Source organism: Paenibacillus shenyangensis (genome assembly GCF_000346635.1).
Lineage (GTDB): Bacteria > Bacillota > Bacilli > Paenibacillales > Paenibacillaceae > Saccharibacillus > Saccharibacillus dauci.
On the sequence record NZ_AOIG01000021.1, the window covers coordinates 57672 to 157145 of the forward strand.

The following is a 99474-nucleotide window of genomic DNA, read 5'->3' on the forward strand; positions in this document are numbered from 1 at the left end:
GTAAAACTGTTAGTTAATTATCGATATGATGAAAAGTGTGAAAAATGATTAACTATCAGAATTCCATTATGTAACATCAGGTTGTCCAAAATAGAAAATGCAAAAATTCAAATAAGAAATGCAAGATTCTTAAAACTTCCTTAACAATATAGTAATTTGTTACCAGTATTACGTCAATGCAAATTCGACAGATTGAGACAAAAAACCGCTGTCATTGACGTAAATTTGAACTTTTTTTATAATTAAATATAAATATCGCCGATTTAGCTATCATTTTTTAAAATGTTGAACTATGCACAGTCTGTCATTGTCTTGGGCAGGCGAATTATATCAATTAAAAGGTGGCCCAATTCTATTGAACCATTCATCACTTCCCTTTGTAACCATGGACGAAATTGTACGTGAAGGTGATCCGATTCTTCGAGAGGTAACGGAGCCGGTAACCCTTCCTTTATCCGAAGAGGAACGCACAAAAGTCAATCGCATGATGGAGTTCCTCAAAAAATCCCAGGACGAAAAAGCGGCTGAGCAATATGGACTGCGGGCGGGTATAGGTCTTTCTGCCAATCAGATTGGATGGAACAAACGCGTCTTTGTTGTGTATTTTACCGATGATCAGGATCGTCAGCTGGAATATATCTTCTGTAATCCCAAGCTGGTCAGTCATTCGGCTGCAATGATCTATCTGGAGAGCGGTGAAGGGTGTCTGTCTGTAGATCGTCCAGTGGACGGTTATGTACCAAGATATGAGAAAGTTACGGTACAGGCATATACGCCGGACGGGCAACTGTTCAAGCTCAAGTTGAAAGGCTTTGCTGCTGTGGTATTCCAGCATGAGTATGATCATCTGAATGGTGTCATGTTCTATGATCATATTAATAAAAAAGATCCATTCCGTCTGCCTGATGCTGAATATATACGTCCGCTGTAATCTTTATAGTATATCGGACAAATATTCATTTTCATGAATTATTTCCATAAAAAAATTCATACTTTCTTAAAACTTTTAAAATGGGACAGATTGGTATGAAAGAGGAATTCGAACTGCAGCCATTTACCCAGATGGGGAATTCAACTATAGTTCGCAAGCCTGAAACGTTATTCTGCTATGCTCCTATAGACTACATGATGAGGAAAGACCGTCGATGAAAGACGGTCTTTTTCGTCTGGTTGTGATATGATACATTATATTTCCGATTGATTGTAAGCGTTTTAATATGCCGTATATATAATAATTTGGAATAGTGACGTACAGTAATCAGCCAGTAATTATCTATATTAATCAGGCGGAGCGATGAGAAGATATGAAGAAAGTGCGTGGAACGATGCTGCAGCTGCTCATTGAGCGTATCAATAATATCAAGATCAAGAATAAGCTTATTTTTGCGTATATTTTTGTCGTAGTACTGCCCGTATTATGCATTGGCGGGCTCGTCGTAGATTATCTGCGCCAGGAAGCGCTCAATAATGCAATCGAACAGACCACGAATAATGTAGAGCGCATCAAAAATCAAATGACGACTATGCTGCGTATCCCCATTAATATCTCGAATGAACTATTATTCGATAGTCGGCTCAGTCAGGTCGTCAATACACGCTATGAGCGGGTGTATGATCTGGTAGAAGCTTACCATAATTATCAGGAATTTGATGAATATCTGCGCCTGTACTCCGAAATATCAGCGATACGTTTTTACACCAGCAACGACACGATCCAGAATAACCTTGAATTTATGAAAATTAATTCGGATACCCGCAGCAGTGAATGGTATCAAACAGCCATCAACAGTCGCAAGATCAACTGGTTCTATCGCAGTGATGACCAGATCAGCCCGATCAAAAAGCTCAGCCTTGTACGTGATATCAAATTCAGTGATTATACGACAAGCGGAGTTCTTGTTATCGAATTGAGCCAAGCGTATCTGAATTCACTGATTAGTGCAGAGCCATTTGAGACGATGATTCTGGATCAAGACGGCAATATTGTAGCAGCCAAGGATACGACGCTCATCGGCAAGCGTCTGGATGATCCCGTGATCGATATTGATATTGATCCTGCCGGCAAAGGCACCTACGAGCAGGAAGTCAACGGTCAACAGTCCAATATTGTTGTCGATGAACTGATACCGGAGAGCAGTGCCAATGGACTCAGGATTGTATCCGTGTTCTCCAATAATACAATTGTACGGGATTCCAATATGATCATACTGATCGGAACCGGTGTACTGCTACTGATTCTGCTCAGTGGACTGCTGTTTCTGCAGTTGATCTCGCTGCTGATTACCCGGCGTCTGTCCGGACTCAGCCGTCAGATGAATAAGGTCGGTACCGGTGATCTGAGTGCGATGTCGCATATTTCCGGAATGGACGAGATCGGTCAGCTCTCCCGCAAGTTCAATGATATGATCGCCAGTATCCGTCAGCTGATGGATCAGGTATATGAGACGAATGAACGCAATACTCGACTGGAGATCAGCCAGCGGGAGATTAATTTCAAGATGCTGGCCAGTCAGATCAATCCGCACTTTCTGTTCAACGCGCTGGAGTCGATCCGGATGAAAGCCTACATGAATGGGGAAAAGGAGATCGCCTATATCGTTCGGCTGCTCGGCAAGCTGATCCGCAACAATCTGGAGATCGGCAACAAGCAGACAACGATTGAAGGCGAGATGGAGCTGATTCGCTCTTATCTGGAGATTCAGAAGTTCCGCTTTGGCGATCGGCTGAATTACGAATTGCTGCTTGATCCCCAGACATGCCGGACACCGATTCCTCCACTTATTATCCAGCCGCTGGTCGAGAATGCCATTATTCATGGTATGGAGAGCAAGGAAGGCGGCGGGCTCATCATTATCCGTACCCTCCAGATCGATCATGAAGTGATGGTCGATGTGATCGATAATGGAACCGGAATGAGCGAGAGCAGGCTGGAGCAGGTGCGGCAGTCGCTGCATAATGAAGGTGAAGGGGAACGTATCGGTCTGCGTAATGTACATCAGCGTCTGACCCTTTCTTATGGAAGCGCCTATGGTCTGCATATCTCCAGTACGCCACATGTCGGCACACAGATTTCCTTTAAAATTCCAGCAGGATAACGATTCAGCAGCATCGCACCATTCATCAGACAGATGTTATACCATTCTTGGCAGGGGGAGGTACATTATGTTTAAAGTAATGATTGTGGATGATGAACCGGCAATACGCGAAGGATTGAAAACGATAGTGGATTGGGATGCGATCGGCTTTGAGGTCGCCGAGACAGCAGCTAATGGGCGAGAAGCACTGCAAAAGTATGAGCGGATCCGTCCCGATCTGATGATTATGGATATCCGTATGCCTGGTATGAGTGGACTGGAAGTGATCGAACAGCTGCGTCAGGACAAGCTGCGTCAGGCTCACGTACTGATTTTGAGCGGATATGCGGATTTTGAATATGCACGCAGAGCACTCGGCTATGGAGTAGACGGGTATTTGCTGAAGCCGGTAGATGAGCAGGAGATGGAAGAAGAGCTGCGCCGGGTATACCGTACACTGGAGCAGGAGCGAAAGGTGAGTATACATCGGTCCGAGCCGGTACCGATTCATGAAGTGGTGGAACAGATGCTGCTGAGCAGCTCCGGCAAAGAGCAGCTCAAAGCAGAAACAAAACTGCAGCTGGACTGGAATATGTATCAGATTATTCTGGTAGAGCTGCGGGAAGGACCGGGCAAGCCTTCCGAAGGATTGGCACGTTCGTTCCGTCAGCTGTCAGACGGGTGGGCAGCAGATGCCAAAACCGTTATTTTCCGGGCGGGCAGTTATCTGGGGATACTGGCTGGACGTGAAGCGACGATCCAGAGTCTGCAGCAGCTGCGTGAACAATTGATTGCACTTGAACCGGAAGGCTGTCAGGTATATCTGGCTGCCGGTGAAGTTGTAGAGGACAAAAGTCTGATTCATGACAGTTATGAACAGGCCGAGTCATTGATGGCGCAGCGCTTCTGGGTAGGGGAATCAGGTATTCTGGAACCGGAACCCGCACTCGCAGCACCAGGCGGGGAAGGGACAACGCCGCTGGCCGGAGAATGGGCAGATCGTCTGTATTATGCTGTCGATATACGCAGTATAGAGGCAGTAGGGCGTGTGCTTGAGGAGTTGATCGCTGCCTGCCGCAGTGCAGTGCTGTCCGAACAGGATACGAAGAGTCTCTGCTCGCATGTGCTGTCGCTTGCGCTGAGCCGCTTACCAGGCAGCATCGCTGGTTCGGGTCCGGCTGTACAGCAGTGTCTATCTTTGATTCCCCAGCTGTATGCCTTATCGACAGCCAGCCAGATTATCCGATTGGTGCTGCAGCATACGGGCGAACTGCTGGAATCCATGGATGGCGGCAGTCATGAATCGGTTATGAAGCAGATGACTGACTTTATCCGGCGCCACTATAGCGATAATCTGAAGCTGGAGATGCTGGCAGAGATCTTCAACTACAATAGTGCTTATCTGGGGAAAATGTTCAAAACCTACACCGGGGAATCATTCAATCATTTTCTCGATCAGGTTCGGCTGGATAACGCCAAGGAGATGCTGGCTCAAGGGATGAAGGTGCATAAAGTGGCTGCCCAGGTCGGTTATGCCAATGTAGATTATTTCCACAGTAAATTTAAAAAGTATACAGGGATATCGCCATCTGCTTATCGGGAACAGATGGGAGATGGTTAAAGCAGGAGCGTAAAGCTTCTGCTTTTTTATTGGAGAAATTTGTATAATTAATCAGGTCGGTGTATAAAGTACAGGCCTTTTTTAAATGGATAAAAGAGAATTCTGTCCTTCGTATTACCTTCATTTTTAGTGAATAAGGGGATGGAATTTCCGATGACTAATTTTTATATGAATTTATGTGCAATTTGTAAGGTATTAACAGTAAGCGCTTTCTTTTATAATCGATATGTATCCCACACAGACGCGGTATCAAGTTATCAAGGTCGATCAGGATCGATTATAGGAAGGCGGATGAGTTATGGAATCAACCACCAAGCAGGCCTCTTCCCGTAAAAGGGATCAGGCAGCCAGTCTGAATTCCCGTAAAACCGGGGGATTCTGGAAATTATTCAAGCAGCAGCGTTATTTGTATCTCATGTCGTTGCCTTTTGTAATCTGGGCGTTCATATTCAGCTACGTGCCTCTATGGGGATGGCTGATGGCATTTCAGGAATACAAGCCTAACCGCTCCTTTTTTAATCAGAAATGGGTAGGGTTTGATCAGTTTATTACCCTGTTCCAGGATCAGCAGTTTTACCTGGCACTGCGCAATACGCTGGCGATGAGCTTCCTCGGTCTGATCTTTGGATTTATTTTTCCGGTTATATTTGCCATCTTGCTCAATGAAGTTCGGGGCATGGTGTTCAAAAGAACCGTACAGACCGTCTCCTATCTGCCTCACTTTGTCTCCTGGGTCGTTGTAGCCGGTATCGTAACCAAGGCGCTTTCGACAGATGGCGGGGTAGTAAACGAACTACTCGTCTCTCTTCATATTATAGACCAACCGATTCAGTTTATGGCTCAAGGGCAGTGGTTCTGGGGAATTGTAACCGCTTCCGATGTATGGAAGGAAATGGGCTGGAGTACGATTATTTATCTGGCTGCCATCACGGGTATTGACCAGGAACAGTACGAAGCTTCCCGCGTGGATGGAGCGGGTCGATTCCGTCAGATGTGGCATATCACGCTGCCGGGGATGCGGACTACCATTATCGTACTGTTAATTATGTCGATCGGTCATCTGGTGAGTATCGGTTTTGAAAAGCAGTTCCTGCTCGGTAATAACCTCGTAACGGATTATTCACAGGTACTGGATCTGTACGCACTGAAATACGGTCTGGAAATGAACCGCTATTCCTATGGTACAGCGATCAGCATATTCAACTCTGTCATCAGTATTATCCTGCTGTTCACAGCGAACGGAATCTTTAAGAAGACTACCAAAGAAAGTATCATGTAACGCTGGAATAGTAGGAAAGACATATTATCATGCTGAGGTCCAATGCATAATCTGAAGGGAGAGAATAACAATGGCTGCAAATAAAGCTTTTAACGCCACACGGGGCGATAAAATATTCGATGTATGCAATACGATTATTATGGCACTGGTGCTGATCGTCACGCTGTATCCTTTTCTGAACGTACTCGCGATTTCACTGAATGAATCCTCGGATACAGTCCGGGGTGGTATTCACTTGATCCCCCGTGCCTTTACACTGGAAAATTATTCGGTAATCTTCCAGTACCAGGGGCTGCTGCAGGGAGCGCAGATTTCGATTCTTCGTACGATCGTTGGTACGATCTTCGGTCTGATCAGTGCCTCGATGCTGGCTTTTACCCTGAGCCGGGTAGACTTTCAGGCTCGTAAGTTTATCTCGACGTTCCTCGCGCTGACCATGTATGTAACAGCAGGTCTGGTACCTACGTTCCTGCTGATTCGTGACCTGGGTATGATCAACTCGTTCTGGGTATATGTGCTGCCAGGTGTAGTAAGCGCATTTAACGTATTCATTATCCGTTCCTTTATCGATGGCCTGCCGTATGCACTGCAGGAATCGGCCAAGCTGGACGGTGCCAATGACTTTACCATTTATCTCAAGGTGATTCTGCCGCTGTGTAAGCCTGTACTAGCTACGATTGCACTGTTCCTCGCAGTGGGTCAGTGGAATTCATGGTTTGATACGTATCTGTATAATGCGAGTTCACCGCAGTGGACTACCCTGCAATATGAGCTGATGAAAGTTCTGCAGCAGAGTACCCAGCAGAGCGGAGCAGTCAATGCCAACGATATGGCTAAACAAATGGCAAGTATCTCTCCGGAATCGATCCGGATGGCGATTACGATCGTCGTTACCGTGCCAATCCTGGTCGTATATCCATTCCTGCAAAAGTATTTTGTCAGCGGTATGACACTGGGTGCAGTTAAAGCATAATTGCTCTCAACCCACACATAGGCTATCAGGCGACTCTTGCCGCCTCAGCATACAAGGTTTATGCCACAGCTTTCCGGCGGTTGCTAATCAGCAAATGGAATTAGTACCGCCGGACGATGGGGCAAGCCGGATTGTCCATAGGATGCATTATCTGTTTCATGCAGTATCCATTTCATAAAGGGGGCTATATGAATGCCTAGCAAATTATTCCGATATGCACTGGCTCCACTGGTCGTTATGTCGCTTGTTACAGCGACTGCCTGCGGCGGCTCGGATCCAACCGAGCAGGAGACTTCCGATCCGTCTACACCGATCACCATTTCTTTCTTTGGTTCCGATGCCAGCCCAACCTGGAACAATATGAAAGATGATGTAGGACAGGCGATCACCAAGGCAACCAATGTTACGATCAATGCCGAGTACGATGTTAGCGGTGGCGGCACACAGAAAATCGCCCTGATGACAGCATCCGGTGAATATCCGGACATGATTTTCCCGAAAGGCTCGATTACCAAGCTGGTAGAAGCCGGTGCACTGATCGATCTGACGGATCTGATTGATAAATACGGTCCGAATATCAAAAAAGTATATGGCGACGATCTGTCCCGTCTGAAATACAGCAAAGAAGATCCTTCCATCTATGTCATTCCAACGAATGCCGGTGTAGGCCAGACTACATTTGATGCGGGCGGCGGATTTGAAGTACAAAATGCAGTCATGAAGGAACTCGGCTATCCAAAAATCAAAACTGTCAAAGATTTTGAGAACGTTCTCAAAGAGTACAAAGAAAAGCATCCAACCATCAATGGTCAGCCGACGATCCCATTGTCGCTGAATGCAGATGACTGGAAAATTATGATTACGGTTACAAACCCGGCGTTTAATGCAACAGGCGCACCGGATGATGGTGAATTCTATATCAATCCGGAAACCTACGAAGCACAGCTGCACTACAAACGTCCGGAAGAGAAAGAATACTTCCGCTGGTTGAACCATATGTATAATGAAGGTCTGCTCGATCCAGAGACATTTACCCAAAAGAGTGATCAGTATATGTCCAAAATCGCCAGCGGCCGTGTACTGGGTCTGATCGACCAGGAATGGGATTATCAGCAGGCCGAAAACTCGCTGAAAACATCCGGCATGGCAGAGCGCACCTATGGTCATTATCCGGTACAGCTGGATGAGAAGACCAAAGACCGCTCGTTCCAGGATATCGGTGCACCGGTCGGATATGGTATTGGTATCACTACATCAGCCAAAGACCCGATCCGTATTATCAAATTTATGGACTGGATGGCATCCGACGAAGCTCAGGTACTGAACAACTGGGGCGTGGAAGGCAAACAGTATGAAGTCAAAGACGGCAAACGCGTAGTGCCTGCTGCTGTACAAGAGCGCAAAGTCAATGACAACACCAACTTTACCAAAGAATCCGGTATCGGCATGTACAACTTCTCCGTACGCTACGGTGATGGTGTCAAAGATCCGGGTGGCAACTATTACACTACCAACTTCCCTGAGCAGATTATAGCCGGATATACCGACCCGGAAAAAGAAACGCTCAAAGCATATGGTGCGAAAACATGGAAAGATCTGTTCCCGCAAAAAGACGAGTTCCCGGTTAAAGCATGGGGGGCAGCGTACAATCTGCCGGCTCCTGATGACCCGAACTACACTGTAAACTTCCAGAAATCTCAGGATATCGTCCGTAAACGTATCCCGGAAGCCATCCTCGCGAGTCCGGATCAATTTGATAAGATTTATGATCAGATGATTGCGGAAATCAGCACGGATGATATGAAGAAGATGGAAGCGGAATATACGCAGATGATCAAGGATACAGTCGAGCTGTGGGGCGAAGCTCCAGCTGCAAAGTAAGTATCTTATGAAGTGAAGATCGGTCTATACGACAAGTACGACAAGTACGACGAGTAAAAAGAATTACTGGAGCTGATTGTACTATCGCTCCTGTATACTGAATAAAATGGGGACTCCGGTTGCTGGAGTCCCTTTTACATGAAATACTGCGGTAAGAAACGCACCTATTACAAAGGAGGAATAAATAACGATGCCTGGCAAATGGCTTAAACGTACGCTTGTACCACTCGCTGTCCTCTCATTGGCAGCAGTAACAGCCTGTGGTGACAGCAGTGACCCAACCCAGATGGAAACCACCGATGCATCCCAGCCCATCACGATTTCGTTTTTTGGATCGGATCCCAATGCCACCTGGAACAATATGAAGGATGATGTGGGACAGGCGATTACCAAAGCAACCAATGTGACGGTTAATGCGGAGTATGATGTCAGCGGCGGCGGCACACAGAAAATTTCCCTGATGACCGCATCCGGTGAATATCCGGACATGATTTTCCCAAAAGGCTCGATTACCAAATTGGTCGATGCCGGGGCGCTGATTGATCTGACGGATCTGATTGATAAATACGGTCCCAACATCAAAAAAGTATATGGCGATGATCTGTCCCGTCTGCAGTACAGCAAGGAAGATCCATCCATCTACGTGATTCCGACCAATGCGGGAGTCGGACAGACTTCTTTTGATGCCGGGGGCGGATTTGAAATCCAGAACGAAGTCATGAAAGAAATGGGTTATCCCAAAATCAAAACCGTTAACGATTTTGAGAAAGTACTTAAAGCGTACAAAGAAAAGCACCCGACTATTAATGGTCAACCAACAATTCCTTTGTCACTGAATGCGGATGACTGGAAAATTATGATCACTGTAACCGACCCGGCAGTTAATGCTACAGGCGGTACACCTGATGGTGAATTCGATATTAATCCCAAAACATATGAAGCGCGTCTTCATTACAAGCGGCCGGAAGACAAGGAGTACTTCCGCTGGTTGAACCATATGTATAATGAGGGACTGCTTGACCCCGAGACCTTTACCCAGAAAAATGATCAGTATCTATCCAAAATTGCCAGTGGGCGTGTACTCGGTCTGATCGATCAGGAATGGGATTACCAGCAAGCGGAGAATTCTCTAAAAACATCTGGTATGGCAGAGCGTACGTACGGTCACTATCCGCTGCAGATGACCGAATCGACCAAAGATCATTCGTTTCAGGATGCAGGTCCTCCGGTAGGTTATGGAATCGGAATTACGACTTCGGCCAAAGATCCGATTCGTATTATCAAATTCCTGGACTGGATGGCTTCGGATGAAGCACAAGTGCTCAATAATTGGGGCATTGAAGGCAAGCATTATGAAATGAAGGATGGCAAACGCTCGATGCCGGCGGAGATTCAGGATCGCCGGGTGAATGACAATACTAACTTTACCAGAGAGTCCGGTATTGGCATGTACAACTTCTCGGTCCGTTATGGTGACGGGGTCAAAGACCCGAGCGGCAACTACTACACCACCAACTTCCCGGAGCAGATCGTAGCCGGTTACACCCAGCCGGAAAAAGATGCACTCAAAGCTTATGGGGCAACCACCTGGAAAGACCTGTTCCCGGCCAAGGAAGAATTCCCGGTCAAGGAGTGGGGCGCAGCATATAATCTGCCTGCTCCAAGTGATCCAAGCTACACGGTAGCTTTCCAGAAGTCACAGGATATTGTACGCAAACGTATTCCGGAAGCCATTCTGGCCAGCCCGGATCAGTTCGACAGCATCTATGATCAGATGATTGCCGAGCTGAGTACCGATGATATGAAGCAGATGGAAGCACAGTACAGCCAGATGATCAAAGATACAGTCGAGTTGTGGAGCCAGCCGGTAGCTGCCAAGTAAGTCAAGCTGCCAGCCGATACACAAAGGGGGCTCCTGCAGAGGGGCCCCCTTTTATAATGTAGAAATAAATTTACGGAAAGGTGTGTGGACATGAAAACATCGAGACAATACTCGCCATGGTCGCTATGGTATAACCGCCCGGCAAGTGTATGGGAAGAGGCGCTTCCTGTAGGCAATGGACGACTGGGAGGCATAGTATTCGGCGGAGCTGCCAAAGACCGTATTCAGCTTAATGAGGATACATTGTGGTCAGGCAGACCGCAGCAGAGTGTGCCTGTCAGTGATCCCGGAGAGCTGGCTGCTGTGCGGAAGTTGATTCTGGACGGTCAACTGGATGAAGCGCAGGAAATGATCAACAGCCGGATGCTGGGCAAGGACGTAGAAGCCTATCAGCCGCTGGGTGATCTGGAGATTGAATACATCAGCCCAGAAGGCGAGCTGTCCGATTATTATCGTGAACTGGATATCCGGGAAGCGATGGCGCGTACATACTGGACAACGAATGGTCAATCGATGCAGCGCGAAGTGATAGTCAGCCGCCCGCACCAGGTTATGGCCTATCGGCTCAGCAGCACGGATGGTACACCGTTCAGTGCAGCAGTAAAGCTGCATAGTATCCAGCCGCATCAGCTCCACATCGAGCAGCAGGAATTGCAAATGCACGGATATGTGTATCCGGATATGGAAAGGTATGCAGTAGAGCCTGATGTAGAGTATAAGATAGACAATCTTGAACTGGATCGTGGTCGGAATGATCCCGATCTAGAACATTATCGGGATGATCCCGATCTAAAACATCATCGGGATGGACACAAGTCGTATCCGTATCGGGTGGAGGAAGAACATGGTATTCATTTTCAGGTTCATGCCCGTGTACAGCATTGGGGTGGGCGTATCGAGAGTCGCGACGGGCGGCTCTATGTAGAAGATACGACAGAGCTTATTGTTCTGCTGGCGGCAGTGACTGATTTTGACGGATATGATCGGGTGCCGGGAAGTGTGGGACGTCATTTGGATGAAGAATGTACCGAGCGTCTGCAGGAAGCGGCGGCATACAGCTGGGCAGAACTGACAGCCGCTCATCAGCAGGATCATCAGCAATTGTTTGACCGGGTGGAGCTGGAATTGTACTCGTCTCTGCCGGAACAGAAGGGAGCCGATACAGAAGCACCACGTCAGACTACCCAGCTGCCTACAGATGAACGGCTGGAGCAGTATCGTCAGGGAAATACAGACCCTCAACTGGAAGCTCTGTATTTCCATTATGGACGTTATCTGCTCATTGCCTGTTCGCGTCCGGAAGATCAGGCTGCCAATCTGCAAGGAATCTGGAACCCGCATGTACAGCCGCCCTGGAATAGTGACTATACGACCAATATTAATGTACAGATGAATTACTGGCCTGCTGAAGTGTGTGGTCTGGGTGAATGTCATCAGCCGATGTTCGATCTGATTGAGGAGCTGAGTCATACCGGGCGCCACGTGGCAGAGCAGCGCTATGGAGCCAGAGGCTGGACAGCACATCATAATACCGACCTGTGGAGATCGGCACTTCCGACAGGCGGTGACGCCAGCTGGGCGTTCTGGCCAATGGGTGGCGTATGGCTGTGTGCGCATCTGTGGGAACATTATGCCTTTTCCGGAGACATGGACTTTCTCCGTCAGACCGGCTATCCGGTGATGCGGGAAGCAGCCCGATTTGCGCTGGACTGGCTGGTAGAGGACAGACAGGGTTATCTCATCACCGTACCGTCCACTTCACCGGAAAATAAATTCAAAACCTCTTCCGGTCAGCCATGCAGCACATCCGCAGCCTCCACGATGGATATGACGCTGATTCGTGAACTGTTCACGCATTGTATCGAAGCTTCCGCGCTGCTGGGGATCGACGAGGAGCTGGCTGGGCAGCTGCAGGAAGCGGCGAATCGATTGTATCCTTTCCATATCGGACAGTACGGACAACTGCAGGAATGGTATGAAGATTATGAAGAAAATGAACCGGGTCATCGGCATGTATCCCATCTGTACGGATTGTATCCGGGACGGGAAATCAACCGCTACGAGACCCCGAAGCTGGTAGAAGCCGCACGTATTTCGCTGGAACGGCGAATTGCTCATGGAGGTGGTCATACCGGCTGGAGTTGCGCCTGGCTGATCAATCTGTATGCCCGATTGCTCGATGGGGAGCAGGCATACCACTTTGTGCATACTCTGCTGGCACGCTCCACCTATCCGAATCTGTTCGATGCCCATCCACCTTTCCAGATTGATGGTAACTTTGGAGGAATCGCGGGTATCGCCGAGATGTTGCTGCAGAGTCACCTGAATGAGCTGCACCTGCTGCCTGCCCTGCCAAAAGCCTGGTCCGATGGCAAAGTAACCGGTCTGCGTGCAAGGGGCGGATACACCGTCGATCTGAGCTGGCAGGAAGGTGAACTGGTATCCGTCACTATCGTATCGGACAGCGATACGAGATGCAGCATACTCTCTCCAACGGCATTAATGCTGTTAGAGCATAACCCTGTCTCAGCTACTCTAAAGGAGAAAGCCATATTTCCAATTCAAATCCAAACAACTTCAGCAAAATCGACGGAAGACAAGCATTCTGATGAACACCGACTGGAACTGCCCATGAAAGCAGGGCAGCGCTATACACTGAAGGTACAAATATTATAATGATGCCAACGCCTATCAGCACAGTAATAACATCCGTTATCCCATAACCTTATTAAATGTACAAACCTGCAAAACCACTAACTTACAAATTCATAAACCTGTACATCAAAAAAACGATTACAAAATCACTAAAGACCTTGTAACAAGGATGCAAAACGCCCACCAAGCTCCAAGCACAGAACGCAGGAAAGGAAATAAGAGCAACAACCGACATTTAAGCCTGGAGATCTTCGTTCCCTTTTCCAAGTAAAAGATCTCCAGGCTTAACCGGAGGGCGTGCTCTTATTCCTTTCCGAAGTGGATGATGCCTATAGCAGCCAGACATTGCATCCAGTAAAGTCCTTGAATTTCCGTACCATGAAACATAAGTTACATCCTTTTAGAAGATTCATCCCTACACTATAATGTAAGCGAATGTAAACGTATACGAACAAATATCTTCACAGCATAGCCAAACCGATGAATGAAGCGACTTTCCATCCAACCACCATACAGGAGGCACAAAACATGACTATTTTCCAATTTCCCAAAGACTTTATGTGGGGTACAGCTACCGCAGCCTATCAAATCGAAGGTGCTTATCAGGAAGGCGGACGCGGTCTGTCGATCTGGGATACCTTTGCACATACGCCGGGCAAAGTATTTGACGGACATAACGGCAATATTGCCTGTGACAGCTATCACCGCTACGAGGAAGATATTCTGCTCATGAAAGAGCTTGGTATTCAGACGTACCGTTTTTCGGTAGCCTGGTCACGCATTATTCCGGATGGAGACGGCGAGGTCAATCAGGAAGGGATTGATTTCTATCACCGGTTCGTCGATTGCCTGCTGGATGCGGGTATCGTTCCTTTCTGTACGCTGTATCACTGGGATCTGCCGCAGACGCTGCAGGATGATGGCGGTTGGGAGAATCGCCGTACTATCGATGCCTTTGTCAAATATGCAGAAGTAATGTTCCGCGAGTTCTCCGGCAAAATCAAATTCTGGCTTACCTTTAATGAGCCATGGTGTATCGCATTCCTGTCCAATCTGGAGGGCAAGCATGCACCGGGCAACCAGGATCTGCAGATCGCGCTGAATGTAGGTCACCATCTGCTGGTCGCTCATGGCCACTCGGTAAAATTGTTCCGGGATATGCAGCTCGAAGGACAGATTGGTATTGCGCCGAATGTGGCATGGGCAGTGCCTTATAGCAAGAGTCCGGAAGATCGCGCAGCCTGCGACCGTAACATCGAAGTCTATGCCGACTGGTTCCTTGATCCGATCTACAAAGGCAGCTACCCGGATTCACTGTATGAATGGTTCGTGCAGGCAGGTGCCCAGCCACCGGTACAAGACGGAGATATGGAGATTATTGCCCAGCCGATTGACCTGCTCGGTATTAACTACTATCATCCATCGGTGAACCGTTATCATCCGGAAGCCGGCTATCTGCAGAGCGAAGAGGTAGATATGGGATTGACCAAAACCGATATTGGCTGGCCGATCGATGCCACCGGGCTGTATGATGTACTGCATTATCTACAAAAATACGGCAATGTCGATATTTATATTACCGAGAACGGTGCCTGTGTGAATGACGGCCCGATAGACGGAGTTGTTAATGATACGCTGCGTATCCAGTATTTGCAGCAACATATCGCGCAGGTGCACCGGGTGATCAATGATGGTATTCAGCTCAAAGGGTATATGGCCTGGTCGCTGATGGATAACTTTGAATGGGCAGAAGGATACCGAATGCGCTTTGGATTGATTCATGTCGATTTCCGTACTCTCGAGCGTACACCCAAAGAAAGCTACTATTGGTACCAGAATGTAGTTCGCAACAATTGGATGGAGACACGCTGATGATGTAGATGTCTTTCTATCTCCTGATTGTTTTTTGAAAAAGCCGGTATTTCGCAGCTATAGGCATAGGCCTGTCTGCGAAATACCGGCTTTTTGCGTTCATTTAATACCAAGTTACCAAATATTTTAAGGGAAAAGCAGCTAAAGCGAATCAAACCCCTGCTTTTGTGGTAATAAGCTCTATATCATACTAACGTCATACAAACGCTACTATGAACAAACCAACCGGTAGACGGACCAGAATTACAATTATGAAAGGGGAGTGGAAGATATGGCTACCAAGAGCAAAGGGCATTCCAATTCGCCCCGCAATCATTCACCAAGACATAATACGTATGCTATGAGCAGAGCGCTAACCATCGTATCATGGGTGATCTGCGCAGTAGGTGTCTTTTTGATTATTTTCAATCTTCAACCGTTCAATGACAACAATATGGGATTGATGGGCGGAATTGGCTGTCTGGTGGCAGCAACGTTTATTTACTTTATTGGTAAATCCTTCGGTTCCATGCAGGCGCGAAGTGATGAAGGCAAGGACGGAATCAAAGAAGACTAATTGTCCTGCTTACAATTAAATAGTAGCTCCTTTGAGAATTTGTTCTTGAAGGGGCTTTTTTACGGAGTAAATATATGTTAATCTTTAAATAATGTGAAAACATTCACTTCCGCTTGCTAATAAATTGACAGATTTGTTAACAAGCTAAAAAAAAACGAAATTTACACGTCCTATGGATACGCAAAAAGCAGACTTAGTGTTAACATAGGAATGTGTGGTTTCAATATTATGAACGTCATAAGCGTTATGTGAGAAAGGGGATCAAGATGAGCAAAAAACCAGGTTCGCGCCTTATGAAATGGGTTGTTCTGATTGTGACCGTTCTGTCACTGGCCCTGACGGTTTGGGCGTTGTTTGCCGGTACAGGCAACTATTTCGTTCTTAACCCGAAAGGACCTATTGCAGAAGGACAGCGGGACTTAATCGTCATTTCTACGATTCTGACGGCAATCGTTATCGTGCCGACGACAATAATTGCTTTTATTATTGTATGGAGGTATCGTGACAAGCCAGGCAGAAAGGCCAAGTACGATCCGGATTTCAGCCACAACAATTTGCTTGAAACCATCTGGTGGGGCATTCCGATCGTTGTTATCTTTATACTGGCTGTCGTAACTGTTCGTTACACGTATGCCCTGGAACCTTCTGTGGCTCTCAAGTCCGAGAAGAAACCAGTCACAATTCAGGTTGTATCACTGGATTGGAAATGGGTGTTCTTTAACCCGGAAGAAAATATTGCCACTGTGAACTCCGTGACAATTCCGGAAGATACACCAATCCGTTTTGAACTGACAGCCGATGCGCCGATGAACTCCTTCTGGGTACCGCAGCTAGCCGGTCAGATTTACACAATGTCCGGTATGGCGATGACCCTGTACATGCAGGCTGATCATCCGGGAACCTATTTTGGTTCAGGAGCGAACTTTAGCGGTGAGCACTTTGCCGATATGAGATTTGATGTGAATGCTGTATCCGATGCCGATTATCGTGCATGGGTAGAGAAAATCAAATCCGAGTCCAAACCAATGACAATGGAAACTTACCAGTCACTGGCGATTCCAGGAACTGCTGAAAAGCAAAGCTTCTCCTCGTTCCCGGATAATTTGTTCCAACAACTCGTAACCAAATACCTGCCTGGCGGTCTGGCTGATACCAGCAACCGTGCGACTCACACGACTCCTCAGACGGAAATCAATGAGAAGGAAAGTGAACAAGGGCAGAGCGATATGGGTACAGACACCAAATCCAACAATGAGCATGACGGACTGGGTACAGACACTCAGGAAGGCTCAAACAACTAGGTTTGATCAGGTTCCGCTTGCAGATAGGCTGCTGATCGTGAAGCAGTGTACCGGTAAGCGGAGCGCATAAAGACAGTGAAAGGAGCTCCCCGATGCTCGAGAATATTAAACAGTTTGCATCAGAATTTTTTGTCACCGGTGACCCGCTGATTTACGGTGCAGACGTATCCATCGCATTGGTAACGATCGCGATCTTTGCGGGACTAACCTATTTCAAGAAATGGAAATGGTTATGGCGTAACTGGTTGACTACCGTCGATCACAAAAAAATCGGTATCATGTACATCCTCGCTGCGATCATCATGATGTTCCGCGGCGGTGTCGATGCTCTTATGATGCGGACACAGCTGGCGATTCCGAATTTCGAGTTTTTGCATCCCGAGCACTATAACCAGGTATTTACTACGCATGGCGTAGTTATGATCCTCTTTATGGCGATGCCATTTATGTTCGGTTTGTTCAACGTCGTTGTACCTCTTCAGATTGGTGCACGTGACGTCGCATTCCCTTATCTGAACTCACTCAGCTTCTGGCTGTTCTTCCTGGGTGCGATGCTGTTTAACCTGTCGTTCGTAATCGGTGGTTCACCGGATGCGGGCTGGCTGAGTTATCCGCCGCTCTCGGAACTTCAATTTAATCCAGGTCCTGGACAGAACTTCTATATCTGGGGTATTCAGATCTCCGGTATTGGTTCCCTGGCAACAGGTATCAACTTCCTGGTAACCATCATCAAAATGCGTGCACCAGGCATGACAATGATGAAAATGCCGATGTTCACATGGTCGGTATTTGCAACTTGTGTAATCATTATTTTTGCATTCCCAATTTTGACTGTTACACTGGCACTGCTGTTCCTTGACCGTTTTGCTGGAGGGCATTTCTTCACGCTCGATGGCGGCGGTAACCCAATGATGTATATCAACTTGATCTGGATGTGGGGTCACCCTGAGGTATACATTGTTATTCTGCCGGCGTTCGGTATTTTCTCCGAAGTCGTCAGCGTATTCTCCCGTAAAAAACTGTTTGGTTACACATCCATGGTATTCGCCATGATGATCATCGCCTTCGTATCCTTCTTCACCTGGGCTCACCATTTCTTCACAATGGGTTCCGGTGCAGACGTCAACGCATTCTTTGCGATTTCGACGATGCTGATTGCGATTCCGACAGGGGTTAAAATCTTTAACTGGCTGTTTACGATGTATCGCGGACGAATTCGCTTCGATCTGCCGATGCTGTGGACCGTTGCCTTTATCCCGGCCTTTATCGTCGGTGGTATGACAGGGGTTCTGCTGGCGGTTGCGCCTGCTGACTTCCAGTATCACAACAGTTACTTCCTGATTGCTCACTTCCACCAGGTTCTGATCGGTGGTGTCGTATTTGGTTACTTCGCTGGTATGTACTACTGGTGGCCAAAAATGTTCGGCTTCAAGCTGAACGAGACGCTGGGCAGATGGTCCTTCTGGTTCTGGAACATCGGTTTCTACGTATGTTTCATGCCGCAATACCTGCTCGGTCTGATGGGTATGACTCGTCGTGTAAGTACGTTTGACTGGGATACAGGCTGGGGACCACTGAACGTGGTATCTACAGTCGGTGCATACCTGATGGGTATCGCATTTATCTTCCAGGCAATCCAGATTGCCTACAGCTTCAAGTATCGCGAAAAAGATACAACAGGCGATATCTGGGATGCTCATACGCTGGAATGGACAATTCCTTCCCCAGCGCCAGAGTATAACTTTGCAATTACACCTGTAGTGGACAGCAGAGATCCGCTGTGGGTTGAGAAGCAGCGTCGTGCTGCCGGCAAGCTTCCGAAGAAAGATGCGAAGCCGAAATACGAACCAATTCACATGCCTAGTAACTCGGGTATACCGATTGTATTTTCTACTTTCTTCTTCATCGCTGGTTTCGGATTTACGTTCCACTGGGTATGGATGGCAGTCCTGGGTCTTGCAGGCGTCCTGGCATGTCTGGTTGCGCGTTCCATGAACGATGATGAAGGCTTCTACATCCCTGCTGAAGAAGTAGAAAAGACTGAGGCTTCATTAAGGGGGACACTTTAATGGCACAAGCCGTATCACAGAATGATCATGGTCATCACGATCATGGACATCATGATCCGCAAGAGCTAAAAATGCTTGGCTTCTGGATCTTCCTGATCACAGACGTTATTCTGTTCGGTACGCTGTTTGCTACGTATGTGGTGCTTCACCACAACACGGCAGGCGGACCGAGCGGTGCTGATATTTTCGAAATGCCTGGCGTTATCGCCGAGACATTCATCCTCTTGACGAGTAGTTTCACAAGTGGTCTGGCTGTTCTGGCAATGAACAAAGGTAAAGTAAAACAATTGATCGGTTGGCTCGTTGTAACATGGATCCTGGGTGCTGCCTTTATCTACCTCGAAGTAGATGAGTTTGCCAAACTGATCCATGAAGGTCATGGCTTCTCCGGAAGTGCATTCCTGAGCTCCTTCTTTACACTGGTAGGAACGCACGGACTTCACGTTTCTATGGGTCTTGGCTGGATGCTGCTGTTGATTATCCAACTGTCCCGTCGTGGTATTAACGATGTAACACGCGGCAAAATCAACGTAATCAGCTTGTACTGGCACTTTTTGGACGCAGTATGGATCTTCCTGCTGTCGGTCGTATATCTGATGGGGGTGATGTAACATGGCGAATCATTCCAACCATTCACACGGACATGACGAAGCTCATGCGCATGGCTCACTGAAGTCTTATATCATCGGCTTCATCCTGTCGATTATACTGACCATTATTCCACTGGTTGTCGTTATGAATCATATGATGGATCCGATTCCTACGATCTTTGTCATTATGATTACAGCGATTCTGCAGTTCGTTGTACAGCTGTTCTTCTTCATGCACGTACGCGAGCGTCAGGGTAACCAACCACGCTGGAACGTTATGGCTCTGATCTTCGGTCTGGCTATCGTACTGGTAGTCGTATCCGGTTCGATCTGGATCATGACTTACAACGGCGTAGGTTACTAATTCGAGTGATTCTGTTTGATAGCTCAAGCAGTTATGGAACAGGTATAGAAATACAATAAAAGCTCTTCTGCAAGTTGGCTTTCCCTTTCGAGAGAAGGGAGGCTGATACCGCAGAAGAGCTTTTTTGTTGTGTCTGGATGGTCTGGAATCCGAAGTGTAATCTATAAGAATACATCATTTTCGAACAAGTTAAGAGCAGTTGACCCAATCTCGGCTTAATAAGCTATAAGCAGGATAAACCTGGTACATTGTGATCGAGCCTGTTCAGGACAGAACGCTGTTCATATAAGCAGGTTGATACTTATCTTGTAAATACTTCTCGATCTCATCACGCAGTTCGGGGCGATTCAGGGCGAATTCCAGTGTCGCTTTGACATAGCCCAGTGGATCGCCAATATCATAGCGGCTACCTTGAATCTCCAGTGCGGCGAGGTGGGGCAGACGGGAGATTGCATCAGTCAGCTGGATTTCGCCACCTTTGCCCGGTGCAGTATTTTCCAAAATATCAAAAATCTCAGGTGGTAGTACATAACGGCCGATAACCGCCAGATCAGAGGGAGCATCTTCTACATTCGGCTTCTCCACAATATCGCTAACCGGGATAATTGAATACGGTGTACTGGATACGGCAGTCGGAGCGACAATACCGTATTTATGGGTATGCTCATACGGTACATGCTGCACGCCGACGATAGCCGTCGAAGGGTACACATTCTGTTTAAGCAGCTGCTGGAGTCCCGGCTCTTCATGTACAATCAGATCATCGCCCAGTAGTACGGCAAAAGGCTCATTACCGACAAACTGGCGTGCACACAGAATCGCATGACCCAGTCCAAGCGGTTTTTTCTGACGGATGTAATGGATATCTGCCATTTCGGAAATACGGTTGACCTGCTCCAGCAGAGCCGTCTTGCCTTTGGAAGCCAGATCCAGCTCTAATTCAATCGAATGGTCAAAGTGGTCTTCAATCGAGCGCTTGCCGCGTCCGGTGACGATTAATATAGATTCAATGCCGCTGGCGACAGCTTCTTCGATAATGTACTGAATAGCCGGTTTGTCGACGATGGGAAGCATCTCTTTGGGTTGTGCTTTGGTAGCAGGCAGCAGTCGTGTACCGAGACCGGCTGCAGGAATAATCGCTTTGCTTACTTTCATAATAAATGCCTCCTTGGTTGTAATCCTCGTAATCCATGTATAAAAAGGGACAGCGTAGAAGATCTGCCGCTGTCCGCGTGGTGCTTAACGAAATACCCACAATTTGCTAAAGCCAAAATTAATAACAAGTCCCAGCACGGTGACGACCATTTTGGCGATCCAGACCGGAATAGTAGCTGAAATCAGACTGATGGCAATCGTCGTAATAGCTGCGACAATACCATTGACGAGCAGGAAGCGCAGCAGTTCGCCCATATTCCATCCTTTACCTCGTTCAAAAGTCCAGCGCCGATTCCAGAAATAGCTGTTAGCTGTACCGGCCGCATAGCTAATCACTTGTGCCGGAGCCACACCGATCAGATGATGAAGCAGCATAAAGACGATAAAATCAATCGCCGTATTGGAGACGCCTACTGCAGCAAAACGCACGGCTTGATTCGTAAACAGCTTAGAAACCAACATAACGTTGTTCCTGGATCATGGGACGTTGTTCGCTGACAGGACGCTGCTGCTCCTGACTAAAGTTCTTGGTCTCCTGTATGAGATACAGTGGCCGCTGCTTGACCTCGTCATAGATACGGCCGATATATTCGCCCAGCACTCCGAGAATAATCAGCATAATGCCATTTAGGAACAGAATGCAGGCGATTACGGATGCCCAGCCAGGCGTAGTAGAGAAGTGCAGCAGCTTCTGCCCGACGACGAACAGCAGATAGATAAAGCTGAATACAGAGATGACACTGCCGAGTATACTGGCCAGTCGCAGCGGTTTCAGAGAAAAGGCCACCAGTGCATCGGAAGCGAATTTAAGCATTTTCTTGAGTGGATACTTGGTTTCGCCGGCGAAACGTTCTTCCCGTACATAGGAGATAGATGTCTGGCGGAATCCCACCCAGCTCACCAGCCCCCGTACAAAGCGGTTCGTTTCCTTGAGACTCTTCATCGCTTCGCATACTTTACGATCGATCAGCCGGAAGTCACCGGTATCAAGCGGAATATCAATATCGCTCAATTTGTTGAGTGTCCGGTAAAAAGCGGCTGCCGACCATTTTTTGAATCCGGTCTCGCCTTTGCGCTCAGCGCGTGTAGCATAGACGACATCGTAGCCTTCTTTCCATTTCCCGATCATTTCCAAAATCAGTTCGGGCGGGTCCTGCAGATCGGCATCAATGACAACAATAGCATCACCTTGTGCATGATCCATCCCTGCCGTAATCGCAATCTGGTGACCAAAGTTACGGGAGAAGTCAATCAGCTTCACTGCAGGATCGCTGCTGCACAGCTGGCTGACCATCGACGATGTCTGATCCCGGCTTCCATCATTAATAAAAATAAGTTCATAACTTTCCTGTGTCTGTCTCATCACATCGGTCAGACGGCGATAGCATTCAAATACGACAGCTTCCTCGTTATACACCGGAACGACAATCGAGTATCGCATATTTATTTCCTCCTTATCAATCCCAAGCTCTATTTATCATGTTGTATAATCCCAAGCGTCTATTCCGTCAGTTGCTCTGTTGATCCCGGCTGCTTTTCTTTTGTCTGTAGTAGTGCTGGATAATGCTATGCCGTAGTAGGGCAAGCATCCATTTTGCAATGACAGGAGAGTGATCAACAAGACCAGTAGTTTATGTAAAAAATATAACAATGCAATATGAACAATAAATGAACGTTCCCTTAAAGACCGCTGAATATTCCTGTAAAGGAACATAAAAAAAGCGACAAACCCTCTGATACTGCAGAGTTTGCCGCTTATGTGGCTAAATATTTTACATGAATTCATCAAGTGTATTTTACCGGAAATACAGGGCGAGTCTGCTCCATGATGACTGACCCAGTCTCTGATATAGCAGGTTGACTGCACGGATCTAATACAAGCAGAGGAACGGACGATTCAGACGTCTGCTTCCCTATCTCTTGGCAAATACACTCTCATGATTGTACCTTGCTCTGGTGCGGTATCCACCTCAATATGTCCGCCATGCAGACTAACGATTTTGTGGACGATCGACAAGCCGAGTCCATTACCGCCGGTAGCCGAGTTACGGGATGTATCCGCTTTGTAGAAGCGTTCAAAAATATGCTGTCGGTGCTCCTCGGTGATACCGCAGCCGGTATCCTGCACCGACACCTGAATCCACTGCTCATCCTGGGTGAGAGTAATGTAGATATTTCCATGATCCGGAGTGAACTTGATCGCATTGGACAGCAGATTCATCCATACCTGACTCAGCAGATCTTCATCACCGGTAAACTGGATTTTGTCCAGATCGGCTGATAAATCAATCTGCTTGGCCATCCACATTGGAACGCAGGATACGACAGACATCCGTATCTGCTCATCCAGCCGGAACTGGCTGGTATTCAGCTTGACGACATCCAGAGAAGCGAGTTTGAGCAGATTGCTGCTTAGCTTGGAGAGACGTTCACTCTCCTGCTCGATAATCTGCAGATGCCGGACTTGCTCCTCGGTAGCACTGTCCCGCAGAGCGCCTGCAAATCCACGAATCGAGGTAAGAGGCGTCTGAATCTCATGTGATACATTCGAGACGAATTCCTGACGCATCGCTTCGATCTTGGATAACTGGCTGGTCATCTGGTTAAAGTTATTGCCCAGTTCTCCAATCTCATCCCTGCGCTTGAGATTCACGCGTACGCTGTAATCCCCTTTGGCGACAAGACGTGTTGCCTCGGACAGCTTGTTGATCGGACGGGCAATCAGCCGGGCAGCGAACAGGAACAGCATCACTCCTGTAACCAGCATGACCGACAGCACCAGAATCATCCAGTTATTGAACTGGTTCACAAAGTGACCGGGAGAAGGACGAACAAAAAGGGCATAATGCTCGCCATTTCGTTCGAACGGTACACCTACATATCGAGGTGTTTTATCTGCAGACGATTTGGTATTCAAAAAGAAATTCAGGCTAGGTACACCAGGAGCCTTGTTATCCTGCGAGTTAGCCGGATGATACGTCTGACCCTTCAGCACCAGCTGCTGCACCTGCTCGGGAATCACCCACTGTCCTGCCGGATCGGTACCCGGAGGTGGATTGCCATTGCCTTTATTGCCCGATGCCGGAGCTGCCGAAGAAGAACGATCAGTAGATGGCTGACTGCCATTTTCGGTAGCTGCTGGTGAAGAAAAACTTTCGGACTTGTCCGACTGTTGCGCAGTAAGGGAAGGCAGAGTACTGCTGTCATCCGTAGATGAAGGAGAAGAAGATAATCCGGGAGGACCGCCCGGTCCATCGCCGGTAGAACGGTACTCCGCACCATTTTCCCCAACGACAACGATCTGCAGTTGACCGCCCTGACTGTCCAGATACTTCTGGATCATCGATTCTGGCAGGGAAGACTGAATATCTGCCATGGCCCGTGCATCCGTTAGAATCCGGTCTTCCACAAAGTTCACCTGCTGGCGCTGGAATACCCAGTCAGATAGCAGCAGCGTTACCACAAAGCTAGCGACGATAACGAGGATAAAAGTCAGCACCAGCTGGCTATAGATATTTTTCAATCCGTTTTCACCTCGATCCGGTAGCCAATCCCCCGAATCGTCTGGATCACAAATCCATTCTCCTCGGAGAACCGGTCGCGCAGCCGCTTGATATGCACATCAACGGTACGCTCATCTCCGTCATAGTCATGGCCCCAGATCTTCTCGATCAATTGATCTCTGGTAAAAATCTGTCCAGGGAATCCGGCGAGTGTATAGATCAGTTCGAATTCCTTGGCAGGCATGGACTGCAGGGTTCCGCTCACATCGGCTTCCTTGGTAGAAGCATCGAGTCTGACATTGCCAATCGTCAGCGATTCACCGGCGAAAATACGGTAACGCCGCAGCAGTGCTTTGACCCGCATAACCAGCTCTTCCGGTACAAATGGCTTGGCAAGATAATCATCGGTGCCGAGCCGGAAGCCTTTGATTTTATCTTCGGCTTCTCCCTTGGCGGTTACGAGCAGGATCGGTACATCTCCGTAATAACGGCGGATATCCATGCACAGTTCCCAGCCATCCATATGCGGCATCATTACATCCAGAATGATCAGGTCCCATTTGCCATCACTCAGCATATCAAAAGCTTCCCGGCCATCCCGTGCCCGGTGCACACTATATCCCTCACGGGTCAAATACATATGAATCAATTCCAGTATGGATGCATCATCATCAGCGATCAGAATACGTACCATGGTTAACGCTCCTTTGGTTGTAGTGGAGTAGAGCAGATTGTGAATAACAGATTATCTGTAAGAACAGGATTCTCTAACTGTATCGGTTACAGCCGATAGTTTATCTATCGTATCACAGCAATATGTAGAATATATGAACAACCACCGAAATAAAATAAGATTAAAATGAACAAACCTCTTTTCAAAATGAACAATATGAACTAAAATGAACTTATATAAACGTAAACAGTCATCAGCTACCTATAATAAACCAAACAATTGAGAGGATGAATATTATGGAAAACCGTTATGTCTCCCACCCGAATGATGTAAAAACATTTGATACTGCTCGTCTGCGCGAGGAATTTCTGATTGAAAGCCTTTTTGCACCGGATGAACTTGTAACCGTTTACAGCCATGTAGACCGTTATATCGTCGGTTCGGCTGTGCCTGCTTCCCGTGAGATCAAGCTGGAAGTCAATCTTAAGGATATCGGAACCGACTTTTTCCTGGAACGTCGCGAGATCGGTATTATCAATATCGGTGCAGCCGGAACGGTAACTGCCGATGGAGAAAAGTACGAAATCGGCGCTTTTGAATGTCTGTATGTATCGCTCGGAACGAAGGAAGTGAGCTTTGCGAGCGGTGGCAGCGAACCTGCCAAATTCTATTTTGTATCGACACCGGCGCATAAAGCCTATCCGACAACCAAAGCAACCAAAGAAGACGCAACACCAAGCCATCTGGGCGATATCAAAACTTCCAATGAACGTACGATCTACAAATACATCCACCAGGGCGGTATCCAGAGCTGTCAGCTGGTCATGGGGATTACCGAGCTGGCACCGGGCAATATGTGGAATACGATGCCTTCTCATACCCATAATCGTCGCTCGGAAGTATATCTGTACTTTAATCTTCCGGAAGATGCGGTCGTATTCCACTTTATGGGCGAGCCGCAGGAGACCAAGCATCTGGTTATGCGTGACGGACAGGTTGCCATTTCTCCGAGCTGGTCGATTCACAGTGGAGTAGGTACCAGCAATTATACGTTCTGCTGGGCGATGGCTGGCGAGAACCAAACTTTCGATGATATGGACGCAGTAGCCATGAAGGATTTAAAATAAACCCAAAACCATTCCAGTGCACAGAAATGAACATATTGTATTCGTGATGGGCTCTGAACATGCATCCAGCAGATGGTGCTGCACAGAATCATAACGAATACAGTCGATACTGGAAGGGACGGGGGTCAGGATGAGCGCACTCAAACGGCATGAACGTATTATGGAAATATTGATCGCCAGCCAGGAGATTACGGTAGGCGAACTTAGCGATACATTGAATGTAACCGGCAAGACAATCCGTGAGGATCTGGCCAAACTGGAAGAAATGGGACTGCTGGTTCGTGTACATGGAGGCGCTGTACTGGCTCAGAACGACCAGTACGGTATCCTGTCCGGACAGGGCGTGAATACCAAACATATGCCGGAAAAGGCCGAGATCGCCGAACGGGCGCTGCATTATATTCAGCCCAACGATATTATCGCGCTGGATGGTGGCAGTACCACGCTGGAGATTGCCCGCAGGCTGCCAGCGATGCCACTGACCGTCGTGACCAATGATCTGTTTATTCTTAGTGAACTGGCCAAAAAGGAACAGATTCGTCTAGTTGTTCCCGGTGGTGAACGCAACCGCAATATGCTGGTCAGCAGCCAGGCCATTGAATATGTACGTGGACTGAATATTCATAAGGCATTCGTTTCTTCAACTGCGCTGCATCCGGAGTTTGGATTGTCGATCTATACCGGCGATTTGGTTCCTTTCAAAAAAGCATTGGTAGAGACGGCCCAGCATGTATACGGTGTAATCGATCACCAGAAATTCGGGCAATTTGCGCTCTGGACATTTGCAGGCTGTCAGGAGCTGGATCGTATTATTACAGACAGCGGACTGTCAGCAGAGCAGGCGGAGCAGTTCCGTCAGGCAGGTATCCCGCTGGATCAGGCAGATTCGTCATCATAATTCCATCACTCAATAGGTAACATAAGCGATTCCATTACAGGAGGATGAACAGGGATGAAAGCATTTGATTTGAGTGGCAAGGTAGCACTGGTAACCGGAGCAAGCGGCGGACTCGGACAAGGAATGGCACTGGGTCTCGCAGAAGCAGGAGCGGATATCGTCTGTGTCTCCTACTCCAATAGCGATGACACGGTCAACAAGGTTCGCGAACTGGGCAGAGAAGCACATTCGATTGAAGCGGATCTGAGCCAGCATGATCGGCTGGAAGATGTAGTGAAGCAGGCACTGGAATTTAAAGGACGTATCGATATTCTGATCAACAATGCAGGTATCATCCGCCGTACACCAGCTGTCGATCATGCATGGAAAGACTTTGCCGATGTAATTGATATCAACCTGGAGACAGTATTCTATCTGTCCCAGCTCGTAGGTCGTCATATGATTGAGCGCGGTAGCGGCAAAATTATCAGTGTGGCTTCAATGCTGTCCTATCAGGGTGGAATCAATGTGCCAGGATATACAGCGAGCAAGCACGGTGTAGCCGGGATTACCAAGGCACTTGCGAATGAATGGGCATCCAAAGGCATCCAGATCAATGCGATTGCTCCCGGCTATATGATGACGGATAATACCGCTCCGATCGTAGCGGATCAGGCACGCTTCGATGCGATTACCGAACGTATTCCGGCAGGTCGCTGGGGCAAAGCGGAAGATATGAAAGGGCCGGTTGTGTTCCTTGCCTCCGAAGCTTCGGATTATCTGAATGGACATATTATATGTGTAGATGGCGGATGGATGGCACGTTAACAGAGACTGCATTTCAGAATCGGAGGTGTCATCTTGAGACAGGCAGTATTATCTCATTTATACGGCAAGCAACCCGTCGCTGATCTGGCCGCCCGAGTGGCTCAGGGCGGATTCACCGGTGTACAGCTTGCGCTGGCCAAGGCGATCTCGGACGTAGATACATCAACTGGCAAGTTAAGCCCGGGACTCGGTCATATGATTGCCGAACAGTTCGACCGGCAGGGCGTACGAATCTCTGTGCTCGGCTGTTATATTGACCCGGTGCATCCCGACCCGGCTGTCCGGCGGCAGGAGATCAACCGGTTCAAGGAGCATCTGCGTTATGCCCGCGACTTTGGCTGCAGTATGGTAGCGACAGAGACAGGCTCTCTCACTACGTATCAGCAGGCTTATCCGGACAGCTATCAGGAAGTCGGCTGGAATACACTGCGGGATACCGTATCCGAACTGGCGGAAGAAGCGGAGAAGTGGGGCGTACATATGGCGATCGAGCCCGTAGCGGTCCATACGCTGCATACCGCCGAGCTGATGGAACGACTGATCGAAGAAGTCCCTTCGCCTACCGTCGGTATGCTGTTTGATCCCTGTAATATGATGAAGACCGAATTTGTAGCCGATCAGCAGGCTTTTCTGCGTGGTGTATTCGAGAAACTGGCGGAGCGGATTATTCTGATCCATGCCAAAGATATTCGATTTACCGAGGATGGTATCAAGCAGGAATGCCTGGCAGGTACCGGTATTCTGGATTATTCGTACTTTTTTGAATTGCTGCAGCAGTATAAGCCGCATATCGATATTTCGCTGGAGGGTGTAGCAAAAGAACAGCTACCGGAAGCTTCCCTGTATATGCGCCGCGTCTGGCAGGAGACGCTGGACAAGCGTCAGGCATTGGTTACAGGATAAAAGAGAATAGTTATAGGTATAACGGATAAGCGAATAGTAGAGAAAGAAATAGCGATATGCTTGCTGCTAGTTGCAGGCATAGTCATATAGCTTTTCAGCTTCCTGTAAGGAACGTCTGTCCCATTCAGGAAAAGCCTGCTGCTGTAAACGCTGGATAGACGATTGAATAATCTATGTCCGTTTATGGTCGAGCTCCAAGGGTAATGATGAGCATACTATTCCCCTGGGAGGAGACGACTATGACGCAATCGCCACAGGATCATCGTAAAGTTGCCCTGGTCACCGGAGCAGCGATCGGAATCGGAAGAGGAATTGCCAAAGTGCTGGCACAGAAAGGATATCGTCTTGCTTTGACCTATCATTCGGATGATGAGGATATGGAGACGGTGGCTCAGGAACTGGCTCATATTTACGGAGCAGATCCCTTTACCATTCAAAGCGATCTGACCCGGCAGGATGAGGTAGAATCAACGGTTCGTCAGGCGGTAGAGCATTTTGGTCGACTGGATCTGCTCGTTAATAATTCCGGTGGAGGCACGATGAAGCCACTGATCGAGCTTGACAGGGAAGAGATGAATCAGATGATCGATCTGGATTATCGTGCACCGATTCTGGCTACACGCTATGCGGCACAGGCGATGATTGAGCGCAATATTCAGGGGAATATCATCTATATCACCTCTTCCCGGGGAGAGAGGGCTTATCCCGGCGACAGCATCTATGGCGGTATGAAAGCCGCGCTGATCCGTTCCTGCGCTTCGATTGCTCTGGAGTTGGCTCCGCATGGCATACGTGTCAATTGTATTGCTCCAGGTGCCACAGTGAACCGGCTGGAGCAGGACCCGCTCAAGGAGCCGCTGGGCAAAAAGATTCCACTCGGACGTATGGGTACGCCTGCGGATATCGGAGAGGCTATTGCCTGGATAGCGTCGGATGAAGCTTCCTACATTACAGGTATCAATCTGCGTGTAGATGGTGGACTGATTTTGCCGGGAATGCCGGAAGATGTGTCGGAGGAAGCCGGTTATGGCTGGGGTAAAGTCTACGATTGATGAAGAACAGCTACTCACTGTCATTGTATCCGTATAAATGTATAGAAATCAGATAAAGGGTGAATTCCGCGGGAGACCGGAGAATTCACCCTTTTGGCGTTTCATCAAAACTTCATTTGACTACAGAGACGAGTGGAATCATAATAAAATATATCTTCAAAACAAATAAATTGTATACAATTTAATCAACAGCATGTATAATGAAGATAACTTCCAGATTATATAATAAACATAGTAATAATATAGCAGGATAATACTTTTATTTATGAAGCAAAAGGGTGTCTGTCTTATCACTTCCAGTGTCGTCATTGCAGGCAGCAGGTGATGCAGCAGCACCGAAATTATAATATATATGGAGGAATTCACATGTACAAATCTATTATTATCGGTACTGGTCCTGCGGGACTGACAGCTGCGATCTACCTGGCTCGTGCCAACATGAGCCCACTCATTATCGAAGGACCACAGCCTGGTGGACAGCTGACGACCACAACCGAAATCGAGAATTTCCCCGGTTTCCCGGAAGGTATTATGGGTCCTGAACTGATGGATAATATGCGCAAACAAGCTGAGCGCTTTGGCGCCGAATTCTTTACCGGCTGGGTGAACAGCGTGGACATGTCCGAACGTCCGTTCAAACTGCAGGTAGAAGGCAAAGGCGAGATCATTACCGAGACGCTGATCATTTCTACTGGCGCAACAGCCAAATATCTGGGCATCCCGAACGAGCAGGACAATATCGGACGCGGGGTCAGCACCTGTGCGACCTGTGACGGTTTCTTCTTCCGGAATAAAGAAATCATCGTTGTCGGCGGCGGAGACTCTGCGCTGGAAGAAGCCAGCTTCCTGACCCGTTTTGCTTCCAAAGTAACGCTGGTTCACCGCCGTGACGAGCTGCGTGCTTCCAAAATTATGCAGGACCGCGCACGTGCCAACGAGAAAATCGAGTGGGCGCTGAACAATACACCGGTTGAAGTGGTAGCAGGCGATATGGGCGTGACCGGTCTGAAAGTGCTCAATAATACGACAGGTCAGGAAGAAGTCATCCCGGCTCACGGCGTATTCGTAGCGATCGGTCACCATCCGAACACCGGCTTCCTCGGTGGACAGATCACTACAGACGAGAACGGTTATATCGTGACCACACCGGGCACTGCCGAGACCAATATCCCTGGCGTATTCGCTTGTGGCGATGTGCAGGATACCAAGTATCGCCAAGCCATCACTGCTGCAGGCAGCGGATGTATGGCAGCGATGGATGCGGAGAAATATATCGAAGCACTGGAGCATGCCGCAGTAACCCTGTAATGCGATGAACTGACCGGATAATTGATGAATTGAATATAACTCAAAAAGCTGCCTGATTTACTCAGGCAGCTTTTTTGGCTTTTCAAATTCAAGAGAATAATAAAATTCGTCCAATATAGCTGGTTACGTTTGTTTATTCTTTTCCAGTGACTACATACTGCCACGCCTCTATGCGACCTTTTTCGAATTTGAGAAATAAATCAGCGTGTGGATGATACAGATCAGGTTGGAACGGGCTATCCAGCGGCTCCGGCTGCAGGGTAGAGAGATCCCATGCCTGCATATCCACCTCGCGTCCCCAGGCAAACAGTTTGCCTGTAGAGGAGACAGCCAGCTGCGCTTGCGGATGAACAAATAGACCCGGTAAAGTTACAGAAGTCAGAAAGGTCGGTGCGTTGGTAATTACCGCATGACGATCATGCTGCTGAACGTCATAGATTACAATAGCAGACTGTACGCCTTCCTGTTGCCAATCTTCCTTTTCCAGCAAGTCTTCATCCAACTGCCCCCAGATGGCCAGCCGCTGCGCATCCAGCCATATCATGGGAAGATCCCAGTCGAGCAGCGGGTACCAGATCGATTCAAGCGAATCGCCATCTTCGGATTCCCATACATTGTCCATCCATTTGGAACTATTCCACACTCTGGCAATACCAAAAGACCCCCATACCCAGCCCGTCTCAGCGAGATGCTCTCCATCTGGTGAGACATGCAGTTCCCCGTGAAAATAGTCCAGATAGTGTTCGTTGGCCTTGGCTGACTGGGCTTCTGATTGAGAAACCGGGATATCCCGGTCGCTGAGCGGCTGGAGTTCCGGCAAAAGAGATACAAGTTCCAGCCGATTCCAATCTGTCCCATACACCAGCAGAAGCTGTTCCTTTTTCATAATAAAAGCCAGAGGGTACACAGACTTGTCGTAGTGATACTCTCCGCGCTCCAGTGACAGCAGCGTATTGCCCGAGGCTAGTTCAATCACAACCGCATATTTACCAAACCGGTTGGAGACAGCAGCGACACGTCCACATGGGCTAACGATCAATTGAACCGGATAAGCCGGCTGGAATGCCGGTAATTCAACCTGGCTAATCAGCCGGGTCTGTCCGGTAAATAGCTCAATCTGCCACAGCTCTGCCTGCTCATTGAATGCCAGCAGCAGCGGCTGTTCTCCGGTAGCAACAGGAATAGCGCACCAGGCAATCATGGTGCCCAGGTCCGGATGCAGCGGAGGCAGAGATACCGATATCTTTTGCATATCTATTCTCCTTACATTATGTATATGAAAAATGATATAAAATAAAGCCAGTGGCCCATAGGGAGTCACTGGCTTTATCTGGATTATACGTTATTGTCTACATTATGCCAATGACTGGCATTTACGTCTTCTTTACTAAAACCAGACACTTGATATGGCCTGGAAAATCAGAAATATTCCCAACCCGGCCATTAACAACGACATGCCTTTTTTTCGCTTGGCCTGTGAGAAGTTAAACACACCCAGACTGAGCAGAGGGAAAATGATGAGCGCGAATAGGAACATCATAAAATAAAAAGGCAGCGAAATGTCGGCAGTTCCCCAGAAATTCATGGTCGCTCTCTCTCCGTTTCACAAATGGTTGATCTTTATCTATTTATAAGTTTGTATAGTGGCTACAATAGCCTTTTTTGAATATCCTACAATTACCAATAACGAAATTATAGATCAAAATTCCGAATCTGGTTCATCCTAAATAAGGCAATTTTACGTCAAATTTTAAGCAATTGAGTGAGCATATATTGTTCGCCACTCTGTCTGTGTCGATGTCGTGACCGGTATGATCTATAGCAACGTTCCGTGATCATTTTCAGGATCATCCATAGACAAAACAAGAAGAACCGGCTTATCTATTCAATAAATCTATAACCGGCTGCATCATAATCACATAGCCAGACTATTGTATTTACCTATATTCCGAGTATAATACTCGGTATAAAAAGAATGCAAAGGTGTGAATGACTGTGAATCGTATTCAGGAAATAATATCAGAACGCAATGATGACTATCTGGATCTGCTGAATTATGCGATCCAGCTCGGCGACCTGGAATGGCAGGAAGAGATTCTCGAGAGCCTCTCTCACTGGAATACATCGAGCGACTGGGCGATTACAGAGAATTTGTGGAGAGAATTTGACCGTATCAATTATAAATTAATACAAGTGTACCAAGATATCCGCCAGAGCACGGATGAGCCGACCAAGAAGCAGCTGCTTCAGCAGTGGTGGGAGCTTAAGCTTCAGCGTATCCATGTATCCCGCCAGATCCAGTCCGAGACGACAGAGCAGGACAGCCCTGAGCAATCCTGCCCCTAGACTTTGATGGAATCAGCTCCGTGGAACCAGGCATGATCCATCTGCCTGACAGTGCTTGCTAGCCGCTGCTTGCCTATAATCGGCATACCTATAGGCAGACACCGTTCACACCGCAAATGATGCAATAACAAATAAAAAAGAGAGCCGAATCTGCCCCAGCAGACGGCTCCCTATATATCTTCTTTTACACGACAAGCCAGCCTGTATTCACATCCTACTGTGAATTACATGCTGGCTTGTTTCATATCACGCATCATCGTCATCATCGTAGTCATCATTTCATCGCATTCTTGCAGCTTGCTCATCATCATGTCGGTATTCATACCCATATCCTTCATGTTCATATCCATTTTGCTGCACATTTCCATCATCATCTTCATGTTGTTCATCTTGCTCATCATGTCTTCCATACCCATACCCATCATCATTTGCATACACATCTTTTCCATAGCCTTCAGCTCCTCATGAGTGTATTGATGTTGCGGTACTGCTAATAATCTAAGGTTCTAACGCTGTTAGAATACTACAGATTTGGAAGAAAGACAATCAGCAATCCGTCAGCATGGCTCTACGGCAGAGGAGAAATTTATTCTTCTGCGTGATCCAAATATAAGAAAGGAGCAGAGCAGACATAACCCGGAACCGGCGGTACTACACCGATACTCGCACCCGACCCAGAAATTGTGAAATCGCGGCATATGCCGCACCGATCACGGCAGACTGATCGCCCAGCTCGGAATACTGGATCACGAGCTTTTGCCGATGATAGGGCAGGGTACGCTGAGAGACAACCGTCTGGACGTGTGGTGCAATCCACGGCTCTGCCTGACGCATGTGACCGCCGATAATGATCACTTCCGGGTTAAAGCTGTTGACCAGATTGGTAATCCCGATCCCCAGATATTCCCCGATCCGCCGGAACAGTTCGATGGCTTCCGGTTCATCCCATTCTGCCTGCTGTACCCAGTAAGCGGTCGTACTGTCGAGCAGCGGATCACGAAGCGCATGATCATAAGCCAACTCCGAAGCATATAGTTCCCAGCAGCCGCGGCTGCCGCAGGAGCAGGGCAGACCGTACGCCTCGACTGACATATGACCGGTCTCCCCGGCATAGCCGCGCGCTCCCTTGTACGGCTCACCGTCAATAATAATACCGGAGCCAATCCCCATGCCTACACTGACATAGACCAGATTGCGTACATGCCGTCCTGCACCGAACTGCAGCTCGCCAATCGCGCCGGCATTGGCTTCATTATCAATCGTGACTGGCAGTCCGAACAACTGCTCCAGCTCCTCGCGCAGTGGCACACCTTCCCAGCCCAGATTGGGTGCGAACAGTACATTGCCGAGTGCATCGACCATACCAGGCACACCAACGCCCATTCCGATTAGTCCATGTACAGAGGCCGGTACCTCGGTCAGCAGCCGGGTCATCATCTGCTGCATCAGCTCGAGGGTTGTCGATACCTGATGATCCTGCAGTGGCATCATCTGGCGGGCGATAATCTCGCCTTCCAGATCGGTCAGTACAATCGTCAGCTCATTGACCGTTAGTTCCACACCCGCGGCATAACCGGCTGTCCGGTTGAATTCCAGCATGAGCGGCTTACGACCGCCACTGGACTGGCCTTCACCGGATTCCAGCACCAGTTGATCATCGATCAATTCCTGCACCAGATTGGAGACAGTTGCTTTGTTCAACCCGGTTAATCGGGAGACGCTCGTGCGGGAGAGTGGTGCATGCTGGCGGATACTGTCCAGTACGAGCGACTTGTTGATACGTTTGACGAGTGCCTGGTCTCCTGTAATTTTCATAAATGATACCCCTTTATCCGATTTTTTAAGACTTTGTTTAATGAATAGACAAAGTATTCTGTATATGTTAGGATAGCGATGTAAACGATTTCTTTCAAGCGGTTATTTTGCGCAGCGGACAGCTGGACCCAAGATGGACGACCTGTTCTGCCGCGAAATCTCACGCCCATGAACACATAAGAGGAGGATTTATGTAATGGCTTACTTTGCAAATGTTGAGAAAGTAGCTTACGAAGGTGTCCAATCCAAAAATCCCTATGCTTTCAAATTTTATAATCCGTCCCAGATCGTAGCGGGCAAGACGATGGAAGAGCACCTGCGCTTTGGTATGGCGTACTGGCATACACTCGTTGCCGGTGGTTCCGATCCGTTCGGTGTTGAAACCGCTTCCCGTCCATGGGGCTCCTATACAGGTATGGACCTGGCCAAAGCTCGCGTTGAAGGACTGTTCGAGCTGATGGACAAACTGAGCATGCCTTACTTCTGTTTCCACGATGTGGATATCGCTCCCGAAGGAGATAGTCTTCGCGAATTTTACAACAATATCGATACCATTGTCGATATGATTGAACAACATATGAAGCAAACCGGCAAAAAATTGCTGTGGAATACAGCCAACATGTTCAGCAATCCGCGCTTTATGCACGGTGCAGCTTCTACATGCAATGCCGATGTATACGCTCATGCAGCTGCACAGATCAAAAAAGGTCTGGAAGTCGGCAAGCGTCTGGGTGCGGAAAACTATGTATTCTGGGGCGGCCGTGAAGGGTACGAGACACTGCTGAATACAGACTATGCGCTGGAGCAGGACAATATGGGCCGCATGTTCCATATGGCAGTGGATTACGCCAAAGAAATCGGTTTTGATGCCCAGTTCCTGATCGAGCCGAAGCCGAAGGAGCCGACCAAGCATCAATACGACTTTGATGCGGCGACAGCGATTTCCTTCCTCAAAAAATATGATCTGACCGATCATTTCAAACTGAACCTGGAAGCCAACCATGCGACACTGGCAGGTCATACGTTCCAGCATGAGCTGCGTGTAGCCCGTACAGAAGGCATGCTCGGCTCGCTGGATGCCAACCAGGGCGATATGCTGATCGGCTGGGATACGGATGAATTCCCGGTAGATCTGTACGCAGCAACCACAACAATGTATGAAGTGCTGCAAAATGGTGGTCTGGGCCGCGGCGGTATTAACTTTGACGCCAAAGTACGCCGTCCTTCCTTTACACCAGAAGATCTGGTAATTGCTCATGTAGCCGGTATGGATACATTTGCCAAAGGTCTGACCACGGCTGCCCGTCTGCTGGAAGATCGCGTGTTCGAAGACTTTATTGATCAGCGCTACAGCAGCTTCCGCGAAGGCGTTGGTGCCGATGTAGTAAATGGCAAAGCAACACTGTCTTCACTGGCAGAGTATGCACTGAACAACGAGCAGCCGCGCCAGAATGAATCCGGCCGTGAAGAATTGCTCAAAGCCACACTGAACCAGTATCTGGTGACTGAATAATCCTATCTTTACAGCAGACAGCCATTCATCTTATCAGATCCTGCAGGTGTGATCCGGATAGCTGTTGTCTGCATCATAAAGAGTCCATGATCGCTTCCCTGGGTCCCGTAAGGGAACCGGCAGGGGAGCGATTTTTGGTATGGAGACCATCCGCTGTAAGATATTATTTTTATGTATGCAGTCATCCTATCGGGTCATTCAGCAATTTATAGAGGAGGAATACTATGAGCTACGTTATTGGAGTAGATCTGGGGACCAGCGCTGTCAAAACGGTGCTGGTCAATAAGCAGGGACAGGTGGCATTTGAGACATCGGAGTCGTATCCGCTATCCCAGCCCAAGCCAGGATACAGCGAGCAGAATCCCGAAGATTGGGTAGAGCAGACGCTGGTCTCGCTGGGCAGACTGCTGGAGGTATCCGGCGTAACGGCAGAAGAGATACAGGGTATGAGCTTCTCCGGACAGATGCATGGATTGGTATTATTGGATCAGGAGCACCAAGTGGTCCGTCCGGCGATCCTGTGGAATGATACACGTACAACTTCCCAGTGCCGCCGAATCGAACAGACACTGGGTGGAGAACTGCTGCAAATTGCCCGCAACCGTGCGCTTGAAGGGTTTACTTTACCCAAAATACTGTGGGTACAGGAACATGAACCGGATAACTGGAGCCAGGCGGCGCTGTTCCTGCTGCCCAAGGATTATGTACGCTATCGGTTGACCGGTGATCTGGCAATGGATTATTCGGATGCGGCTGGTACGTTGTTGCTCGATATTACCGCCAAGTCTTGGAGCGAAACGATTGCTACTGCGTTTGATCTGCCACTATCGCTTTGTCCGCGTCTGGTAGAGTCTTTTGACGATGTGGGCGGACTGCTGCCGGAGATCCGGGAGCGTACTGGTCTTAGTGAGGCTACACGTGTCTATGCGGGTGGTGCGGATAATGCTTGCGGCGCGATCGGAGCAGGCATTCTGAGCGAAGGGCAGACGATGTGCAGTATCGGTACCTCCGGGGTTGTGCTGTCTTACGAAGAGCGCAAGGATCTGGATTTTGAAGGTAAAGTGCATTTCTTTAATCATGGGGAAAAAGATGCCTTTTATATTATGGGTGTCACACTGGCAGCAGGTTACAGCCTGGAATGGTTCCGCAGCACATTTGGCAAGGAGTTGTCATTTGAAGCCCTGCTGTCAGGAGTAGACGAAATCACTGCCGGAGCTGAAGGCTTGCTGTTCACGCCGTATATTGTTGGTGAACGCACACCGCATCCGGATGCGGATATCCGCGGCAGCTTTATCGGGATAGATGCGTCGCATCGTCTCCCCCATTTTGCCCGCGCGGTGCTGGAAGGCATTACATTTTCTCTGCGGGAATCAATCGATATTCTGCGCGAGTCCGGCAAAAATATCACTGAAGTGGTCTCGATCGGTGGCGGCGCACGCAATGAGACCTGGCTGCAGATGCAGGCGGATATTTTCAATGCCAAAGTGGTCCGGCTGGAGAATGAGCAGGGACCAGCGATGGGAGCGGCTATGCTGGCTGCCTATGGCAGCGGCTGGTTTGAATCATTGGCAGATTGTGCAGCAGCGTTCCTGCGCACCTCCAAATCGTATGAACCCGATCCGGGCCGGGCGGAACGGTATAATCAGTTGTTTGCGATTTATCAGGAGATTTACAATCAGACAGCTGACCTGAACCGGCGACTGGCTGCTTTTAGAGGATAAGAATGGTTGATCGCCGTCCTACGTGAGCCTGTGCAAGGAATGGAAGTGTATATATGTTCTGCTGCTGCTGATATCAGGATGGATGTGACAGCAGAGTGAGTAGGGAACAAGCAATACAACAAGCAATAGAACGAACAGCAGACCTGATAATAGAATCAGCAGCAGATATATAATGACGCAGCCCTTTTTCTGTTTGTTGGAAAAAGGGTTGTACCTATTTTTGGCAAATATGCATACATACCAGGATAAGCGGTTAAGTTGATTGTACACGCAAAAAAGTTTTACAATAAAAGAAAAAGAAGCAGTATACTATAGAATAACTGTACAGGATAAGTAGGATTGCTGGATAAGCGCCATTTATTTTCCTTTATGCCGGAAATAGGTTGTATTAGATAGCTATCACACACTTTTTACCAAATAATACAGTCGTGCAGCGCAACTATTTGCTGTCACATGCGTCTTATGCTATAGGCCTGGCAAATCGCGGGCGCAGAGCGGAATCAGCCCCTGTAAGACACAATACACACATCACTGAAATTTATCGGTAAAGCGCCCTCATTCTATTACCGGAAACGGCTTGTCTGCCGATAAATACAATCAGAGCAAATCATAGGAGAAGGGCGGTTACGTCTGCATGAAAATGTCAAATAACATCTGGGTCAAAACCCTTCTGGCCGGAACAATCCTGTTCACAGGACTTCCTGCTGTTACTCCCAATCAGGCCATCTATGCGGCCTCTTCACAGGTAACCGTTAACAGTTCCACCGATGTGACCAATGCGCTTTATACGTCGCTAATGAATCGTGATGCCGAAGTTACTCTTTTATATAAAGGAAGTACCAGTGGCCTCAAAGCAATGCTGCAAAATGCATTCGAAAATGCGCTGGAGAAAGACCCGTATACCCAGTACATTCTGGACAGCTATGGACTGAGCTGGCGCCAGAATGCCTATTCTGCCCGTGTGACGGTTACGATGAATTATCGTGAGACGACCACCCAGACCGGCTATGTCAAAAATAAAGTACAGCAGATTCTCTCCAATATCGTGTCTTCCAGCATGAATGACCATGAGAAAGTCAAAGCCATCCATGACTGGGTCGTACGCAATGTGAAATATGATGAGACGTATACCCGCTATACCGCATATGAAGCACTGCATGATGGTACGGCTGTCTGTCAGGGATATGCCCTGCTGACCTACGAGCTGCTCAAGGAAGCTGGTATCCAGAATATGATCGTCGAAGGTACAGCCGATGGTGAACTGCATGCCTGGAATCTGGTGAACCTGGACGGCAAATGGTATCACCTGGATACGACATGGGATGATCCAGTACCGGATCAGGGAAATGATGTGCAGACCGCTTACTATCTGCTGACCGATTCGCAGATGAAGCAGGATCACAAATGGACCAAAACGTATCCGGCAGCAAATACAACGTATCACAGCACACTGGATCAGCTGATTGCAGCAGGCGATCCCAAAACAGGCTTTTACCAGCAGCTGGAGAAAACGCTGAACTATGTAACTGCAGCTAGCGAATCCGATGCGATTCGTTCGGCAGCAGGTCTCAAATCAAAAGTACAGGCAGCTCAGACAGCTGGCAAAAGTGCAGTCACTTTCCGCTACAGCGGCAGTCTGACCAGTCTCAAAAACGATCTGCGCGGTTTGTCTTCGGTTGGCGTAAAGTCGCTTTCCTATAGCGTAAAATCGATCAGGAGTACTAATGATCTGAAAGTTACTTTGAGCTGGAACTAATCCATTCTTTGACGCATAACCAATATTGAATAGATTGATCACAAAAGAACTGATCGCTGAATGCGATCGGTTCTTTTTGCCATGTGTATCAAAAGACTCAAAAGGTGGGATTTGTGCGTAGACAGAGTGAGATAATGAGAGACATCTGGTACTAAATAGAATTTGATAAATGATGGGAAAAGTCTATGAGAGCTCCAATTTAGTTCTTTATTATTATATGGTTTTTATATGGAAAAAAATTGGTGAGGCGAAAAGTACATATTTTACTCTCGTTACATCAATAATAACCTTTACAAATTAATGTTTACAGATATTAATTTATATATATATTAACTATTAAAAGTACAAAAGATACCTAAATCATAGGTGAACAATAATACGTGAATATTATATTTTAATTTTCTGAAAGCGCTTTATAATTAAGTGTAGACATTGAGCGGCGCACGCTGGACATTCAGTGTTAATTTGATTCAGAAGGGTGGAAGTTCGTTGAATATGAAGCGCAAAGTACTTACTATGCTGGTTATTATGACATTACTCGTGCCTATTTTCGCCGATACCAAAGGGTTTGCTGCACATTGGGCATTAAGTGGGGAAGTAGGTGCCCATGATCCTACACTGATCAAAGAAGGAAATAGCTGGTATGCTTTTTCAACTGGCCCAGGTATTTCGGTATTGAAATCGGATAACGGAAGCAACTTTTATCGTGTACCTCAGGTATTCTTGACGCAACCTTCCTGGTGGAAACAGTATGCGCCTGGATTGACAGGTGATAGAACACTTGATGTATGGGCACCGGATGTTAAAAGTTATAACGGTCGGGTGTGGTTGTATTATGCGATTTCTTCCGAATTCGGTAAAAATATATCAGCAATCGGTCTGGCTTCAGCTAGCAGCGTAGGTGCTGGCAGCTGGCGAGATGAAGGTGTAGTGCTTACCAGCAATACATCCAGTAACTTCAATGCCATCGATCCTGAACTGGTTATTGATAAAGATGGCAATCCGTGGATGGCATTTGGTTCATTCTGGTCGGGACTTAAATTGACTCGCCTGGATAAAAATACAATGAAACCAACAGGCAACATTAGTTCGATTGCCTATCGTCCTACAGGTGACCATGAAATTGAAGCACCGGCTATTACGTATAACGCACAAACCGGATACTATTACTTATTTGCTTCTATCGATAAATGCTGTAGTGGCGCGAACAGTACTTACAAAATCGTATACGGACGCTCCAAAAACATTGCTGGTCCTTATGTAGACAAAAACGGTGTAAGCATGATGAATGGCGGCGGTACGATTCTGGATGCAGGTAATGATCGCTGGAGAGGTCCGGGTGGACAGGATATCTACAATAATATTATTGTTAGACATTCTTATGATGCAACCACTCCCAAAGGTGATCCGAAAATGTTAATCAGTGATCTAAATTACGATTCAGCCGGCTGGCCAACCTACTAGCCGCACCCCAAAAGCAGTCTTGATCTGCTCCTTCTTCACTCGCACTAAAATCGAATTAACTACTTTCGTATCTTGTACAGATCATAGAATTCTGTAACTCAAAAAGCCTTTCTTGCTTCCCTTGTGTACCCGGAACCGGATACAGCAAGGGAGTAGAAAGGCTTTTTTTGGTATACATTTTGGTAAAGGTTACCGGGCTGCCCGATTCGAGGATGCCCTACCATTGGTCAGGTTGAATAATCAATCAGTGTCATGCCGTTGGTTCAACATTATGATACGGAATCATCCTGCCGTGCGCCAGTATCCAGATCGCATTCGGTCAGCGGAATAACCTTGGTATGCTTTGTCCATTTGTAGCCAAGCCACAAAATCAGGAACAGCGGCACGCTGATGTAAGAAGCGAGCAGAGATTTCCAATCAATCGCTTCTGGTGTAATGTACGACAGACTTTGTCCCACAATAACGATCGCACACAGTACAAAAGCAAACAGTGGGCCAAACGGGAACCATTTTGCCTTGAATGGCAGATCATTCATATTACGACCCTGCGCCTGGAAAGCACGACGGAAGCGGTAATGACTGATCGCAATCCCCAGCCATGTAATAAATCCGCACATTCCCGAAGCGTTCAGTAGCCAGCTATAGACGACGCCATCCCCGAACAGGGAAGCCAGAAAGGCCAACATTCCAAAAGCAGCGGTCACGATCAGTGCATTTTGCGGAATGCCGCGGGAATTCAGACGGCCAAACATTTTCGGTGCTTTGCCGGAGCGTGCCAATGCATACAGCACCCGGGTTGAAGCATACATACCGGAGTTACCGGCAGACAGCACGGAGGATAGGATAACGGCATTCATGACTGCAGCCGCAAAAGCCAGCCCTGCTTTTTCAAAAATCAGGGTGAATGGGCTGACACCGATATCGCTCAGATCACTGCCCAGCAGCGATGGTGTTGTATAGGGAATGATCAGACCAATCACCAGAATCGCCAGAATGTAGAAGATCAGAATACGCCAGAATACCTGACGGATTGCACGCGGTACATGCTCACGCGGGTTCTCGCTCTCACCGGCAGCAACTCCGATCAGCTCAGTACCCTGGAAAGAGAACCCGGCTGCCATGAATACACCGATAAAGGCGAGCAGTCCGCCGTTGAATGGAGCATCGCCAATCGTAAAGTTACGGAAGCCGATCGCTTCGCCGCCCATAATGCCAAAGATCATCAGTACGCCAATCACGAGGAAGGCGAGTACAACGACGATCTTGATCATGGCGAACCAGTATTCCGACTCACCGTACCCTTTGACTGACAGGATATTCAGCAGAAAGATCAGGGCCAGGAACAGCAGACTCCACAGGAACGAAGAGCTCTCCGGGAACCAGTATTTGATAATAATCGTGGCAGCAGACAGTTCGGCAGCGATCGTCACGGCCCAGTTGTACCAGAAATTCCAGCCCATCGCAAAGCCAAAAGCCGGATCGACGAAACGGGCGGCATACGTATTGAACGAACCGGAATCCGGCATATAGGTCGCCATCTCGCCAAGACTCGTCATCAGGAAATAGACCATAATACCGACGCAGGCATAAGCGAGCAGAGCCCCGCCGGGTCCGGCATTGGCTACCGCCCCGCCGCTGGCGAGGAATAATCCTGTCCCGATCGAACCGCCGAGGGCGATCATCGTCATATGTCTGGCGCGCAGGCCAGCGCGGAGCTGAGGCTCCGGTGTAGATGTAGGTTTAGCGGTTGAACTCATGATGCTTGTGTACACTCCTTCATAATCGTCCAGGGAAAGAATGCCAAAAAATAGACCGCGGCCAGGCCGGGTCTATTTCTATAGATTCCGCACCATACTTTCCCTTTAAGATAGCTCAACACAATGAAATGCTTGGATTTTTTCATTGTGACAGTTCTGTCCCTTTCGGGTACAGCCCCAGCACAGGATTCCCAGAGCGGAATCTGCACTTCGGCAGCAGGACCTTTTCAACCGGGATTCGCGGCGGCTCTACGCCTGCTCCGGTTGTACTGATTCATGCTGCGACCTCTACCTCATCGGTTATGTGTGATGAGGCATATTATTCAGTTATAGGTTCATATCAGCCTGTTGCGCACAGCTTGTGTTGTCTAAGCTGTTTAGCTGACATGGACGTGTTACAGTATACGTGCTTAGCAGACATTTGGCAATGATTTTGTACAGCAAGACGAAGAAAGTGGATTAGCTGGATGCATTTTGCTGACGGCTTTTGGCCATTTGCTGCCAGATCGTACCGGCGGCTTCTTCGCCGGATTCGATGCGTTCCAGCGCCATTTTGGCCTGCAAACTGACTTCGAATTCCGGATCTTCGACAGCTGTCTCCAGCGCCTCTCGTGCTTCTTCGGTACCGACTTCGTACAGGAAGCGGGCAGCCCGCCAGCGTACCAGTTTGCTGCTGTCCTGCAGGGTTTTCAGCATGGCTGGTGTTGCTGCCGGATCACCGATATCGGACAGGGTGTCGCCGGCTGTACGACGAACCGCAGCCGATTTGTCTTCCAGTGCGCGGTACAGCAGTTCCATCGCTGCTGGCGTTTTCAGATCGCCGAGATACACAACAGCAAGACGGCGGATTTGCATTTTCTCATCCGACAACGCCTTTTCGATCAGCGGCAGGCTGTCTTCGGTCGGTTCCAGTACGTCAAAGCCGGCATAACGTACACGCCAGTCTTCACTTTTCATGGATTCGGTAATTTCCTTCAGCGTCATACCGCGGCGCTGCTCGACAAATTCTTCATTGCTGGCGCCGTGGGAGATAGCCTGGTCGATAATTTTGCGCAGACGTTCCTGCGGGAAAGCAGCTTCCAGTTCCTGCTCTACTTCGCGGGCAATATCCGGCAGTTCTCCATAACGTACACCATAATCAGTCAACTTGCGCTCCTTGATTAGCGTTGCACTGGCGACTTCAGTTACAGCCTGCACGAACCGTTCGGCGAGAGAGATACGCTCTTCTTTGGTGCCGGCTTTGACCCGGATCTGCATCGGGATACCACGGAAAAACTGTACGAATACATTCGCTTCTCCAAAATGGTCCCCAGACAGATCTTCCGGTACTTCCAGCTTGTTCTCGATGCCCTGTTGGCCGAGCTTGTCCTGCACTTCGTTCAGAATAGCTGACCAATCGGCACTGGCACGGCGATCCAGAGCGACAAAGTCCGCGGTATGGAATACGCTTTTGACCCCGTTAATATGAAGCATCTCCCGAATAAAGGAAGGAGCCGAACGCTCGTTATCCAGTGTGTAGGTTTTACGGATCCCTTGCGGCAGTTCTTCCTCCAGACGCAGCATCATCGTGTTCGGACTGGGTGTAGGTTCAATCGAAATAATTTTCATAAATAGGTAGACCTCCATATATCAAATTGTGATTATGCAAAATGCAGATACCTATCCTGCAGAGCATTACAGCCTGCTGCAGCCGGATATTATCGCATCATGAGTAAGAATCATCCTGTAAGACGGTCAGCATAAGCAGACAGATCTCTTCTATACTATTGTAACCCAAAGAGGAAAAGGTTGGCACATGAGAAAACGATGAAGATTGATCCGGTTAAATGAAAAAGACGATTCTGCCTGATCGATGAACAGGAAGAATCGTCTTTTTGGCAGATCACATATAGAATTAACCGGCATCGCGTACAGTAGCTGTTTCTTTCATGCCCATCAGCGCATTCATCTGTTCCAGCAGATTGCCGCCGCCAGTCAGGGAAATGGTGCCGATTTTCTCGCAGATTTTCTCCAGGAATTCCAGTTCCTTGAGCCGGTAGAGCGTAGCATTCTCATCCATTAGCTTGGCGGTATTAAGCAGGCTGCGGGTGGAAGCCGTCTCTTCGCGGCGGGTAATCATATTGGCCTGCGCTTTTTTCTCGGCGAGCAGTACAGTATTCAGGATGGTACGGATATCGCCGGGCAGAATGACATCCTTGAGACCGGCGGACAGAAACTGCACACCATATTCCTCACTCTGTTTCTGCAGGCGACTCAGGACAAAGTCACCGATCTCCTGCTTCATGCGCAGCAGATCATCCAGCTTGAGCGTACCGACATATTCGCGCAGTAGCAGTTGCAATTGGATATAGACCTGCTCGTCAAAATTCTTGATCTCTGCTGCTTTGAGCGGATCGGTTACTTTGTACTGGCAGACAAAATTCAGCCGCAGCGTGACTTTGTCTTCGGTCAGAATCTCCTGTCCGGTCATATCCAGCTGCTGACGGCGCAGATCGATCTTTTTGACAGTGACATTAACCGGTCCACGCCAGTAGAAAGTACGGCCCGGTGGCAGCAGCTGCTGCAGCTGATTGTCAAAGTACAACAGACCAGTCTCATGGCTGGCAATATCGATGACATACAGATGGGAGTGCAGTTTCGCCAGAATACTGCGGCTGATCTCCGGTCCCACGACAGGCTGACGGATATCCGCATGGATAAACTGATGCTCCTGCAGTACATTCCAGTATACATACGTACCGGCTGTCAGCAGCGTGTTATATTTGCCATTGACCAGATGGATCACATATTCATGGTCGCTGACTTCAACGACAGTCAGTTCACGCATCAATTCGGCATCGTGCTGATAGAGCCGGATATGAACAGCTTCATTCTCGGTATGGGTAGGATTCCACTCGGTTGGTGTGAACTGAAGCGGCTCACTAAGCTTACAGCGCCGGATTGTAGTCTGACCGGACAGATTGAGGAATCGATAGCTTCCGGGCTGAAGAGTTTTGATGTAACTGCCTTGCTCGAACAGCAGTCCGCGCTCGTCGGCAGCAATATGTATTTTATGCAAAGGTTGTGGTTGGATGATAGTCATGGGTGTTTCCTCCTGATTTTATCTTTGTGCGGAAAGTTCTCTCGCATCACATACGGAGCCTGAGCTTGAGACAGCATCTGCTGAACCGAAGCGCCAAGTAGGGAGAATGGCATGAATCCGGCTGTGTGACTCGCCAGATTCTGCTGATCTGCCTTTCGTGACGATCTGTCCGAACACGATAACTGCCGAATCCGCCGGCTGCAAAGTAGGCTGCTGCGTGGTACCCATGCTAGCTGCACCCAGAGAACTTCCTGCTGCAAAGATTTGATTTTAATAAAGCTCCATTAACAGTGGAGTGCGCTACCTGCGCTCACGTGAAAGGTGAGTGGGATTCGAACCCGATCTACTATTTCATAGGGCGTACAGACGAATGCACGTTACGACATACCGTCATACATTGTATGCGGCACCGCCGGATCATGGAGATCCGCAGCCTGAAGGGTAAGTCATTCGTAGTGGACGCTTTATTATCATCGCTGATCAGAGGCTTCATGAACAGGGCGCAAGTATGGCGACAGGAACAAGAAGTGCATTTCGGAAGAAGCAGTCACAGTATAGAAGCGCTCCATCAACCGATATTCTTGCCTATCTTTGTTCAGGCTATGTAGCAAAGCAGCGGCAGATCATTCAGAAGCACAATTCAAATCAAATGTAGAGCGGCACATTCTTTATAATAAAGAAGAACAAGAAGAACATGGGCAAAGGAGGCAGCAGCATGAGTGAGCAGGTTCAGCACATGATCGATTGGTTGGAAGATCATCTGCTGGAAGAGTTTTCGCTGGCGGAGCTGGGACAGAGTGTAGGATATTCGCCTTACTATTGTTCCTTTCTGTTCCGGCATCATACAGGAATCAGCATGAAGAAATATATTCAGCTGCGCCGGGTTTTTCTGTCCAGCATCCGCTTGGCAGAGACGCAGAAGCGGATTATCGATATTGCAGTAGAGCATGGATATTCCTCGCAGGAGGCATTTTCCAGATCATTCAAGGATGTACTCGGGGTCACACCCCATGCGTTTCGGCAGCATCCTCAGCCGATACAATCCTATATCAAATTAACGATTGATTCATACGGGAGGGAATTAACGATGGATATTTCCGGTAAACAAGGTATTGAACAGCTGCAGCGTCAAGTCGAGGAATTGTACGAGCACGAGATTCTGAATGTGCTGAACGGGCAGATGATGTTTGAGAAGTTCCGGGAGAACCAGTGGATGGGTCAGAGCGATTATGTTCCTTTTAATGAAGCAATGTGTGTACACGAGACGACGGAAGAGATTTTCGGTGATTCGTTCTGCAGGGTAAGGGCGGAGGGACATGGCAGCTCACTGGAGCAGTATGAGCAGATTGTGATCCAGCCGCTGCAGCCTCTGATGGAAAAGGAATATCGCTGCATTGTGCTCTGGTTTGGCGACGATATGTTCTGTCAGATCAATCTGCTGACCCTGCTTGCCTATCTGGAGCAAAAAGATTACCAGGGAACGGTTTACGTTAATGTGGTTCAGGAGCAGACTTATGACGTGCAGCAGACAGCTATCCAGCTGGGTTCATTTGCCGATATCTACTGTCAGGTGCTGCTGAATCAACAGATGCCACAGGAACAAATGCTGCCTGTCATGTATCAGGGAATCCGGTTGTATCTCAATTTGCAGCAGCCTGACAATGAAGTAACAGCATTTATACGCAGTCATCCGGCAGATTCCGCCGAGCAGCTGCTGCCACAGCTATTTTCCCTGTTCAGCCATTATGGCATGGGCGATACCCAGTATCTGGAGCTGATAGCATCCGTGCGTCAGCCCTCATTGTAATAGCTTGGTGCGACTCTACCAGATAGATCAGAATAATCTCATCCAGACATCATATAGCAAAAAATAAAAGCGAAGACACTCTACCACTGAGGTAAAGTCCTTCGCTTTTTGGTACTTCTATGCATACGGCTATTCAATCCATTTCCTATACGGCTGCCTGATCTTCTGGCGCAGTCTTTGGATTGCGTACAATTTTCACTTCATAAAAAGTGATCTTGTTATCCAGGATATAATCCGGAATATTGCGGTGGGCATGAGATTCACGGAAAGCATCGCTGCGTGTCCAGCCCTGAAAATGATCCTTGGATTCCCAGCGTGTGCTGATCGTCACTTCGTCATACTCTTTGTTGCTGTCGTTGAACAGTACTTCCAGACCGAGAAAGCCTTCCATGAATTCCACTTTGCCGACTTTGTCAAAACGCTCGACGAGCAGATGAGCACTGCCCTTGGTAAGCTGGGATGTATTGGTTACGATAATCATATTATCTTCCTCCTGAGTGGTGAGGGATCTCCGGCAGAATGACCGGGTACTTCCCTTCAAATTGGATAGTGGCATTCATTCCATAAATATTGCGGATAAAGTCATCGTTCAACAGTTCCATTGGATGACCGGAGGCAGCGAGCCGACCTTGTCGCAAGGCAATCATATAATCACAGTAAGCGGCAGCCTGCTGCAGATCATGCAGTACCATCACAATCGTCAGCCCGGTCTCCCGGTTAATCCGGTGCAGCATATCCATCACTTCAAACTGATGGGCAATATCGAGAAACGTTGTCGGTTCATCGAGCAGTACAATATCGGTCTGCTGAGCGAGAGCCATGGCAATCCGCGCCCGCTGCTGCTCGCCGCCAGACAACGTATGGAACATGCGATCGGCATACATGGAGATACCGGTCCACTGCATGACCAGATCCAGAATCGTCTGATCTTCGGCACTTTGCAGCGGCTGGAATCGTTTCTTGTAGGGAGCTCGTCCATAGGCGACCAGTTCCCGCACAGTCAGCTGTGGGAGCGATTCCTTTAACTGCGGCAGCATGGTGATGGTATGAGACCATTCACGCAGGCTGTACTTCGCAGCAGGTCTGCCATGTACACTCACCTGTCCCTGATCGGGCTGCAGCAGGCGAACCAGAATACGCAGCAGCGTGGATTTGCCGGAACCGTTCGGTCCGACGATCGCGGTCAGCTGTCCGGCAGGTATGGAGATATGTACATCTTCCAGCCGGAAGTGTCCGCGGTTCAGCTGGATGCCGCTGGCTTCAATCGCATTCGTCATGACAGCACCGGCCCTTTTCGTTTTAATAAGTAAAGGAAGAATGGAGCACCGAGTACAGCCAGCAGAATACCGACAGGCAGTTCAATCGGATCGAACCAGGAGCGGGCAACCGTATCGGCAAACACGACCAGTACCCCGCCGCCCAGCATCGAGAAGGGAATCAGAAAACGGTAATCTTCCCCGATCAGCAGCCGGATCATATGCGGTACGACCAGTCCGACAAAGCCGACCAGTCCGGCAACACTGACCGCCGTACCTGCCAATAGTGCTGCCAGCATAATAATCATGAATCGCTGCAACTCGACACGCTGACCAAGCAGCCGCGCCGAATCATCTCCCAGCAGCAGCAGATTGGCAGGCTGGATCGCGAATAGGCAGAGCAGCAGACCGATAATCGCATATGGCGCCATAAACTCCAGATGATGCCAGCTGCGACCATTGAGCCCACCGGATAGCCAGGGCAGTACGGCCTGCACTCGATCGCTGAAAATAACCATGATCCCGTTCGTAAACGCACCAAGCAGTGCATTAACTGCTACTCCTGCCAGCACAATTTTGACCGGTGAAGCACCGCGTTCCCAGGCCATGACATAGATGACGATAGCGGTAATAAAGGCTCCCGCAAAAGCAGTGATCGGCAGCAGATAGCTGAACTGGGGAAGGATGACCATCGTAATCATCGCTGCCAGTCCGCCGCCTGCCGAGACTCCGATAATCCCCGGATCAGCCAACGGATTTTTCATAACCCCCTGCAGCAGTGCACCGGATGCAGCAAGACAGGCGCCGACCAACAGCCCAACCAATACTCGTGGTACACGCAGATCCATAACAATCGTACGATATACCGATTCCTGACCATACAGCCAGACTGCCATCAGTTCCTGCAAAGGAATAGACACCGCCCCATGCACAATCCCATAGATAGAGACCAAAACCAACAGCACCGGCAGCAGTATTGCGATTAGCCATCTGCGACGTGATCTTTGTCGCAGATCCGTACGTGACGTTTGCAGATCTGCACTCAACCGTTGTCGCGAATCGCGGTGAGAACGTTTCTGCAAATCAGGATTACTCATGAGCCTTATCCGGATACAGCAGACCGTGCATCAGATCAAGCGCTTCGGTAACTCTTGTGCCCGGATTAGTACCGAACAGATCTGAAGGCAGAACGTCTACCTGACCATTCTTAACGGCGCTGACGCTACTCCATGCCTGATTCTCCTGCATTTCTTTCAGAAATCCTGCCTTGACTTCCTCTCCGCTGCCATGGGTCATGATGAGCACATAATCCGGATCCGCTTCGACAATACGCTCGGTGTTAAGCTGGGCATACTGCGGATAATTTTGCAGTCCCGGCAGATCGGCAGCGATATTGATGCCACCGGCCAGTTCCAGAATGTTGCCGCTGAGCGAATTGGGCAGAGCGGCCATGTATGTACCGGGAGCTCCGTAGACGAGCAGCACCCTTGGTGGATGGGCAGCAGCTTTGGCAGAGGTCGACAGCTTCTGGATATGCTGTTTCAGTTCATCATTCAGCTGACTGGCCCGGTCTTCACGCTGAAGCATCTGTCCAAACAGGGTGATCTGCCGCTGGATATCCGCTACCGAGTTCGCCGAGCTAAGTACCATCTGAGCTCCGATGCTTTCGATTGTCGGAATATCCTTTTCATTGAGCGGTGCGTTACCGAGTACGACATCCGGCTGCAGGAAAGCGATCTTTTCCAGATCAATTTCATGGGTGGAGCCGATAGTTTGTACCTTTTCGGCAGCGGGTACAGGTGCCTTGCCTGTAGAAGTAGGGCGTCCCACGACCGTTCCGCCCAGTGCATAGATAATATCGACATCCCCGTTGCTGAGAGCTACGATTCGCTGGGGAATATGCTGCAGCGGTATAGTGCGATTGGCAAAGTCTGTAAGAGATACTGTACTGGCAGCTGCTGCAGACGTTGCAGTGGCAGCCGTTCCGGTGGAAGAAGCAGCCGGTTGACTGCATCCGGCCAGTGTGCAGACGAGCAGGATGGATATGCCCAAATGTGAAGCCTTCATACGAATTGATGTCCTCCTGCTTTTTGTATACAATCTATTTAAGCTAATTGATAATCATTTTCAATTATCAAGCTTGAGTTAAATGATAATTAATATCATTTGTAACGTCAATAATAAAATAAATTTAAAATTTAATTTGCAGCTTTGTAGCTCTCCAGGCAAGACAATAGGATTTGCGCATATAGAGGAAATGAAACTTTACCAGAGGATGAAAAATCCTTTAAAAATAAGGTATTACGCCAAAATTGACGTATTGACAAAGATCAAAAAACTGGTCTAACATGAGCATTGTGTAATGCACACATCTTCCCTGATTATGCATGGGGAGGGAAAATCAAGCATTTCACATGTCCTGTGGACATTTATTTTTAGATTTAATTGAGAATGATAATCAATTAAATCTCGCTCAATTCAATTTCATATGAAAGGAGGAGTTTTGTCCGATATGCAACGGAAATATGCATTACCGGTACTGTGGATGCTGATGATAGCGATGGTTATTGTTGTAGCTGTTCCATCGTCTGCTATTGCAGCGTCATCGAGCCGACCGGCGAAAGGTACATACACCATTGATTACGACATACTCCGCGCGGAAGACAATTCCGTATCCATTGCGAACGATTATTTTGAGAAGCCGGCCAAACTGTATGTGACTGGCAGCAAAATGACCATGCAGATCACTGTTAACCATAGCGCCTGGACAACGAAGTTCAAGGTGAAATACAAAGGCAAGATCGTGGATACCAAAGTGATCAAGACCAATACAGCCAAAGATACGCGTGTTGTCCAATTCCCGGTCGCCGATCTGAACAATGCGATGATCTCGCAGATCCATGTCACCGTACCGTCTTACAGCTACGATCATGACTATACGATTCGCTTCAAATTCGACCGCACCAGTCTGAAGAAATCCAAATAATGCAATGATCCATATCCCATCATACGTATCGAGGAGAGTGTTACTATGAATATTGCGATGAACCGTTCGACCAAATGGAGCTTTAAAAATACCCTGCTGGCTGTTGTACTGACCGCGCTGCTGGCAATGATCGTACTGCCTGTAAGTGCAGCTCACGCGGCTCTGGCCAACGGCACGTATTCCGTAGATTACAAAGTACTCGCCGATGGATCGACCAGTACTTCCCGCCTGGACAGCTATGTAGTGAAGCCGGCCACCGTGACCGTGGCAGATGGCGTAACCAAAGCTCGTCTTACTATTACCAGCAGCAATCTGATCACTGCATTCAAAGCAGAACAAAATGGTCAACTGGTAGACGCTACTGTAGTTAGCACCAATACGGCTAACAACACCCGTGTTGTGGAATTCCCGGTATCTGATCTGGACGCCACACTGAACGCTTATGCCGAGATCAAAATTCCGGTTATCAACTACACTGGTAAATACAATGTAGATCTGAAATTCGATTCTTCCAGCGCCGAGTAATTAAGAATTTATTTACAAAAGAAAATACAGCTTCATTACACTACGCTTTGTAAGGTGGAATTGGGGAAAGAGTGGACGGTTATTCAAAATTGAACAAGAAGGAGAATGAATCCAAGTGAATGTAACAATGAACCGTACGGAAAAAGGAACATGGCTCAAAGCTCTGATGATCGCAATGATCGTGGCATTGATCGGTGCTCTGATGGCACCGGGAGCCTCCAAAGCAGACGCGGCGGTAGCGGATGGTACGTATCTGATCGATTACACCGTCTATGCCAATGGCACGAACAATGCGTCTTATATGGATAACTCCGAATATTCCAAAAAACCGGCTACCCTGATCGTATCCGGTGGCAAAGCCACAGTAAAAGTAACACTGAACCATAAAGACTGGATCAAATCTTTTAAAACGCAACAAAATGGCACTTATGTAACGGCTGCCTCGACAACAAGCGGTGACACGGTAACCTATACGTTCCCGGTCAGCAATCTGTCGAACAAAGTAAACGCCCAGATTCGTGTAGTCGTTCCTGCTGATGTAGCAGGTCAACCATATGACCATACGTACACTGTGCAGTATTGGTTTGATCAAGCCAGCATCTAAACTAAAAAACACAAATAGGTAGATAGATGACTACTGCTTATCTGGGGCCACCCGGCTCCGGATAAGTCTATTTTGTTAACAGGGGGAGCATGACTTTGAAAAGGCGCTTTGCACCATATTTAATTAAATGTATTGTTTTTGTGATGTTGTTCTCCATGGTTTCACCGGCACTGCCTTCCGCCTTCGCAGAGGATATCGGTAGCAGTGAAGCCGGCAGCGTAAGTACAGATACCTATGGCGCTACTTCATCTGAAGCAGTGAGCGGGAATACGTATGCACCTATCGGAACACCGATTCATGTTCCTTCACAGGATTCGATGAGCCTGTTTAATTATTCGACCGCTACGACGGCTACATACAGTACGTATGCAGACGGGCAGTACACGATCGGTTACAAAGTGGTTCGTACTACGGATACGAGCAGAGAAGTAACTGCTTTTCGCGAAAGCTATGGCAATGCCGATCGTCCCGGTCGTGTTATTGTCAAAAACGGTCAATACACATTCAGCTTCCGCGGCATCAATGCCGAAAGTTTTACCGAGGTAACCGCTACTCAAAACAATCAGACCAGCACAGCAGTCTATACACAGGAGACGCAGGCTGCAACCAATCATTCCACAGCCAAGAACTATACGAGAGTCCATTTTGATGTCTATGATCTGAACGGTCCAATCACTTTGAATTACAAGTTCAATGATGTGGCGGGTTCGGGTTATTTGATTCTGGATACATCGACTCTGACCAAAGATAATACAGGAGAAACGCCGTCTACTCCGGCGGATCCCGAGCTGGTTGAACCTGCAACAGGTACCCGGCAAACCCTGAACTATACCGTTCTCAAGGATGGCACAAGCGAGACATCCATGATGGACAGTTACATGCAAAAACCTGCTACTCTTGTGACGACAGCGGATAACAAACGCTATATCCAGCTGGGTATCAATAGCAGCAGCATGGTGACCGAACTTCAGACCGATGTGAATGGTTCGTATACCAATGCAGGTATTATTGCAAAAGATACAACCAATGATATACGTACGGTGCAATTCCCTGCCGATGCTTTGACAACAAGCAATTCCCAAATATCCGGCAAGGTACATGTTACAATTCCAGCGCTCCAATATGACAACTGGTATACCGTACAATTCCAATTCGACAACAGCAGTCTGATCGAAGAAACCGTATCAGATATTAACTATACCGTACTCAAAAATGGGACCGAAGAAACCTCCATCATGGATGGTTACATGAACAAGCCAGCCCAGCTGGTAACCAAAGGCAATCAGCATTATATCCGCCTGACTATCAATAGCAGCAGCCTAATTACTTCCCTGCAAACCAGACAAAACGGGACTTATACCGAAGTAGATACCCTTTCGGAAGATCATTCCAAAAATATGCGTGTTATTCAATTCCCGATTGATGATGTATCACAAAAAGTAGATGCCTATACCCATGTAGTTATCTCCGGTATCGGGTATGACAACTGGTACTATGTGCAGTTCAAGTTTGGCAATAGCGTACAGACACCGATCTATCAAAATGGTGACTACAATCTGAACTACACGGTTCTGCATGCGACCAAAGAGCAGCCTTCTTCCATGGCCAATTACTTTACTGCACCAGCCACATTTACAGCCAAAGATGGCAAGTACTATGTGTCCTTTACAGTAAAAAGCAGCAGTATCGTAACCAGTCTGAAGACCGAAGCCCAGGGTACATTGGTCGAATCGACTATCGTTAGCCAGGATGCAGCCAACAATACGCGCCAGATTCGATTCGAGGTAGCCAATCTGGACGATATCCTGAAGGCGCAGGTACATGTCAAAGCAACACCGACATACGAAGCGGATTATGCGATCCGTCTGAAATTCGATGCTTCCAGCCTCAGTCCTGTAACAACGGCGCCAAGTACAGGCACGATTGCAGACGGACAATATGATGTGAATTTTACCGTGTACAAAAATGGTACGAATGAAACTTCTGTTATGGATGGTTATACCGCCAAGCCGGCACAATTGATTGCCGATGCCGGCAAGTATACAATTCGCCTGACGCTCAAAAACAGCTCCTGGATTCCTTCTTTCCAAACCAAGGTGGAAGGCAAGCTTCAAGAAGCACTAACAGTGTCGACAGGTAATGATACCCGCGTCGTTGAGTTCGCTATCGACAATCCGACGCAAAAAGTGGAAGCCTATACCCATGTGGTGATACCTGCCCTGAATTATAACAACTGGTATACCGTCCAACTGCAATTGGATACTTCGGGCTTGCTTCCGGATACGACGACTCCAGAGGTTCCAACGCCGGAGAATCCTGTGCCGGAAGTTCCGACACCTCAGCAGCCTACCACACCAGACGGTATGGCAGATGGAACATACAGTGCTTCCCTGACTGCCTACAAATACGGAACCAAAGAAACATCCGTTATGGACGGCTATCTGGGCAAACCGGCAACTGTCATCAAAAAAGGCGGCAAATATGTTGTACAGGTATTGCTCAAAAACAGCAGCTGGATCAAAACGTTCAAAGTGGGCGGACAGGAAGCAGAAGTAATTGCGACTTCCGGTGATACTCGTACCGTGCAATTCCCGGTAACGGATCTGCCGCGTAAAGTAAAAGTGAACACCCATGTTATCGTTCCGGACCTGGTGATCGGTGGTATGGATTACGATCATACGTATGATGTGGATCTGCAAGTAGGCTCGCTCACTTTGTATGAGGCGCCAATATTATCTACGACAACAACTGCTGTTCCACTGGACTTTGCCAAGCTTGCAGCTGGTACGTACAAGCTGCCATTCAGCATCGTGATGCCGGGTATCGCTTCCGGTACATCCACTCCGCTGGAGCGCTTTATGCCAGACGATCAACCCGTTCAGCTGACTGTGGAAAATGACAGCCGCTATGTCACCCTGACACTGAACAACGGCAATGAGATCAAAACGCTGCGTGTGGGCAGTAGTGATGGCTACAAAGATGCCGAAGTCATCAGCAGCGATGAAGCCAAAAATACCAAAACCGTCAAATTCAGCGTGTCCGATTACACCAAAAATGTACCGGCCCAGCTCGTAACGACCGGTGGTGTCAGCATCGCCAGCACATCAGCAGACAGTAGCAGTGATACCGTATACGATTTTGAGTTCAAATTTGATACAAGCGCTGTGACTGCAGACAGCAAAGCAACAGATGCAAGCAGCGACAAAGGCAATAACAATATTGCTGACGGTGATTACACAGCCACTTACCGTATTTTGAAAAATGGTACCGATACGGATTCTGTCCTGACCCCTTATCTGGACCGAACTGCCCAATTAACTGCCAAAAACGGTAAAGTATATGCCACTATTCAGGTTACGGATAGTGAATCGGTACCGATGTTTATGACCGATTATGCAGGCAAATATACGGCGCCACAGATCGTAGCCCAATCGCAGGATGGCAAATCCCGGACGATAACATTTGAAGTGCCGAATCTGGACAGCAAACTCAGTATTTTCGCTCAGGCTCTGAATACCGGGAAAATGGGTGGTCAGCTGCTCTTCGACCGCTCCACGCTCAGATCGACAACAGACAGCGCACAAGCAGTACCGGCAGTAGAAACAGTCCCTTCCAGCCCGTCCGGTGCTAGCGAAGCTACTCCGGCTGGAGAAGCAGCTGTAGACAGCAATGTTTCTGCCAATACAGGCAATACCGAGCCATCTGCCAGCGAAGCTGCTGCACAGAAATACAGCATTGCTGTAAAAGTATACAAAGACAAGAGTAATGAGCTGTCGGTCATGAACGATTACATTAAGCCAACAGCAACATTAATAGAAGAAAAGGGTCAGACCTATGCCGAACTGACACTGAATAATGGCAGCTGGATGCCTGTTCTTCAGGTCGAGCAGGATGGTGTACTGAAGGACGTAGAGAAAATATCTTCAACCGATAAAGTAACCACTGTTCGTTTCAAGGTCGATAATCTGTCAGGCAAAATCAATGCCTATACCCATGTTGTGGTACCCGGTCTGATCATTGGCGGTGTACCGTATGACCACTGGTATAATGTACAGCTAAAGTTCGATGAAGCGACCAAAAAAGCCAAATCATAATATCCTTACACTGCAATACCGACTGAATCGGTACCAGATTCGTCGTACATTGCAGGGAAGAATCATTGATCAACAGCATATGGGAGCAGGAATAACAGACCTGCCTACTTGCAAGTCTTGGTGCATCATGGTGCCAGGGCTTGCAGGCATTTTGGCAAATATTTAAATGGAAAATATTTAAATGATGGAGGGAAAAAGGTGCATTTACACAAACAGCAGCGTCCTCGTACAACAGTGCGTCATGGGCGAATGTCATGGAAGTCATCCTGTCCTATGCTCCTGCTTATCGTATTGATCCTGTGCTTGACCGGCTGTTCTTCACCAGCGGGCTCGGCAGCTACCTCTGCGGCACCGCAGGCGGAGGCAGCTGCCAAAGACTCGGCGCGCATCGTTGCGACTACAGTCGCCATCACAGAGATTGCGAATGCACTGGATCTGGATCTTGCCGGCAAGCCCACCAGCAGCAAGACATTGCCGGAGCGGTATGCCAGTGTACCGGATGTCGGTAACCCGATGAGCCCGGATATGGAAAAGGTACTGTCTTTGCAGCCAACAGACATTTTATCCGTCACTACGCTAAAATACGATCTGGAACCGAAGTTCAAGGATATGAGCGTCAATGCCGAATTTCTGAATCTGGAAAGTCTCGGTAATATGGAACAGGAAATCCGCAAGCTGGGCGAACGCTTCGACCGTACCAAGCAGGCCGATCAGGTCATTAATCAGCTGCAGAGCAAAGTAAAACAGATCCAGCAGCAGGTCAAAGGCAAATCTTCTCCCAAAGTACTGATTCTGCTTGGGGTGCCCGGAAGTTATCTGGTAGCTACCGAGAATTCGTATATCGGGGATCTGGTTCGAATCGCCGGAGGTACCAATGTGGTGCAGGGAGAGAGTGTGGAATATCTGGCATCCAATACCGAGTATTTGCAACAGTCCAATCCGGATATTATTCTGCGAGCGGCTCACGGTATGCCCGAAGAAGTCGTAAAGATGTTTGATGAAGAATTCAAAACAAATGATATTTGGAAGCATTTTAACGCGGTTCAAAAAGGACGTGTATACGATTTGCCGGAGCCTCTGTTTGGCACAACAGCCAGTCTGAATGCCGATGCTGCAATGGATGAACTGGTGAAAATGCTCTATCCGGAATCCTGATCATCGTAGAAAGGAGCAAATCATGATATCCAATACTCCCAAACCGGCATGGTCTGCCGCTGCGAATACAGCTGTACCACAGACAGTGCCGGATTATCCGCGTCAGTATCGCAGACGAATGTGGAGCTTTGTCGCTGTGAGTCTGCTGCTGATTGGTGTCGTGCTGTTCTCGGCTATGACCGGCAGCCTCAAAGTAGGCGCAATGCAGCTCATTCAGGGTCTCTGGTCAGGCACCGATGCACAGGTAAATGTAGTACGTGATCTGCGCTTGCCACGCATTATTGTGGCACTGATGGCCGGAGCAGCACTCGCAGTAGCCGGGGTACTGCTACAGGCGGTGATGAAGAACCCGCTGGCAGATTCGGGCGTAATCGGCATCTCTTCGGGAGCCGCACTGATTTCACTGATTGCGGTTACCGTATTTCCGGCGCTGTATTTCTGGATGCCTGCATTTTCTTTTCTTGGCGGGGCACTCGCGTGGGCGATGGTATATGGATTCTCCTGGAAATCCGGGCTCAATCCGGTACGTCTGATCCTGATCGGCGTGGCGGTCAATGCTATTTTCTCGGGGCTCGGACAGTCGTTTAATTACCGGGGGAGTTATGCGGTCACCAGTATCAATCAGGTCTCCACTTCTACCTTGTCGATGAAAAAGTGGGTCGATGTCGAGGTGATACTCTGGTATGGCGGGATTGGACTATTACTGGCACTGCTCGTCGGCACCTGGTGCAATTACTTGTCCCTGCAGGAGAAAACTGCCCGTAATCTGGGCCTTCATGTGACAAGAGCAAGGCTGATTATCTCGGTTATCGCAGTTATACTCGCGTCCAGTGCGACAGCGATTGCCGGTGTGATCGTATTTATCGGTCTGCTGATTCCGCATATTGCGCGTCAGCTGGTCGGTTCGGATCATCGCTGGTTGATTCCATTTTGTGCATTGTCCGGAGGACTGCTGCTGCTGGTAGCCGATACACTGGGCCGTACGCTGCTCGCTCCGCAGGAGATTCCTGCTTCTATTATTATGGCTATTATCGGGGGACCCTTCCTGATTTTCCTGATCCGAAGGAGTGACCGTATCCATGGACATTAGAGAGATTACTTTTTCCTATGATCGCAAGATTGATCGTCTGCATCAGGTGAGCGCGGAGATTCAGCCGGGCAGGATTACGACGATTATCGGTCCCAATGGCTGCGGCAAGTCAACCCTGCTGAACGTAATGTCCAATAATGCTGTTCCGCGGCAGGGACAGATTATTCTGGATGGCAAAGAGATCCGGCAGTATCGTCCTCGCGAGCTTGCACGCAAACTGGCTGTTGTGCATCAGCAGAATGAAGCACCTGCAGATCTCACGGTAGAACAGCTGGTGCGCTTTGGTCGACTGCCGTACAAGACCATGTTGTCCAGCCGCCGGGAAGAAGATGATCAGGCGGTAGAATGGGCGCTGCAGTGCACCAATCTGGAGGAGCGGCGCTATCGTACACTCGATCAGTTATCCGGCGGAGAACAGCAGCGGGTATGGATTGCGATGGCTTTGGCACAGCGTACACCTGTACTGTTTCTCGACGAGCCAACCACGTATCTGGATATGTACTACCAGCTGGAAATTATGGAATTGATCGAGCGGCTGAACCGGGAGCATGGACTGACGATTGTCATGGTGCTGCATGATATCAATCAGGCGATCCGGTACAGTGATCACCTGATCGCTATGAAAGAAGGCAGGATTGTGATGAGTGGAGAGCCGGAGCAGATTGTCACTGCCGAGCTGATCCGCTCTGTGTATGATGTGCATGTAGCCGTTCGGCAGGATGAAGAGGCAGGATTGTATGTGATCCCTGTCAGCGTACGTCAGCAGACACTCATAGAAGCTTAACAGCCAATTTACCGTCTCGACTCTATCCGACTAAAAAGCCCTGTAACCCGATCGCCGGGATTACCGGGCTTTTTTTACATTGGGATATTATAGGGATCGGTTGATACGTAGATATGTAAACCGGGTAATAATCTTTCAAATACCAGCAGGTAAAACAGAAGACCGAAATATACACATGATACGTTGGGACTGCCTGCCAATAAGCAGCAGGAACCTGCATACTAATCGTCAAGACTCATCAGGGAGGAATACAATCCTATGCCGAAGATTCGTTACGATAATATAGACAATGTCAGTATCGACAAGACACTCAAACAATTCAAGCAGTGGCGTGAAGACCGACGCCGCAAAGCATCAAGAGACCGTTCTTATGTCGTACCTCATGCAGAACCGGAAATGGACTACCTGCATGCCAATCGGGAAGATGCTTCGATTACCTGGATCGGTCATTCGACCTTTTTCCTGCAATATGAAGGGCTGAATATTGTTACTGATCCGGTATGGGCACAGCGGCTAGCATTTCAGCGCCGGATCGGTCAGCCAGGTATACCGATCGAGGATGTGCCGCCGATCGATATTATTCTGATCTCGCATTCCCATTATGACCATATGCATATCAATTCCATTCGCAAGCTGTATCGCAGCTCCACTACTATTATTGTACCAGCAGGATTGAAGTCCAAAATGGTTCGCAAAGGATTTCATCGCTGTCATGAAATGCACTGGTGGGAGACGTTCAAAGTAGGCGATGTAAATATTACCTTTGTACCGACCCAGCACTGGAGCCGCCGTACGCTGCTGGATACGAATACTTCCCACTGGGGCGGATATGTTCTTGAGCCAGTACAACATCCGGTGCTGCCGGACGAGCCGCATAATGTATGGAATACCGAGCAGGACCCGACTGCACCCAAACCGAATGTTCCTGCGGTATCGGGGGATAGCCACGCTGATGGGTATATCCATGAGCCGCTGCCGCCTACCATTTATTTTGCCGGAGACAGTGGATACTTTCCGGGATTCAGCGAGATCGGCCGGCGTCACAAGATCCATGTGGCACTGATGCCGATCGGCGCGTATGAACCGGAGTGGTTCCTGAGCTCCCAGCATACGACGCCCGAAGAAGCGCTGCGCGCCTTTTGCGATGTAGGTGCCGAGACGATGATTCCGATGCACTACGGAACGTTCAAGCTCGCCGATGATACGGCCAGGGAAGCGCTGGATCGGCTGGAAACCGAACGAGAGCGTCTGAAGATCGAACCGGAGCGTATCCGTGTACTTGGTTATGGCGAGACGCTGATCGTCCATGGTAATGCCGATGAAGAAGCAGATAGCGAAGACAAGGAAAACGTAATCTAATCTCCTATCAGACAGCCGGTCAGCAAGGTAGCCGGCTGTCTTTGTTGATGCCCATGATTACAAATTTTAAATAAGAAAAGATAGCAGGAATGGTTCGATTACCCAAAGTTGTGTGGTATACTATTGCCAACAGTAATTTCATGAAAATGAATACTGCCTTTTTTCATGAAATGAGATAGGTTTCATTACACAATACTTTATTAATGATAAGGATGGGTTGTATACATGATAAGTACTTCAGGTGTCACGCTGCGTTACGGTAAGCGCGCCCTTTTTGAAGATGTAAATATTAAATTCACGCCAGGTAACTGTTACGGTCTGATCGGTGCGAACGGTGCCGGTAAATCCACATTCCTCAAAATTCTGTCCGGTGAAGTAGAACAGAATGAAGGGGAAGTGCATATCACTCCGGGCGAGCGTATGGCGATCCTCAAACAGAACCAATCCGAATACGATGAGTTCCAGGTGCTGGAGACCGTAATTATGGGTCACAAACGCCTGTACGATATTATGAAAGAAAAAGATGCTCTCTATGCCAAAGAAAACTTCAGTGATGAAGACGGCATGCGTGCCGGCGAACTGGAAGCCGAATTTGCAGAGATGAACGGTTGGGAAGCGGAAGCAGAAGCTGCCGAGATGCTGAACGGTCTGGGTATCGACAACGAAATGCAGTACAAAATGATGAAGGAACTGAACGGTAACGAGAAAGTACGCGTCCTGCTCGCTCAGGCCCTGTTCGGTCACCCGAACATCCTGCTGCTGGATGAGCCTACCAACCATTTGGACATCGAATCCATTCACTGGCTGGAGAACTTCCTGGCTTCCTACGATGGCACTGTTATCGTAGTCAGTCACGACCGTCACTTCCTGAACACGGTATGTACGCATATCGCCGATATCGACTTTGGCAAAATCCAGATGTATGTCGGTAACTATGATTTCTGGTACGAGTCCAGCCAACTGGCACTTCAGCTGAGCCGCGAACAGAACAAGAAAAAAGAAGACAAGGTCAAAGAACTGCAGGCCTTCATTCAGCGTTTTAGCGCCAACAAATCCAAGTCCAAGCAGGCAACTTCCCGTAAGAAAATGCTGGACAAAATCACACTGGATGACATTCGTCCATCCAACCGTAAATATCCGTTTATCAACTTCAAAGGCGAGCGTGAAGCAGGCAAACAGCTGCTGCTGATCGACGGTCTGAGCAAAACGATCGACGGCGAAAAAGTCATCAACAATCTGACGCTGACTGTTAACAAAGGCGATAAAATCGCTCTGGTCGGTCCAAACGGCAACGTCAAAACAGCATTGTTCCAAATCCTGATGGGTGAAGTGGAACCGGATGAAGGTACGTACCAATGGGGTGTAACTACTTCCCAGGCATACTTCCCTAACGATAACTCCGCTTACTTTGATGGTGTGGACGAGACGCTGGTAGACTGGTTGCGTCGTTATTCCAAAGATCCGGATGAATCTTTCCTGCGCGGTTTCCTTGGCCGTATGCTGTTCTCCGGTGATGAAGCGCTCAAAAAAGCAAGTGTATTGTCCGGCGGAGAAAAAGTTCGTTGTATGCTGTCCCGCATGATGCTTATGGGCGGTAACGTTCTGCTGCTGGACGAGCCTACCAATCACTTGGATCTCGAATCCATCACAGCACTGAATAATGGTCTGACTGATTTTGATGGTACGATTATCTTCACTTCCCATGACCATCAGTTCGTACAGACAATCGCTAACCGCATCATCGAGATTACGCCAAACGGCATTATCGATCGTATGATGAGTTACGATGAGTACCTGGAGAGCAAAGAAATCCAGGAAATGCGTGACAAAATGTACCCGGTACAAGTATAATTCCGGTGACTTGAATAAAAAGGCGGTTCCTTTCGGGGAATCGCCTTTTTTGTTGCCTGAAGGGAATTATATTTACCGAAGTGAAAAGTGTTGCTGATTCTTCACAACATTTCACCTGGCTTACTTGCTTTGACCGGCGCTACAAGGTTTGCTCCAACCTACAAGGTTTACCTTTCCCTACAACGTTTCTCTAGACCCACAACAAAACCGTTTGTTACGATGGACAGATGAAATGGGAAGCGGGCTATGAAGAGAAAGAAAAGCACGGTCTGCATGGGGAGGAACCAACAACATGGTGGATGTATATCAGAATATTAAGGAAGGCGAGCGCGGAGCATGGCTTAGTATTGTCACCTATCTGATTCTGTCCGCGTTCAAGCTCATTCTTGGTTATCTGTTTCTGTCGAGTGCGCTGCGTGCAGACGGGATGAATAATCTGACGGATATTGTAGCATCTGTTGCTGTATTGATCGGACTGCGTATTTCGCGGAAACCACCGGATTCGGATCATGCGTACGGACATTTTCGGGCAGAGACCGTTGCGGCGCTGATTGCGTCTTTTATTATGGCGATGGTAGGGTTCCAGGTACTGGTAGATGGTGTGGGGCTGTTATTTGCCGGGCAAGAACAGGCACCCGAGCCGTGGCTGGCAGGAGTCGCTATCATTTGTGCAGTCATTATGTATGGAGTCTACCGCTATAATCGGAAGCTGGCCCAGCGTACCAATAGTCAGGCATTAATGGCAGCGGCCAAAGATAATCTCTCTGATGCAATGGTCAGTGTAGGAGCCGCAGTCGGAATTATCGGCTCCCAGCTGGGGATGCCATGGCTGGATATTGTCGCTGCTCTGGTCGTAGGCGTGCTGATCTGCAAAACCGCCTGGGATATACTCAGCGATTCGATGCACCGGCTGACAGACGGATTCGATGAGCTGGAACTGCCCGGTCTGCGCGAGACCATTGCTTCTATTGAAGGCGTAGAGAATATCAAGGATATCAAAGCCCGTATCAATGGCAGCCAGACGCTGGTTGATGTCATTATCGAAGTCTCTCCTGAACTCACAATTACCGAGAGCCATCATATTAGTGATAAGGTTGAAGCGAAGATGGCAGAGGTGCATAATATTCATTATGTGCATGTACATGTGGAGCCAAAAGAGATTTGAGCAGGGAATGGTTTGAGGATTCCTTATGCATTATTCTATTTAAAAGGGAAGACTCGTATACCGTATACTTGCTTTTGCTCCCTATCGTACAGGATCGAATGGAAAAGAGGTATATACCGTGAGAGAATCATCGGTTTCCGAGCGGCATTCCAGACGTTTTCGTTGGAAATGGCTGCTGGTTGCTCTGGTTATCCTACTGGTCATCGCGGCAGCCGGAGTCGCATGGCTGGCCTGGATGGTCGCTCCGCAGCGTTATCCCGGTCTTGATTACACAGAGCTCGACACAACCGCCAAGATACAAACCATGATCCAGCAGAAGCGGCTGGAAATTACACTTAGTCCGCAGGAATTTAATCAGCTTGCCCGCAAGGAGCTGCTGGATCATCAGGAAGATTATCCGCTGGGGCTGCATATCAAGGGAGCAGATTTCACCTGGCAGGGGAATGTAGTACAGGCGGATCTGACAGGAGATTATCTGGGTATTCCTTTTGGGGCGCTGTTGGATTTTGATGCCCGGCTACAGGGTAACCAGCTGGTGTTGACCCATCGTCATACTACCGTACAACATGGTGAATGGACAGGAGCGCTGTTGGAGCCTATAGACATTTCGCTGACCAAGTATTTTCCGGCTATTGTAGAAGTAAAACAAATGGAATTTGGCAAAAATGAGGTTTTGGTCCGTTTTCGGCTGGATTTATTCAAGCTGCCCCGATTGCTAATGCGTTAAATAGTAATTGCAAAGTGTAGCAGGTTATTTCCGATAAATCCGTAACTATGGCCAACCATACATAAAGAGCCCTTCTCCCGAAGAGAAAGGCTCTTTTTGCTGATGAGATACTATCTGGATCGCAGCAGAGCTGCATATTCATTCCATTTGGTACAATGAATGACTTTATTGTTAATACGTTCGTCTGCGTCCTGTAAACAGGCTGATCACGAACAGCACCAGGAAAAGGAAGAACAGCACCTTGGCAATAGTAGCAGCCGCTTCAACGATTCCGAAGAATCCGAACACGCCAGCAACAATCGCAATAATCAGAAAAATAACGGACCATTTTAACATAAATATCACCCTTTCGTTTGTAAATTTGAACAAATCGCATTTCCGATTGGATATCGGGTAACGAGGACGGTATGAAATTAGTTACTTATTAATTAGTAAAAGTACCTTAACCGCGCGGTTAGTAGGTTGAAACAGATGTTGGTATATTTCCCCGAACAAGTCTCGCTTCTGTTTCGGTGGTAAAACAGAAGGGTAGTTTATGAATAACATCCTGAAAAAATGTGAAACCAAAACATTCATTGTTGAAAGAGAGGGTAAATTATGAACATTGTTATCAGTATCAGTGTAGCGGTTGTCGCTATCGCATTCGCAGTACTCGTTGTATTCCTCGTTAAGACCCTGTTATCCGCCAAGGATTCGCTGGATAATGTATCCGCAACCTTGAAGGATGTACAAAAGACAATGGAAGAACTGACATACGAAGTAAAACAGACTATCCGTAATGTTAATGAGATTACAGGAGATGTCGAACATAAGCTGCAGCAGGTTGATCCGGTTGTAGAATCCGTTAAAAATCTTGGCGTGGTACTGAGTGAAATCACCGAAACTGTAAAAGATCTGACGCTCAAAACCAAAGAAGTATCCGGTACATTGTTTGATCGTGTGAAATTTGCCAGTGGCAAATCGGAGCATTCTACCAATGCACATTCCATGGTAACAGCTTCTACTCCGGAAGATCGTACGTTGCAATCCTACTCTGCTACATATGACAAAAATGGTCATAACAATGGTGCATGGTTGAACTGGGTAGATACAGCAGTGAACGTATGGCAGAAATTCCGCAAGATCCCGACTAAATAACCATATTTGATTAAATATTCCGAATTCAATGTTCTGATAATCTCCAAACGACCAACGGCTACATGATGATTCATGTGTAAACCGCAGAAAGGGTGAGACGATGCTTACTTACATGATGTTACTCGCTGGAATATTGTCCCCTTACAACGGTTCTGCCCAGGTATCTGATGCACCGTTACAGCCAGTCGTAGCTGTGCAGTCTGCTGAGTATGCCGCGATGCCCGCGGATAACAGTATCCATACTGCTTCCATAACATCTGCAACAGATTCCGTATACGAAGAACCCGATACCGAGGATACACTCAGCTACCATACTCTAAATGGCGTCTCTCTTAGTGACAGCCGGGCAGAGCTGCTGAACAAAAAGGGCGAACCGCTTCATCAGGTGAAGACGGATGCCGGCTATACGGAATATGAGTATGACGATGTGAAAGTAGGCATGATGGGGGATCACATTTACTATGTAAGTGTACCCGCACAGGCTGGCTCACTGACACTGGATGGTCACACGCTTCCTATTAATAAGCAGGCGATTACCAGTGAGTTGGGTGAACCGGATTTCACAGCAGATGATGGGGAAGGCTACAATAATGACTTTTATGCTTTTAAAGTCTTTACCGACCCTGGCACAGGGAAGATTGTCAGCGCAGATATTTTCGATACATTATCGGAGTGAATATTAATTATTTCTGAAAAAAATGTTTCATAGATTGGCAGTGTGGGTAAATGGTATATTGACTATCTTGTGAAAGCAGGTGATAGACATGAATCCGACTAATGCCAAGCCATACGCCAAAGTTGTAGCAAACGGTATACAAGCTGTAGAAGTCGTGAAGGAGCTGCAAAGTACGGGATATGGGTTTGATGATATCTATGTACTGGCGCATCAGCAGGACGTTACAGCCAAAATTGCCGAGACAGCCGGGGCACAGGAGATCGGGCTGAAGGAAGAAGGCATGTTTGACTCACTTGCCAATCTTTTCCGTTCACGTGGTGATGAACTGCGTTCCAAAATCACCTCACTTGGATTTACCCAGGCAGAGGCAGATTTTTACGAGCAGGAATTAGACCAAGATAAAGTACTTATTATTGCCAATCATAAATCCTAATTATAGAGGCTGCATGCTAAAGACAAAGAGGTTGTATCAAAATCATATAACCGTTGTCCCCGCTAGGGCCTAGATTTGTAAGGAAAATGCCTTCAATTCCACTTCCATGGTGGAGTTGGAGGTTTTTTGACGAGTTTTTGATACAGCCCCTTTTTGGATAACAATCACAGTTGGCTTATAATGAAAACAAGGTATATGAATCCGCTTCATGAAATAAGGGAATGAGGAGAAGTTATGAATATATTAATCGTTGATGATAATCCGACCAATGTAATAATTATCCGTGAGATTCTGAAAAGAGAACAATATACCAATATCGTCACTTCCGCATCGGCCCGGGAAATGTTCGAACATCTTGGTCTGGGTGAACCTGATGCAGTAGCACGTGCCAAAGCCAATTCGTTTGACCTGATTTTGCTGGATATGATGATGCCCGAAATGGATGGTATTGAAGCCTGCCGGATTATTCAGCAACATGAGCTGCTGAAAGATATTCCGATTATTATGGTCACAGCAGTAGGAGATTCCAAAAAACTGGCGGAAGCACTAGATGCCGGAGCAATGGATTATGTGACCAAGCCGATCAACAAAGTGGAATTGCTGGCTCGTATGCGTCTGGCCCTGCGACTCAAACATGAGAAAGACTGGCATAAAGAAAGAGACCAGCATATCCAGGATGAGCTTAAATTAGCCAGTCTGGTACAGCATGCGGTGCTAAGTACGCCGATTCATGATCCTTCTTTCCAGATTGAAGCCCTGTACAAGCCTTCTTTTGAGCTGGCAGGTGATTTGTATGCCTGGTATCCTCTTGGAGAAGGACGTTATGGCGTCATTTTGCTGGATATGATGGGGCATGGTATTTCTTCATCCTTGTTCTGCATGTTTATCGCATCCGTGCTTAAGGATACAGTTACTACCTATGTAGAACCGGAGAAAGTCATCCAGGAGCTGAACCGTCGTTTTAATCAGCTTCATATTGAGAATCAGCTGGTACAATACTACTTTACGGCGATTTATCTGGTGGTAGATACCAAGTACAAACGGATCGATTATGTTAATGCCGGACATCCTCCAGGTCTTTTCTTTGATGATAACGGAGAAGTAACCAAGCTCAGTACGAGTACGTTCCCTGTTGGCTTGTTTGACCGAATTGAAGCAGAGCCACGCAGTTTCCTTTATGAAGGAGACGGACATCTGGTACTGTATACAGATGGTCTGCTTGAAGCAGTGGAAGGCGATCAGGATGTGCAGCTTGATTTCCTGATTGATCAGCTGAAATCCAATCATCAACTGGATAAACAAAAAATCGAAACCGTATTTTTTGAAGCAAGTGCACCTGCAGACCGGGATGATGATAAGTGTCTGGTGTGGATTTCACTCAATGAAGGAGCGGACAATTAATGAAGCTAAGAACGAAGCTGGTCTTGGGGTTCAGTGTCATCATTTTATTATTGATGACGCTGGGCTTTATTACGTATGACCGGATGAACTATATGAATGAGCAGCTTGATAAGGTATACCAGGAGCGCTATCTCAAAGTACGGTATTCAACCGATATCCGCTCTCAAATGAATGTGATTGCCCGTGAAGCAGCCAATATGCTGCTCAGCGCTTCGACGCAGCCGGTAGAGCAGAGCCGTGTCACAATTGAACAGATGATTACGAGCAGTCAGAACAGCCTCAAACTGCTGAGTGAATCTTCTAATACACCAGAAGAAAAGAAACAGATTGAAACGGTGGCGGTTAACTGGCAGACCTTTATTGATTACTCGCGCCAGCTGACTTCGCTAGTAGCAGGAGACCAGATTGCCGCTGCGAATAATTACCGAACCCAGGTAGGGCTGGATGCGCAGACAAATCTGAATCAGAGCATATCCGACCTCGCGGAATATCAGGATAATGCGATTGATACGGAGATTGCGCAGGCCAATCTTGCTTATCAGAATTCGATTCGGATTACCACCTATGTGATGCTTGCCGGCGTTGTACTGAGCTTGCTGGTCATGCTTTGGATTGTACCAAGTATCAGCAAAGGTCTTGGAACCGTATCCCTGATGATCAAGGGATTCTCGGAAGAACGTTTTGGCGTTATCCGTCGTATTAAGATCAAATCCAAGGACGAGATCGGCGACGTAGCCAGAGTGTTCCAGCAGATGGCCGAAGATTTGCAGGAAAAGCGTCATATGGAAGATCAATATCGTCAGGCACAGGAAGACCAGTCCTGGCTGGATTCCAATACATCACGCATTACCGAGCTGCTGCGAGGCGTTAACACGCTGGAGCAGAGTGCACAGACTTTTATCAATGAATTTTCTCCGACACTTGGAGCCCATTTTGGAGCTCTATATTTGCGAACGAATGAATCCAGCGACAAAATTATGCTCAAAGCAGCGTATGCTGCCGATGGCGAATTATGTTCCAAAAAAGAGATTCGTATTGGTGAAGGACTGACCGGACAGTGTGCTGCCGATCAGAAGCCGATCGTGCTGGATCAGGTACCGGAAGGGTACATTCCGGTCAATTCCGGACTGGGTGCGAGCAAGCCACAGAGTGTGCTGATTTATCCAGTACTGTTTAACGACGAGCTGCTGGGCGTTATCGAGCTGGCTTCACTGCGTGCATTTACATCACTGCAGAGACAGCTGCTTCACTTACTTACCCAGGATCTTGGCATAATTATCAATAACATCAATCGTCGTCTGCATGTAGAGGAACTGCTGCGTGAATCTCAGGCACTGACAGAAGAACTACAAAGCCAGTCCGAAGAGCTGCAAATGCAGCAGGAAGAACTGCGCCGCTCCAATGAACGTCTGGAAGAACAGACCGAGGAACTCAAGCGTTCCGAAGATATGCTGCAGCGCCAGCAGGAAGAACTGGAGCATTTTAATAATGAATTGATCGCCAAGACCCGCGAACTGCAGGAACAGATCCAGCATGTGGAAGAGCAGAATGAAGAGATTGAACAGAGCAAGCATCAGCTGGAACAACAGGCGATGCAGCTCGCTGTAACGAGTAAGTACAAATCGGAATTCCTGGCGAATATGTCCCATGAACTTCGTACACCACTGAACAGTCTGCTGATTCTTTCCCAGCTGCTGACCGAGAACAAGGACGGCAATCTGACCGACAAGCAGATGGAGTACGCAAGTACCATCTATATGTCTGGCGCGGATCTGCTCAAGATGATTGATGAGATTCTGGATCTCTCCAAGGTCGACGCCGGCAAAATGGAAATTAACTGTGAAGCTATACCGGTGACCAATCTGGAGTCCTTTGTAAATATGAACTTTGCTCCTGTAGCGGCGAAAAAAGGAATTGATCTGCATATTACGATCGGCGATCAGGTGCCGGAAGCCATTGTAACCGACGAGCACCGGGTTAAGCAGGTTCTACGCAATATGCTGTCCAATGCATTCAAGTTTACGGAAAAAGGATATATCGAAATGAATATCGATCAGGCAGAGCCGGGAGAACTGCCATCCTACCTGAACAGAGAAGAAGCGTATATCGCAGTCAAAGTGATCGACAGTGGTATCGGTATTCCGCAGGATAAACTGGATCTGATTTTTGAAGCGTTCCAGCAGGTGGATGGTACGACAAGTCGTAAATATGGCGGAACTGGATTGGGATTGTCTATCAGCCGCGAGCTGTCTCGTCTATTGGGCGGTGGAATTACCGTCACTTCGGAAGAAGGCAAAGGCAGTACCTTTACCCTCTATCTGCCGAAGCTGGTTCCATCATCGGCTGACAAGACAGAAAGCAAGACAGATAGTACTGCAGACCGCATCAATTCCGGCTACATGTCGGCTGATTTTACCGATCAGGTACTGCAGCAGTCCTCCATGCGTATGAATAATCGCAAACAGGCTGCCGAGACGGAATCTGCCGTTATTCCGCAGCCGCTGGCTGATGACCGTGACCAGATCAGCAAGGAAGACAAAGTACTGCTGATCATCGAGGATGATCCGAACTTTGCCAAAATCCTGATGGATATGGCCAGAGATCGTGGATTCAAAGCACTCGTAGGTATGCAGGGCGACACTGGTCTGCATATGGCCAAGACTTACAAACCAGATGCAATCATACTGGATATCCAACTGCCGGTGATCGATGGATGGGCAATCCTCAGTGAACTGAAAAGCAATGCCCACACCCGTCATATTCCGGTACATGTCATCTCTGTCATGGATGATGTCAAGCAGGGACTCATGATGGGGGCGATTGCCTATCTCAAAAAACCATCCAGTAAGGAAGCGCTGGAAAAAGCATTTTCCCATCTGGAATCCTATACCGAGCAGGGACTCAAGCAGCTGCTGATCGTAGAGGATGATGCGATTCAGCGTCAGTCTATTATTGAACTGATTGGTCATGATGATGTCTCCATCACTGCAGTATCGACAGGCAAGGCTGCGCTGGAAGAACTGGACGGCAAGCGTTATGATTGTATGGTACTGGATCTGATGCTGACCGATATGACTGGCTTTGAACTGCTGGATCGTATTCGTGATAATCATCGTCTGAGCGATTTGCCGATCATTATTTACACCGGCAAGGATCTGGATACCAAGGAAGAGACCCAGCTGCGCAAGTATGCGGAGTCTATTATCGTCAAAGATGTCAAATCGCCGGAACGTTTGCTGGACGAGACGACCCTTTTCCTGCATCGGGTAGAAGCGGATCTGCCGGAAGACAAGCGTCGTATCTTGCAGAAGCTGCATAACAAGGAGACTCTGTTCGAAGGCAAGCGAATCCTGTTGGTAGATGATGATGTACGAAACGTATTTGCCCTGTCCAGTGTACTGGAAGGATACCGGATGGAAGTGACGTTCGCCGAGAATGGACGCGAAGCAATCGATATTCTGGCACAGCAGGATTTTGATCTGATTCTCATGGATATGATGATGCCGGAAATGGATGGATACGAAGCGATGCGGATTATTCGTCAGATGCCAGGGTATGACAAATTACCGATTATTGCGCTGACTGCCAAGGCAATGAAGGACGATCGTTCCAAATGTATTGAAGCGGGAGCCTCAGATTATGTCAAAAAACCAATACAAACGGACCAACTTTTATCATTAATGCGTGTTTGGTTGTATTCGTAGAGCACAAAAGTGGGTAAATGATTTATAATGTTAAACGTTGGCGATTTATCTGTGTGTTCAGATACGACCAATTCGGATAGAAATGGTTCCGATTTTACGCGGATCCATCCTGATCTCAAGCCAAAGAACAACGAACGACCATATAATTTTGACGAACATGTACAAATGTTGAGAAGCCGGTTGCACAATACAGTGAACCGGCTTTATACCGAATACGAATCACGTACAGTTTACAAGGAATCGGGGCTGAAAAGATGACACCGACGGATCATGAACAAATACAGAACAACTCAAACTCGCCCCAAGGGGAAGGTCAGATTATCACTAATCTCGCAGAGCGCGAGAATATTGAAATCGATCTGCTGCTGGAAGGGGTACATCGTTTGTACGGATATGACTTCCGTAATTATGCGCGTGCTTCATTGACCCGCAGAATATGGCATCATGTCCATGCGGAGAATCTCAAATCTGTCTCGGCTCTTCAGGAGAGAATACTGCATGATCGTTCCTGTTTTGAACGATTTGTACAGAACCTGTCGATTCCGGTGACAGAGATGTTCCGGGATCCGCACCTGTTCCGTATGTTCCGGGAAAAAGTCATTCCCCTGCTGCGGACCTATCCGTATATTCGGATATGGCATGCGGGCTGCTCCACGGGAGAAGAAGTATACTCGATGGCAATCTTGCTGCACGAAGAAGGTCTGCTGGACAAAGCACGGATCTATGCGACCGACATGAATAACCGTTCACTACAGCAGGCTCGCGAAGGCGTCTTCGGTATTGATCGGATGCAGCTATACACCAAGAATTATCTGGAAGCTGGCGGTACTCGCTCTTTTTCCGAATATTATACAGCTAAGTACCAATCCGTTATTTTCCAGCCGTTTCTTCGCAAGCATATTATTTTTGCGGAGCATAATCTGGCTACTGACCGCTCGTTCAACGAGTTTAATGTAATTTTGTGCCGAAATGTAATGATTTATTTTGACGATAAACTCCGTGAACGTGTTCATGGATTGTTTCATGAAAGTCTTAGCCGCTTCGGTATTCTGGTGCTGGGCTCCAAAGAGTCGATGCAGTTCACCGGCTACAGTGATTCGTATGAACCACTGGATCGACTGGAAAAGGTATACCGGAAAATTAACTAGAGAATGTAGGGGGATACCATGAGGTTTCATGAACCGATTCATATCTTGCTGGTAGATGATCGACCTGAAAACTTGCTTGCCCTGGAAGCCGTTCTCGAGAGTGAACGTTATAATCTCGTCAAAGCGACTTCAGGGGAAGAAGCGCTGCGCTGTCTGCTCAAGGATGAATTTGCTGTTATTATTCTGGATGTTCAGATGCCGGGAATGGATGGCATTGAGACGGCCAAACTGATCAAAGCCCGTGAGAAAACCAAAGAAATTCCGATTATTTTTGTGTCTGCCAATAGCAAGGAAGCCGAGCATCTGTTTGCCGGATATTCTGCCGGCGCTATTGATTACATGGTAAAACCATTTATTCCGCAAATCCTGAAATCCAAGATTGAAGGATTTGTAAATATGTATCTGACCAACAAGCGTCACAAAACCCAGTCCATGCTGCTGCAGCAAAAAACGCTGGAACTTGAAAAAATGAATCAGGAACTGGTTCGTGCCAAAGAAGCTGCCGAGATTGCAGCCAAAGCGAAAACCGAATTCCTGGCAATGATGAGCCACGAGATCCGTACTCCGATGAACGGAGTAATCGGTATGATCGATCTGTTGATGGAGACCGATCTTCAACCTGAACAAAAGGACTATGCCGAGATTATCCGCAGTAGTGCAGATACACTCGTCATGGTCATTAACGATATTCTGGACTTTACCAAAATGGAGTCAGGCAAAATGGAACTGGAAGAACATCCATTTTCGCTCGAAAATTGTATTTCCGAAGTGTTTGGACTATTTTCGGTTGAGGCTGGCAAAAAGGGTCTGGAGCTGCTTTACCGAATTGGAGACAACGTACCGAGCTATCTGTTCGGAGATATGGCGCGCTTGCGTCAGGTACTCATTAATTTGACGGCAAATGCTATCAAATTTACTGAGCAGGGCGGTGTCTATCTGGAAGTAGAAGCGGTAGGCCAGCAGGATAATCGTCTGGAACTAGAGTTCAAAGTCAAGGATACAGGTATCGGGATTGCTCTGGAGAAGCGGGAGCAGCTGTTCCAGCCATTTTCTCAATTGGATTCATCCATGACAAGAAAGTATGGCGGAACCGGACTGGGTCTGGCGATTTGCAAAAACCTGGTACAGATGATGGGCGGAGATATCCGTCTGGAATGCAAAGAGATGGAACCTGGCGATGGAGCAGTATTTGCCTTTAGCATCCGTGTGGGTGAATACACGGTTGAAGAGACAGAAGTAGATGTGGTGGAGGAAAGGCCGGTAAGTCTGCTTCAAAAGAGCGGCTCCATTCCCCGCATTCTGATTGTAGACGACCATCCGATCAATCAGAAGCTGATGGTTAGTATGCTCAATAGACTCGGTTACGAGCCGGATACTGCAGATGACGGAGATGAAGCGATCCGGATGGCTTCTGCCCAGACGTATGATTATATCTTTATGGATGTACAGATGCCTAATATTGACGGACTGGAAGCTACGCGGATTATACGCGAGCTGGGGAATGGAGAACGTTCGGTCATTATTGCAATGACTGCTGATGTGATGGAAGGTATCAAAGGACGATGCTTTGCAGCAGGCATGGATGATTATATAAGCAAACCGGTCAAAATGAGTAGCGTAAAAGCAATGATGGAACGTTATGCATTGGAATTATCACGGTATGAAGCCAAAAAAACGGTATATTGATCATTCGTATGTGATAACCGAATTAACATATAATGCGCAATAAGGTCTTGCTGCCACTGGCGGAAAAGGCTAGATTTGCGCTGCCCCTACTAAAGTTGTTATAACAACTAAAAATTGTATATACTATAAAAAACAGGATATAATCAAAATCAGTTCTCTAATCGGTTATTTAGGATATGTTTCATAAGATAACAGATTGGGTTATTAGTAAAGAAACCATTGTTCACGGGAGAATGTCTATGACTACTAACAAAAACGAAAAATTTAATGCAGTAACCCAACTCGAAGAAGGCGCATGCACTGTCTTTTTAAGCGGGGAAATGGATTTATCGGTAGCGCCTGATTTTCGTCTGGTTATGGAGCCGCTTGTAGGCGACGCTGGCCAGGATCTGATCGTAAATATGAAAGACCTGAAATATATTGATAGCACAGGTATCGGTATACTGCTCTCTATCCTCAAAGCACGGCACGGTATGAATGCCAGCTTTACTGTTGAAGAGGTTCCTCCACAAATTCAGAAACTGTTTGAAATGACCGGAATTGCCAAGTTTTTTGCCCCTCAGGAGAACTCCCACTAGGAAAGGATCGAACATAGCATGAAAGCTGATACTCAAAAAGTAATACTTAATTTACCTGCAACCGCAGAGTTTGTAGATGTAGTACGATTGAATCTGTACGGAATTGCTTCCAAAATGGGATTTTCATATGAAGATATTGAAGATATGAAAGTAGCCGTATCCGAAGCATGTAACAATTCCGTGCTGTATGCCTATGGGCAAAATGATGGACATATTGATGTGACTTTCGAAATCGGTGAAGAAACGTTATCCATTACTGTCGAAGACGAAGGGGAGAGCTTCGAAACAGTAAAAGGTGGCGGAGAAGAAAGCACACTGCATGACAAAGATCTGAATGATGTTCAGATTGGCGGACTTGGCTTCTATCTGATGCAGGCATTGATGGATGATGTCAGCATTGAAAATGTAGCTGGCCAGGGTACTCGTGTCGTCATGTCCAAAAGCCTTGCTCTAAGCGAGGAAAGAGTATGAGTGAAAGAGTGACTCCCCCCGAATCGATGGACGAGGCGATCGGCCTGATCTGGGAGTATCAACAAACAAAAGACAATGACATTGCGACCGTGCTGATCAAAAAGTACGAGCCTATGGTTAAGATGGCTGCGGGTAAAATTGCCCGTAACCGCCCGGACTTGTACGAAGATTTGTACCAGGTCGGTCAAATGGCATTGATTCGTCTTTTGCAACAGTATGATATTTCTTTGGGGATTCCCTTTGAACCATATGCCATGAAGAGTATGATCGGGCATATGAAAAACTTTTTGCGCGATAAATCGTGGTACATACAGGTTCCGCGCCGAATCAAAGAAAAGGGAGCCCTGGTTCAGCAGGCGATCGACGAATTGACGGTCAAGCTGGAACGTTCCCCTAGTGTGCGGGAAATTGCCGGTTTTCTGGAACTTTCGGAAGAGGAAACCATTGAAGTCCTGGCAGGACGCGAATGCTATCACTACGTATCTTTGGATTCGCCATTGTCCCAGGAAGAAAGCGCAGCTACACTGGGCGAACTTATCAGTGCAGATGTGAATGATTACGATGCAGTAGAGAAGCGGATGGATCTGCAGCAGGCACTTAGCCAGCTGAAGGAGCAGGAACAAAAAGTACTGCTGCTTGCCTTCCAGGAAGGTCAATCCCAACGTGCGATTGCACAAAAGCTGGGTGTATCCCAGATGAGTGTATCGCGTATCCAGAAGCGCGCTACGGAGAAGCTTAAACAAATTATGTCTAACGCTTCATCATCGGGTTAATGTTGCACATGTACAAGATTAAATTGTCGGTTATGGCAATTGACTGAGGTATGCTTTGATTCTCCAAATGGAGGTTGAAGCATACCTTTTTTAATTCCTGCTGTGTTTCATATGATGCAGAATTTGGAGTGTAAGTGTAAGTGCGCTCTCTGTTCTAATGGGATGCTAGAGGTTTGATTTTAAAGAGGATTATAAATGGAACTGAAGTGAATGTAAGTTTGTCCGCTCCGAAATTGGATTAGTCTCCTGCCCCTCGTTAAGATCAGATATCCTGAATATCCGCTTGCAGCGGAGGATATCCAATCTTAAATAGGGCCGCTTCGCTGCTGGAGTCTAATTCCAATTCCTTCGCTTAGAGCTTGGAATACATTCTTGTTTCTCTAAGAAATCTAAAATACACAATGCTAAGCTCAAAAATCCCAAAGGAATAAAGGATTTGTTATTTCATCTATCATTTTTAAACTATAGCGTAATAGCACTAAGCATGCTTTTAAAAGAAATCTGCGCAAACAGCAGAGCGGAGGGAAGGGAATCTTTCCAAAGGACGAGATTTAAGAATGGATATTTACCGATACAATCGGTGATTCAAAATATCCATTCTTAACCAGAGGACGACGGAATGATCCCTTTCCGCAGTGGTTGATGCATCATCAGTATACTAACATAGCAGGCAGCCAACACCGATCGATATTTTGCCACCTACAGCCTATTCCTGCTGCACCATCCTGATTTACACGTACATTTTCAACCCCAAACTCAGGTAGAAAAGACAACTCCACCTGGTAATAAAAAATCCCTGTGCGCGGATAAAGGATAACATTGCTGTATCTTTTATCTATGCACAAGGATTTTGATAAAGGAAGCGATGCGAATTTACTTCTGTTAACCTTTGCCTCCACTTGTATCTGCACCTTGGGAAGCTTTGACATAATCGAGAATCTGACTGATATAGTCACCGATCAGCGGCAGGGAAACCATCTGGCTCAGGATAAAGGCAAGCAACGCCAGGATGACGATAGTACCTAGTGATAAGCCAAGACCACGAGCAGTACCAGCAATAAAGTTGGTAATCAGGCGGCGGCGTACACTGCTGTAATTCTCGATGATATCTCTGATTTCCGCTTTGTCCAGCGCTTTGGTCAGCTGATCGAGGCGTTCATTCAGACGCTTCACTTCATGACGCAATTCGAATGGATGCTCGCGCACATTATCTGGCGGAGGTACCACTTCAGGGGATGTAGGTGATAACTCTTTGTCTTTGTCAGCCATGAGATTCCCTCGCTTTCATATGAATTCGCCACATCGGGCATAAAAATAGCCGACTGCAATGAGCCGGCTATTTTGGTCAATCCAGGTTATATTAGCGTTTGTTGTTGGAGTTAAAGTTATTGTTTGTTGACGGGTTGGAACCCGTTGTAGTGGAACCTGGTGTGGTAGATGTTGTAGAGCCCGCTGTTGCAGATCCAGTTGTCGTCGAAGCACCTGTGCTGGAACCTGTAGATGTGGAAGAACCGGAACCGGACGAAGTCAGCGGCTTGGAATCTTTTTTCACATCTTCAGCAGCTTTGGTTACTTCTTTGGCTACATCTTCTTTTGCACCTTTTACATCTTCAGCGATGTTTTTGGAAGCTTCAGCTACATGTTTTACGATGTTTTCTTTGGCTTCTGCTTTTTCTTGATCAGCAGATTCGCCTACACCGATCGAAGATTTGGCTTTACCAGTCAGGTCAGTAGCTTTGGTAGCTACAGTCTGAGCAATGGTTGTAGCTTTGTCGCCTACCACACTTGCCAGTTCTACGGTTTTGTCGCTGATCAGGCCAGCTGCTTGCATCGTCTGGTCGGATACAGTACCGTATACATTTTTAGTTTTCTCACCGGCTACAGCCAGTTTGTCGGACAGATCGCTACGCAGCTCACGTCCCGGTTTTGGCGAGAAGAGCAGTGCGGCAGCAGCGCCGATCAGGCCACCGATAAATACACCTTTCAAAAATGTGGAACCGCTTTGCATTGGATATTCTTTTTCTGCTTCGTTCATAAAAAATCACTCCTTCAATTAGTGTAGGTTGCGTGTAATAGCGTAAGGTTCTGCGACTAGAGCCGAAGAGCCAGCCATATCATATCAAGTGAAGCTTCTCTGGGAGTATTAAGTATTATGTTGCAGCTTACCATAAGTATGGCTTATATCATGCCTGTCTGAGATCAAGATGCTCTGTGGAGCAGTCGGGATAACAGTCCAAGCAGAAAAACGAAAATCGCAGTTCCCAGAATAGCCGGGATAATCGCAAAATCACCGATATTCGGGCCAAAGTCACCAAACAACAGGGCGCCCAGCCATGCTCCTACAAATCCGGCAATAGCGGCTCCAATGATACCACCAGGCATTGCTTTGCCTGCGAGCGCATTACCGATCAGGCCAATAATAACGGCGAGCACAATACTGATAATGATTCCCCACATGCAGATCGCCTCCTTTACTTTACGCTACGCTAGTCCATTTCAGCTGAAGGCACGTAACCGTTGAAGTGGGCTATCTCGCTTGTTTGTCTTACTTCGTATATAAACATGGGGCATACGCATGAAACATTGGTTGCTTACCCCTTTGCATCGTCAAAAGGTTGCTGGGGCTTTCTTTTTTGCCATACAGACAAGGCATATGCACATGTAACCAGCCACAGAAATCCGCTGGCAAAACCGGCAATAATATCGGTTGGATAGTGAACGCCGAGGTATACACGTGTAATGCCGATCAAGGCGATGAGTACAATACCACACAGGATGGCTGGTACCATGGACTGGTTTTTCTGCCTGCGATAGCGGGCCCAGATAAAGAACAGCATCCCGTACATAGCTGCAGCGATTGTCGCATGACCGCTGGGAAAGCTGTAGCCTGAAGCGTGAGTCCAGAATTCCAGTTCAGGACGTGGACGCATAAAGTGGGCTTTCAGAATCGTATTCAGCAGCCATGCACCCAGTGATGTCACAAGCAGCATTAGTGCTTCACGGTATTCGCGCCATACTGCCAATAGTAGCGCAAAACCAAGTGATACACAGACTGTCGAATAAAATCCGCCCAGATATGTGAAAAACAGCATTGTACTTCGGAGTGGTTCTTCATGATAAGTGCGCACCTCGCGCTGGAATTCATTTTCCCATATATGAACCTGACCGCCGAATGCATTCTGAATCAGCCAGGTAACCAGATTAAGGAGGATAAAAGAAACCGCTGCTCCTGCAATCAGCACGAGGGTAATTATGAGCCATAAAGGAAGATTGGAGAACTTGCGTCCTGAACGTTCAGGAAAAGCTGGAGATGAGATAGGGATCGCCTTCTTTCATTTGTTATCGTTATGTTAAATTTAACCCTGTATTCACGACTGAACCCTGTTAACAGCAAACATTCGTGAACAATATGCTAAATGTCTACGAATCAAAAGAAGCATAGTAACAAAATCCACATAAAAAAGCCTGCTTCCTCAAAAAGGAAAGCAGGCTTTGATACCTGGAAAAGTGAAAAGTTATTTGCTGCGCAGACGTCCCAGTTCGGACACAAGTGCTTCAACTTCACTGATGCTCAAGTTGGGTTTGTTCATCACAATATCATAGACTTCATGGATATCTTCATACTGATCCAGCGAAAAAGCAGATGCCTGCATCGCTGCACCACTGGCCATCCGAAGCTTGGTTTTGATCGCTTCAATCATGACTTCCAGATTTTCCGTTGTAGGTTGGGACAAATCCATCGGTACGTTCTCCCTTTCTGTAACAAAAGCTGATTTTGTTGTATTGTACCATGGATAGCGGCGGGGAACCAATATTTTGCGGTAATAGGGCGCATCGGTTAAAATTACTATAGATACGCACAGTTGAGGAGGGAATCTACTATTATATGATTAATCGTCAGTCAAGTTTGCTTCCCTATGACCAGCAGAACCGGCGCAATGTGAACCGGGATGGGTTGACCCAGTTTTTCCGGATGATTCACAGCCGTCATGCGCTGGAGGAGCTTGCCTTTGTGTGTATCGGTACAGACCGTTCAACGGGAGATGCACTGGGACCGCTGATCGGCAGTGGTCTGGAAGCACGCAGCATTCCCAATATTACAGGCACAATGGAGTATCCCTGCGATGCGCATAATCTGCATGAGCGTATTCCGCGTATATCGGGTGATCTGACGATTATTGCGATAGATGCCTGCCTCGGTCAGCAGCGCTCGGTAGGACTGTATAGCATTGGAGAAGAGCCGCTATTCCCTGCGTTGTCAGTAGGAGGCAAATTTCCGGGCGTAGGCACATACAGTATCGCAGCCATTGTGAATGAGAATGGACCCAAACCCTACTGGACGCTACAGACAACCTCATTGCGCCATGTTATGAAAATGGCAGAGGACGTCGTGGAAGCGGCGGTTCGTGGACTAGGTATTACCGATTGAATAGGCATACATCATTCGTCTGAATAAAATGATCATAGTGAATTCGATATCGAATAGGTTATACCTACTATAGATAAATGATTTCTATACATTTCCGAACTAACTGCACAGGGAGGCAATCATTCATGAATCAACCTATACAGCAACCATCCGAACTTCTTTATTTTACCGATACCGGTGCAGGTGAGCCGCTTGTATTGCTGCACGGTTTTATGGGCAGCTCTGCCTACTGGGATGAAGTTGTTCCCGAATTGTCCAGAACGTATCGCTGCATTGTGCCCGATCTGCGTGGACATGGCCGTAGTCCGGCACCGGAAGGTGCCTACCGGATTGAACAAATGGCAGAAGATGTTATCCGATTGCTGGATCATTTAAATCTGAACAAGGTCACGGTACTCGGTCACTCGATGGGTGGTTATGTGGCTCTTGTGCTGGCTGAGCAGTATGCAGACTATTTGAACGCATGGGGACTGGTTCATTCGACCGGATATGAGGATTCGCCGGAAGCACGGGAGAAACGTCTGCAGACCGTCTCCAAAATTAACAGTGAAGGCGTAGCTGCTTTTGTAGACGGATTCATCGAAGGGTTGTTTGCACCGGATTCGGTAACCGAGCTGCCACAGGCTGTACAAAAAGCAAGGGAGATTGGATATCATACGCCTCCACAGGGAGCTTGCGGTGCAGCCATGGCGATGCGCGAACGTCCAGATCGTCGCTCGGTTATCGCTTCTTCCATTCTGCCGGTGCTATTGGTTGCCGGTGAGAATGATCATGTTGTACCGGCAGAACGTCTATTTACCGCTGAGGGAGAAAAGATTACATCCGTAACGATACCGGGTGCCGGACACATGAGCATGCTGGAAGCACCACAGGAACTGATCGCAGTGATCAACAAGTTTATTCGATAAAATCTACTATAGAATCATATTGAAGGCGGGATAGGAATGTTCAGAAAAGATTACCTCATGGGCATGATCGAGGATATGGCCAGCATGATTTCCAAAGCGTTCGGACTCAAGGAAGAAAAGAAATATACGGAAGCACTGTGGGAAGTTGATGACCTCATGCGCAAAAACTTCCGTTTGAACAGTGAACTGGTAAACCGTATGCCTACAGATGAAGTCATAGATATGTTCCGCGTAGGTCCAACTGTCGAAGTGGATCAGCTGCAAGGATTGGCACGCATGATCGAAGTGGAAGCCGATATTTATGCAGCCGGTGGTCATGATGAAGATGCTGTAGTACGCCGAATCAAATCGCTGCATCTGTTCCTGTACAGTGCGGTGAATGGGGCAGATCGCAGTCTGCTGGATTATCCACAGCATATTGATGGACTGCTCGATCAGCTGGAAGAGTACGTGCTGCCGGCTGCAGTAGAAAAACTGATGCTGGAATATGAAGAGCAGGAAGGCTATTATGATAATGCGGTAGATGCACTTCGTCGCCTGACCGAGCTGGACCCTACTGAGGGACAACAGACCGGCGCAGCCTTTTACGAACGTATGCTAAGCAAAAGCGATGAAGAGCTGCAAGAAGGCGGCATCACCCGGGCCGATATAGAAGCGGCGCATGCCCGGCTGCAAAATTGAAAAGGAAAGAAAGTGATTGTACATCATGGATTCACTCCAGAAACTGATTCATCAGCTGATTGAAGGCGGTGAACTGATCTCGGCGACGCTTAGTCAGCGCCGCAAACGGGACGCCGATGCCTTTAACAAAGTTATTATCAAACCGGTTGAACTCAAGAAGCAGCTGCATTATCAGTTTGCTTATCATTATAATAATAAAGTTACTCATGAGAATGTACCTGCTGCCGAAGCGGAGCGTCCGTTAATGGAGCTATTCGAGCAGTCGATGCGCCAGGGTCTGCTGTGCACCACAGAGGCGGATTATCAGGTATTGATCAGCAAGAAATACAAAGTGTCGATTTTGACCAAGACAGCGACCAAAACAGAAGCCGATCTGAATCATAACCGCAAAAAGCGCTATATTCTGGATGAAGGCGAACCTGTTCCTTTTCTGGTGGAGCTGGGTATCATGAATGCCGATGGCAAAGTGTTTGCCAAAAAGTATGACAAGTTCCGCCAGATCAATCGCTTCCTGGAGATGGTACAGGATATACTGCCATCGCTGCCTGAAGATCGTGAACTGACGATTGTCGATTTTGGCTGCGGTAAATCCTATCTCACCTTTGCTCTTTATCATTATTTGAATATCCAGCAGCGTCGTCCTTTGCGTATTGTTGGTCTGGATCTCAAAGCCGATGTCATTCAGCACTGCAGCCAGCTGGCCGAGAAGCTGAATTATGACAAGCTTCAGTTCCTGGTCGGAGACATTGCAGATTATAACGAGCTGGATCAGGTCGATATGGTCGTTACTTTGCATGCTTGTGATACAGCAACCGATGCTGCTTTGGAAAAGGCAGTACGCTGGGACGCCTCGGTTATCCTGTCTGTTCCATGCTGTCAGCATGAGCTGTTCAGCCAGGTAGAGAATGATGCCCTGAGCCCTCTTTTGTCCCACGGTATACTCAAGGAACGTTTCTCCGCGTTGGCTACTGACGCGATTCGTGCCAAGCTACTCGATCTGATGGGCTACCGTACACAGCTGCTCGAGTTTATCGATATGGAGCATACACCCAAGAATATACTGATCCGCGCGGTCAAAGGTTCTGCCGGTGATACAGCGACGATGTGGCAGGAATACAGCCTATTCCGCAATATGTTGCAAGCTCGTCCGTATCTGGAAAATGCCTGCCGTGACCTGCTTCCGCAGGAGACTACCAGCGAAGCTGTCCTGTAAAATCAATTCAGACGGCTACGTACCAATAAGACTGTATTGTGTACCATATATATACCGCTTAATATTAACATCAACGGACTGTTTGTTTTGGCAGTCCGTTTTTTATATTTTCCAAAGACGTACAGATCACTGCCTGTGTGCATTGTTTATCCTTTTCCCCTGCTGGATAGCGTCCTCGGAATAGATGAGGTTAAAACTAGCCCATGTTCACATCACTGTGCTAAAATATGTAAGGACATCATTACGACACAGCGCTTGAGTCATGTGGGAATACATAAGCCTGATATAGAGACAGGAACACAACCATACTGAAGGAGGACTGGTGGAGATTATTTCCGATATTATTTCACAACTACTGCACTGGGTGGAACAGCTCGGTTATGCAGGTATTATGCTGGGATTGATGATTGAGGTCATTCCGAGCGAGATTGTACTGGCCTACGGCGGATATCTCGTATCCACAGGCAGTATCAATTACTTTGGAGCAGTAGCGTTTGGTACCGTTGGCGGGGTCATCGCCCAGCTGTTCATTTACTGGATCGGACGTTACGGCGGACGCCCTGTACTGGAAAAGTACGGCAAATATATTTTGATCAAAAAAAGCCATATCGACCACGCGGAAGAATGGTTTGATAAATACGGCACAGGTGTTATTTTCACCGCACGTTTTATTCCGGTTGTACGTCATGCCATTTCGATACCGGCAGGCATTACCAAGATGTCCCATGTACGCTTTATTACACTGACTACGCTGGCGGTGATTCCATGGTCTGCCCTGTTTGTTTATCTGGGTATGGTACTGGGCAGCCAGTGGGAGAATATCGATCAGATCGCAAGTAAATATACGACACCGATCCTGATTGTGGCAGTTGTGCTGCTGGCATCCTACTTTTTGGTTAAAAGGAAGATGAAAAAGAAATAAATCATCCGAAAGGCGGCGAATGTAATGAGCAAGCGCAATCTGGCAGACAAATGGGAAGTGGCAATTACTCCGGAGCAGTTTATGGAGGGAATGACACAGAACAAGGAAGCTTTCCATGATGGACATACCTTATTCAATTGGACCGATCTGGAGGATCACGAATTTTTCAAATTGCTCCAGCATCGTGATGACTTGCGCTCCATTATTATAGCGGCTGACTGGTGTGGCGATGTGGTTCGTAATATTCCGGTTGTATTCCGTGCTTTTGAGGAAGCGGCTATTCCAACCCGGGTTCTTATTCTGGAGGAGCATCAGGATGTTATGGACGAATACCTGACGATGGGTGGGCGTTCTGTACCGATAGTTATCATTACGGATACTGGCGGTCATGTGCTGGGACAATGGGGACCGCGTCCACAGCATGTGCAGAAGCTGATGGTGGCTTTCCGTCAGGAGAATCCGGATCGTGAAGCTCCCGACTACAAGGACAAGATGGCAGAGGTACGCAAAGGAATGATGGAGCGCTATGGAGAAGGTTCTGCTTCTCATGCGATGGTGATCCGTGAACTGCGTGAATTATTATCAGGAGTGTGAATAACGTGTTCAAAATAGAGACTTTTTCGCTTGGACCGCTGCAGACTAATGCGTATCTGCTGATCGCAGAAGATAATCAGCATGCGGTAGTGATTGATCCGGGGATGAACCCGGGCTCACTGATTCGGCGTATAGATACATTGAATCTGAAGCTGGAAGCCATTTTGCTAACCCATGCTCATTTTGATCATATGGGCGGGGTACAGGAGATGCGTCAGCATTATTCCTGCCCGGTTTACCTGCATGATTTGGAGGCAGAGTGGATGACCAATCCACGGCTCAACGGTTCGGCGATGTGGCCGGATGTGACTCCGCCAATTACAGCAGAGCCTGCAGAATACGCCTTGGATAAAGGACAAAAACTGGAGCTGATCGGCCATACATTTACCGTGTACCATACACCGGGTCATTCACCGGGCAGTGTCAGCTTCCTGAGTGGAAAAGAACTGTTCTCCGGTGACGTACTGTTCCGCATGGGTGTGGGACGTACCGATCTGACCGGCGGTAGCGAGCGGGCATTGATCGATTCGATCCGTACCGTATTGTACCGTTTTGATGATGAGACGACAGTTTATCCGGGACATGGACCGAGAACAACGATTGGTAACGAGAAAGCAGGCAATCCCTACGTTCCTGCATAATGTAGCAGCATCTGCATGAGCGCTTGCACGGCAGATAGAATTTTGCATCATCGCTTCTGTCTGTAGCGAGGTACTTTTATACAGAAGATGATTTTCTCAAAGACAATTAATTAGACAAGCAGACTGGATCTTTTCCGTCTGCTTGTTTTATTTTGGAAATAAAATGACACCAATCGACCTCTATAGACGTACTTTATAAAATGCATATTTTCACAAGGGTATTAAGATGTAATTTTTGGGATTAAAGTGGACACCACTTACTTATTGTAGTAGGATGTACAAATAAGGAGATAAGCTAGGGGGAGATAGACGATGCTGCATCTGGGAGAAAAAGTCGTAGTGGTCACTGATACCTTTGAGCAAAATCTGCCTGTAGGTGATTATGGATATATAATTGCGTATGACCGTAACCCTGATAATGCCTTCGATTATGTCATTCGTATTCCTAAAGCAAACCGTAATTTCTTTGTACCGGCTGGCGATATTGAGCCGGAGGAGATACTGCTGCAACAGGAAGCAGAACGAATCGGACGCGAGGCGCTAATCGATTATGCTCTGGCGACACACAATGAAAAGTTGTTTTTCCAAGTGATGAATGGTGAGGAACTTCCGGTACCTGAAGAACCTTTAACAGATAAAAGTACACAGGCTGATTTCGTTAAACAAATCAATCTGCGTGCTTGGATTTAAAAGAGTCGGCGCTGCCGGCTCTTTTTTTATTGCTGTCGCTTTAACGGATTGAATTGTAAGGGTATGTACCCTATAATGGAAAAAGTTATTTCCCGCTGGTTTGGCTGTGATGCGGACAAAATTTATAGGTTCTGCATGCTATCCAGTACATCCAGCGAGAGACCGGTACAGGATTGAAGGAGGGTTTATCAATGACAATCAATATTCAGGATGTGGAACATGTAGCCAGACTGGCGCGTCTGGATTTGAATGAAGAAGAGAAGGAACAATTCACTGCGCAGCTGGATGCCATTCTCAAATATGCAGAAAAGCTGAACGAGCTGGATACGGACAATGTCGAGCCTACCACGCATGTGCTGCATGTCAGCAATGTAATGCGCGAAGATAAAGTGCATGAAAGTCTGCCGATTGAAAAAGTACTGCGCAATGCTCCCGATGATGAAGACGGGCAGTTCAAAGTACCGGCTGTTCTGGAATAGACTCCTGCAGCCCGATCCCAAATAAACCGAATTGAAGGAGGACACGAAGTGACTTTATTTGACCTCAGTCTGAACGAAATACATAACCGGCTTCATGCCAGAGATCTGGCAGTAACCGATCTTGTAGCACAGGCTTTTCAGACGATTAACGAACGTGATGACCGTATCCAGGCTTACCTGACGCTGGATGAGGAAGCAGCCAACCGCAAAGCAGCTGCACTGGATGAGAAGATGGCCAGCGGGGAAGCCCGTGGTCTACTGTTTGGCTTGCCGGCAGGGATCAAGGACAATATCGTGACCGAAGGACTGCGCACGACCTGTGCCAGTCAATTTTTGCGTAATTATGATCCGATTTATAATGCTACGGTTATGGAAAAGCTGCAGCTGGCAGATTCCGTTACACTGGGCAAACTGAATATGGACGAATTTGCCATGGGCGGCTCCAATGAAAACTCCAGCTTTATGCCGGTACGCAACCCGTGGAATCTGGATTATGTACCAGGCGGTTCAAGTGGTGGATCTGCAGCAGCAGTTGCAGCCGGCGAAGCATATTTCACCCTTGGCTCCGATACCGGCGGTTCGATCCGTCAGCCCGCTTCCTACTGCGGCGTTGTTGGACTCAAGCCTACTTATGGTCTGGTATCCCGTTTTGGTCTGGTTGCTTTTGCTTCATCTCTTGACCAAATTGGTCCGATTACCAAAAATGTAGAAGACTCCGCTTATGTGCTACAGGCAATTGCCGGATACGACGAGAAAGACTCCACATCAGCCAAAGTGGATATTCCCGATTACATTAGCTCGCTCACAGGTGATATCAAAGGGCTGAAGATTGCCGTTCCTTCCGAATACATTGGTGAAGGTGTCGATGCTGCAGTCAAGGAATCGATCATGAGCGCGCTCAAAGTACTGGAAAGTCTGGGCGCAGAATGGGAAGAAGTTTCTCTTCCGTATACCGAGTATGCAGTAGCTACCTATTATCTGCTTGCTTCTTCCGAGGCTTCTTCCAACCTGGCGCGTTTTGACGGTGTACGCTATGGTGTACGTGCCGAAAATCCGAGCAATCTGCTGGAGCTGTATCATCAGTCCCGCAGTGAAGGATTTGGCCCGGAAGTGAAACGCCGGATTATGCTAGGTACCTATGCACTGAGCTCCGGTTATTATGATGCTTATTATCTCAAAGCCCAAAAAGTACGTACATTGATCAAGCAGGACTTTGACAATGTATTTGCCAAATATGATGTTATTGTTGGACCTACTGCGCCGACAACTGCATTCAAGCTGGGTTCCCAGGTGAATGATCCACTCACCATGTATCTCAATGATATTCTGACCATTCCAGTGAGTCTGGCAGGTGTACCGGCGATTAGCGTTCCTTGCGGATTAGTCTCGGGACTTCCTGTCGGCATGCAGATTATCGGCAAAGCCTTTGATGAACAGACGGTTTTGCGTGTGGCGCATGCATTTGAACAAAATACCGATTTCCATAAGCAGCGTCCACAGCTGTAAAACCATCTGAAGAAGGAGGACGATACCGATGTCTACAGCCAGATACGAAACAGTCGTCGGACTGGAAGTTCACGTTGAACTTCATACCCAATCAAAAATCTTTTGCGGCTGTTCTACCGCTTTTGGAGCACCGCCAAATACGCATACCTGTCCGGTCTGCCTCGGTCACCCGGGTGTACTGCCCGTGCTGAACCGTCAGGCCGTGGAATATGCAATGAAAGCAGCGATGGCGCTGAACTGCCAGGTTGCCGATGTAAGCAAGTTTGACCGCAAAAACTACTTTTATCCCGATTCTCCCAAGGCCTATCAGATTTCCCAGTTTGATCAGCCAATCGGAGAACATGGATGGATCGATATTGAAGTGAATGGACAGACCAAGCGAATCGGCATTACCCGTCTACATCTGGAAGAAGATGCAGGCAAGCTGACCCATACTTCGGGCGGCTATGATTCACTGGTAGACTTTAACCGTGTGGGTACACCATTGATAGAGATCGTCTCCGAACCAGAGATTTCTTCTCCCGAAGAAGCACGTGCCTATCTGGAGAAACTGCGTGCTATTATGCAGTATTGTGATGTATCCGATGTGAAAATGGAAGAAGGATCGTTGCGCTGCGATGCCAACATCAGTCTGCGTCCTGTTGGTCAGGCAGAGCTGGGCACGCGCGCCGAACTGAAAAACATGAACTCTTTCCGCGGTGTACAGCGCGGTCTGGAATATGAAGAGCTGCGTCAGGCGCAGATTCTGGATGATGGGGAAAAAGTCGTTCAGGAGACCCGCCGCTGGGACGAAGCACTGGGCAAAACCATTTCTATGCGCGGCAAGGAAGAATCGCATGATTACCGCTACTTCCCGGACCCTGATCTGGTGACCCTTCATATCGATCAGCAGTGGAAAGACCGTGTGCTTGCGTCGATTCCGGAGCTGCCGGATGCACGTCAGGCACGCTATACTTCCGAGTATGGATTGCCTGCCTACGATGCAGCCGTTATTACTTCTTCCAAACCGCTGGCAGATTTGTTCGAAGAAAGCCTGCAGTATACAGGAGATGCCAAATCGGTTGCCAACTGGATTCAGGGCGAACTGCTCGGTTATCTAAATGCCAACAACCTTGAGTTCTCCGCTGTTCCACTTACCGGACAGGCACTTGGTGAGATGATCGGCCTGATTGAAAAAGGAACGATCAGCAACAAAATTGCCAAAACTGTTTTCAAGGAAATGCTGCAATCCGGCAAGAGCCCACAGCAGGTCGTTGAAGAACAGGGATTGACCCAGATCAGTGACGAAGGTGCGATCAAGACGATTGTGCAAGAAGTCATTGCTGCCAATCCGCAATCGGTTGCCGATTATCAGGCCGGCAAGGACAAAGCCATTGGCTTCCTGGTTGGACAAGTCATGAAACAAAGTAAAGGCAAAGCCAATCCGGGCATGGTTAACCAGCTTTTGGCTGAATTGCTGCCGCGCTAAATACAGCGTATAATTTAACGGGATTCATGATATACAGATTTATGACATACAGATATGTAGAGGACATGCCAATCAGGGCATGTCCTTTTTAAAATAAACACTGTCCATACAGCCTGTTGTCAGGCTGCTGGCCGTTAGAGGAGACGCCGACCATGATACGCCAATGCTCACTGGAAGATGATGATGTAGTAAGACAGATCTGGGCGCTTCAGCATATTGCCTACCGAATGGAAGCACAGCTGATAGGAGTCAAGGAGCTGCCGCCGCTTATGGATACGGTAGAGAGTATTCGCCGCTGCGAAGAGACGTTTTATGGGTACTTTAATGAAGAGGAAGAAATTCAGGGCGTTGTCGCCATCGAGCAGGAAGAGCCGGATACACTGACAGTCTCACGCATGATGGTGCATCCGGCGGCTTCCAGACAGGGAATCGCCAGCCAGCTGTTATCCTATGTATTTGAAGAGTATCCGGATGTACCGTTATACATTGTGTCTACAGGTACCAAGAATGAACCGGCAGTTGGTTTATACCGCAAGCATGGCTTTGAGCCGATCGAAGCTTTTGAAGTGGCTCCTGGTGTGGAACTGACTACTTTTCATCGTCATAATCCTAACATCACGAATGAATAGGAGGTGTAATTATAAATATGAGTAGTCCCTGGCTCATTGATAATATGCATATTTTATTCCGCCTGCTGGCTGCGATGCTGATGGGTGGGTTGATTGGATGGGAACGGGAACGTTCAAGTCATGCTGCGGGTTTGCGTACGCATATTCTGGTGTGTGTTGGTTCAGCGCTGATCATGATGCTGTCCGTGTACGGCTTTGCGGATTTTATACATGAGACCAATGTGCGTATTGATCCGGCACGTTTGGCGACAGCCGTTATTTCCGGAATCGGTTTTCTTGGAGCAGGTACCATTCTTTTTACTGGCAAGGCCATTACCGGACTGACCACAGCTGCCTCTCTCTGGGTAGTAGCAGCGATCGGTCTGGCTATCGGAGCCGGCTTTTATTTTGCAGCTTTTGTATCCACATTGCTGGTAGTACTGAATCTTTGGGTACTGAATATTGTGGAACAGCGCTATATCCGGCGCAGCAAGGCTCATGAGATTACGATCGAAGGTATATCAGGTATACTGACGCTCGATCGGGTATCCCAATTTTTATATAGCGAGAATATTACGATCAAGAGAATTACTTTTATCAAGGAGCGCAGCGGTCATACCTTATCGTCGGATACACTGCTTACCGAGCTGCGTATGAACGTGGAGATCCATCATGCATACAACCCGATGGATATTATCAGCCGTATGCAAAAAATTGATGGAGTGACCGCTGTCTCTATTGAATAGACTCATAAGCAAGTATCTGTGTACAGATAAAAGGCACTACTTTAACACTATCGAAAATATCGGACATACCTATCGTCAGCGGTATGGAAGGAGGAATCAATATGGCGAACTCCCCGTCCAGACTCCCGCTCAAACGCAAATTTATTGCTGTGCTGCTTGCAGCCATTTTACCGGGTTTTGGTCATATTTATCTTGGATTGGCACAAAAAGGCATTCAATTTATCGCTTTGCTGCTGCTGGATATTACAGCACTCTTTTATTTTACCTCCCAGGGCATTCAGATCAATCTGCCATTTCTCGGTCTGCTGGCGCTTCTCGTACCGGTGATTTACTTTTATAACGTATACGATGTACTACAGTCGACCGATTGGATTAATGAGCATATTCGGGCATATATTCCTTTCAAAAAGAAAAATCGGCCTTATGCTGGTTTGCGCGGTATCAGTTTTGGCTTGTTGCTCATTTTGGAAGGAACGATGATTTGTATTCTGCTGCTGCGTCCCTATTGGCTGCGCAATATTGTTAGCTTCTGGGGCGGCTACCTGACAGCATTGGTATGCTTGCTGATCGGGATACTGCTATTAACTTTCCAGGGAATACGCATCTACCGTGCTCTGCATAAAGGATCGCAGGAGAAGACAGGGGGTGCAATCCATGCCCACAAAAATTAGAGTCGGCAGGATCACCGCTTCCTTGCTCTGGCTGGTATTGGGTGTTTTGGTATTTCTGGATCAGTGGACCGGTGGCGGGCAGCTGCTATGGCTGCTAACATGGTGGCCGGTAATACTCGTTGTATGGGGAATCGAATATATTATTTTTTATATCCTGTCACGCCGTCGGTTGTTCAGACTACGGATGGATATCAGAGGCATGTTAATCGCTTTACTGGCAGCAGTGTCCATTTTCCTCGTTACTGAGCAGAATCAGTATTTGTATTTATGGAGCAGGGTCAGTCTTGACCTGACAGCAGCTTCAGCCGAATTCAGTGAAGCATCAGGCACACGTACGGAACTGGATAGCCTGACAGTACCGATTACGGAAGAGACGGATGAACTGAATGTAGAAGGTATTAATGGCGATCTGATTATTCACTCCGGCAGTGTAGACCAGATTCAGATCCGGCCTGTAGTATGGGTCGATGAAGTGGAGCGGGAAGAAGCCAAAAAGATCGCCCTGTCTACCAAAATCAACTTTACTGAAGGGCAGGATATCGATATTCGTCCGGAGACGACCTCTTACGGAGAATCCAGCAATCGTCAGCCGCGGGTCAATATGGAGATTACCGTACCAGCCAGTCGGCATTTTGATATCAATGTCCAGACGACCAACGGCAAAATTACGATGAGCGGTATAGAGGCGCTGCGCAGCATTTCGGTTCGGAGCGGTAATGGGGGTCTTGTGCTTCGTGACCTGCTGGGTGATGTCAAAGCACAGACCACCAACGGTAATATGGAAATCACTTCTATACTGGGCAATGTGAATGCAGAGACCAACCAGGGAACATTCCGTGTTAATGATATTAGTGGAGCTGCCAAACTGTATACACAGGTAGGTGATCTATCACTTACCGGAGGGCTCGGTGATATTGACGTCAATACACGTAATGGTAATATCTTTGTCGACGAAGCCAACTTCGAGACACGAGCAGAGACGCTGAATGGCAATATCGAAGTGCGCTCTGTCAGTATAGGTGGAGACTGGTCCGTATACAGTGCAGTGGGAGTCATTAATTTGTATCTGCCTGCCGCTGGCAATTATGAAATTTCCGGCTCCAATAGCTATGGCACGATCAAGACGGATTTACCTTTGGAAGTGAAAAATAAAGCGGTTAGCGGAACATTTGGTACTGCTGATCATACCATTCGTGTCGATGGCAATGGCGATTTGAATATATTGCACAATACAGACTCGATGATCCAAGACAATGATCAGCAGCGGGTTGTACCTTCTACAGGTCAAAAAGAGCCTTCCGATACTGCAGGAACAAAAACAGATGCTACAGATAAGACAGCAGATCCATCTGCGGCAAAGAAAACAACAGAACCTGTTCCGGAACCCAGTGGTAATTCTTCGACCGATAAATAACGGATACAGTTCATTGTTTACCGCATTGGAAAATAAGATTATGCCTGTTTTAAGGCTGTTTCAGCAGCGTTGACAAGCTTCTTCAGCAACCTTTACAATGTGAAGGGCAATCCTGCAGCAAGAGACAGCTGATAATGATCAGGCAAAATGCAGTTTGCATAGTTCAACAAGGCGGTGGACCAGATGACAACACGTGTTCAACATGCACTCGAACAACTGAAAACCAGTGGCGTACGAATTACACCACAGCGTCATGCCATACTCGCCTATTTGCTGGAGTCCATGGAACATCCGACAGCTGATGAGATCTATCGTTCACTGGAACCGCAGTTTCCCAGCATGAGTGTTGCGACTGTATACAATAATTTGAAAATGTTTATCGAAGCAGGGATGGTTCGTGAGCTTACGTATGGAGATAGCTCCAGCCGCTTTGACGCGAACATTACCGAGCATTATCATATTATCTGTGAGCAATGTGGCAAAATTGAAGATTTTAATTACCCTTCACTTCGCGAAGTAGAGAATCAGGCAGAACAGCATACAGGCTTTCAGATTTCCGGTCACCGGATGGAATTGTATGGAATTTGCACCGATTGCAGAGATTGATAGTAAAGGTTAATTCCAGCAGCACGGGATCAGAATATCCAGTGCTGCTTTTTTATTAGGTTCAAATGACACAACTACATACAGGAGGCTGTATTGAGCAGACAGAAGCGAGCACGAGTGAACAGAAGTCGTAGAGCCAGACGTTGGTGGATGGCAGTATGTATTTTAATCATAATCGCAGCTGCAGCATATATTGCTATTCCCAATCCATTTCATGAAGATCCAGACTGGAAAGGGATCGATAAGCCAATCTTTGTTAAAGGTGAGCTAATGCAGTATCCGGCAAAGGGGACAGGTGATTCCCTGCAAATTCCGCTGCCGGTTCTTCAATCCCAAGTAGATCCGAATATTAGATATGAACAAGCGACCCAATCGATTATTTTGACATCAAGCAACCATATTATGCATCTCAAAGAGGGAAGTACCAAAGCAGAGTTAAATATGAAGCCAGTTCAGCTTCGTTTTGCTCCAGAACAGCAGCAGCAATTAATATACGTCCCACTAGCGCCGCTGAAGCAGATTTACCATATAGATGTACATGAAGATCCGGATACGGGAGCTGTTATCCTGATGAGGGCAGGGGAACAGGTTCAATACGCCAAGGTGTCTGCAGGCGGTAGCGACCAGACTGCAGCACTCCGCAGTGAAGCCAGTATTCACGCACCTATATATAATGATGTAACTGATGGTGCGAATTTGAGAATCTGGCAGACAGGTGATCAATGGCTAAAAGTACAGCTGGATAATGGAATTACCGGTTATATGCAACATCAAGCTATCCAATTAGGCGAGTTGACGACCATACCCGTTCCTGCCATTCCGGATAACCGTGTACAAACCGAATGGAAAGGTAAAAAAGTTAATCTTGCCTGGGAAGCGGTATACGAGAAAAGGCGTGACCCGCATACGATTGGGGAACTACCGGGTATAAATGTACTGAGTCCAACATGGTTCGAGATTGTTGATGACTCCGGTAATGTCAGAAGCAAGGCAGATATGGAGTATGTAAACTGGGCCCATCATCGCGGCATTGAAATATGGGCGCTGCTGAGTAATGGATTTGACGCTGACCGGACGACAGAGGCATTGTCCAGCTATGAGAACCGGCGACGTATCATTACACAGATACTGGAGTACGCTAGAATATATCAATTGGACGGGATTAATATTGACTTTGAGAATGTGCATACTACAGATGGTCCGAATGTGACCCAGTTTATTCGTGAATTGAAGCCGCTGGCATCCGAGTACAGTCTGGTGCTGTCTATGGATGTTACGCCCAAATCCAACAGTGAACTCTGGTCCAAATTCCTGGATCGGCAATCACTCGCGCCTTCGCTCGATTACATGATGGTTATGGCATATGATGAGCACTGGGCATCCAGTCCCAAAGCAGGTTCGGTCGCATCCCTGACCTGGACAGAGAAGGCAATGCAGCGTGTACTGGAAGAAGATGAAGTGCCTGCAGACAAATTGATACTGGGTATTCCTCTATACACCCGTATATGGACAGAGAAATCAGAGAATGGACAAACCAAAGTATCCTCCAAAGCGGTAGGCATGGAAAGTATCGCCAAGCTACTAGCCGACAAAAAACTCAAACCGCGCCTGGATCCTGATACAGGACAGAATTATGTGGAGTACAAGGAAAAGGATGTCACATACAAAATCTGGATAGAAGACGAGTTGTCCCTAACAGCACGAGTAGAGCTTGCCCGTAAGCTCCAGCTGGCAGGAGTAGCTTCGTGGACACGTAGCCTCGGTGATGAACGCGCCTGGAATACATTATCTACATTCAAATAAGCTGATTTTTATAGACACTCTGTACACCTATCAGCTATTAATCTTAAATACGGTTCACCAGATACGTACAGTTATCATTACCGAATAACTGTATACCATCCGATTACATCTTCTGCCTTGTTAAGCACTATGCTTAGCAGGGCTTTTTTTATGAAAATAGGCAAATTCCTCTATTCAGGCAGGAAAGGTATTCCAAAATGTAGAAATTAACCTTTAGCTAGAAAAAGCCAGAAAAAATAAAAGTATATTAATCCCCATACCAACAAGGGAGGATCATGTGGAATTAACCAATCTTTCGTTTCTAAATGAAAGCTTCAATAACCGCAAAGTAGTCGGGGCTGTGGCGTCCAAGAGCAATAGTAAACAGTTCAATGGTTCACTGCTGCATGATTTTGAAGTTTTGATCATCGTTGTTTGTCGTCAAGATATGGAAGAGGAAATTATAGAGCACCGTATGGATATTTCCAATACGCATATTCAGGTCATTTATATAGATCGCGAACTTATGGAGAACTACGCAGTATCGGGCCAGCAGCGCCGTATCGTCGAGCAGTTTATCAAGGGAGAGGTTATCTGGGATACCGATGGAGAAATCCAGCGGCTTAGAAGCCAATTTATCGAGATGGCAGGTCATCTGGCAGAACGGCGCGTGTTCAGGGAGTTCAGTCTGTTTTTGACGCTTTATGTAGAAGCACGCTATCATATGCAGAACGGACAGACTATGGATGCTTATCATTGCATTTTTCAGGCTCTTCAGCATTGGGCCAAGCTTGAATTATGTGAAAGAGGCATCTATCCTGAGTCAGCGATCTGGCAGCAAGTACAAAAGCATAAACTGGATGTCTATAAGCTGTATGAACAGCTTGCATTCAGTATGGAGACAATGGATCAGAGAGTAGAACTTGTTTTGCTGGCTTGTGAGTTTTCCGTAATGTCCAAAATGCAGGAATGCTCTGCGGTACTGTTCCGTGTACTTCGCAGTAGAAGACAACCATGGAGTATTGAAGAGTTAATCCAGCATCCGGAACTCAGTCATGTTGGAAATGCTTTATCCACTGTTGTTCGTAAGCTGGTATACCGTTCTCTAATCAGCGAGACCGTAACCTGGACACCCCAACCAGGCGGGGAAAGGGAAATCCGTTATTGGATCATTTAATATCGGCTTCCCCCTGAAGTAGCTAAACTGCAAGATCTAGTATTCCAGATCTAGCATTACGGCGTAATGAACAATACGGAATAGCGCACAATGAACAATGCTGGAGAGATCAGCAGTACAATCAACCACTTCTTCTAGTTCTTCTAGTTCTTCTATATAAAAGAACATACTTGAAGATATAATCTATCCATAAAAGAATAAGCGGCAAATAATAAGCACTAAACAATAAGCACCAATAGCAGTTTAGATATAATAGTTTTAATACAATTTTTAAAAAATATTGCTCTAGCAACGATGCATAAAGTGATCTTTCTTCACTACCAACCGAGCCATCAAAAATAGGACAGAGCAGTATAGAAAATACAACCAATAAAATGCTAAATAAATAGTTGACGACATTTAGGGAAATATGATAAATTATAAAACGTTCCGCTTCGGAATAAATTACTCATTAATGAGTGATTTCAACATCATATTTTAAGGGTATTGATTCATATCAAAACCTAATAAAAAAAGTGTTGACGAAAATAAA

The 99474-nt window shown here is 47.6% G+C and carries 88 protein-coding genes and 1 riboswitch; of the genes, 65 read left to right on the forward strand and 23 right to left on the reverse strand.

Going from position 1 to position 99474, the window contains the following annotated elements; all coding sequences use genetic code 11:
- Positions 1-355 precede the first annotated feature (355 nt).
- From def to cyoD, 14 genes are all read left to right on the forward strand, one after another.
- Positions 356-931: a peptide deformylase gene (gene def / locus H065_RS0116865; protein ID WP_017814255.1), complete on the forward strand. Its 576-nt coding sequence runs from the start codon at positions 356-358 to the stop codon at positions 929-931.
- Between the two features lie 373 nt (positions 932-1304).
- Positions 1305-3095 carry a cache domain-containing sensor histidine kinase gene (locus H065_RS0116870; protein WP_017814256.1) on the forward strand — a complete coding sequence of 597 codons (1791 nt, stop codon included), beginning with the start codon at positions 1305-1307 and terminating at the stop codon, positions 3093-3095.
- A 67-nt stretch (positions 3096-3162) separates the two neighbouring features.
- Complete coding sequence (locus H065_RS0116875) at positions 3163-4695, forward strand: response regulator transcription factor (protein WP_017814257.1); 1533 nt, start codon at positions 3163-3165, stop codon at positions 4693-4695.
- A 298-nt stretch (positions 4696-4993) separates the two neighbouring features.
- Positions 4994-5974 (forward strand): ABC transporter permease, encoded by a 981-nt coding sequence (locus H065_RS0116880; RefSeq protein ID WP_017814258.1) that lies wholly within the window; start codon positions 4994-4996, stop codon positions 5972-5974.
- 70 nt (positions 5975-6044) lie between these two features.
- Positions 6045-6947, forward strand: coding sequence for a carbohydrate ABC transporter permease (locus tag H065_RS0116885; protein WP_017814259.1), 903 nt, complete (start codon positions 6045-6047; stop codon positions 6945-6947).
- A gap of 192 nt (positions 6948-7139) precedes the next feature.
- Positions 7140-8828, forward strand: coding sequence for an ABC transporter substrate-binding protein (locus tag H065_RS0116890; RefSeq protein ID WP_017814260.1), 1689 nt, complete (start codon positions 7140-7142; stop codon positions 8826-8828).
- Between the two features lie 190 nt (positions 8829-9018).
- A complete protein-coding gene (locus H065_RS0116895; protein ID WP_017814261.1) occupies positions 9019-10710 on the forward strand; it encodes an ABC transporter substrate-binding protein in 1692 nt (563 codons plus the stop codon).
- A gap of 90 nt (positions 10711-10800) precedes the next feature.
- Complete coding sequence (locus H065_RS0116900) at positions 10801-13386, forward strand: glycoside hydrolase family 95 protein (protein WP_017814262.1); 2586 nt, start codon at positions 10801-10803, stop codon at positions 13384-13386.
- A gap of 507 nt (positions 13387-13893) precedes the next feature.
- The gene (locus H065_RS0116910; protein WP_017814263.1) at positions 13894-15237 is read left to right on the forward strand and encodes a GH1 family beta-glucosidase; all 1344 of its coding nucleotides are present in this window, start codon (positions 13894-13896) and stop codon (positions 15235-15237) included.
- A 271-nt stretch (positions 15238-15508) separates the two neighbouring features.
- On the forward strand, positions 15509-15793 hold the full coding sequence (locus H065_RS26175) for a hypothetical protein (RefSeq protein ID WP_017814264.1): 285 nt from the start codon (positions 15509-15511) through the stop codon (positions 15791-15793).
- Between the two features lie 266 nt (positions 15794-16059).
- Positions 16060-17094: a cytochrome aa3 quinol oxidase subunit II gene (qoxA, locus tag H065_RS0116920; protein WP_017814265.1), complete on the forward strand. Its 1035-nt coding sequence runs from the start codon at positions 16060-16062 to the stop codon at positions 17092-17094.
- A 92-nt stretch (positions 17095-17186) separates the two neighbouring features.
- Complete coding sequence (locus H065_RS0116925) at positions 17187-19163, forward strand: cbb3-type cytochrome c oxidase subunit I (protein WP_017814266.1); 1977 nt, start codon at positions 17187-17189, stop codon at positions 19161-19163.
- Positions 19163-19774, forward strand: coding sequence for a cytochrome o ubiquinol oxidase subunit III (gene cyoC, locus H065_RS0116930; RefSeq protein WP_017814267.1), 612 nt, complete (start codon positions 19163-19165; stop codon positions 19772-19774). Before H065_RS0116925 ends, cyoC begins: the two co-directional genes overlap by 1 nt.
- Position 19775: 1 nt before the next feature.
- Positions 19776-20117, forward strand: coding sequence for a cytochrome o ubiquinol oxidase subunit IV (gene cyoD / locus H065_RS0116935; RefSeq protein WP_017814268.1), 342 nt, complete (start codon positions 19776-19778; stop codon positions 20115-20117).
- A 264-nt stretch (positions 20118-20381) separates the two neighbouring features.
- On the opposite strand, the gene galU is transcribed toward cyoD, so the two are convergent.
- The 5 genes from galU to H065_RS0116960 form a co-directional block, all read right to left on the reverse strand.
- On the reverse strand, positions 20382-21272 hold the full coding sequence (gene galU / locus H065_RS0116940) for a UTP--glucose-1-phosphate uridylyltransferase GalU (RefSeq protein WP_017814269.1): 891 nt from the start codon (positions 21270-21272) through the stop codon (positions 20382-20384).
- Between the two features lie 84 nt (positions 21273-21356).
- Positions 21357-21734 (reverse strand): GtrA family protein, encoded by a 378-nt coding sequence (locus tag H065_RS0116945; protein ID WP_017814270.1) that lies wholly within the window; start codon positions 21732-21734, stop codon positions 21357-21359.
- Positions 21721-22713, reverse strand: a complete 993-nt coding sequence (locus tag H065_RS0116950) for a glycosyltransferase family 2 protein (protein ID WP_017814271.1) — start codon at positions 22711-22713, stop codon at positions 21721-21723. Before H065_RS0116950 ends, H065_RS0116945 begins: the two co-directional genes overlap by 14 nt.
- 456 nt (positions 22714-23169) lie before the next feature.
- Positions 23170-24795, reverse strand: a complete 1626-nt coding sequence (locus H065_RS27100; protein WP_017814272.1) for a sensor histidine kinase — start codon at positions 24793-24795, stop codon at positions 23170-23172.
- A complete protein-coding gene (locus H065_RS0116960; RefSeq protein ID WP_017814273.1) occupies positions 24792-25469 on the reverse strand; it encodes a response regulator transcription factor in 678 nt (225 codons plus the stop codon). Before H065_RS0116960 ends, H065_RS27100 begins: the two co-directional genes overlap by 4 nt.
- A gap of 275 nt (positions 25470-25744) precedes the next feature.
- Between H065_RS0116960 and kduI the strand changes: the two genes are divergently transcribed.
- The 6 genes from kduI to trxB all read left to right on the forward strand — a co-directional run bounded on the left by kduI (position 25745) and on the right by trxB (position 31543).
- Complete coding sequence (gene kduI / locus H065_RS0116965; protein ID WP_017814274.1) at positions 25745-26575, forward strand: 5-dehydro-4-deoxy-D-glucuronate isomerase; 831 nt, start codon at positions 25745-25747, stop codon at positions 26573-26575.
- 130 nt (positions 26576-26705) lie between these two features.
- On the forward strand, positions 26706-27473 hold the full coding sequence (locus H065_RS0116970) for a DeoR/GlpR family DNA-binding transcription regulator (RefSeq protein ID WP_017814275.1): 768 nt from the start codon (positions 26706-26708) through the stop codon (positions 27471-27473).
- Positions 27474-27527: 54 nt separating this feature from the next.
- A complete protein-coding gene (gene kduD, locus H065_RS0116975) occupies positions 27528-28280 on the forward strand; it encodes a 2-dehydro-3-deoxy-D-gluconate 5-dehydrogenase KduD (protein ID WP_017814276.1) in 753 nt (250 codons plus the stop codon).
- Positions 28281-28313: 33 nt separating this feature from the next.
- Positions 28314-29183: a sugar phosphate isomerase/epimerase family protein gene (locus H065_RS26185; protein ID WP_017814277.1), complete on the forward strand. Its 870-nt coding sequence runs from the start codon at positions 28314-28316 to the stop codon at positions 29181-29183.
- Positions 29184-29422: 239 nt separating this feature from the next.
- Positions 29423-30235: an SDR family NAD(P)-dependent oxidoreductase gene (locus tag H065_RS0116985; protein WP_017814278.1), complete on the forward strand. Its 813-nt coding sequence runs from the start codon at positions 29423-29425 to the stop codon at positions 30233-30235.
- A gap of 366 nt (positions 30236-30601) precedes the next feature.
- Complete coding sequence (gene trxB / locus H065_RS0116990; protein WP_017814279.1) at positions 30602-31543, forward strand: thioredoxin-disulfide reductase; 942 nt, start codon at positions 30602-30604, stop codon at positions 31541-31543.
- 133 nt (positions 31544-31676) lie between these two features.
- Here trxB and H065_RS26190 read toward each other — a convergent pair whose 3' ends face one another.
- Both H065_RS26190 and H065_RS0117000 read right to left on the reverse strand, forming a co-directional pair.
- Positions 31677-32795, reverse strand: a complete 1119-nt coding sequence (locus H065_RS26190) for a hypothetical protein (RefSeq protein WP_017814280.1) — start codon at positions 32793-32795, stop codon at positions 31677-31679.
- 135 nt (positions 32796-32930) lie between these two features.
- Positions 32931-33128 (reverse strand): hypothetical protein, encoded by a 198-nt coding sequence (locus H065_RS0117000; protein WP_017814281.1) that lies wholly within the window; start codon positions 33126-33128, stop codon positions 32931-32933.
- A gap of 410 nt (positions 33129-33538) precedes the next feature.
- Between H065_RS0117000 and H065_RS26195 the strand changes: the two genes are divergently transcribed.
- Entirely contained in the window at positions 33539-33889 is a 351-nt protein-coding gene (locus H065_RS26195; RefSeq protein WP_017814282.1) for a hypothetical protein, read from the forward strand.
- A gap of 224 nt (positions 33890-34113) precedes the next feature.
- On the opposite strand, the gene H065_RS0117010 is transcribed toward H065_RS26195, so the two are convergent.
- The gene (locus H065_RS0117010) at positions 34114-34338 is read right to left on the reverse strand and encodes a hypothetical protein (protein WP_017814283.1); all 225 of its coding nucleotides are present in this window, start codon (positions 34336-34338) and stop codon (positions 34114-34116) included.
- Positions 34339-34540: 202 nt separating this feature from the next.
- Positions 34541-35704, reverse strand: a complete 1164-nt coding sequence (locus H065_RS0117015) for an ROK family protein (RefSeq protein ID WP_017814284.1) — start codon at positions 35702-35704, stop codon at positions 34541-34543.
- A gap of 196 nt (positions 35705-35900) precedes the next feature.
- On the opposite strand from H065_RS0117015, the gene xylA reads away from it, so the two are divergent.
- The 4 genes from xylA to abnA all read left to right on the forward strand — a co-directional run bounded on the left by xylA (position 35901) and on the right by abnA (position 42158).
- Positions 35901-37217, forward strand: a complete 1317-nt coding sequence (gene xylA, locus H065_RS0117020) for a xylose isomerase (RefSeq protein ID WP_017814285.1) — start codon at positions 35901-35903, stop codon at positions 37215-37217.
- A gap of 224 nt (positions 37218-37441) precedes the next feature.
- Entirely contained in the window at positions 37442-38938 is a 1497-nt protein-coding gene (xylB, locus tag H065_RS0117025; RefSeq protein WP_017814286.1) for a xylulokinase, read from the forward strand.
- Between the two features lie 634 nt (positions 38939-39572).
- The gene (locus H065_RS0117030; RefSeq protein WP_036630194.1) at positions 39573-40694 is read left to right on the forward strand and encodes a transglutaminase domain-containing protein; all 1122 of its coding nucleotides are present in this window, start codon (positions 39573-39575) and stop codon (positions 40692-40694) included.
- Between the two features lie 516 nt (positions 40695-41210).
- A complete protein-coding gene (abnA, locus tag H065_RS0117035) occupies positions 41211-42158 on the forward strand; it encodes an arabinan endo-1,5-alpha-L-arabinosidase AbnA (RefSeq protein WP_238557979.1) in 948 nt (315 codons plus the stop codon).
- A gap of 269 nt (positions 42159-42427) precedes the next feature.
- On the opposite strand, the gene H065_RS0117040 is transcribed toward abnA, so the two are convergent.
- From H065_RS0117040 to H065_RS0117055, 4 genes are all read right to left on the reverse strand, one after another.
- The gene (locus tag H065_RS0117040) at positions 42428-43915 is read right to left on the reverse strand and encodes an amino acid permease (RefSeq protein WP_017814289.1); all 1488 of its coding nucleotides are present in this window, start codon (positions 43913-43915) and stop codon (positions 42428-42430) included.
- Positions 43916-44018: 103 nt separating this feature from the next.
- Positions 44019-44214, reverse strand: a riboswitch (Lysine riboswitch).
- A 160-nt stretch (positions 44215-44374) separates the two neighbouring features.
- Positions 44375-45523 (reverse strand): virulence factor, encoded by a 1149-nt coding sequence (locus H065_RS0117045; RefSeq protein ID WP_017814290.1) that lies wholly within the window; start codon positions 45521-45523, stop codon positions 44375-44377.
- Between the two features lie 286 nt (positions 45524-45809).
- Positions 45810-46997, reverse strand: coding sequence for a slipin family protein (locus tag H065_RS0117050; RefSeq protein ID WP_017814291.1), 1188 nt, complete (start codon positions 46995-46997; stop codon positions 45810-45812).
- 18 nt (positions 46998-47015) lie between these two features.
- The gene (locus H065_RS0117055) at positions 47016-47225 is read right to left on the reverse strand and encodes a hypothetical protein (protein ID WP_017814292.1); all 210 of its coding nucleotides are present in this window, start codon (positions 47223-47225) and stop codon (positions 47016-47018) included.
- A gap of 487 nt (positions 47226-47712) precedes the next feature.
- Between H065_RS0117055 and H065_RS0117060 the strand changes: the two genes are divergently transcribed.
- The gene (locus tag H065_RS0117060) at positions 47713-48804 is read left to right on the forward strand and encodes a helix-turn-helix domain-containing protein (protein ID WP_017814293.1); all 1092 of its coding nucleotides are present in this window, start codon (positions 47713-47715) and stop codon (positions 48802-48804) included.
- Between the two features lie 145 nt (positions 48805-48949).
- Here H065_RS0117060 and isdG read toward each other — a convergent pair whose 3' ends face one another.
- Genes isdG through H065_RS0117080 form a run of 4 tightly spaced genes read right to left on the reverse strand, consistent with a single transcriptional unit; the run spans position 48950 to position 52127 of the window.
- Positions 48950-49285 (reverse strand): heme oxygenase, encoded by a 336-nt coding sequence (isdG, locus tag H065_RS0117065; protein WP_017814294.1) that lies wholly within the window; start codon positions 49283-49285, stop codon positions 48950-48952.
- 1 nt (position 49286) lies between these two features.
- Positions 49287-50081, reverse strand: a complete 795-nt coding sequence (locus H065_RS0117070) for an ABC transporter ATP-binding protein (RefSeq protein WP_017814295.1) — start codon at positions 50079-50081, stop codon at positions 49287-49289.
- Complete coding sequence (locus H065_RS0117075) at positions 50078-51157, reverse strand: FecCD family ABC transporter permease (RefSeq protein WP_017814296.1); 1080 nt, start codon at positions 51155-51157, stop codon at positions 50078-50080. Before H065_RS0117075 ends, H065_RS0117070 begins: the two co-directional genes overlap by 4 nt.
- On the reverse strand, positions 51150-52127 hold the full coding sequence (locus tag H065_RS0117080; RefSeq protein ID WP_017814297.1) for an ABC transporter substrate-binding protein: 978 nt from the start codon (positions 52125-52127) through the stop codon (positions 51150-51152). Before H065_RS0117080 ends, H065_RS0117075 begins: the two co-directional genes overlap by 8 nt.
- Positions 52128-52572: 445 nt before the next feature.
- Between H065_RS0117080 and isdC the strand changes: the two genes are divergently transcribed.
- The 11 genes from isdC to H065_RS0117135 all read left to right on the forward strand — a co-directional run bounded on the left by isdC (position 52573) and on the right by H065_RS0117135 (position 66400).
- Complete coding sequence (isdC, locus tag H065_RS0117085; RefSeq protein ID WP_017814298.1) at positions 52573-53046, forward strand: heme uptake protein IsdC; 474 nt, start codon at positions 52573-52575, stop codon at positions 53044-53046.
- A 45-nt stretch (positions 53047-53091) separates the two neighbouring features.
- Entirely contained in the window at positions 53092-53571 is a 480-nt protein-coding gene (locus H065_RS0117090) for an NEAT domain-containing protein (RefSeq protein WP_017814299.1), read from the forward strand.
- Between the two features lie 127 nt (positions 53572-53698).
- The gene (locus H065_RS0117095; RefSeq protein WP_238557977.1) at positions 53699-54175 is read left to right on the forward strand and encodes an NEAT domain-containing protein; all 477 of its coding nucleotides are present in this window, start codon (positions 53699-53701) and stop codon (positions 54173-54175) included.
- A gap of 95 nt (positions 54176-54270) precedes the next feature.
- The gene (locus H065_RS0117100; RefSeq protein ID WP_017814301.1) at positions 54271-58269 is read left to right on the forward strand and encodes an NEAT domain-containing protein; all 3999 of its coding nucleotides are present in this window, start codon (positions 54271-54273) and stop codon (positions 58267-58269) included.
- 249 nt (positions 58270-58518) lie between these two features.
- Positions 58519-59424 carry a heme ABC transporter substrate-binding protein IsdE gene (gene isdE / locus H065_RS0117105; protein WP_026136303.1) on the forward strand — a complete coding sequence of 302 codons (906 nt, stop codon included), beginning with the start codon at positions 58519-58521 and terminating at the stop codon, positions 59422-59424.
- Between the two features lie 118 nt (positions 59425-59542).
- On the forward strand, positions 59543-60514 hold the full coding sequence (locus H065_RS0117110) for a FecCD family ABC transporter permease (protein WP_026136304.1): 972 nt from the start codon (positions 59543-59545) through the stop codon (positions 60512-60514).
- Entirely contained in the window at positions 60504-61298 is a 795-nt protein-coding gene (locus H065_RS0117115) for an ABC transporter ATP-binding protein (protein WP_017814304.1), read from the forward strand. Before H065_RS0117110 ends, H065_RS0117115 begins: the two co-directional genes overlap by 11 nt.
- Positions 61299-61556: 258 nt before the next feature.
- Positions 61557-62657, forward strand: a complete 1101-nt coding sequence (locus H065_RS0117120) for an MBL fold metallo-hydrolase (protein ID WP_017814305.1) — start codon at positions 61557-61559, stop codon at positions 62655-62657.
- Positions 62658-62882: 225 nt separating this feature from the next.
- Positions 62883-64508: an ABC-F family ATP-binding cassette domain-containing protein gene (locus H065_RS0117125; protein WP_017814306.1), complete on the forward strand. Its 1626-nt coding sequence runs from the start codon at positions 62883-62885 to the stop codon at positions 64506-64508.
- A 292-nt stretch (positions 64509-64800) separates the two neighbouring features.
- Positions 64801-65673 carry a cation diffusion facilitator family transporter gene (locus tag H065_RS0117130; RefSeq protein ID WP_017814307.1) on the forward strand — a complete coding sequence of 291 codons (873 nt, stop codon included), beginning with the start codon at positions 64801-64803 and terminating at the stop codon, positions 65671-65673.
- Positions 65674-65791: 118 nt separating this feature from the next.
- Complete coding sequence (locus H065_RS0117135; RefSeq protein WP_017814308.1) at positions 65792-66400, forward strand: hypothetical protein; 609 nt, start codon at positions 65792-65794, stop codon at positions 66398-66400.
- A gap of 171 nt (positions 66401-66571) precedes the next feature.
- On the opposite strand, the gene H065_RS27440 is transcribed toward H065_RS0117135, so the two are convergent.
- Positions 66572-66736 carry a DUF1328 domain-containing protein gene (locus tag H065_RS27440; protein ID WP_017814309.1) on the reverse strand — a complete coding sequence of 55 codons (165 nt, stop codon included), beginning with the start codon at positions 66734-66736 and terminating at the stop codon, positions 66572-66574.
- Between the two features lie 261 nt (positions 66737-66997).
- Here H065_RS27440 and H065_RS0117145 point away from each other — a divergent pair, with 261 nt between their 5' ends.
- From H065_RS0117145 to H065_RS0117190, 10 genes are all read left to right on the forward strand, one after another.
- Complete coding sequence (locus H065_RS0117145; RefSeq protein ID WP_017814310.1) at positions 66998-67537, forward strand: DUF948 domain-containing protein; 540 nt, start codon at positions 66998-67000, stop codon at positions 67535-67537.
- Between the two features lie 112 nt (positions 67538-67649).
- Entirely contained in the window at positions 67650-68213 is a 564-nt protein-coding gene (locus H065_RS27105; RefSeq protein WP_238557978.1) for a hypothetical protein, read from the forward strand.
- Between the two features lie 88 nt (positions 68214-68301).
- Positions 68302-68646: a YflT domain-containing protein gene (locus H065_RS0117155; protein ID WP_017814312.1), complete on the forward strand. Its 345-nt coding sequence runs from the start codon at positions 68302-68304 to the stop codon at positions 68644-68646.
- 234 nt (positions 68647-68880) lie between these two features.
- Positions 68881-70047: a PP2C family protein-serine/threonine phosphatase gene (locus H065_RS0117160; RefSeq protein ID WP_017814313.1), complete on the forward strand. Its 1167-nt coding sequence runs from the start codon at positions 68881-68883 to the stop codon at positions 70045-70047.
- On the forward strand, positions 70047-73751 hold the full coding sequence (locus H065_RS0117165; RefSeq protein ID WP_017814314.1) for a response regulator: 3705 nt from the start codon (positions 70047-70049) through the stop codon (positions 73749-73751). Before H065_RS0117160 ends, H065_RS0117165 begins: the two co-directional genes overlap by 1 nt.
- Before the next feature lie 254 nt (positions 73752-74005).
- Positions 74006-74899 carry a CheR family methyltransferase gene (locus H065_RS0117170; RefSeq protein WP_017814315.1) on the forward strand — a complete coding sequence of 298 codons (894 nt, stop codon included), beginning with the start codon at positions 74006-74008 and terminating at the stop codon, positions 74897-74899.
- Positions 74900-74917: 18 nt separating this feature from the next.
- Positions 74918-76585 (forward strand): hybrid sensor histidine kinase/response regulator, encoded by a 1668-nt coding sequence (locus H065_RS26205; RefSeq protein ID WP_017814316.1) that lies wholly within the window; start codon positions 74918-74920, stop codon positions 76583-76585.
- Between the two features lie 239 nt (positions 76586-76824).
- Positions 76825-77163, forward strand: a complete 339-nt coding sequence (locus tag H065_RS0117180) for an STAS domain-containing protein (RefSeq protein WP_017814317.1) — start codon at positions 76825-76827, stop codon at positions 77161-77163.
- An 18-nt stretch (positions 77164-77181) separates the two neighbouring features.
- Positions 77182-77634, forward strand: coding sequence for an anti-sigma B factor RsbW (gene rsbW, locus H065_RS0117185; protein WP_017814318.1), 453 nt, complete (start codon positions 77182-77184; stop codon positions 77632-77634).
- On the forward strand, positions 77631-78407 hold the full coding sequence (locus H065_RS0117190; RefSeq protein WP_017814319.1) for a sigma-70 family RNA polymerase sigma factor: 777 nt from the start codon (positions 77631-77633) through the stop codon (positions 78405-78407). The genes rsbW and H065_RS0117190 overlap by 4 nt, the downstream gene beginning before the upstream one ends.
- 882 nt (positions 78408-79289) lie before the next feature.
- Here the strand turns inward: H065_RS0117190 and H065_RS0117195 are convergent.
- The 5 genes from H065_RS0117195 to H065_RS0117215 all read right to left on the reverse strand — a co-directional run bounded on the left by H065_RS0117195 (position 79290) and on the right by H065_RS0117215 (position 82147).
- On the reverse strand, positions 79290-79676 hold the full coding sequence (locus tag H065_RS0117195) for a DUF5665 domain-containing protein (protein ID WP_017814320.1): 387 nt from the start codon (positions 79674-79676) through the stop codon (positions 79290-79292).
- 91 nt (positions 79677-79767) lie between these two features.
- Positions 79768-80442, reverse strand: coding sequence for a YtxH domain-containing protein (locus H065_RS28580; protein WP_017814321.1), 675 nt, complete (start codon positions 80440-80442; stop codon positions 79768-79770).
- Positions 80443-80606: 164 nt separating this feature from the next.
- Positions 80607-80864 (reverse strand): GlsB/YeaQ/YmgE family stress response membrane protein, encoded by a 258-nt coding sequence (locus tag H065_RS0117205; RefSeq protein ID WP_017814322.1) that lies wholly within the window; start codon positions 80862-80864, stop codon positions 80607-80609.
- A gap of 134 nt (positions 80865-80998) precedes the next feature.
- Positions 80999-81649: a phosphatase PAP2 family protein gene (locus H065_RS26215; RefSeq protein ID WP_017814323.1), complete on the reverse strand. Its 651-nt coding sequence runs from the start codon at positions 81647-81649 to the stop codon at positions 80999-81001.
- Positions 81650-81922: 273 nt separating this feature from the next.
- A complete protein-coding gene (locus H065_RS0117215; protein ID WP_017814324.1) occupies positions 81923-82147 on the reverse strand; it encodes a DUF1128 domain-containing protein in 225 nt (74 codons plus the stop codon).
- 146 nt (positions 82148-82293) lie between these two features.
- Here H065_RS0117215 and yyaC point away from each other — a divergent pair, with 146 nt between their 5' ends.
- The 18 genes from yyaC to H065_RS0117305 all read left to right on the forward strand — a co-directional run bounded on the left by yyaC (position 82294) and on the right by H065_RS0117305 (position 98942).
- Positions 82294-82836: a spore protease YyaC gene (yyaC, locus tag H065_RS0117220; protein ID WP_017814325.1), complete on the forward strand. Its 543-nt coding sequence runs from the start codon at positions 82294-82296 to the stop codon at positions 82834-82836.
- 125 nt (positions 82837-82961) lie between these two features.
- The gene (locus H065_RS0117225) at positions 82962-83744 is read left to right on the forward strand and encodes an alpha/beta fold hydrolase (protein ID WP_017814326.1); all 783 of its coding nucleotides are present in this window, start codon (positions 82962-82964) and stop codon (positions 83742-83744) included.
- A 36-nt stretch (positions 83745-83780) separates the two neighbouring features.
- On the forward strand, positions 83781-84425 hold the full coding sequence (locus H065_RS0117230; protein ID WP_017814327.1) for a DUF6483 family protein: 645 nt from the start codon (positions 83781-83783) through the stop codon (positions 84423-84425).
- A gap of 25 nt (positions 84426-84450) precedes the next feature.
- On the forward strand, positions 84451-85638 hold the full coding sequence (locus H065_RS0117235) for a class I SAM-dependent methyltransferase (RefSeq protein ID WP_036630256.1): 1188 nt from the start codon (positions 84451-84453) through the stop codon (positions 85636-85638).
- 322 nt (positions 85639-85960) lie between these two features.
- Positions 85961-86560: an undecaprenyl phosphate transporter UptA gene (gene uptA / locus H065_RS0117240; RefSeq protein WP_017814329.1), complete on the forward strand. Its 600-nt coding sequence runs from the start codon at positions 85961-85963 to the stop codon at positions 86558-86560.
- A 24-nt stretch (positions 86561-86584) separates the two neighbouring features.
- Complete coding sequence (locus tag H065_RS0117245; protein ID WP_017814330.1) at positions 86585-87154, forward strand: thioredoxin family protein; 570 nt, start codon at positions 86585-86587, stop codon at positions 87152-87154.
- Between the two features lie 5 nt (positions 87155-87159).
- On the forward strand, positions 87160-87795 hold the full coding sequence (locus tag H065_RS0117250) for an MBL fold metallo-hydrolase (protein WP_017814331.1): 636 nt from the start codon (positions 87160-87162) through the stop codon (positions 87793-87795).
- A gap of 312 nt (positions 87796-88107) precedes the next feature.
- Complete coding sequence (locus H065_RS0117255; protein WP_017814332.1) at positions 88108-88485, forward strand: hypothetical protein; 378 nt, start codon at positions 88108-88110, stop codon at positions 88483-88485.
- A 191-nt stretch (positions 88486-88676) separates the two neighbouring features.
- On the forward strand, positions 88677-88964 hold the full coding sequence (gene gatC / locus H065_RS0117260) for an Asp-tRNA(Asn)/Glu-tRNA(Gln) amidotransferase subunit GatC (RefSeq protein ID WP_017814333.1): 288 nt from the start codon (positions 88677-88679) through the stop codon (positions 88962-88964).
- Between the two features lie 48 nt (positions 88965-89012).
- Positions 89013-90470, forward strand: a complete 1458-nt coding sequence (gene gatA / locus H065_RS0117265) for an Asp-tRNA(Asn)/Glu-tRNA(Gln) amidotransferase subunit GatA (protein ID WP_017814334.1) — start codon at positions 89013-89015, stop codon at positions 90468-90470.
- 28 nt (positions 90471-90498) lie between these two features.
- A complete protein-coding gene (gene gatB / locus H065_RS0117270; RefSeq protein WP_017814335.1) occupies positions 90499-91938 on the forward strand; it encodes an Asp-tRNA(Asn)/Glu-tRNA(Gln) amidotransferase subunit GatB in 1440 nt (479 codons plus the stop codon).
- A gap of 152 nt (positions 91939-92090) precedes the next feature.
- Entirely contained in the window at positions 92091-92567 is a 477-nt protein-coding gene (locus tag H065_RS0117275; protein ID WP_017814336.1) for a GNAT family N-acetyltransferase, read from the forward strand.
- Positions 92568-92584: 17 nt separating this feature from the next.
- Positions 92585-93292 (forward strand): MgtC/SapB family protein, encoded by a 708-nt coding sequence (locus H065_RS0117280; protein ID WP_017814337.1) that lies wholly within the window; start codon positions 92585-92587, stop codon positions 93290-93292.
- A gap of 101 nt (positions 93293-93393) precedes the next feature.
- The gene (locus H065_RS26220) at positions 93394-93963 is read left to right on the forward strand and encodes a hypothetical protein (RefSeq protein WP_017814338.1); all 570 of its coding nucleotides are present in this window, start codon (positions 93394-93396) and stop codon (positions 93961-93963) included.
- Entirely contained in the window at positions 93947-95377 is a 1431-nt protein-coding gene (locus tag H065_RS26225) for a DUF4097 family beta strand repeat-containing protein (RefSeq protein WP_017814339.1), read from the forward strand. Before H065_RS26220 ends, H065_RS26225 begins: the two co-directional genes overlap by 17 nt.
- Positions 95378-95560: 183 nt before the next feature.
- Positions 95561-95983, forward strand: coding sequence for a Fur family transcriptional regulator (locus H065_RS0117295; protein ID WP_017814340.1), 423 nt, complete (start codon positions 95561-95563; stop codon positions 95981-95983).
- Between the two features lie 150 nt (positions 95984-96133).
- On the forward strand, positions 96134-97786 hold the full coding sequence (locus tag H065_RS0117300; protein WP_017814341.1) for a glycosyl hydrolase family 18 protein: 1653 nt from the start codon (positions 96134-96136) through the stop codon (positions 97784-97786).
- A 277-nt stretch (positions 97787-98063) separates the two neighbouring features.
- The gene (locus H065_RS0117305; RefSeq protein WP_017814342.1) at positions 98064-98942 is read left to right on the forward strand and encodes a nucleotidyltransferase-like protein; all 879 of its coding nucleotides are present in this window, start codon (positions 98064-98066) and stop codon (positions 98940-98942) included.
- Positions 98943-99474: the final 532 nt, after the last annotated feature.

Excerpts from the sequence above, each read along its gene's own strand:
- xylA (WP_017814285.1), top strand. The coding sequence starts at position 35,901 with ATGGCTTACTTTGCAAATGTTGAGAAAGTAGCTTACGAAGGTGTCCAA.
- H065_RS0116870 (WP_017814256.1), top strand. The coding sequence starts at position 1,305 with ATGAAGAAAGTGCGTGGAACGATGCTGCAGCTGCTCATTGAGCGTATC.
- cyoC (WP_017814267.1), top strand. The coding sequence starts at position 19,163 with ATGGCACAAGCCGTATCACAGAATGATCATGGTCATCACGATCATGGA.
- H065_RS0116925 (WP_017814266.1), top strand. The coding sequence starts at position 17,187 with ATGCTCGAGAATATTAAACAGTTTGCATCAGAATTTTTTGTCACCGGT.
- H065_RS0117050 (WP_017814291.1), bottom strand. The coding sequence starts at position 46,997 with ATGACTATCATCCAACCACAACCTTTGCATAAAATACATATTGCTGCC.
- H065_RS26205 (WP_017814316.1), top strand. The coding sequence starts at position 74,918 with ATGAGGTTTCATGAACCGATTCATATCTTGCTGGTAGATGATCGACCT.
- H065_RS0116945 (WP_017814270.1), bottom strand. The coding sequence starts at position 21,734 with ATGTTGGTTTCTAAGCTGTTTACGAATCAAGCCGTGCGTTTTGCTGCA.
- H065_RS0117130 (WP_017814307.1), top strand. The coding sequence starts at position 64,801 with ATGGTGGATGTATATCAGAATATTAAGGAAGGCGAGCGCGGAGCATGG.
- H065_RS0116960 (WP_017814273.1), bottom strand. The coding sequence starts at position 25,469 with ATGGTACGTATTCTGATCGCTGATGATGATGCATCCATACTGGAATTG.
- H065_RS28580 (WP_017814321.1), bottom strand. The coding sequence starts at position 80,442 with ATGAACGAAGCAGAAAAAGAATATCCAATGCAAAGCGGTTCCACATTT.
- H065_RS26190 (WP_017814280.1), bottom strand. The coding sequence starts at position 32,795 with ATGCAAAAGATATCGGTATCTCTGCCTCCGCTGCATCCGGACCTGGGC.
- H065_RS0117070 (WP_017814295.1), bottom strand. The coding sequence starts at position 50,081 with ATGACGAATGCGATTGAAGCCAGCGGCATCCAGCTGAACCGCGGACAC.
- H065_RS0117245 (WP_017814330.1), top strand. The coding sequence starts at position 86,585 with ATGAGCAAGCGCAATCTGGCAGACAAATGGGAAGTGGCAATTACTCCG.
- H065_RS0117205 (WP_017814322.1), bottom strand. The coding sequence starts at position 80,864 with ATGTGGGGAATCATTATCAGTATTGTGCTCGCCGTTATTATTGGCCTG.
- cyoD (WP_017814268.1), top strand. The coding sequence starts at position 19,776 with ATGGCGAATCATTCCAACCATTCACACGGACATGACGAAGCTCATGCG.
- kduD (WP_017814276.1), top strand. The coding sequence starts at position 27,528 with ATGAAAGCATTTGATTTGAGTGGCAAGGTAGCACTGGTAACCGGAGCA.
- H065_RS0117145 (WP_017814310.1), top strand. The coding sequence starts at position 66,998 with ATGAACATTGTTATCAGTATCAGTGTAGCGGTTGTCGCTATCGCATTC.
- gatC (WP_017814333.1), top strand. The coding sequence starts at position 88,677 with ATGACAATCAATATTCAGGATGTGGAACATGTAGCCAGACTGGCGCGT.
- H065_RS0117300 (WP_017814341.1), top strand. The coding sequence starts at position 96,134 with ATGGCAGTATGTATTTTAATCATAATCGCAGCTGCAGCATATATTGCT.
- H065_RS0117090 (WP_017814299.1), top strand. The coding sequence starts at position 53,092 with ATGAATATTGCGATGAACCGTTCGACCAAATGGAGCTTTAAAAATACC.
- H065_RS0117010 (WP_017814283.1), bottom strand. The coding sequence starts at position 34,338 with ATGGAAAAGATGTGTATGCAAATGATGATGGGTATGGGTATGGAAGAC.
- kduI (WP_017814274.1), top strand. The coding sequence starts at position 25,745 with ATGGAAAACCGTTATGTCTCCCACCCGAATGATGTAAAAACATTTGAT.
- isdE (WP_026136303.1), top strand. The coding sequence starts at position 58,519 with ATGTCATGGAAGTCATCCTGTCCTATGCTCCTGCTTATCGTATTGATC.
- abnA (WP_238557979.1), top strand. The coding sequence starts at position 41,211 with ATGCTGGTTATTATGACATTACTCGTGCCTATTTTCGCCGATACCAAA.
- H065_RS0117080 (WP_017814297.1), bottom strand. The coding sequence starts at position 52,127 with ATGAAGGCTTCACATTTGGGCATATCCATCCTGCTCGTCTGCACACTG.
- H065_RS0117055 (WP_017814292.1), bottom strand. The coding sequence starts at position 47,225 with ATGGGTACCACGCAGCAGCCTACTTTGCAGCCGGCGGATTCGGCAGTT.
- H065_RS0117045 (WP_017814290.1), bottom strand. The coding sequence starts at position 45,523 with ATGAAAATTATTTCGATTGAACCTACACCCAGTCCGAACACGATGATG.
- H065_RS0117120 (WP_017814305.1), top strand. The coding sequence starts at position 61,557 with ATGCCGAAGATTCGTTACGATAATATAGACAATGTCAGTATCGACAAG.
- H065_RS0117125 (WP_017814306.1), top strand. The coding sequence starts at position 62,883 with ATGATAAGTACTTCAGGTGTCACGCTGCGTTACGGTAAGCGCGCCCTT.
- H065_RS0117115 (WP_017814304.1), top strand. The coding sequence starts at position 60,504 with ATGGACATTAGAGAGATTACTTTTTCCTATGATCGCAAGATTGATCGT.
- H065_RS0117110 (WP_026136304.1), top strand. The coding sequence starts at position 59,543 with ATGTGGAGCTTTGTCGCTGTGAGTCTGCTGCTGATTGGTGTCGTGCTG.
- H065_RS26220 (WP_017814338.1), top strand. The coding sequence starts at position 93,394 with ATGGCGAACTCCCCGTCCAGACTCCCGCTCAAACGCAAATTTATTGCT.
- H065_RS0117230 (WP_017814327.1), top strand. The coding sequence starts at position 83,781 with ATGTTCAGAAAAGATTACCTCATGGGCATGATCGAGGATATGGCCAGC.
- H065_RS0117000 (WP_017814281.1), bottom strand. The coding sequence starts at position 33,128 with ATGAATTTCTGGGGAACTGCCGACATTTCGCTGCCTTTTTATTTTATG.
- rsbW (WP_017814318.1), top strand. The coding sequence starts at position 77,182 with ATGAAAGCTGATACTCAAAAAGTAATACTTAATTTACCTGCAACCGCA.
- H065_RS0117295 (WP_017814340.1), top strand. The coding sequence starts at position 95,561 with ATGACAACACGTGTTCAACATGCACTCGAACAACTGAAAACCAGTGGC.
- gatB (WP_017814335.1), top strand. The coding sequence starts at position 90,499 with ATGTCTACAGCCAGATACGAAACAGTCGTCGGACTGGAAGTTCACGTT.
- H065_RS0117095 (WP_238557977.1), top strand. The coding sequence starts at position 53,699 with ATGAACCGTACGGAAAAAGGAACATGGCTCAAAGCTCTGATGATCGCA.
- yyaC (WP_017814325.1), top strand. The coding sequence starts at position 82,294 with ATGATTAATCGTCAGTCAAGTTTGCTTCCCTATGACCAGCAGAACCGG.
- H065_RS0117195 (WP_017814320.1), bottom strand. The coding sequence starts at position 79,676 with ATGGCTGACAAAGACAAAGAGTTATCACCTACATCCCCTGAAGTGGTA.
- qoxA (WP_017814265.1), top strand. The coding sequence starts at position 16,060 with ATGAGCAAAAAACCAGGTTCGCGCCTTATGAAATGGGTTGTTCTGATT.
- H065_RS0116895 (WP_017814261.1), top strand. The coding sequence starts at position 9,019 with ATGCCTGGCAAATGGCTTAAACGTACGCTTGTACCACTCGCTGTCCTC.
- H065_RS0117215 (WP_017814324.1), bottom strand. The coding sequence starts at position 82,147 with ATGGATTTGTCCCAACCTACAACGGAAAATCTGGAAGTCATGATTGAA.
- trxB (WP_017814279.1), top strand. The coding sequence starts at position 30,602 with ATGTACAAATCTATTATTATCGGTACTGGTCCTGCGGGACTGACAGCT.
- H065_RS0116910 (WP_017814263.1), top strand. The coding sequence starts at position 13,894 with ATGACTATTTTCCAATTTCCCAAAGACTTTATGTGGGGTACAGCTACC.
- H065_RS0116880 (WP_017814258.1), top strand. The coding sequence starts at position 4,994 with ATGGAATCAACCACCAAGCAGGCCTCTTCCCGTAAAAGGGATCAGGCA.
- H065_RS0116875 (WP_017814257.1), top strand. The coding sequence starts at position 3,163 with ATGTTTAAAGTAATGATTGTGGATGATGAACCGGCAATACGCGAAGGA.
- H065_RS0117040 (WP_017814289.1), bottom strand. The coding sequence starts at position 43,915 with ATGAGTTCAACCGCTAAACCTACATCTACACCGGAGCCTCAGCTCCGC.
- H065_RS0117075 (WP_017814296.1), bottom strand. The coding sequence starts at position 51,157 with ATGAGTAATCCTGATTTGCAGAAACGTTCTCACCGCGATTCGCGACAA.
- H065_RS0116885 (WP_017814259.1), top strand. The coding sequence starts at position 6,045 with ATGGCTGCAAATAAAGCTTTTAACGCCACACGGGGCGATAAAATATTC.
- H065_RS0117015 (WP_017814284.1), bottom strand. The coding sequence starts at position 35,704 with ATGAAAATTACAGGAGACCAGGCACTCGTCAAACGTATCAACAAGTCG.
- H065_RS26175 (WP_017814264.1), top strand. The coding sequence starts at position 15,509 with ATGGCTACCAAGAGCAAAGGGCATTCCAATTCGCCCCGCAATCATTCA.
- H065_RS0116890 (WP_017814260.1), top strand. The coding sequence starts at position 7,140 with ATGCCTAGCAAATTATTCCGATATGCACTGGCTCCACTGGTCGTTATG.
- H065_RS0116970 (WP_017814275.1), top strand. The coding sequence starts at position 26,706 with ATGAGCGCACTCAAACGGCATGAACGTATTATGGAAATATTGATCGCC.
- H065_RS0117165 (WP_017814314.1), top strand. The coding sequence starts at position 70,047 with ATGAAGCTAAGAACGAAGCTGGTCTTGGGGTTCAGTGTCATCATTTTA.
- isdG (WP_017814294.1), bottom strand. The coding sequence starts at position 49,285 with ATGATTATCGTAACCAATACATCCCAGCTTACCAAGGGCAGTGCTCAT.
- H065_RS0117225 (WP_017814326.1), top strand. The coding sequence starts at position 82,962 with ATGAATCAACCTATACAGCAACCATCCGAACTTCTTTATTTTACCGAT.
- H065_RS0117030 (WP_036630194.1), top strand. The coding sequence starts at position 39,573 with ATGAAAATGTCAAATAACATCTGGGTCAAAACCCTTCTGGCCGGAACA.
- H065_RS0117235 (WP_036630256.1), top strand. The coding sequence starts at position 84,451 with ATGGATTCACTCCAGAAACTGATTCATCAGCTGATTGAAGGCGGTGAA.
- H065_RS27105 (WP_238557978.1), top strand. The coding sequence starts at position 67,650 with ATGATGTTACTCGCTGGAATATTGTCCCCTTACAACGGTTCTGCCCAG.
- H065_RS0117180 (WP_017814317.1), top strand. The coding sequence starts at position 76,825 with ATGACTACTAACAAAAACGAAAAATTTAATGCAGTAACCCAACTCGAA.
- H065_RS0117190 (WP_017814319.1), top strand. The coding sequence starts at position 77,631 with ATGAGTGAAAGAGTGACTCCCCCCGAATCGATGGACGAGGCGATCGGC.
- H065_RS0117255 (WP_017814332.1), top strand. The coding sequence starts at position 88,108 with ATGCTGCATCTGGGAGAAAAAGTCGTAGTGGTCACTGATACCTTTGAG.
- H065_RS0117160 (WP_017814313.1), top strand. The coding sequence starts at position 68,881 with ATGAATATATTAATCGTTGATGATAATCCGACCAATGTAATAATTATC.
- xylB (WP_017814286.1), top strand. The coding sequence starts at position 37,442 with ATGAGCTACGTTATTGGAGTAGATCTGGGGACCAGCGCTGTCAAAACG.
- H065_RS0116950 (WP_017814271.1), bottom strand. The coding sequence starts at position 22,713 with ATGCGATACTCGATTGTCGTTCCGGTGTATAACGAGGAAGCTGTCGTA.
- H065_RS0117060 (WP_017814293.1), top strand. The coding sequence starts at position 47,713 with ATGAGTGAGCAGGTTCAGCACATGATCGATTGGTTGGAAGATCATCTG.
- H065_RS0116985 (WP_017814278.1), top strand. The coding sequence starts at position 29,423 with ATGACGCAATCGCCACAGGATCATCGTAAAGTTGCCCTGGTCACCGGA.
- galU (WP_017814269.1), bottom strand. The coding sequence starts at position 21,272 with ATGAAAGTAAGCAAAGCGATTATTCCTGCAGCCGGTCTCGGTACACGA.
- H065_RS27440 (WP_017814309.1), bottom strand. The coding sequence starts at position 66,736 with ATGTTAAAATGGTCCGTTATTTTTCTGATTATTGCGATTGTTGCTGGC.
- H065_RS0117280 (WP_017814337.1), top strand. The coding sequence starts at position 92,585 with ATGAGTAGTCCCTGGCTCATTGATAATATGCATATTTTATTCCGCCTG.
- H065_RS26225 (WP_017814339.1), top strand. The coding sequence starts at position 93,947 with ATGCCCACAAAAATTAGAGTCGGCAGGATCACCGCTTCCTTGCTCTGG.
- H065_RS0117275 (WP_017814336.1), top strand. The coding sequence starts at position 92,091 with ATGATACGCCAATGCTCACTGGAAGATGATGATGTAGTAAGACAGATC.
- isdC (WP_017814298.1), top strand. The coding sequence starts at position 52,573 with ATGCAACGGAAATATGCATTACCGGTACTGTGGATGCTGATGATAGCG.
- H065_RS0116900 (WP_017814262.1), top strand. The coding sequence starts at position 10,801 with ATGAAAACATCGAGACAATACTCGCCATGGTCGCTATGGTATAACCGC.
- H065_RS0117170 (WP_017814315.1), top strand. The coding sequence starts at position 74,006 with ATGACACCGACGGATCATGAACAAATACAGAACAACTCAAACTCGCCC.
- H065_RS0117155 (WP_017814312.1), top strand. The coding sequence starts at position 68,302 with ATGAATCCGACTAATGCCAAGCCATACGCCAAAGTTGTAGCAAACGGT.